At 55.8% G+C, this 113,402-nt stretch carries 111 protein-coding genes and 1 tRNA gene (1 of these 112 cut by a window edge); 61 read left to right on the forward strand and 51 right to left on the reverse strand.

Going from position 1 to position 113,402, the window contains the following annotated elements; all coding sequences use genetic code 11:
• The 3 genes from ACRBB0_RS06080 to mltG all read left to right on the forward strand — a co-directional run.
• Positions 1 to 605, forward strand: the 3' portion of a protein-coding gene (locus ACRBB0_RS06080; RefSeq protein WP_431373516.1) for a glycosyl transferase. Its footprint begins 196 nt before the window's first position; 605 of the gene's 801 nt are visible here — the last part of the coding sequence; the start codon falls outside the window, past its left edge; it ends in the stop codon at positions 603 to 605.
• A gap of 143 nt (positions 606 to 748) precedes the next feature.
• Positions 749 to 2,011: a beta-ketoacyl-ACP synthase II gene (gene fabF, locus ACRBB0_RS06085; protein ID WP_431373517.1), complete on the forward strand. Its 1,263-nt coding sequence runs from the start codon at positions 749 to 751 to the stop codon at positions 2,009 to 2,011.
• 6 nt (positions 2,012 to 2,017) lie between these two features.
• Entirely contained in the window at positions 2,018 to 3,172 is a 1,155-nt protein-coding gene (gene mltG / locus ACRBB0_RS06090) for an endolytic transglycosylase MltG (protein WP_431373518.1), read from the forward strand.
• Between the two features lie 46 nt (positions 3,173 to 3,218).
• On the opposite strand, the gene ACRBB0_RS06095 is transcribed toward mltG, so the two are convergent.
• The gene (locus ACRBB0_RS06095; RefSeq protein ID WP_431373519.1) at positions 3,219 to 3,917 is read right to left on the reverse strand and encodes an alpha/beta fold hydrolase; all 699 of its coding nucleotides are present in this window, start codon (positions 3,915 to 3,917) and stop codon (positions 3,219 to 3,221) included.
• A gap of 182 nt (positions 3,918 to 4,099) precedes the next feature.
• On the reverse strand, positions 4,100 to 4,552 hold the full coding sequence (soxR, locus tag ACRBB0_RS06100) for a redox-sensitive transcriptional activator SoxR (protein ID WP_431373520.1): 453 nt from the start codon (positions 4,550 to 4,552) through the stop codon (positions 4,100 to 4,102).
• Positions 4,553 to 4,639: 87 nt separating this feature from the next.
• Here soxR and ACRBB0_RS06105 point away from each other — a divergent pair, with 87 nt between their 5' ends.
• From ACRBB0_RS06105 to ACRBB0_RS06135, 7 genes are all read left to right on the forward strand, one after another.
• Positions 4,640 to 5,020, forward strand: a complete 381-nt coding sequence (locus ACRBB0_RS06105; RefSeq protein WP_431373521.1) for a VOC family protein — start codon at positions 4,640 to 4,642, stop codon at positions 5,018 to 5,020.
• Positions 5,021 to 5,159: 139 nt separating this feature from the next.
• Entirely contained in the window at positions 5,160 to 6,041 is an 882-nt protein-coding gene (locus ACRBB0_RS06110) for a DMT family transporter (RefSeq protein ID WP_431373522.1), read from the forward strand.
• A gap of 206 nt (positions 6,042 to 6,247) precedes the next feature.
• Entirely contained in the window at positions 6,248 to 7,642 is a 1,395-nt protein-coding gene (cysS, locus tag ACRBB0_RS06115; protein WP_431373523.1) for a cysteine--tRNA ligase, read from the forward strand.
• A 56-nt stretch (positions 7,643 to 7,698) separates the two neighbouring features.
• Positions 7,699 to 7,941, forward strand: a complete 243-nt coding sequence (locus ACRBB0_RS06120; RefSeq protein WP_431373524.1) for a hypothetical protein — start codon at positions 7,699 to 7,701, stop codon at positions 7,939 to 7,941.
• Positions 7,938 to 9,554 (forward strand): citramalate synthase, encoded by a 1,617-nt coding sequence (gene cimA / locus ACRBB0_RS06125; RefSeq protein WP_431373525.1) that lies wholly within the window; start codon positions 7,938 to 7,940, stop codon positions 9,552 to 9,554. The genes ACRBB0_RS06120 and cimA overlap by 4 nt, the downstream gene beginning before the upstream one ends.
• On the forward strand, positions 9,554 to 10,273 hold the full coding sequence (locus ACRBB0_RS06130; protein ID WP_431373526.1) for a class I SAM-dependent methyltransferase: 720 nt from the start codon (positions 9,554 to 9,556) through the stop codon (positions 10,271 to 10,273). The genes cimA and ACRBB0_RS06130 overlap by 1 nt, the downstream gene beginning before the upstream one ends.
• Positions 10,270 to 11,058, forward strand: a complete 789-nt coding sequence (locus ACRBB0_RS06135) for a squalene/phytoene synthase family protein (protein ID WP_431373527.1) — start codon at positions 10,270 to 10,272, stop codon at positions 11,056 to 11,058. The genes ACRBB0_RS06130 and ACRBB0_RS06135 overlap by 4 nt, the downstream gene beginning before the upstream one ends.
• A gap of 266 nt (positions 11,059 to 11,324) precedes the next feature.
• Here ACRBB0_RS06135 and amt read toward each other — a convergent pair whose 3' ends face one another.
• Complete coding sequence (gene amt, locus ACRBB0_RS06140) at positions 11,325 to 13,676, reverse strand: ammonium transporter (protein ID WP_431373528.1); 2,352 nt, start codon at positions 13,674 to 13,676, stop codon at positions 11,325 to 11,327.
• A gap of 113 nt (positions 13,677 to 13,789) precedes the next feature.
• On the reverse strand, positions 13,790 to 15,079 hold the full coding sequence (locus tag ACRBB0_RS06145; RefSeq protein WP_431373529.1) for an MFS transporter: 1,290 nt from the start codon (positions 15,077 to 15,079) through the stop codon (positions 13,790 to 13,792).
• 244 nt (positions 15,080 to 15,323) lie between these two features.
• Between ACRBB0_RS06145 and ACRBB0_RS06150 the strand changes: the two genes are divergently transcribed.
• From ACRBB0_RS06150 to ACRBB0_RS06170, 5 genes are all read left to right on the forward strand, one after another.
• Entirely contained in the window at positions 15,324 to 16,013 is a 690-nt protein-coding gene (locus tag ACRBB0_RS06150; RefSeq protein WP_431373530.1) for a precorrin-6A/cobalt-precorrin-6A reductase, read from the forward strand.
• Positions 15,995 to 16,636 (forward strand): DNA-3-methyladenine glycosylase family protein, encoded by a 642-nt coding sequence (locus tag ACRBB0_RS06155; protein ID WP_431373531.1) that lies wholly within the window; start codon positions 15,995 to 15,997, stop codon positions 16,634 to 16,636. The genes ACRBB0_RS06150 and ACRBB0_RS06155 overlap by 19 nt, the downstream gene beginning before the upstream one ends.
• Positions 16,633 to 17,298 carry an alpha/beta hydrolase gene (locus ACRBB0_RS06160; RefSeq protein ID WP_431373532.1) on the forward strand — a complete coding sequence of 222 codons (666 nt, stop codon included), beginning with the start codon at positions 16,633 to 16,635 and terminating at the stop codon, positions 17,296 to 17,298. Before ACRBB0_RS06155 ends, ACRBB0_RS06160 begins: the two co-directional genes overlap by 4 nt.
• A 185-nt stretch (positions 17,299 to 17,483) precedes the next feature.
• Positions 17,484 to 19,391 (forward strand): calcium-binding protein, encoded by a 1,908-nt coding sequence (locus ACRBB0_RS06165; protein ID WP_431373533.1) that lies wholly within the window; start codon positions 17,484 to 17,486, stop codon positions 19,389 to 19,391.
• A 195-nt stretch (positions 19,392 to 19,586) separates the two neighbouring features.
• Entirely contained in the window at positions 19,587 to 20,171 is a 585-nt protein-coding gene (locus ACRBB0_RS06170) for an HNH endonuclease (protein WP_431373534.1), read from the forward strand.
• A gap of 169 nt (positions 20,172 to 20,340) precedes the next feature.
• Here ACRBB0_RS06170 and ACRBB0_RS06175 read toward each other — a convergent pair whose 3' ends face one another.
• From ACRBB0_RS06175 to ACRBB0_RS06185, 3 genes are all read right to left on the reverse strand, one after another.
• Positions 20,341 to 21,489 (reverse strand): 50S ribosomal protein L11 methyltransferase, encoded by a 1,149-nt coding sequence (locus ACRBB0_RS06175; protein ID WP_431373923.1) that lies wholly within the window; start codon positions 21,487 to 21,489, stop codon positions 20,341 to 20,343.
• 337 nt (positions 21,490 to 21,826) lie between these two features.
• Entirely contained in the window at positions 21,827 to 22,501 is a 675-nt protein-coding gene (locus ACRBB0_RS06180) for a cupin domain-containing protein (RefSeq protein WP_431373535.1), read from the reverse strand.
• A 4-nt stretch (positions 22,502 to 22,505) separates the two neighbouring features.
• Entirely contained in the window at positions 22,506 to 23,132 is a 627-nt protein-coding gene (locus ACRBB0_RS06185) for a glutathione S-transferase family protein (RefSeq protein ID WP_431373536.1), read from the reverse strand.
• A gap of 109 nt (positions 23,133 to 23,241) precedes the next feature.
• Here ACRBB0_RS06185 and ACRBB0_RS06190 point away from each other — a divergent pair, with 109 nt between their 5' ends.
• Positions 23,242 to 23,760, forward strand: a complete 519-nt coding sequence (locus ACRBB0_RS06190) for a TetR/AcrR family transcriptional regulator (RefSeq protein ID WP_431373537.1) — start codon at positions 23,242 to 23,244, stop codon at positions 23,758 to 23,760.
• 198 nt (positions 23,761 to 23,958) lie between these two features.
• Here ACRBB0_RS06190 and ACRBB0_RS06195 read toward each other — a convergent pair whose 3' ends face one another.
• Positions 23,959 to 25,614 carry a U32 family peptidase gene (locus tag ACRBB0_RS06195; RefSeq protein ID WP_431373538.1) on the reverse strand — a complete coding sequence of 552 codons (1,656 nt, stop codon included), beginning with the start codon at positions 25,612 to 25,614 and terminating at the stop codon, positions 23,959 to 23,961.
• Positions 25,615 to 25,824: 210 nt separating this feature from the next.
• On the opposite strand from ACRBB0_RS06195, the gene ACRBB0_RS06200 reads away from it, so the two are divergent.
• Positions 25,825 to 27,441, forward strand: coding sequence for a tryptophan halogenase family protein (locus ACRBB0_RS06200; RefSeq protein ID WP_431373539.1), 1,617 nt, complete (start codon positions 25,825 to 25,827; stop codon positions 27,439 to 27,441).
• Between the two features lie 156 nt (positions 27,442 to 27,597).
• On the opposite strand, the gene ACRBB0_RS06205 is transcribed toward ACRBB0_RS06200, so the two are convergent.
• The 4 genes from ACRBB0_RS06205 to ACRBB0_RS06220 form a co-directional block, all read right to left on the reverse strand.
• Positions 27,598 to 28,101, reverse strand: a complete 504-nt coding sequence (locus ACRBB0_RS06205) for a bactofilin family protein (RefSeq protein ID WP_431373540.1) — start codon at positions 28,099 to 28,101, stop codon at positions 27,598 to 27,600.
• Entirely contained in the window at positions 28,091 to 29,401 is a 1,311-nt protein-coding gene (locus ACRBB0_RS06210; RefSeq protein WP_431373541.1) for a DUF5930 domain-containing protein, read from the reverse strand. The genes ACRBB0_RS06205 and ACRBB0_RS06210 overlap by 11 nt, the downstream gene beginning before the upstream one ends.
• 162 nt (positions 29,402 to 29,563) lie before the next feature.
• On the reverse strand, positions 29,564 to 30,394 hold the full coding sequence (locus ACRBB0_RS06215; protein WP_431373542.1) for a ferritin-like domain-containing protein: 831 nt from the start codon (positions 30,392 to 30,394) through the stop codon (positions 29,564 to 29,566).
• Positions 30,395 to 30,457: 63 nt separating this feature from the next.
• The gene (locus tag ACRBB0_RS06220; protein ID WP_431373543.1) at positions 30,458 to 30,931 is read right to left on the reverse strand and encodes a peroxiredoxin; all 474 of its coding nucleotides are present in this window, start codon (positions 30,929 to 30,931) and stop codon (positions 30,458 to 30,460) included.
• Positions 30,932 to 31,071: 140 nt separating this feature from the next.
• Here ACRBB0_RS06220 and ACRBB0_RS06225 point away from each other — a divergent pair, with 140 nt between their 5' ends.
• The 6 genes from ACRBB0_RS06225 to ACRBB0_RS06250 all read left to right on the forward strand — a co-directional run bounded on the left by ACRBB0_RS06225 (position 31,072) and on the right by ACRBB0_RS06250 (position 39,443).
• Positions 31,072 to 34,302: an AsmA-like C-terminal region-containing protein gene (locus tag ACRBB0_RS06225; protein WP_431373544.1), complete on the forward strand. Its 3,231-nt coding sequence runs from the start codon at positions 31,072 to 31,074 to the stop codon at positions 34,300 to 34,302.
• Positions 34,303 to 34,319: 17 nt separating this feature from the next.
• Positions 34,320 to 35,369, forward strand: coding sequence for a tRNA preQ1(34) S-adenosylmethionine ribosyltransferase-isomerase QueA (gene queA, locus ACRBB0_RS06230; RefSeq protein WP_431373545.1), 1,050 nt, complete (start codon positions 34,320 to 34,322; stop codon positions 35,367 to 35,369).
• Between the two features lie 129 nt (positions 35,370 to 35,498).
• Positions 35,499 to 36,764 carry an MFS transporter gene (locus ACRBB0_RS06235; RefSeq protein WP_431373546.1) on the forward strand — a complete coding sequence of 422 codons (1,266 nt, stop codon included), beginning with the start codon at positions 35,499 to 35,501 and terminating at the stop codon, positions 36,762 to 36,764.
• A gap of 120 nt (positions 36,765 to 36,884) precedes the next feature.
• Positions 36,885 to 37,469, forward strand: coding sequence for a DUF924 family protein (locus ACRBB0_RS06240; RefSeq protein WP_431373547.1), 585 nt, complete (start codon positions 36,885 to 36,887; stop codon positions 37,467 to 37,469).
• A gap of 133 nt (positions 37,470 to 37,602) precedes the next feature.
• Positions 37,603 to 38,997, forward strand: a complete 1,395-nt coding sequence (lpdA, locus tag ACRBB0_RS06245; RefSeq protein ID WP_431373548.1) for a dihydrolipoyl dehydrogenase — start codon at positions 37,603 to 37,605, stop codon at positions 38,995 to 38,997.
• A 17-nt stretch (positions 38,998 to 39,014) separates the two neighbouring features.
• Positions 39,015 to 39,443, forward strand: a complete 429-nt coding sequence (locus ACRBB0_RS06250; RefSeq protein ID WP_431373549.1) for a DUF1801 domain-containing protein — start codon at positions 39,015 to 39,017, stop codon at positions 39,441 to 39,443.
• 62 nt (positions 39,444 to 39,505) lie between these two features.
• Here ACRBB0_RS06250 and ACRBB0_RS06255 read toward each other — a convergent pair whose 3' ends face one another.
• The 3 genes from ACRBB0_RS06255 to ACRBB0_RS06265 are packed head-to-tail and all read right to left on the reverse strand — an operon-like array spanning position 39,506 to position 41,138.
• The gene (locus ACRBB0_RS06255; RefSeq protein WP_431373550.1) at positions 39,506 to 40,096 is read right to left on the reverse strand and encodes an HD domain-containing protein; all 591 of its coding nucleotides are present in this window, start codon (positions 40,094 to 40,096) and stop codon (positions 39,506 to 39,508) included.
• Between the two features lie 51 nt (positions 40,097 to 40,147).
• On the reverse strand, positions 40,148 to 40,429 hold the full coding sequence (locus ACRBB0_RS06260; RefSeq protein ID WP_431373551.1) for a hypothetical protein: 282 nt from the start codon (positions 40,427 to 40,429) through the stop codon (positions 40,148 to 40,150).
• Between the two features lie 55 nt (positions 40,430 to 40,484).
• Positions 40,485 to 41,138, reverse strand: coding sequence for an alpha/beta hydrolase (locus tag ACRBB0_RS06265; RefSeq protein WP_431373552.1), 654 nt, complete (start codon positions 41,136 to 41,138; stop codon positions 40,485 to 40,487).
• A gap of 210 nt (positions 41,139 to 41,348) precedes the next feature.
• Here ACRBB0_RS06265 and ACRBB0_RS06270 point away from each other — a divergent pair, with 210 nt between their 5' ends.
• From ACRBB0_RS06270 to ACRBB0_RS06345, 16 genes are all read left to right on the forward strand, one after another.
• The gene (locus ACRBB0_RS06270; protein WP_431373553.1) at positions 41,349 to 41,816 is read left to right on the forward strand and encodes an Rrf2 family transcriptional regulator; all 468 of its coding nucleotides are present in this window, start codon (positions 41,349 to 41,351) and stop codon (positions 41,814 to 41,816) included.
• Between the two features lie 63 nt (positions 41,817 to 41,879).
• Complete coding sequence (locus tag ACRBB0_RS06275) at positions 41,880 to 42,923, forward strand: cysteine desulfurase family protein (protein WP_431373554.1); 1,044 nt, start codon at positions 41,880 to 41,882, stop codon at positions 42,921 to 42,923.
• Positions 42,924 to 42,937: 14 nt separating this feature from the next.
• The gene (gene sufB / locus ACRBB0_RS06280; RefSeq protein WP_431373555.1) at positions 42,938 to 44,458 is read left to right on the forward strand and encodes a Fe-S cluster assembly protein SufB; all 1,521 of its coding nucleotides are present in this window, start codon (positions 42,938 to 42,940) and stop codon (positions 44,456 to 44,458) included.
• Between the two features lie 24 nt (positions 44,459 to 44,482).
• On the forward strand, positions 44,483 to 44,761 hold the full coding sequence (locus ACRBB0_RS06285; protein ID WP_431373556.1) for a hypothetical protein: 279 nt from the start codon (positions 44,483 to 44,485) through the stop codon (positions 44,759 to 44,761).
• Positions 44,762 to 44,789: 28 nt separating this feature from the next.
• Positions 44,790 to 44,972: a hypothetical protein gene (locus ACRBB0_RS06290; protein ID WP_431373557.1), complete on the forward strand. Its 183-nt coding sequence runs from the start codon at positions 44,790 to 44,792 to the stop codon at positions 44,970 to 44,972.
• Positions 44,973 to 44,987: 15 nt separating this feature from the next.
• A complete protein-coding gene (locus ACRBB0_RS06295) occupies positions 44,988 to 45,191 on the forward strand; it encodes a hypothetical protein (RefSeq protein ID WP_299924876.1) in 204 nt (67 codons plus the stop codon).
• Between the two features lie 15 nt (positions 45,192 to 45,206).
• Complete coding sequence (locus tag ACRBB0_RS06300) at positions 45,207 to 46,004, forward strand: FkbM family methyltransferase (RefSeq protein WP_431373558.1); 798 nt, start codon at positions 45,207 to 45,209, stop codon at positions 46,002 to 46,004.
• Positions 46,001 to 46,312: a heavy metal-binding domain-containing protein gene (locus ACRBB0_RS06305; protein ID WP_431373559.1), complete on the forward strand. Its 312-nt coding sequence runs from the start codon at positions 46,001 to 46,003 to the stop codon at positions 46,310 to 46,312. The genes ACRBB0_RS06300 and ACRBB0_RS06305 overlap by 4 nt, the downstream gene beginning before the upstream one ends.
• A gap of 105 nt (positions 46,313 to 46,417) precedes the next feature.
• On the forward strand, positions 46,418 to 47,014 hold the full coding sequence (locus ACRBB0_RS06310) for a hypothetical protein (protein ID WP_431373560.1): 597 nt from the start codon (positions 46,418 to 46,420) through the stop codon (positions 47,012 to 47,014).
• On the forward strand, positions 46,998 to 47,537 hold the full coding sequence (locus tag ACRBB0_RS06315; protein ID WP_431373561.1) for a hypothetical protein: 540 nt from the start codon (positions 46,998 to 47,000) through the stop codon (positions 47,535 to 47,537). Before ACRBB0_RS06310 ends, ACRBB0_RS06315 begins: the two co-directional genes overlap by 17 nt.
• Positions 47,538 to 47,559: 22 nt before the next feature.
• Positions 47,560 to 48,315 carry a Fe-S cluster assembly ATPase SufC gene (sufC, locus tag ACRBB0_RS06320; protein ID WP_431373562.1) on the forward strand — a complete coding sequence of 252 codons (756 nt, stop codon included), beginning with the start codon at positions 47,560 to 47,562 and terminating at the stop codon, positions 48,313 to 48,315.
• Positions 48,315 to 49,595, forward strand: coding sequence for a SufB/SufD family protein (locus ACRBB0_RS06325; protein ID WP_431373563.1), 1,281 nt, complete (start codon positions 48,315 to 48,317; stop codon positions 49,593 to 49,595). Before sufC ends, ACRBB0_RS06325 begins: the two co-directional genes overlap by 1 nt.
• A 28-nt stretch (positions 49,596 to 49,623) precedes the next feature.
• Positions 49,624 to 50,112, forward strand: coding sequence for a YIP1 family protein (locus ACRBB0_RS06330; protein WP_431373564.1), 489 nt, complete (start codon positions 49,624 to 49,626; stop codon positions 50,110 to 50,112).
• Entirely contained in the window at positions 50,112 to 50,693 is a 582-nt protein-coding gene (locus tag ACRBB0_RS06335; RefSeq protein ID WP_431373565.1) for a YIP1 family protein, read from the forward strand. The genes ACRBB0_RS06330 and ACRBB0_RS06335 overlap by 1 nt, the downstream gene beginning before the upstream one ends.
• Positions 50,686 to 51,906 (forward strand): cysteine desulfurase, encoded by a 1,221-nt coding sequence (locus tag ACRBB0_RS06340; RefSeq protein ID WP_431373566.1) that lies wholly within the window; start codon positions 50,686 to 50,688, stop codon positions 51,904 to 51,906. The genes ACRBB0_RS06335 and ACRBB0_RS06340 overlap by 8 nt, the downstream gene beginning before the upstream one ends.
• 133 nt (positions 51,907 to 52,039) lie before the next feature.
• Positions 52,040 to 52,116, forward strand: a tRNA-Arg gene (locus ACRBB0_RS06345).
• 93 nt (positions 52,117 to 52,209) lie between these two features.
• On the opposite strand, the gene ACRBB0_RS06350 is transcribed toward ACRBB0_RS06345, so the two are convergent.
• From ACRBB0_RS06350 to ACRBB0_RS06370, 5 genes are all read right to left on the reverse strand, one after another.
• On the reverse strand, positions 52,210 to 53,358 hold the full coding sequence (locus ACRBB0_RS06350; RefSeq protein WP_431373567.1) for a Gfo/Idh/MocA family protein: 1,149 nt from the start codon (positions 53,356 to 53,358) through the stop codon (positions 52,210 to 52,212).
• A 1-nt stretch (position 53,359) separates the two neighbouring features.
• The gene (locus tag ACRBB0_RS06355) at positions 53,360 to 54,418 is read right to left on the reverse strand and encodes a sugar phosphate isomerase/epimerase family protein (protein ID WP_431373568.1); all 1,059 of its coding nucleotides are present in this window, start codon (positions 54,416 to 54,418) and stop codon (positions 53,360 to 53,362) included.
• 92 nt (positions 54,419 to 54,510) lie between these two features.
• Complete coding sequence (locus ACRBB0_RS06360; protein WP_431373569.1) at positions 54,511 to 55,467, reverse strand: substrate-binding domain-containing protein; 957 nt, start codon at positions 55,465 to 55,467, stop codon at positions 54,511 to 54,513.
• A gap of 97 nt (positions 55,468 to 55,564) precedes the next feature.
• On the reverse strand, positions 55,565 to 56,584 hold the full coding sequence (locus tag ACRBB0_RS06365; RefSeq protein WP_431373570.1) for an ABC transporter permease: 1,020 nt from the start codon (positions 56,582 to 56,584) through the stop codon (positions 55,565 to 55,567).
• A complete protein-coding gene (locus ACRBB0_RS06370; protein ID WP_431373571.1) occupies positions 56,581 to 58,119 on the reverse strand; it encodes a sugar ABC transporter ATP-binding protein in 1,539 nt (512 codons plus the stop codon). The genes ACRBB0_RS06365 and ACRBB0_RS06370 overlap by 4 nt, the downstream gene beginning before the upstream one ends.
• Positions 58,120 to 58,321: 202 nt before the next feature.
• On the opposite strand from ACRBB0_RS06370, the gene ACRBB0_RS06375 reads away from it, so the two are divergent.
• Entirely contained in the window at positions 58,322 to 59,359 is a 1,038-nt protein-coding gene (locus tag ACRBB0_RS06375) for a LacI family DNA-binding transcriptional regulator (RefSeq protein ID WP_431373572.1), read from the forward strand.
• A 14-nt stretch (positions 59,360 to 59,373) separates the two neighbouring features.
• On the opposite strand, the gene ACRBB0_RS06380 is transcribed toward ACRBB0_RS06375, so the two are convergent.
• Together ACRBB0_RS06380 and ACRBB0_RS06385 are read right to left on the reverse strand one after the other, a co-directional pair.
• Entirely contained in the window at positions 59,374 to 62,031 is a 2,658-nt protein-coding gene (locus tag ACRBB0_RS06380) for a methyl-accepting chemotaxis protein (protein WP_431373573.1), read from the reverse strand.
• A gap of 79 nt (positions 62,032 to 62,110) precedes the next feature.
• Positions 62,111 to 63,271, reverse strand: a complete 1,161-nt coding sequence (locus ACRBB0_RS06385) for an ABC transporter substrate-binding protein (protein ID WP_431373574.1) — start codon at positions 63,269 to 63,271, stop codon at positions 62,111 to 62,113.
• A gap of 548 nt (positions 63,272 to 63,819) precedes the next feature.
• On the opposite strand from ACRBB0_RS06385, the gene ACRBB0_RS06390 reads away from it, so the two are divergent.
• From ACRBB0_RS06390 to ACRBB0_RS06400, 3 genes are all read left to right on the forward strand, one after another.
• The gene (locus ACRBB0_RS06390; RefSeq protein ID WP_431373575.1) at positions 63,820 to 64,335 is read left to right on the forward strand and encodes a DinB family protein; all 516 of its coding nucleotides are present in this window, start codon (positions 63,820 to 63,822) and stop codon (positions 64,333 to 64,335) included.
• Positions 64,336 to 64,387: 52 nt separating this feature from the next.
• A complete protein-coding gene (gene acuI, locus ACRBB0_RS06395) occupies positions 64,388 to 65,380 on the forward strand; it encodes an acryloyl-CoA reductase (RefSeq protein ID WP_431373576.1) in 993 nt (330 codons plus the stop codon).
• Between the two features lie 96 nt (positions 65,381 to 65,476).
• Positions 65,477 to 66,133: a site-2 protease family protein gene (locus ACRBB0_RS06400; RefSeq protein WP_431373577.1), complete on the forward strand. Its 657-nt coding sequence runs from the start codon at positions 65,477 to 65,479 to the stop codon at positions 66,131 to 66,133.
• 36 nt (positions 66,134 to 66,169) lie between these two features.
• Here ACRBB0_RS06400 and ACRBB0_RS06405 read toward each other — a convergent pair whose 3' ends face one another.
• Positions 66,170 to 66,550 carry a VOC family protein gene (locus tag ACRBB0_RS06405; RefSeq protein ID WP_431373578.1) on the reverse strand — a complete coding sequence of 127 codons (381 nt, stop codon included), beginning with the start codon at positions 66,548 to 66,550 and terminating at the stop codon, positions 66,170 to 66,172.
• 152 nt (positions 66,551 to 66,702) lie between these two features.
• Between ACRBB0_RS06405 and ACRBB0_RS06410 the strand changes: the two genes are divergently transcribed.
• The 6 genes from ACRBB0_RS06410 to ACRBB0_RS06435 all read left to right on the forward strand — a co-directional run bounded on the left by ACRBB0_RS06410 (position 66,703) and on the right by ACRBB0_RS06435 (position 73,753).
• Entirely contained in the window at positions 66,703 to 67,902 is a 1,200-nt protein-coding gene (locus tag ACRBB0_RS06410; protein WP_431373579.1) for an aminotransferase class V-fold PLP-dependent enzyme, read from the forward strand.
• A gap of 121 nt (positions 67,903 to 68,023) precedes the next feature.
• On the forward strand, positions 68,024 to 68,464 hold the full coding sequence (locus ACRBB0_RS06415; protein ID WP_431373580.1) for a TrgA family protein: 441 nt from the start codon (positions 68,024 to 68,026) through the stop codon (positions 68,462 to 68,464).
• Positions 68,465 to 68,466: 2 nt separating this feature from the next.
• Positions 68,467 to 69,594 (forward strand): gamma-glutamylcyclotransferase, encoded by a 1,128-nt coding sequence (locus ACRBB0_RS06420; RefSeq protein ID WP_431373924.1) that lies wholly within the window; start codon positions 68,467 to 68,469, stop codon positions 69,592 to 69,594.
• Between the two features lie 69 nt (positions 69,595 to 69,663).
• Positions 69,664 to 70,692: a cysteine synthase A gene (locus ACRBB0_RS06425; RefSeq protein WP_431373581.1), complete on the forward strand. Its 1,029-nt coding sequence runs from the start codon at positions 69,664 to 69,666 to the stop codon at positions 70,690 to 70,692.
• Positions 70,689 to 73,040 (forward strand): DUF3772 domain-containing protein, encoded by a 2,352-nt coding sequence (locus ACRBB0_RS06430; protein WP_431373582.1) that lies wholly within the window; start codon positions 70,689 to 70,691, stop codon positions 73,038 to 73,040. The genes ACRBB0_RS06425 and ACRBB0_RS06430 overlap by 4 nt, the downstream gene beginning before the upstream one ends.
• On the forward strand, positions 73,037 to 73,753 hold the full coding sequence (locus ACRBB0_RS06435; RefSeq protein WP_431373583.1) for an alanyl-tRNA editing protein: 717 nt from the start codon (positions 73,037 to 73,039) through the stop codon (positions 73,751 to 73,753). Before ACRBB0_RS06430 ends, ACRBB0_RS06435 begins: the two co-directional genes overlap by 4 nt.
• A gap of 355 nt (positions 73,754 to 74,108) precedes the next feature.
• Here ACRBB0_RS06435 and ACRBB0_RS06440 read toward each other — a convergent pair whose 3' ends face one another.
• From ACRBB0_RS06440 to ACRBB0_RS06465, 6 genes are all read right to left on the reverse strand, one after another.
• Complete coding sequence (locus ACRBB0_RS06440) at positions 74,109 to 74,522, reverse strand: Fur family transcriptional regulator (RefSeq protein ID WP_431373584.1); 414 nt, start codon at positions 74,520 to 74,522, stop codon at positions 74,109 to 74,111.
• 95 nt (positions 74,523 to 74,617) lie between these two features.
• On the reverse strand, positions 74,618 to 75,439 hold the full coding sequence (locus tag ACRBB0_RS06445; protein ID WP_431373585.1) for a tellurite resistance TerB family protein: 822 nt from the start codon (positions 75,437 to 75,439) through the stop codon (positions 74,618 to 74,620).
• A gap of 91 nt (positions 75,440 to 75,530) precedes the next feature.
• Positions 75,531 to 76,949: a protein adenylyltransferase SelO gene (locus ACRBB0_RS06450; protein WP_431373586.1), complete on the reverse strand. Its 1,419-nt coding sequence runs from the start codon at positions 76,947 to 76,949 to the stop codon at positions 75,531 to 75,533.
• A gap of 90 nt (positions 76,950 to 77,039) precedes the next feature.
• The gene (locus ACRBB0_RS06455) at positions 77,040 to 77,486 is read right to left on the reverse strand and encodes a GNAT family N-acetyltransferase (RefSeq protein ID WP_431373587.1); all 447 of its coding nucleotides are present in this window, start codon (positions 77,484 to 77,486) and stop codon (positions 77,040 to 77,042) included.
• Positions 77,483 to 78,433 carry a nucleoside hydrolase gene (locus ACRBB0_RS06460; RefSeq protein WP_431373588.1) on the reverse strand — a complete coding sequence of 317 codons (951 nt, stop codon included), beginning with the start codon at positions 78,431 to 78,433 and terminating at the stop codon, positions 77,483 to 77,485. The genes ACRBB0_RS06455 and ACRBB0_RS06460 overlap by 4 nt, the downstream gene beginning before the upstream one ends.
• 436 nt (positions 78,434 to 78,869) lie before the next feature.
• The gene (locus tag ACRBB0_RS06465) at positions 78,870 to 79,817 is read right to left on the reverse strand and encodes a radical SAM protein (RefSeq protein ID WP_431373589.1); all 948 of its coding nucleotides are present in this window, start codon (positions 79,815 to 79,817) and stop codon (positions 78,870 to 78,872) included.
• Positions 79,818 to 79,998: 181 nt separating this feature from the next.
• Between ACRBB0_RS06465 and zwf the strand changes: the two genes are divergently transcribed.
• From zwf to pgi, 3 genes are read left to right on the forward strand one after another with little or no spacing between them, the layout of a single operon-like run.
• Positions 79,999 to 81,453, forward strand: a complete 1,455-nt coding sequence (gene zwf / locus ACRBB0_RS06470) for a glucose-6-phosphate dehydrogenase (RefSeq protein ID WP_431373590.1) — start codon at positions 79,999 to 80,001, stop codon at positions 81,451 to 81,453.
• Complete coding sequence (gene pgl, locus ACRBB0_RS06475; protein ID WP_431373591.1) at positions 81,450 to 82,127, forward strand: 6-phosphogluconolactonase; 678 nt, start codon at positions 81,450 to 81,452, stop codon at positions 82,125 to 82,127. Before zwf ends, pgl begins: the two co-directional genes overlap by 4 nt.
• A gap of 4 nt (positions 82,128 to 82,131) precedes the next feature.
• Entirely contained in the window at positions 82,132 to 83,709 is a 1,578-nt protein-coding gene (gene pgi / locus ACRBB0_RS06480; protein WP_431373592.1) for a glucose-6-phosphate isomerase, read from the forward strand.
• A gap of 49 nt (positions 83,710 to 83,758) precedes the next feature.
• Here pgi and ACRBB0_RS06485 read toward each other — a convergent pair whose 3' ends face one another.
• Positions 83,759 to 84,181: a cupin domain-containing protein gene (locus ACRBB0_RS06485; protein WP_431373593.1), complete on the reverse strand. Its 423-nt coding sequence runs from the start codon at positions 84,179 to 84,181 to the stop codon at positions 83,759 to 83,761.
• Between the two features lie 83 nt (positions 84,182 to 84,264).
• Between ACRBB0_RS06485 and ACRBB0_RS06490 the strand changes: the two genes are divergently transcribed.
• The 6 genes from ACRBB0_RS06490 (at position 84,265) to ACRBB0_RS06515 (ending at position 89,469) form a co-directional block, all read left to right on the forward strand.
• Positions 84,265 to 84,888 carry a holin-associated N-acetylmuramidase gene (locus ACRBB0_RS06490; RefSeq protein WP_431373594.1) on the forward strand — a complete coding sequence of 208 codons (624 nt, stop codon included), beginning with the start codon at positions 84,265 to 84,267 and terminating at the stop codon, positions 84,886 to 84,888.
• Complete coding sequence (locus ACRBB0_RS06495) at positions 84,879 to 85,430, forward strand: holin family protein (RefSeq protein ID WP_431373595.1); 552 nt, start codon at positions 84,879 to 84,881, stop codon at positions 85,428 to 85,430. Before ACRBB0_RS06490 ends, ACRBB0_RS06495 begins: the two co-directional genes overlap by 10 nt.
• Positions 85,431 to 85,510: 80 nt before the next feature.
• Entirely contained in the window at positions 85,511 to 87,481 is a 1,971-nt protein-coding gene (locus tag ACRBB0_RS06500; protein WP_431373925.1) for a heme lyase CcmF/NrfE family subunit, read from the forward strand.
• Positions 87,478 to 87,945: a cytochrome c-type biogenesis protein gene (locus ACRBB0_RS06505; protein WP_431373596.1), complete on the forward strand. Its 468-nt coding sequence runs from the start codon at positions 87,478 to 87,480 to the stop codon at positions 87,943 to 87,945. Before ACRBB0_RS06500 ends, ACRBB0_RS06505 begins: the two co-directional genes overlap by 4 nt.
• Before the next feature lie 183 nt (positions 87,946 to 88,128).
• Positions 88,129 to 88,623, forward strand: coding sequence for a DUF2087 domain-containing protein (locus tag ACRBB0_RS06510; RefSeq protein WP_431373597.1), 495 nt, complete (start codon positions 88,129 to 88,131; stop codon positions 88,621 to 88,623).
• A gap of 69 nt (positions 88,624 to 88,692) precedes the next feature.
• Positions 88,693 to 89,469 carry an enoyl-CoA hydratase-related protein gene (locus ACRBB0_RS06515; RefSeq protein ID WP_431373598.1) on the forward strand — a complete coding sequence of 259 codons (777 nt, stop codon included), beginning with the start codon at positions 88,693 to 88,695 and terminating at the stop codon, positions 89,467 to 89,469.
• Positions 89,470 to 89,534: 65 nt separating this feature from the next.
• Here ACRBB0_RS06515 and ACRBB0_RS06520 read toward each other — a convergent pair whose 3' ends face one another.
• The 3 genes from ACRBB0_RS06520 to gltX all read right to left on the reverse strand — a co-directional run bounded on the left by ACRBB0_RS06520 (position 89,535) and on the right by gltX (position 94,767).
• Positions 89,535 to 91,715, reverse strand: coding sequence for a hypothetical protein (locus ACRBB0_RS06520; RefSeq protein ID WP_431373599.1), 2,181 nt, complete (start codon positions 91,713 to 91,715; stop codon positions 89,535 to 89,537).
• A gap of 258 nt (positions 91,716 to 91,973) precedes the next feature.
• Complete coding sequence (gene gltA, locus ACRBB0_RS06525; RefSeq protein ID WP_431373600.1) at positions 91,974 to 93,269, reverse strand: citrate synthase; 1,296 nt, start codon at positions 93,267 to 93,269, stop codon at positions 91,974 to 91,976.
• A gap of 88 nt (positions 93,270 to 93,357) precedes the next feature.
• Positions 93,358 to 94,767: a glutamate--tRNA ligase gene (gltX, locus tag ACRBB0_RS06530; protein ID WP_431373601.1), complete on the reverse strand. Its 1,410-nt coding sequence runs from the start codon at positions 94,765 to 94,767 to the stop codon at positions 93,358 to 93,360.
• Positions 94,768 to 94,876: 109 nt separating this feature from the next.
• On the opposite strand from gltX, the gene ACRBB0_RS06535 reads away from it, so the two are divergent.
• Positions 94,877 to 96,946: a ComEC/Rec2 family competence protein gene (locus ACRBB0_RS06535; protein WP_431373602.1), complete on the forward strand. Its 2,070-nt coding sequence runs from the start codon at positions 94,877 to 94,879 to the stop codon at positions 96,944 to 96,946.
• Positions 96,947 to 96,967: 21 nt separating this feature from the next.
• On the opposite strand, the gene lexA is transcribed toward ACRBB0_RS06535, so the two are convergent.
• The 7 genes from lexA to ACRBB0_RS06570 all read right to left on the reverse strand — a co-directional run bounded on the left by lexA (position 96,968) and on the right by ACRBB0_RS06570 (position 102,558).
• Positions 96,968 to 97,663, reverse strand: coding sequence for a transcriptional repressor LexA (gene lexA, locus ACRBB0_RS06540; protein WP_431373603.1), 696 nt, complete (start codon positions 97,661 to 97,663; stop codon positions 96,968 to 96,970).
• Between the two features lie 91 nt (positions 97,664 to 97,754).
• Entirely contained in the window at positions 97,755 to 98,918 is a 1,164-nt protein-coding gene (locus ACRBB0_RS06545; RefSeq protein ID WP_431373604.1) for a molybdopterin molybdotransferase MoeA, read from the reverse strand.
• Positions 98,919 to 98,961: 43 nt separating this feature from the next.
• Positions 98,962 to 99,435 (reverse strand): cyclic pyranopterin monophosphate synthase MoaC, encoded by a 474-nt coding sequence (gene moaC / locus ACRBB0_RS06550; RefSeq protein WP_431373605.1) that lies wholly within the window; start codon positions 99,433 to 99,435, stop codon positions 98,962 to 98,964.
• A gap of 11 nt (positions 99,436 to 99,446) precedes the next feature.
• A complete protein-coding gene (gene trpC / locus ACRBB0_RS06555) occupies positions 99,447 to 100,250 on the reverse strand; it encodes an indole-3-glycerol phosphate synthase TrpC (protein WP_431373606.1) in 804 nt (267 codons plus the stop codon).
• A complete protein-coding gene (locus ACRBB0_RS06560; protein ID WP_431373607.1) occupies positions 100,247 to 100,894 on the reverse strand; it encodes a uracil-DNA glycosylase in 648 nt (215 codons plus the stop codon). The genes trpC and ACRBB0_RS06560 overlap by 4 nt, the downstream gene beginning before the upstream one ends.
• Before the next feature lie 66 nt (positions 100,895 to 100,960).
• Positions 100,961 to 101,980 carry an anthranilate phosphoribosyltransferase gene (gene trpD, locus ACRBB0_RS06565; protein WP_431373608.1) on the reverse strand — a complete coding sequence of 340 codons (1,020 nt, stop codon included), beginning with the start codon at positions 101,978 to 101,980 and terminating at the stop codon, positions 100,961 to 100,963.
• Positions 101,977 to 102,558: an anthranilate synthase component II gene (locus ACRBB0_RS06570; protein WP_431373609.1), complete on the reverse strand. Its 582-nt coding sequence runs from the start codon at positions 102,556 to 102,558 to the stop codon at positions 101,977 to 101,979. The genes trpD and ACRBB0_RS06570 overlap by 4 nt, the downstream gene beginning before the upstream one ends.
• Positions 102,559 to 102,713: 155 nt before the next feature.
• Between ACRBB0_RS06570 and ACRBB0_RS06575 the strand changes: the two genes are divergently transcribed.
• Positions 102,714 to 104,342 (forward strand): divergent polysaccharide deacetylase family protein, encoded by a 1,629-nt coding sequence (locus ACRBB0_RS06575; protein WP_431373610.1) that lies wholly within the window; start codon positions 102,714 to 102,716, stop codon positions 104,340 to 104,342.
• Between the two features lie 163 nt (positions 104,343 to 104,505).
• On the opposite strand, the gene ACRBB0_RS06580 is transcribed toward ACRBB0_RS06575, so the two are convergent.
• The 6 genes from ACRBB0_RS06580 to ACRBB0_RS06605 form a co-directional block, all read right to left on the reverse strand.
• A complete protein-coding gene (locus tag ACRBB0_RS06580) occupies positions 104,506 to 104,880 on the reverse strand; it encodes a hypothetical protein (RefSeq protein ID WP_431373611.1) in 375 nt (124 codons plus the stop codon).
• 120 nt (positions 104,881 to 105,000) lie between these two features.
• Positions 105,001 to 105,642 (reverse strand): DUF1638 domain-containing protein, encoded by a 642-nt coding sequence (locus ACRBB0_RS06585; RefSeq protein ID WP_431373612.1) that lies wholly within the window; start codon positions 105,640 to 105,642, stop codon positions 105,001 to 105,003.
• Positions 105,626 to 105,799 carry a hypothetical protein gene (locus tag ACRBB0_RS06590; RefSeq protein ID WP_431373613.1) on the reverse strand — a complete coding sequence of 58 codons (174 nt, stop codon included), beginning with the start codon at positions 105,797 to 105,799 and terminating at the stop codon, positions 105,626 to 105,628. The genes ACRBB0_RS06585 and ACRBB0_RS06590 overlap by 17 nt, the downstream gene beginning before the upstream one ends.
• A 69-nt stretch (positions 105,800 to 105,868) precedes the next feature.
• A complete protein-coding gene (locus tag ACRBB0_RS06595; RefSeq protein ID WP_431373614.1) occupies positions 105,869 to 106,204 on the reverse strand; it encodes a YbjQ family protein in 336 nt (111 codons plus the stop codon).
• Between the two features lie 2 nt (positions 106,205 to 106,206).
• Positions 106,207 to 106,422: a hypothetical protein gene (locus ACRBB0_RS06600; protein ID WP_431373615.1), complete on the reverse strand. Its 216-nt coding sequence runs from the start codon at positions 106,420 to 106,422 to the stop codon at positions 106,207 to 106,209.
• A 106-nt stretch (positions 106,423 to 106,528) separates the two neighbouring features.
• Entirely contained in the window at positions 106,529 to 107,233 is a 705-nt protein-coding gene (locus ACRBB0_RS06605; protein ID WP_431373616.1) for a corrinoid protein, read from the reverse strand.
• A gap of 183 nt (positions 107,234 to 107,416) precedes the next feature.
• Between ACRBB0_RS06605 and ACRBB0_RS06610 the strand changes: the two genes are divergently transcribed.
• Complete coding sequence (locus ACRBB0_RS06610) at positions 107,417 to 108,502, forward strand: PA0069 family radical SAM protein (protein ID WP_431373617.1); 1,086 nt, start codon at positions 107,417 to 107,419, stop codon at positions 108,500 to 108,502.
• A gap of 373 nt (positions 108,503 to 108,875) precedes the next feature.
• On the opposite strand, the gene bmt is transcribed toward ACRBB0_RS06610, so the two are convergent.
• The 5 genes from bmt to ACRBB0_RS06635 form a co-directional block, all read right to left on the reverse strand.
• A complete protein-coding gene (bmt, locus tag ACRBB0_RS06615; RefSeq protein ID WP_431373618.1) occupies positions 108,876 to 109,886 on the reverse strand; it encodes a betaine--homocysteine S-methyltransferase in 1,011 nt (336 codons plus the stop codon).
• A 91-nt stretch (positions 109,887 to 109,977) separates the two neighbouring features.
• Complete coding sequence (locus ACRBB0_RS06620) at positions 109,978 to 110,253, reverse strand: putative quinol monooxygenase (protein ID WP_431373619.1); 276 nt, start codon at positions 110,251 to 110,253, stop codon at positions 109,978 to 109,980.
• Positions 110,254 to 110,267: 14 nt separating this feature from the next.
• Positions 110,268 to 110,858 (reverse strand): YdcF family protein, encoded by a 591-nt coding sequence (locus ACRBB0_RS06625; protein ID WP_431373620.1) that lies wholly within the window; start codon positions 110,856 to 110,858, stop codon positions 110,268 to 110,270.
• 47 nt (positions 110,859 to 110,905) lie between these two features.
• Positions 110,906 to 112,474, reverse strand: coding sequence for a glutamine-hydrolyzing GMP synthase (guaA, locus tag ACRBB0_RS06630; protein WP_431373621.1), 1,569 nt, complete (start codon positions 112,472 to 112,474; stop codon positions 110,906 to 110,908).
• A 51-nt stretch (positions 112,475 to 112,525) separates the two neighbouring features.
• Complete coding sequence (locus tag ACRBB0_RS06635; protein WP_431373622.1) at positions 112,526 to 112,930, reverse strand: NUDIX hydrolase; 405 nt, start codon at positions 112,928 to 112,930, stop codon at positions 112,526 to 112,528.
• Positions 112,931 to 113,402: the final 472 nt, after the last annotated feature.

Raw genomic sequence — 113,402 nt, forward strand, 5'->3', positions numbered from 1 at the left:
TGAACAAGGCGCTTGCTGTGGCAAACCGGCAGGGGGCGATGCGCAAGACGTCTTTGTTCAAGCCCGGTTTGATTCCCGATCTGAAGGGGCCGGTACTTGGGTTTGATCTGGATGTGGTGATCACCGGGTCTTTGGATGACATCCATGATCTCGCGCCGGGTACGATTGCCATGCGTCACGATTGGGTTGAGGCGCGCAAAGGCCGCCCAACCGGGCATGGATCGGTGTTTCGATTTGACCCTGAGGTCCATCCTTTCCTGTACAACGATCTGGCGGCCAACCCCTATTCAGAGGTCGAAAAGGCGCGCGGGTCAGAACAGAGATATACCTCGCACAAGGCGATGGATAACGGTGTTTTCACTTATATTCCCGGCGATTGGGTGGTGTCTTTCAAATATGACTGCAATCCGTTCCCGATGAATTACCTGCGCCCGGCGACGTTACCAAGCGCGGCCAAGGTTGTGTGTTTCCACGGACGCCCCAAAATGCCGGAAGCCATCGCAGGCTATACCGGTTCATTGATCCGATATGCCAAACCCTGCGCATGGCTTCAGGATCATTGGGTTGATCGCGCCCGCGCTGATTTGGGCGACGACTGGGCCTGATGTGGCGCTGAACGTCTTAGCTACAGACACCAGGGCAGGCGTTTCGCCGCCTGCAATATGCGCGAACCCTTGCCCCAACCCTTGCCCCTGTGCGGGCAGTCAGGGTAAGAGCGAACCACGATAGATTGAGGAAAGGACGTCAAATGGCGCGTCGAGTAGTAGTTACAGGACTTGGACTGGTCACTCCGCTGGCTTGCGGGGTCGAGGAAACATGGTCGCGTCTGCTGGACGGGCAGTCCGGCGCCGGCACAATCAGCAAGTTTGATGCCAATCATCTGGCCACCAACTACGCCTGCGAAGTGCCTTATGGCGATGGCAGCGATGGCACCTTCAATCCAAACGATTGGCTCGACAAGAAAGAGCAGCGCAAGATTGATGAGTTCATCCTATTCGGCATGGCGGCGGCCATTCAAGCCGTCAAGGATTCCGGTTGGGAACCCGAGGCCAAAGAAGATCGTGAGCGCACCGGCGTTATGATCGGCTCTGGTATTGGTGGGTTGAATTCAATTGCCGACACCGCCGTGATGATCAAAGAGCGCGGCCCGCGCCGTGTATCGCCGTTCTTTATTCCCGGTGCTTTGATCAACCTGATTTCCGGCAATGTTTCGATCAAGTTTGGCTTCCAAGGCCCGAACCACGCTGTTGTCACAGCCTGTTCAACCGGGGCCCACGCCATTGGCGATGCGGCGCGGCTGATCAAATATGGGGATGCGGATGTGATGGTTGCGGGGGGCGCCGAAGCCGCAATTGGTGAGATCGGCATCGCCGGTTTCAACGCCTGCAAGGCGCTGAGCACGAAATATGCCGATGATCCTCAAGGCGCGTCGCGCCCCTATGATGCGGATCGTGACGGGTTTGTCATGGGCGAGGGCGCGGGCGTTCTCGTTTTGGAAGAATACGAACATGCCAAGGCGCGCGGTGCCAAGATTTACGCCGAAGTTTGCGGGTATGGTCTGTCGGGTGATGCCTATCACATCACGGCCCCATCCTCGGATGGTGAAGGTGGCGAACGGTCCATGCGCGCAGCCCTGAAGGATGCGGGTCTTGAGCCGGGTGCGATTGATTACATCAATGCGCATGGCACCTCGACGATGGCCGACACGATCGAGCTGGGCGCGGTTGAGCGGTTGCTTGGCGATGCGGCAGAGACAGCGACCATGTCATCGACCAAATCCGCCACCGGGCACTTGCTTGGCGCGGCGGGCGCGATTGAGGCGGTCTTCTCGATTCTGGCGATCCGGGATCAAGTGGCCCCCCCAACGCTGAACCTCGACAACCCAGCGGTCGAAACCAAGCTGAACCTGGCCGCCAAGGCCAAGCAAGAGCGCCCCATTTCCTATGCTCTGTCCAACAGTTTCGGGTTCGGCGGCACCAATGCGTCGGTGATTTTCGGCAAGGTGGAGTAATCCAGGATGTGGCGTAGCCTCGCGTCTAACGCGATGACCTTTTTGGTTCTCGTGGTGTTTGTCTTTGCTGGCGTTTTGCTGTGGGGACAAAATGAATACAGTGCGCAGGGGCCGCTTGCTCAGGCGGTTTGTGTTGAAGTGCCGCGGGGCACTTCGATGCGCAAAGTCTCGGAGAACCTTGAAGAGCAAGGCGCGATTTCTAACGGATCAATCTTTCGCCTTGGGGCCGATTACACCAAGAAAACACAGGCGTTAAAAGCTGGCAGCTATTTGATTAAACCCGGCGCGTCGATGTCTCAGATCACCGATGTCATCACCCGTGGTGGCGCATCAACCTGTGGTACAGAAGTGGTGTTTCGCATCGGGGTGACCCGGGCCTCTGTTCAGGTCCGCGAGATCGACCCAGCCAGCGGGCGCTATGAAGAAAAGGCCAATTTCAACCCTGCCGAAGGCGAGGTTCCGACCGCGTATTCCGCTGTGTTGGAAAAGGCAGATACGCGCTATCGCATCGCGCTGGCCGAAGGTGTGACCAGCTGGCAGATCGTCAATGCGTTGAACAGCATCGAGCTGTTGGATGGCTCTATCGAACAGCCGGCCGAAGGCTCGCTTGCCCCGGACAGCTATGAGTTTTCCCCCGGTGACAGCCGCGCCAGCATGATTGAACGCATGAGCGAAGCCCAACGTCTGATCCTGGCCCAAGCCTGGGAAGGGCGCGCCAGCGGCTTGCCTTATAAGACCCCAGAAGACGCCTTGGTTATGGCGTCGATTGTTGAAAAAGAGACCGGCGGTGACGCCGAACGTGGCCTTGTGGCAAGTGTCTTTGTCAACCGTCTGGACAGGGGCATGCGTCTGCAAACTGACCCGACCGTTATTTATGGAATCACCAAGGGTGAGGGCACGCTTGGACGCGGTTTGCGCCAATCCGAGTTGCGCAAGGCCACAGCTTACAACACGTATGTGATCCCGGCGTTGCCGCCGACGCCAATTGCCAATCCCGGTCGGGCCAGCATCGAAGCAGCCTTGAACCCGGAAACAAGCGATTACGTGTTCTTTGTCGCCAAAACGCTTGATCCGCGTGACGGGCATAATTTCGCGGTGACGCTTGATGAGCATAACCGCAATGTCGCGGCCTATCGTGCTTTGGAACGCGCCAACCAATAGCGCGCCAGTCACTAATGGCTGATACGAAAACTGAGCCGGGCTTCTTTCACTGGAAAGGGCCCGGTTGCTGTTTTAAGGCATGCTGCAAACAGGCATAGTGTCCAAGCTCTGGCATCATCGTCAATGTTGCGTCGGGCAGGGCGTGGTGCAAGGCCAGTGCCATGGCGGGTGGGGCCCATGTATCGGCCTGACCATGGATCAAAGCAACCGGGCATCTGACCTGCGTTAGATGATGGGCCCACGGCTGCACATAGGCCGGCAGTTCGCGCAGGTAGATGTGTTTGTTATCCGTAAGCCCTTGGGACAGGGCGGTTTGCACGGCGGGGCCTGTGATCAAACCTGCCTCTTGTGGCGCTGTGCCGCGTGCCAACATCCGGGCCATCAAACCAGGTGTAAACCGCGCCATGGTGGATTGGACTGCGGTCAGGGCGCTGAGCTGGGCATGGGAGCGGGCCGCGCGAAACACGGCGGCCCCGGCCATATCCGGCAGGAAATCCCCAAGGTCCAGTGGCGCAGCTGCGGAAATCAGGGTGAGTTGGCCTATCTTGTCAGGGGCAAGCACGGCCAGCCGCAAAGCACAGGCCGCGCCCAAGGAAAAGCCGATGAGATGCAGCGGCCCGTCTGGCAGGCGCAGCGCCAATTGCGCAAAACTTGGGGCGTTGCGATCCAAAACGGGGATATTGGATGATCCAAGCGCAAGCTCTGCAGCGGATCCGGGAAGGCCGTGTAAATAAAGCGGTGTCATGCGTTTGATACCTCGTGCGGTTGCGTCTTGGCGGGAGCGGGGGCGACGATCTGATAGGAGCCACGCGCGTCTTTGGGGGTGTCACATTTCGGTGTCACATGGCCACCACCCCAGGGGCATCAGACAAACCCGCCCTTTTGAGTGGTCGAGAAAGTCGGGTGACGTCGCCCGGTTTCATCTGTTCAGTCATCCAAGTTGTCCTGAAGCACAAGCCGCGGTCCGGGCCCCGACTTGGCCGCGCGGTCTTCGTTATTGTAGATTACGCATGTCTCAAGCGAAAGACAGCCGCAGCCGATGCAGCCATCAAGACGGTTGCGCAGACGTTGCATTGTGGCGATGCGCTGATCAATCACTTTGGCAAAGCGCCGCGACATGCGCGTCCAATCTGACTTGTTTGGTCCCCGTGTGCTTGGCAGTGGTTCCAGCTGTTCGCGAATTTCGGCCAAGGTGAAGCCGAGCTGCTGAGCGATCAGCACAAAGGACAACCGCCGGATATCGGCCCGCACATACCGGCGCTGACCTGTTTGGGTGCGATAGGGATGCACCAAGCCTTCTGATTCGTAGTGCCGAATAGCCGACACCGCGAGACCGGTTCGGGCCGAAATGTCGCCTATTGTTAAATCACGTGCTTTCATCTCATTGATCCTAAAAGCTTCTTACTGCTTGCCCTCAAGTGTACTTGAGGAATTATCCTAAAGCCATCACTTACTAGGAGAGAACAGATGTCAGCACGACTCGAACATGTAAATTTCACCGTTCCCGACGCGAAAGCCACCGCAAGCTTTCTTGTTACCCTGTTTGGGTGGTCTGTGCGCTGGGAGGGGAAGGCGCTCAATGATGGCTACACCGCCCATGTGGGCGACGACGACAGCTATCTGGCTGTGTATTCGCCAAAACCGGCGCTCAAGGGGCAATCGCCCCGCTACGACCACAGTGGCGCGATGAACCATATCGGCATCGTTGTCGATGATCTGGACGCGGTGGAAACCACGGTCAAGGCGCTCGGGTATATCCCGCACAACCACGCCGATTACGAGCCGGGCAAGAGGTTCTATTTCGACGGTCCCGATGGGGTGGAATATGAGATTGTTAGCTATGATTGATCTGTATTTGTTTCACACGGCTCCGCGCCAAGTCATGTGTCGCTTTGTCCATCCGCGCCTTGGCTTGCCATGTCCCTGGCGGCGAAAACAGGACCATAATTGACTTGAAACCGGGCGCGCGATCAGCGATCCCGGTTTTATGTTTGCGATCACATTTTCCGAATTTCACAAAGGGATTGCCCTGCGCCTGCTTGCGGCTTTGCTGATGGTGATGATGTCGGCAGCGGTGCATGGCGCGTCCAAAACCGTGCCGGTCGGGCAGATCATGTTCTGGCGCTCGGCTGTGGCGATCATTCCCATTGTGATCTATTTGATCTGGCTGGGGCAATTTCCGCAGGGCCTCCGCACCCGTCATCCGGGCTTGCATCTGACGCGCTCTTTGTTTGGGGCATTTTCCATGGTTTTGTCTTTTGTGTCGCTGGCGTATCTGCCGGTCGCAAATGCGCAGGCGCTGGCCTATCTGGCCCCGGTTTTGACACTCCCTCTGGCGGCGTTGCTGTTGGGTGAAAGACTGACCCTTGCGGTTATCGCAGCGGTTGCCTGTGGCTTTGCCGGGGTGATTGCCTTGCTCTGGGAGGCATTGGAACTTGCGGGGCAGGGGACGTTGATCGGCATTGCCGCAGGTCTGGGCTATGCGGGGACCATGGCCTTTGTTCGTGTGCATACCAAACGCATGACCCAAAGCGAGAGCAGCTCAGCCATTGCGTTTTACTTTGCTATTGTGGCTGCTTTGGTTGGGGTGATGACATGGCCTTTTGGCTGGGCCCCTTTGGGGACCGAGGCCTTGGGCTGGTTGGTCGCGGCTGGGCTCACGGGGGGCATTGGCCATATTGTGGCAAACGAAGCGGTTGCCCGTGCCCCGGTTAGTGCTCTTGCCCCTTTTGATTTCACCGGGATGGTTTGGGCGCTGGGACTTGATCTGTTGATTTTCGCGCAATGGCCCGGCACATTGGGCTTGCTCGGCGTGGCTTTGATCACCTGCGCGGCCCTTTTGGTGACATTTCGTGGCGGCCGCTCCTAGGCGATCATCTTGACGACATCCTTGGTTTGGGCCACAACACCCCCATGAACAAGAGCCGCATCATCCTCTGTTGCATTACCACCTGACATCGTCCGGTGCCTGAGACGGGCCCGGCATTGGCGGGCACCTTCTCTTGTTTCGAACCTTCTATTTCCTGACCAGACAAGCTATGCCCGCCACGACCCCTTTGATAGGACGTGAGCGAAATGGACATTCAGCTAACCAATAGCAAAACCCGCAAGAAAGAGCGGTTCGAACCGATCGATCCGAAAAATGTCCGGCTCTACCTTTGTGGTCCGACGGTCTATGACCGCGCGCACCTGGGCAATGCCCGTCCGGTTTTGGTGTTTGATGTGCTGCAACGGTTGTTGCGCCATGTTTACGGGGATGAACACGTCACCTATGTGCGCAATTTCACCGACGTCGATGACAAGATCAACGCCACCGCGGTCGCGCGCAAAGAGGCCGGGGCAGAGGGCACGTTGGAAGAGCTTGTACATGAGCGTTCCAGCGAGACCATCGCGTGGTATCATCAGGATATGGATGCGCTTGGGGCGGCGCGACCCGATCATGAGCCGCGCGCAACCGAATATATCGGCCAGATGATTGCGATGATTTCGGACCTGATTGCCAAGGATCACGCCTATGCCGCCGAGGGGCATGTGTTGTTCCGGGTGCGGTCCTACAAGGATTACGGCGCGCTGTCGGGGCGCTCGGTTGATGATATGATCGCCGGGGCGCGGGTCGAAGTGGCCCCGTTCAAAGAAGACCCGATGGATTTTGTCCTATGGAAGCCCTCGACCGATGATTTACCCGGCTGGGAGAGCCCGTGGGGCCGGGGGCGTCCGGGCTGGCATATCGAATGCTCGGCGATGAGCTACGAGCTGTTGGGCCCGTCCTTTGATATTCATGGCGGCGGCAATGATCTGACATTCCCACACCATGAGAATGAGATCGCGCAAAGCTGCTGTGCCCATCCTGACGCTGAATTTGCACGGGTCTGGTTGCACAACGAGATGTTGCAGGTTGAGGGCAAGAAGATGTCCAAGTCCTTGGGCAACTTCTTTACCGTGCGTGATTTGTTGGAACAGGGCGTGCCAGGGGAGGTGATCCGCTTTGTGATGCTGTCGACGCATTACCGCAAGCCGATGGATTGGACCGACAAGAAACGCGCCGAGGCCGAGGCGACACTTCGCAAGTGGTATCGTCAGGCTTCTGAAGCATTGGACAATGAAACGCCATATGTTGGAGTTCTGAATGCTTTGGCAGATGACTTGAACACAGCTGGCGCGATTTCGGAGCTTCACCAGCTGTCACATGCCAATGATCAACCGACTTTGCGAGCAAGCCTTAAATTCTTGGGCTTTTTGGAGAATGGTGTTCCTGAATGGGTGGCTGGGCCGGACATTGATCTCCTTCCCCTGGCTGACAAACTAGAGGGAATTCGCGCATCCGCCATGGAAACCAAGGATTTCTCCGAAGTGGACCGGATGAAAACGGCCCTTATTGATGCCGGTGTTGAAGTGCGCATGTCCAAGGCCGGTGTTGAGCTTGTGCCGGGGCCGGGTTTCGATGCGGCGAAACTGGAGGGATTAGTATGACGGAACATGTCATCGCTTCCGGGGGCGATGGTGCGGGTTCTCCAGAGGGGAGGGGAATGTATCGTACCGATTTCACACATCGCGAATGGACCGATTTTGTCTACCAACGGTTGGATGGCTGGATTGATGCCATGATCAATTCCACTTCAAACGACCCAAAGGATTTAGAGCTTTCCAAGGCAATGCGTGAACATCTCGAAGCCGTCGGTGTTACCGTTCATAAAAACGGCGACCGTTGGACATGGTCGCTTGTCCCGGATTTCAACGCGCAGACTTACGAAGCATTGGCAGACCTATGACACGTGAAAAACTCTACCTCTACGACACCACCCTGCGGGATGGCCAGCAAACCCAAGGCGTGCAGTTTTCGACCGAGGAAAAGCTGCGTATTGCTGCTGCGTTGGATGAGCTGGGCGTGGATTACATCGAAGGTGGCTGGCCCGGGGCGAACCCGACCGACAGTGCGTTTTTCGATGATGCGCCCAAGACCCGCGCGACCATGACCGCCTTTGGCATGACCAAACGCGCCGGACGTTCCGCAGAAAATGACGATGTTTTGGCGGCTGTGTTGAACGCCGGGACCCAAGCGGTGTGTCTGGTGGGCAAGAGCCATGATTTCCACGTCACCACGGCGCTGGGCATCACGCTTGAGGAAAACCTAGACAACATCCGCGCCTCGATTGCCCATATCGTCGCGCAGGGGCGCGAGGCGCTTTATGACGCCGAGCATTTCTTTGACGGCTACAAGGGCAATCCTGATTATGCGCTCATGGCCGTCAAAGCCGCCTATGAGGCCGGAGCGCGCTGGGTTGTGCTTTGCGACACCAATGGCGGGACTTTGCCGCATGAAGTCGGGCAAATCACGCGCGATGTGATCGCGGCGGGCATCCCCGGTGATTATCTTGGCATTCACACCCATAATGATACCGAAAACGCTGTGGCCTGTAGCCTTGCGGCTGTCGACGCCGGTGCGCGTCAAATCCAGGGGACGTTGAACGGTCTGGGAGAGCGCTGTGGCAATGCCAATTTGACCACGCTGATCCCGACGCTGCTGCTCAAGGAACCATACGCCAGTGCCTATGACATTGGTGTCAAACGCGAGACGTTGCAAAACCTGACGCGGATCAGTCGGATGTTGGACGAAATCCTTAACCGGGTGCCGATGAAACAAGCGCCCTATGTCGGTGCCTCGGCCTTTGCCCACAAGGCCGGGTTGCATGCCAGCGCGATCCTCAAAGATCCGACCACCTATGAACATATCGATCCAAGCATCGTCGGCAATCGGCGCATTGTGCCGATGTCCAACCAAGCCGGGCAATCAAACCTGCGCAGACGTCTGGCCGAAGCCGGATTGGATGTGCCCAAGGATCATTCCGGCCTAAGTCTGATCCTTGAGCGTGTCAAAGAACGCGAGGCAATCGGGTATTCCTATGACACCGCACAGGCGTCATTTGAGCTTTTGGCGCGCGACGTTCTGGGGCAAATGCCTGACCTGTTCGAAGTCAAACGTTACCGGGTGTCGGTTGAGCGGCGCAAAAACAAATATAACCAAATGGTGTCGCTGTCTGAGGCGGTTGTTGTTGTCAAAATCGGTGACGACAAGAAACTGTCGGTCAGCGAGAGCATGGATGAATTCGGGTCTGATCGTGGCCCGGTTAATGCCTTGTCCAAAGCATTGGCAAAAGATCTCGGCCCTTATCAGGCGATGATTGACGACATGCGTCTGGTCGATTTCAAAGTGCGCATCACCCAAGGCGGCACCGCCGCTGTGACACGTGTGATCATTGACAGCGAAGACGGACAGGGGCGGCGCTGGGCGACTGTTGGGGTCAGCGCGAATATCGTGGATGCCTCGTTTGAAGCACTGCTTGATGCGGTGCGCTGGAAACTTGTTCGGGACGGGGCGCGCTAATGGCGGAGTCACCGTTTTTCACGTTGCACCGTGATTTGCCGCGCGAAGGGCCTGGGTGCCGGGCCGATCTTGACGCGGCCATCGCCCAGATCACGCTCTCTGATCAGGCCCGTATTTTGGATGCGGGCTGTGGCCCGGGTGCAGATATCGGCGGGCTGTTGGCGCATGCGCCTGACGGTCATGTGACCGCTGTTGATGGCTGCGCGCAGTTCATTGATCAAGTAAAGGAGCGCTGGGGGGCAGACCCGCGCGTGACTGCGCTATGTTGCGACATGCTTGATCAGACCGGCCCGTTTGATTTGATCTGGTCGGCCGGGGCGCTGTATTTCCTTGGCATCGAAAGGGCCCTGTCGGAAATGTACGATCGTTTGACTCCGGGCGGTGCGTTGATCTTCTCGGAGCTGGTGTTTCTTGTACCGGACCCTGATGAGCCTTTGCGCCGGGCGCTTGAGACCGAATATGCCGATATTGGCCCGGTTCCGCGGCTGGAGGCGCGTGTGCGGGCCGCAGGTTTTGATCTGATCGCATCATCGACGGTCTCGGATGACGCGTGGGAGGCCTATTACACACCTTTGGATCAGCGCATTGAAATGCTGCGACCAGAAGCCGGAGCAGATCTTGCCAAGGTGCTTAACGATGCGGTCGCCGAGGCGGCCATGTGGCGTGCCAACAAGCGGGCATTTGGCTATGCCCAAATCGTTGCGGTCAAACCATCATGAGTGATCCGTTTCAAAACAACCCCGATCTTGTCGCCTGCGCTAAAATCGTTGAGCGTGGTGACCCGGATCGCTTTGCCGCTGTGATGGCCGCGCCGGTTGCGGCGCGTGTGGTGTTGTTCCCAATCTACGCAATGAATGTGGAAATCAGCCGAGCCCCTTGGGTGACCCAAGAGGACATGATTGCGGAAATGCGGCTGCAATGGTGGCGCGATGCCTTGGCTGAAATCGCCAGCGGCGGGTTTGTGCGGCGCCATGAGGTTGTGACACCTTTGGCGATGGTGCTGGATGCAGAGGGCGCCAAGGCCTTGGATGAGCTGGTTTTGGCGCGACGTTGGGACATTTACCGCGATGCGTTCGAGGATCAAGCTGCTTTCGACGCGTATATCGCCAACACCTCCGGTCTGCTGATGGAACAAGCCGCGCGGGCGCTGGGCGATCAGGATGGTCGCGCGGCACGGGCGCTGGGCTGGGCCACGGGGCTTGCAAATTTCTTGCGAGCCGTCCCAGATTTGGAAGCGGCGAAACGAGTGCCGTTGGTCGATGGCCGCCCTGAGGCGGTTCAGGCCTTGGCGCAACGTGGGTTGGAGGCCTTGGCCGAGGCGCGGTCGATGCGTGGGGCCGTATCGACCCAAGCATCGCCAGCCTTGTGGGCGGGCTGGATGACCGGCCCGGTTCTCAAGCGTGCAAAGCACCAACCAGTCTTGGTGGCTACGGGAGAATTGCTTCCGTCTGAGGCCAAACAACGAGCGCGCAAGGCATGGGTTCAATTAACAGGGCGCTGGTGATGCGCTAGGGGGTGGACCATTCATTGTTCAGCCTCAGTGGCGCGGAGTTTTTATCTCACAAGGAATGTCGTCGCAGGAATAGTCTTTCTGTTTCAAGATGATATGACGCAGTGGGGCGCAAAATTCACGCCACCCAAAGGACAAAGGACCAGCACGAGATCAGCGGCGTGCGTCCCTCGCTATGACAGAAGTCGTGACCTCGGAAGGCAAGTCTCTGACGTCGCAGAATTTCCGTTGCTGAGGTCGAAGAGTGATAGGTCTAGGCCCTAGGCCCGATAGCGCCGAGCAGCGGCGTTGAGATGTTCAGAATCCTTGGCCAGATTTGTTGAGGATTGTGCGATATCCTCAGCATTGGATTTTCCGCGTTCCGCCCCGGCTTGCAGATCGCTGGCCAGGTCTTGGGACTGGGCGCTGTCGCGGCGCACAGAGTCGGTGAATTGGGCAATCTTGTTGGTTCCGTCACGCAGGGCGCTGATGTCGCTATTCAAATTATCAGCCAGCTGAGATCCGGTTTCGGCAACGGATTCGAGTTGCTCAATGGCGGCATCCTGCTGGGTGGTTGCATCGCTGACCCGGCTCATGTCTTGGGACAAATCGCGCAGAACCGACCCAACTGTCCGCATCCCTTCGAGAGCATCGAGGCTTCCCGCCTTCATATGGGCGATCCGCTCAGTAATGGTTCCTGCAGCGGTTTGCGTGCGATGCGACAATTCAGCGACTTCTTGAGCCACAATGGCAAAGCCGCGCCCGGCGCTGCCGCTGCGCGCGGCTTCAACGCGGGCATTTAGAGACAGCAGAATGGTTTTGTCCGCAATTTCGCGAATTTGGGTCAAAACCTCCTCGACCGCTTCCGTGGTTTCCGCCAGAGTTCCAATCTTTTCAAGACTTTCCGTTGATGTTTTGAGGGCGGTTTGGGTCGCTGTTTTTGCCCCTTGTGCATCTGAGCTAATCTCTTTGATGGTCAAAGACATATTGCGCACAGTCAGGGTTAAGTCGGCCATTTGAGATGCAAGGGTGCTGGATTTTTCGGCGAGGTTATCGGCTTGCATGCGGACCTGGGTGACAACCTGGCTGGCCTGATCGGCGCCCGTGGTCAAAGCCTGCGCAGAGCCAAGCATTTGCCGGCTGGTATCGGACAATTGTCCGCTTTGTGTGGCGCAATCTTGGGATAAAATCAGCAGGCTTTCGGAGGCTTTGTTCACTTCACCTGCGTGTTCGCGCACATTTTGTAGCGTGCGCTGCATTTCAACCAAAAACGGATTGATGATACCAGCGATCTCAGCCCCGTCATCGCCGCCCGTATTGTCCAACCGTTTGGTCAAATCCCGATCGACCATCGTGATACGTGCCAAAGCCTCTTGGAGCGCACCGGTGGACATAGTGACACCATGTTCCGAGATATTTAGTCCACGCATTTCATCTTCATGGGGAATGCGGAGAAGTCCCATTTTGTTGAGCACCAAAGCGATCAAGAAACCTGCGCCAAAAAAGAGGGCGAAGTTGATCGCAACACCTTGCAATTGAATTGAAATCTGCGCCATTCGGCCGCCAGCCGCCAAAACATCAATTGGGGCGAAAAATGCAAGCAACAGGGTTCCTGCAGCACCGCAAACCCCATGAACGGCAACGGCTCCGACCACATCGTCAAGCTTGGCGAACCGCAATAGGGCGGCTTCGCTCAGGCTCGCCACAAGGCCGCAAATAACCCCGATTGCCATGGCCCCTTGCAGGTCGACAAAGGCGCAGCCAGCGGTAATGCCAACCAAGCCGCCCAACAGGCCATTGATGCCGCGATGGGGTAAAAAGAAGCCGTCAATCACGCGGCCGATGAGCATCCCTGCCGCGCCTCCAAAGACGGCTGCGATCAGGGTATTTGCCAGAATTGCAGCGACACTGGCATCGGCCGAAACAGTCGAGCCAGCGTTAAACCCAAACCAACCAAAGAGCAAAATGACCGCCCCAGCAGCGCTGAGCACCAAGGAATGACCGTTCATTGCAACGGGTTTTCCATTTGGGCCAAAGCGCCCGACCCGAGGGCCCAAAACGATTATGACCCCAAGCGCAAACCAGCCGCCGGCCGCATGGACAACGCTCGAACCGGCAAAATCCATAAAGCCGCGATCCGCAAGCCAAGCAGGATTAGTTGGGTCCAGCAGGTTGCCCCAGGCCCAATGCCCAAAGAGCGGATAAAACAGACCCGCCAACAACGCGGCCATGATCAAATAGGCCCCAAACCGCATCCGTTCGGCAACGGCACCAGACATAATAGTCGCGGCAGTCCCGGCGAAAACAGCTTGGAATGAAAAGAAAATCAGCGGCCAACTCTCGGTCATGGTGAGCGTCGTTTTTGGGGCCCAGCCAAACCAGCCCAAACTTGGGCCAAACATCAAACCAAACCCAACTAAGAAGAAAGCGCAGACGGAGACACATAAGTCTGCCAAATTCTTTTGGGCAACTGATATTGAGTTTTTTGACCGGGTAATTCCGGCTTCAAGCAATAGGAACCCAGCCTGCATAAAGAGCACAAGCCCAGTGGCGATGAGTATCCAAATGTGATTGGCGTCGTTTTGAGATTGCAAAATCGGCGCGGTTTGATTGGAAATAAAAAGCAGAGACATGACACAGGCCAAACGAATAAACGATTAAAGACTCCGATATTGGTACAATCGGAGTCTTTAAATCATCTTACCATCGGCAGCCAAACAGGCGGGAAACTGGCCACGCCTGTGGTTTACGTCATTTCAATTTGATCTTTTGGGCGCAGTACCAGCCAAATCAGGGCGGCACCGGCCAAAGCCAGGAAAGGCACCATCGCAATGTTTACGGCCATCCAGCCTTGTTGCGCAGAGCCACCAGAACAGTTCATCAATCCGCCCGAGCTCAGCGATGCAAAAGTCACGCCGCCAAAGACGATTAAATCATTCATCCCTTGCAGGCGTCCGCGTTCTTCTGTGATATGGGCCCCTGCAAGCATCGCGGTCGCACCGATAAAGCCAAAGTTCCACCCGATCCCCAGCAGGATCAAAGCGATAAAGAAGTTTTCAAGATCAACACCTTGAAGCGCGACGAAACCTGCTCCGGCCAAGATAACCAAGCCGGTTGCGATGACTTTCTCGCTCCCAAATCGGGCAATCAGATGACCGGTGAAAAAGCTTGGGACATACATTGCGAGAACATGGGCTGTCACCACGTAACCGGCGATAAAGGTGAACTTTTCGCGCAATGTACCGCCTTCGGGCAACAACTTGGAAATAAAGCCGGGAATTTCGGTTTCGCCAGTCAATCCACAGCCCACAACGGCCAGTGGGGTTGAGGTCATGACCAGGTTCATCAAAGCATAAGACACCATGGCGGCGATGATCGCGACCGCAATGCGCGGGGTGCGCAGCATTTCAAGCCGGGTCCGGCCCTGTGGGGCATCTGCAGCGGGTTTGGGAGGTTTTGGAATATCGAGGAAAAAGAACAACCCAGCCCCAAGCGCATTCAAAAGCGCCACGGTCAGATAGGTGCCAAAGAATGGGATGGGACCAAAGGCGAGAGACGAAAAATTGCCAAGTTGCGGGCCAATAACAGCCGCCATCAAGCCCCCCGCCATGACGTAAGAAATCGCCTTGGGGCGGTAATCATCAGAGGCGGTATCTGCGGCGGCAAAGCGGTAGAAGCCTTGGGCGGACATATAGACACCGGTGACGAGGCTCCCCATCAGGAATATGGCGAAATTGGCCTGATAGAGCCCAAAGGCCGAAATCGCCGCACCAAAAGCCCCCATGAACGCGCCCAAAAGGAAACCGGCGCGCCGACCATGGCTTTGCATGAAGTTGGAAACCGGTGTGGCCGCGAGCATTGAGCCAAGCACGATCAAGGAAATAGGCAGTGTCGCAAAACACGGATTCGGAGCGAGCTGCAGTCCGGCCAAACCTCCGACCGTAAAGATCATCGGCATTTGCGCGCCCAAAATGGCTTGCGCCAGAACGAGAACGGTCACATTGCGGCGGGCGCGGGTATCATCAACTTGGGTCATGGGAGAATGGGTAAGGCTATGTGACGTAGTCCACAAGATATGATTGAATGTTTCAAGCGGAAGTGACTGAGAAAGGTGATCGCAGTCGGGGCGTTGGTCCAAGGAATGCTTTCGCATGCATGAGCAGCGAAACGAGGCCCCATGACGCGAAAAAGCTGATGCGAAAAAGCCGCTGGCTGCGGATGAGACAGGGTCAAATCGCCTTGGTCTTGGGTTTTGCAAATTGCCCGGCTAACAAGGGCGGATGGGAACAGTTTTCATTATCGGTGGTTCTGCAGAGGCATGGGGCGTGGCCTCAGGTATGGCGGAGGCTTTGGTGTGGTTGCCCGAGGAGGAGCGGGTGCCGCGTGATTGGCCTTGTGCCGTGCAAAGCGGGGCTATGCAGCTTCCACCGCAATGTCGTGCGGTCATTATTGCCCCGCATCCCTGTGATGCCACTGCAGCTTGGAAGGCGTATCGCGCGGCGCAACGGGCCGGTGTTCCGACGCTGACGATACGCCGTCCGGTGTGGACCCCGACGCGGGGCGACACTTGGGTACCAGTGCGCAACGAAGCGCAGGCCGCAGAGGTTATAGAGCCCGGCGCGCGGGTTTTGACCACATTGGGGCGCGCCGGACTGCCCAATCTTAAGGCTCTCAATGCGCATGTCATCGCCCGGCGGTTGCGACGTGGTGAAGGGGCGTTTCCGTTGAAATATGGGCGGTTTGTCGATGCGCGGGGGCCGTTTCGCGTGGCCCAGGAGATGCGGTTTTTGCGCAAGGAACGGATTGATTGGCTGCTCTTGCGCAATGCAGGAGGGCCGGGAGGCTACCCGAAACTGGAGGCGGCGCGGCGATTGCGGTTGCGTGTGGCGATGGTCACACGGCCAGCTTGGCCAGGGGGGCCTTGTGTTGAAACAGTGGCGGAGGCGTTGGAATGGCTGAATCAGGAATAGGCAGGATCATCACGTCAGATGCCTGTGTGGCCGAAGGGGCCGCATGGCTGGCGGCGCATGAGCCGCGTTTTGCAACGGCGCTCAAGGCGACGGGGCCGTTGCCGTTGCGGTTACGAGAGGACGGGTTTGCGCAATTGCTCAGCGCCATTGTCAGCCAACAGGTGAGTGTCGCCTCGGCTCGGGCCATTTGGGGGCGGCTTGAAAGCGCGGGTATGGTCACCCCCGAGGCCGTGCGGGGCGAAACCGAAGACAGTTTGCGCGCGCTTGGCCTGTCACGCCAAAAGGCGACTTATGCTTTGGCATTGGCCGAAGCCGACATTGATTTCAACGCCTTACGCGGTATGCCCGATGCGCAGATCGTCAAAACCTTGGTGGCGGTCAAAGGCATCGGTGTATGGACCGCTGAAATCTATTGCATGTTTTCTCTGGGGAGGGCCGATGTCTTTGCCCCTGGTGATCTCGCGCTTCAAGAGGCGGCGCGCATCCTGTTTGATCTGCCTGAGCGCCCAAAAGAGCGGGCCCTGCGCCAAATGGCACAAGACTGGAGCCCATGGAGAGCGGTTGCGGCCCGCACGCTCTTTGCCTACTACCATGTCGCAAAGGATCGAGAGGGCATCACATGACACGTGTACTAAAAGCAGGCCGCAAAGAACCGGTATCAGGCGAAACGCGCTCTTGCGTGGTCTTCCTGCATGGCTATGGGGCCAATGGGGCTGATTTGCTGGGTCTTGCGGATCCTTTGGGGGAACATCTTCCCGACACGTTGTTTGTGGCCCCCGATGCGCCCGAAGACTGCGCCGGGTCACCGATGGGGTTCCAATGGTTCCCGATCCCGTGGATTGATGGCTCGTCCGAAGAGGAAAGCATGGAAGGCATGGACCGCGCGGTTCAGGACCTGAACGCCTTTTTGGATGCCTTGATGGTGGACGAAGATCTGCTGCCCGAACAGGTGGCAATCTTTGGCTTTAGCCAAGGCACGATGATGGCTCTGCATGTGGCCCCGCGTCGCGAAGACCCGGTTGCTGGGCTTGTCGCCTTTTCCGGGCGCTTGCTCCAGCCCGAACTATTGGCCGACGAAGTGGTCAGCAAAATGCCGATCCTTTTGGTGCATGGCGATCAGGATGACGTGGTGCCTGTGCAATCGTTACCCGAAGCCGCCGAAGGCTTGCAAAACGCCGGTTTCAAAGAGGTCTTTGCCCATATCCAAGAAGGCACCGCCCATGGCATAGCGCCGGATGGTTTGTCCGTGTCTTTGGCGTTTTTGCGGGATAAATGCGGGTTCTAAGGGCCTTTGACAGTTCGAAAATTTGACGCCGTGCCGCAAGGTGCGGCGTCTTTTTTGGTGAGTTTTGCGCAACAGTCGGCTGTTTTTTTGGGTATTGGCTCTCATTTGGAAACACTGTGGTGTTTGGATTGACGCCAATCCGCGCGGGTGAAGAGTGCGCCTAAATTTATGCTAAAGGTGGTGTTTTGACTGTCGCTTTGTTGGGTCTTTTGGCCGTTGGTCTTTTGGCCATGATGATGGGGGATAGCGACGATGGGTCAGATGGGGAAAGCCCAAGCCCTGATCCTGTTGAGCCGATTGATCCTGAGGATTTGTATCCCGAACCTACAGAGCCCGAGGGCGCGCCCGTCACCGGCACCGCCGTTTCAGAAGAAATCGTCGCGCAAACTGACGGTGACATCATTCGCTCTGATGCAGGCAACGACACGTTGAACGGTGGCGGGTTTGATCAAACGGAGCTTTATGGCGGCGAGGGCGATGATCAACTGCGCTCTAACGGAGATATGGCGCTTTTGCATGGCGGAGAGGGCGACGATCATCTCTATCTGAGCGAGGGGGACAATTCGTCAGCTTATGGCAATGACGGCGACGATTACCTGTCGGTCAGTTTGGGGGATGGGCACCTTCTGCATGCTGGGGGCGGAAACGACAACGTAAGCGTTTCAGGAACGAACTCCACTGTGTTGGGCGGTGAGGGTCAGGACCGGTTTTACGTCTCTAACGCACAAGATGTTGAGCTTTACGGCGGCGACGGTGACGATGACGTTTATTCGTCAACCTATTCTGGAAATGTCACGGGCACCTACGATGGCGGTGCCGGTGACGATACGATCCATGGGTCAAACGGTGTTACCATTCACGGCGGCGAGGGCGACGACTACCTGCAGTATGGAGATGACATTTTTGGCGACGCAGGCAATGACACTTTGTTTGGGGCCGAGGTCATGGATGGTGGATCGGGGGATGACATCGTCATATCCGGCTTGAATGCCGAGCTTGAAGGCGGTGAGGGCGATGACGCGCTGCTGGCCTATGGCAGTCTAAATAACCAGCCTAGTCCGGGCGGAACTATGACAGGTGGCGCGGGGGCTGATGAGTTTCGCATCGCGATTGGTGCCAACGACGATGTGGCCTCAAACGAACCAATCTTGACCGTTACCGATTTTGATCCATCGGAAGACGCCTTGGGGGTCGCCAATTTGGATGACGCCGGGATTGACGGGGTCTTTGACATAGAGCTCTTGCCCGACACTGATCAAGGCCACACTGAAGTGCGTTTGCTTGACCCGGACACGGGGGCGCATCAGGGAACTATTCGAATTGAGGGTCGTACCGATCTGACTGTTGATGATATTTTCTATTTTGATGCCGACGGTCTGTCCTGGGAGGAACGTACGATGGTGCCTATGGGCGCTTTGGCGACCGGAACGGTTGGAGCGGATTCGATTGTCGTCGATGCTCCTCAATGGCTTGAGACCGGGGCGGGGGATGACACCGTGGTTGTTGAGACCGGCTTTGGCGGGGCATCGGTTGATCTTGGCACCGCAGATGACTCTCTTGATGCGGGGATGACAGCGACGTTTGTTGATCCGGGTGAGGGTGACGATACGGTTAGCATCGGTATTGGTGGTCATGTTGCGGCAAGTCACGGTGCAGATGTCATCAATCTTGACCTTAGCGATGTGACACAAGACAGCGCGCTTACCGCCTTTGATTTTAGTGATCAAGACGATCAGATGCACATTGTTCTGCCGGAGTCCGGCGGTCAAATTATGGAACTGACGGTGAACGAGGGCGTTGGTGGCGGATCTAGCTACACAGATTCGGGATATACCTATCTCATCCAATTTAATGAGAGCTTTGAGGGGGAGATCACGCCGGAGATGGCGAATGCCATTGGGCTAGAGTTTGTAGGTTTGCGGCCTGCTGGCGACGCTGTGCCTGAATTCAACGTTATCGGGCGCTTTGACTTGGGAGCCGAGGATGGTTTTCTTACTGATGACGGAACTTACGGCACCTATGGGGACTTCAACCGCTCACCAGATATAACCTATCAAGGGGAATTGGCGGCGCAGTTCCAGGTATCCCCCTAGATTTGGGTGCGCGTCCTCTGCCCTCAGGGACACTGTCACATCAGAGACATAGAAACACGGTAGCAGAAGTCTGAATACTCTATCTAGCGGGGGTTGCCAGAGCTCAAACGCGAGATATAGTGTTTTCAGAGGTTGGGGCGGTGTTCCCGCCCCAGTCACTAGCGGTTAGGTGACAGGGCGAGGAAAGAGTCCCCAATGGACGGTAATTTCAGAACTGAATTTGTAAGAGAGGCAGGGGCGCTCAAACAGCATCCTGCCTTGGTGTTAAATGCGGATTATCGCCCGCTGTCTTATTACCCTCTGAGCCTTTGGCCTTGGCAAGATGCGGTAAAGGCTGCGTTTTTGGACAGGGTCGACATCGTTGCCGAATATGACGAGGTGGTGCGAAGCCCCAGTCTGACGCTGAAAATTCCCAGCGTGGTCGTCCTGAAAGATTTTGTTCAACCTAGAAAGCGCGTGGCCTTCACGCGCTTTAATCTTTTTCTGAGGGATGAATTTCGCTGCCAGTATTGCGGAACCAAGTCCGACCTGACCTTTGACCACGTGATTCCGCGCGCCGCGGGTGGTGTGACATCTTGGGAAAATGTTGTGGCAGCCTGTTCGCCCTGTAATCTCAAGAAGGGGTCGCGCAGTTTGCGTCAGACCAGCATGGCCCTGCGCAAACCGCCGCGTCAACCATCGGCCCCGGAATTGCTCAATATGGGCCGGAGGTTTCCCCCCAACCACTTGCATGAAAGCTGGGTGGATTACCTGTATTGGGATGCCGAACTAGATGCCTAAAGGCCCGAAACTTGGTCTGTGACCCTCACAAGCGGCCGAGCTGTGCTTTACAGGATCGGCGGTTAGGTGATTGCCATCTGTCGCAACGGAGATGTTCGTGCCTCTTGCGGCGGCTCAAAGACCGTTCGGAGCCACCTTTCAAAGGCAAGAACACCTCGTTTTCAAACCCTTAGTGCGGCAAGCCGGGGGGCAGAGCATGCCCGTCTTGGGGCTGGTATTGCGCTGGGACCACAGTCCAATCCGGTTCAAGGCTGATCTCTTTGAGCTGCGGTTTGGCTTTGGTCGCTGTCAGGCTCAAGGTTGATGCATCATGCTGGGCAATGACCTCCAAAAGATCGCCGCATTGCGCCGGTTTTGGCGTGTCGAGCAAAAAGGCGGTCCGTCCCCAATGCCCGCCAGATTCCATGCCATTTGTCAAAAAGATCCCCGGGCTTAGCTCCATCTTAAAGCTCACCAAGACCGCATGGATTGTGCCATCTTCCTGACAGACAAGCTCGGCCGTGGTCCGTGCCGGGGTGATGTCTGGATTGGTGAAGTCAAAGTCAAACAAATCGGTTGGCGGCCCAAGCTGGCGAAGCTTGCAGGCATCAAATTCGTTGGCAGTGATCTGCGCCACGCTGGCAAAGTGGTGAAAGGCGCTGAGGTCAAACCCCTCGGCCACTTGTGGTTGCCATAGGTCAACAAGTCTTTCACTTTCAACAGGTTGCGCCAACAGTGCGCCGCTTTCGGGGATGGCGCGGGCATTGGGCTTGGCCAGCAGTGACATCGCATGTTTCAACGTCGCAAGAGCCCCTTCACCAAGCAAAAGAGTATCGACAATTTCCGAGATCACAACATCGGCGGGTTCGGGCATGTCCGCGCCGATAATGATATTGTGCGACCATTTCGGAATAACCGTAATCCGATCGCTCAACCCGTTTTCGGCAATCACACGGGTTGCAGCCTGCGCAATCAGCGGTTGTTGTTCACAGGTGTAGACATGTTTGGCACCGGCCCGCGCGGCCAGCATCGCCGTCAAACCCGCGCCACATCCAATGTCCAAGACAATGTCACCGGGCTTCACCTTATCGGTGATCGCCTGAGCATAGGCGCGGTTGCGCACCTGATCGGCCAGCATGGGAAAATGCCACCGGGGTACAAACATCTGGTGAACCCGTTCAAGAAGAACACGGGCTTCGTGGTGATGCGGGGCAAGGCTGAGCGCTTGGGTCAACAGTTGCGAGGTCTGAATCCCGCCATCTGTCAAAGGTTCGGATTTCGCGAAACGGACCAGATCATCCGCCTCTGGTGTCGTCTGTGGTTGAAAGTCGCGACCGATACGAGGCGGGTGGAACGTTTGTTTTTCCAGCAAGTTGTAAATTTCCTTATTTGAAGCAAATGCTACTGACCGGCATATTCACGACGCGCATCTAAAAAATGGTAAAGGAATCCGAGACAAACCCGCGCCGGCCGCAAAGAGCTGTTTGGCGCTCTGAGGTTTCACAAGGTGAAAGAAGGTGATGAAACAGGCCAGAGCAAGGCCCCGTTGGTGAAACCCGCCTTGCGATTGGGCCGCTTAAATACCGCGAAAGCAGCAGCGCGGTTCAGCCTGAATATGGGCGGGCGGCATGGCGTTCCTTGGGCACCATTCCGCCCGCGTTTTTGGGGTATTTTCTTTAGATGACGGGCGCTTGCGGTGTTGTCTTAAGGTGGTCGCGCTTGATCCAAACCTTCGCACCATCTTGGCCCACAGTCGCCGAGCTTGAAACGCCTTTGGGCAACCGCAGCCAGCTTTGCGGTGCGAATGTCTCGCCACCTTCTTCAAACCCGCCGCCCAGGACCAACACTTCCATTCCGGCCTTGGCGCTCAGATCAACTGTCGCACCCGGTGCCCATGTTTCCATGACCACGTCCTCATGCACGTCATGAAAGAGCGAAAGGGTTTCAACCCCATCCGCCGTTGGGAGATAGCGCGCCTTGTCAGTGTCGATCCGAACATGGGTGCGATCATCAAGATCAAACTGCCAGAGTTTCACAAAGATCGTGCAGCCCGGCGCGGTGGCCGGGGTATGCGACGACTGTGGCGGGTTTCGAATATAACTGCCCGCGGGAAAATCGCCATGCTCGTCCTGAAACACCCCGTCGAGCACGATGAACTCCTCGCCTCCGGTGTGCACATGTGGGGAAAAGGCGCTGCCGGGGGCAAAGCGAACGATGGTGGTGGCGCGGGCCACTTCATCGCCGATCCGATCCAGCATGCGACGTTCAACGCCCGCCATGGGGGAGGGAGCCCAAGGGGTGTCAGCGGCATGAACAGCGGCCCGTTTGTCGAAATCTGCGTTGATCTTCATGATCCTACCCCAATGCTTCCACGGATGGCCGCGCGCTCATTCGGGCATGCCATGCGATGAGGTTAGCACACTCTTTGGGCACGTCGACCTTGGCGAAACCCGCAAAGACCAGACCGGCAAAAGCGGTGATATCGGCCACGGAAAAGTTGTCGCCCGCCAACCAGGGCTGATCCGCCAACACAGTATCAAGATAGCGCATGCTTTTGAGGGCGGTTTCCTTTTGATGGTTACCCCATTGCGGGCATTGATACCCTTCGATATCGGCCCCAAGCCCCGGTGTGGCATGGTGAAAATAGCTGCCAACCGCATCCAGCAAACCCGCTTCGGCGCGGCGTTGCATCATGTGAATTTGAGCCCGCGCCTTGGGCGTTGAACCGGTCAGCGATGGGGTGTCGTCAAGGTGATCCAGATATTCGGTGATGGCCGAACATTCGGAAATACAGGTGCCATCCTCAAGCTCGAGGACCGGAACGGCGGCAAAGGGGTTCTTGGCGCGAAACGCTTCGGTTTGGTGTTCGCCTTCGGGCACATTGATTTGAATGAATTCCGCTTGATCAGTCAGACCTTTTTCGGCCAGGGCAATGCGGATACGGGCGGGATTGGGGAACCCTTGGGTCTCGTAAATCTTCATGACGACTCCTGTGGTGAATCACCTATCTAGTGATAGGTAGAAGGCCTAGCGTTGCCATTTGTTCCGGTCAAGCCTATCTAGTGGTAGATAGCAAAAACGTGAGCCGGGCATGGACACCAAGGATCAAATTCTAGAACTGGCTGAGCGCGCCATGCGGTTGCGCGGGTATCATGCGGTGAGTTTTCGGGACTTGGCGGATGAGTTGGGGATCAAATCCGCCAGCATACATTACCATTTTCGTCACAAACATGATCTTGGGGCAGCCGTGGTTGAGCGCTATGCCGCCCGCGTTGCTGAGGCCGTTGGCCCGGCTGATGCGGTTTGGCCGGTGGCGGTGGAGCGGTTTTGTGGTGTTTATGTTGCCGCGTTAAAGGGGCAGGGGCTTCAATGTCTTTGCAGCATGTTATCGGCCGAAAGCCGAGGTCTTCCGCGTGAGGTGTCCGAGCCTGTTGCCGCATTCTTTTTGAACAACATCAAATGGTTGCAAGCGAGCGGCGCAACCAAGACACAGGCCCTTCGGGTACAGGCCGAAATTCATGGGGCCATGTCGCTCGCCGTGGCGCTTCAGGATGACACGGTGTTAGAGGCGCTGGCGGCGCAGATCATCGCGGATGCATCCCACCCCTAAACGGTTTGGCTGTGAGACCATCAATAACAGGCGCACCAGTGGTGTGATAGGCTGCCCGGATTGCGCCCACCAGCGTTCAAGCCGTTTACCTAGATGCCCATTATTGCGGCCAGCCCCGTCGTGCCCCATGTCCCGTCCAGAGCAAAGTCTGGAGCAAAATCCGACACTCTACGAGGCGTGTATGACCGGGGTCTGACCCTAGGCCTGTTTGGGCAACTTAAATTCTGTCGCCTCAGCGCGGCTCAGCTGTTCGCCCTGTTTGCGTTTCACCAGCATGTCGCGGGCCTTGGCGTATTGGTCGTCCTGCCAAAAGATCAAACAGCCATTGCACCCCTTGCCACAACAGCCCTCAACGCCAACCCGGTTGGTCTTGAAACGCCGATCCGTGGCCCCTTCGCCGATCTCCTCGACCAAAGTATCCCGCCGCTTTTCATAAGCACTGTCGTTGCGTGTGCCCTTCATCTCAAGCCCTTGGGTGAGCTTGTCAAATCGGATTCGCGCCCATTGTTCTTCGGTCAAGGGGCGCTCCTTGCGCATCACGGAATAGACCGGGAAACGGGCCCTGAGATCATCGAGATTCTCGTGATCAAACAGCGCAAAGGGAATGCGGATCACGGTTTTCGATCCACCGTGAACGACGTCTAGTTTTTTGCCGTTCTTGGCTTGTTCAAAGTCATACATGCGCAACAAAACTGTTTCGCGCGCAATGGGCGAGACAAATTCCAGCACGTCACCGGCGTCGAGCTTGTTTTTGATCTCAACCAAAAACGCATCCTGCGTGATGTCTGTGACGACCCCGGCATATTCCCATTGCGCAATGGCCGCTGTGTGTTCGTAATCATGGGCGTAATTGGTCAAACGCCCCTCGTGGAAAGCCAGCGTGTAGCCGCGATTGCCGACGGATTCCAGCTCGCGCATATAGGGTTTGGGATCCCAATTTTCTGGGTCGGCATAGTAGTCGTCAATCGCCATACGATAGGCGCGGGCGACGACGGCGGCGTAGTATTCAGACTTGCCACGCCCTTCGACTTTGAGGCTGTCAACTCCGATTTTCAGGTATTCGTCCAGCTTGGGCATGATGCAAAGATCGCGTGAATTCAGGATGTACGAGCCGCGATCATCCTCTTCGATCGGCATCAAGTCCCCGGGGCGACAACCTTCTTCGAGCAAGAATTCAAACAGATCGGCATTGTCTTCGTTGATGTTGATCTCTTCGCGGGTGCCATCCTTGAGCCGAAGTTTCAGGCTATAGTTCCAGCGACAGGAATTGGCGCAATTGCCCTGGTTCGATCCGCGTTCCGCCATAAAATTCGACAAAAGGCAGCGCCCCGAATAGGTCATGCACATGGCCCCATGCACAAAGGCTTCGAGCTTGATATCCGGGCATTTTTCGCGGATCTCAACCAATTCGGGATAGGAGACTTCGCGCGCCAAAACCACCAGCTCGGCACCCTGTGCTTTCCAGAAATCCACCGACAGCCAGGAACAGATATTGGCCTGGGTCGAGATGTGCAAAGGCAGCTCTGGCGCGCGGGTTTTGACATATTGGAACACACCGGGGTCGGCGATGATCAGCCCGTCTGGTTTGACCTTGCGGACCGTGTCGATATATTCGTCAAGCTTTGGGATATCTTTGTTATGGCTGAACAAATTCAATGTCAGATAGGCGCGTCGCCCGTGGTCATGACAAAACTGAACGCCCTCGATGACCTCTTCTAGACTGAACTGGGATTTGGTGCGCAGCGACATATCCGGCGTGCCCAAATACACTGCATCCGCGCCGTATAGAATGGCCATCTTAAGCTTGCGCAGATTGCCTGCGGGCATCAGCAGTTCAGAACGATGTTGGGTCATATGAGCACCATTGCCTAGAGGAAGGCCGACATTTAGGCGCTTTTATTCCGCTTGTGAACTGCCAAGACGTCACGCCATCCAATTTCACACCGTCCAATTTTAGGGCGAGCCAGATGCAACCTAATGCGTGACACTAATGCGTGACACTAATGCGTGACATGGGGCCGGTGCTGCGCTTTACTCTACGTAAGTCACTGAACAGGGGGCACCATGGCCAAACCTATCACGTCGATCACCATTGTCGGAGGCGGCACAGCGGGCTGGCTTACGGCGACATTTCTGCGCAGCAAATGCGCCAAAAAGATCAGCATCACCCTGATCGAAAGCCCCAATGTCCCAACCGTCGGGGTGGGCGAGGCGACAGTGCCCAACATGCCCGCGACGCTGCGTGAACTGGGCATCAAGGATCAGGAGTTTTTCCAGCGCTGCAATGCCTCGATCAAGATGGGGGTGATGTTTCGCAATTGGAACGTCGATCATCGCGGCGATTTTATCAGTTATATGAACCCGTTTATCACGCCTCCGTCGATTGACAGGATGGAAGCCGGGTATTTCTTTCACGCCTACGGGGCAGGAAAACGCGATTTCATCCAAAGTGTCTCACCTTTGATGGAGCTGCTGGAGGCAGGGAAATGCCCGCTGTCCTTTGGCGGCAAAGATGATCCGATGCCGCGCGTGGGTTATGCTTATCATCTTGATGCCGGCAAATTCGCGGGGTTGCTGGCCGAGATCGGTGTGGCGCGTGGGGTGACCCATATTTTCGATGATGTTCAGGATGTTGAACTGGATGAGCGTGGGAATGTCGCGGCGCTTCAGCTCAAGAAACACGGGCGCCACGAGGTGGAGTTTGTCATTGACTGCACCGGGTTCCGCGGATTGATTTCGCAACAGGCCCTGGGCGAGCCGTTTGAGAGTTATGGCGATTACCTGGCCAATGATCGCGCCATGGCGTTGCAAATCCCGCACCCGACACCAGAACGTATTCCAGCGGCAACGAGCTCCACCGCGCTTGGGGCCGGGTGGAGTTGGTCTGTGCCGTTGTTCAACCGGATTGGCACCGGCTATGTGTTTTCCAGCGCACATCGTAGCGATGATCAAGCCCGCGATGAGTTTCTAGCGCATCTCGGTGACACCGCGCCCAAAGGTGCAGAACCGCGGGTGATCCCGATGAAGGTGGGGCGGACACGGCGGGCTTGGGTTAAAAATTGTCTGTCGCTGGGGCTATCGGGCGGATTTATTGAACCGCTGGAAAGCACCGCGATCCATATGATTGATATGGGGCTGCGATGGCTGTTGTTGTATTTCCCGACGCAAGAAGGTGATGACGCCACGCGGGACCGCTATAACAAGACCGTCGACGCCATGTATAATGAGGTCCGCGATTTCATTTGCCTGCATTATCGCTTGGGTAATCGCTCTGATGATCAGTATTGGATCGACGCGCGCACGCAATTGAAGTTGCCAGATCGTTTGGCCGAAAATCTGGAGCTTTGGAAGCATCGCCTCCCAAGCCCGCTGGATCTGCCCACGCAGTTTTTGTTCACACATCATACGTTCCAGGCCGTGCTGCTGGGCAAGCAGGTTTATCGCAATGGGTATGGAGACGGTGCGTTTAGCCGACCCTATGCGATGAGCGAAAAGAACTGGAAAGAGTTTTTGCGCAAATCTGCGGCCCACACCCGCGCGACGGTGGCCTATAAAGCCGACCATCGCCAGATGCTCTTGGCTCTGCGGGGCGAATTGGGGCCGGGCGGCAAGGTGACAACGAAACTCGGCGAAGTTGAACCGTCAGCGTCAGATGCGCAGACGGAATTGGCGCTGTTTTAGGCGCTTGCTTTGTGACGGTGTTTAAAACCGGCGTTCAAAAACGGTGGCCGTACAACAGGTCCTTGCAAGAGGGCCTTTCAAGGCAAGAGGGCCTTTCAAGCAAAACGGGCACCGCGATTGCTCGGGTGCCCGTTGCTTGTTGATGTCGCGAAAGGCTTAGCCTTCGGCAGGGGCCTTGGCTGCGGCGGCTGCCGCGCGGGCCTTGCCACCATTCAGCGGATCGTCCTGACGCTGAACCGAGCCCTCAAAATGGGCACCCGATTCGATTGCGATGGTTTTGTGGATGATATCGCCTTCGACGCGCGCAGTGGCGGTCAGACGTACCTTAAGACCGCGAACACGGCCAACAATACGGCCATTGATCACCACATCATCGGCGATCACTTCACCTTTGATTGTGGCGCTTTCACCGATGGTTAGCAGGTGGGCGCGGATGTCCCCTTCGACAGTGCCTTCGACTTGAATGTCGCCGGTTGTCTTGATGTTACCGGTGATGTGCAGGTCTGGGCTCAGGGTCGAAGCGGGTGGCTTCGCCTTGGGGGTAGATGGCTTGAAATCGCCAGCAGGTGGGCGCGGTGCATCCGGTGCGGCGGGCTTTGCCGCGTTTGGTGCATCTTCAGGTTTTTGGCCCGGTTCGTTGATTTTGCTTTTAGAAAACATCGTTTGCAGCCTTGATATAGATCATCGGGTTGACGGGTTTGCCGCCGACGCGGACTTCGTAGTGCAAATGGGTCCCGGTCGACCGTCCAGTGTTCCCCATATCACCAACACGCTGCCCGCGCGAGACCCTTTGACCAACCTTGACGCGAATTTTCGACATATGCGCGTAACGGGTTTCAATGCCAAACTCGTGCTGGATCTTGACCAGGCGGCCATAACCCGATGACCACCCGGCGTGAATCACCACACCATCAGCGGTTGAATAGATCGGTGTGCCATGCGGTGCGGCAAAGTCGGTGCCCGCGTGCAGACGCCCCCAGCGATAGCCAAAGCCCGAGGTAAAGCGGAACTTATCCTTGAGCGGGCTGGCAAAGGGGGCCTTTTCGGCGGCGATACGGTAGAGGTTCAGACGGTCCATCTGACCCAGAATAGAATTGGCGCGCTTGGTGTCTTCTGTCGGCTCAGAGCCACGCGTGGAGAAAGACAACGGTGTCAGCGGGCCGCCCTGGCCGGAATAACCTTTGCGAACCTGATTGAGGATCGTGTCAGGATTCATGCCAGCGGCTTTGAACATTTTGTCGAGCGGCTTGACCGAAACGGTCATCGCTTCTTCGAGTTGGCGGAAGATACGGTCGTTCTTGTCTTCCATGCCTTCGATTTCGGCCTGCATTTCGGCGGCGCGCACCAAAGCGTCTTGGGCGTCGGCCACCACCTGATCGCGTTCAGCGGCCGTTGCGGCCAAGGCATCAGACAGAATATTTAAAGTGCTGTCAGAACCAGCACCGGCTGAGGCAACTGCTTCGCCGCCTTCGACCTGTTGCTCAAGCGTGGCGAGGCGATCGCCCACCAGCTCACGCTCTTTCATGGTGTTGCGCAGGGTCTCTTGGATCACGTCAATCCCGGTTTCAAGCTCACCCCGGCGGGTTTCGCTTTCCAACAGTTCCGACTGCATCAACGAAATCTGGCGCAGCGCGGCGTTAAACCGTTCCTGCGCGGCGACCGCTTCGGAAGCACGGGCATCGCGTTCCGAGGACAGGGCATTCAAACGTTGCTGATATGTGACCTGTTCGCGGCGGGCCTGTTCGCGAAAGTTACCCGATCCGATTGAATCCATGAGCAAAATCGCCGTGGCGATAATGGTCCAAGACACAACCCCAGCAGCGCCCATAAAAGCAACCGCCTGTGTGCCGGACTTCAACCGGATAAAACGTGTATCATTGTCCGAGCGCAGGAATAACCGACGCTCAGGAAAGAAGCGCTCCAATAGCGCGTGTGTCTTAATCGCCAGACGTGTTCTCACCTGGTCTGTCCTTATGTCACCCGTCCCAAGATGGCGCGCGGTTGTCCCCCTCCGTCGCCACCGCATCAGCCTTAGCCGGGGCCAAAGCTTTCCGCAAGAAATTTAGGCAAGCGATTCGGACGCATGGGCGACCTGTGGCCGAAATGGCAAAAATCCGCCGATTCAACGGGTTCTTGGCGGGTCTTGATCTGCAAGCGGCCAATAAAAATCGGGCGGTATCCCGGCGTCGGCGCGTTTCTCTTCGTTAAACGGAGGTTTCAAGGCCCCGTGGAAATATTTCCGAACAAGAGTGTGAAAGGTGTCTTTCGGGTCGTGGTTGTGTCGGCCACATAAGAAGTTGAACCATTTGCTGCCATAGGCAACGTGTCCGACCTCTTCACCATAGATCACTTCGAGCGATGCGACCGCTTTGTCCGCCTTGGCGCGGCGAAAAATCTCGATCATGTCGGGGGTGACATCAAGGCCACGCGCTTCAAGCACCATGGGCACAACCGCCAAACGGCCCATCATATCATCAACCGTATCTTCGGCAGCGCGCCACATTCCAGCATGGGCTGGCAGGGCACCATAAAAACTGTCCAGCTCTTTAAGACAGTCGCATATCAGATTGAAATGCTTTGACTCTTCGTCGGCGGCCTTGACCCAGTCGTCATAGTAACCAAGCGGCATGTCGATGTCGGCAAAGCGCGGGATGATGTCCCAATGCAAATCGACTGCGTTTAGCTCAATATGGGCCACCGCATGGAGCAGAGCAATCCGGCCCTGTGGGCTGCCGGGTTTGCGTTTGGGCACGTCGCGCGGGTCCAAAAGCTCGGGCTTGGCCGGGCGCGACGGGCGCAAAGGCGGGTCCGCGCGGCCGATTGGGATCGGCGTGCCTGCATCGCGCGCGGCGAACCACTGCGCGGCATAGGTTCTAGATTTCGTGGTTTTCTCGAAACCATCGGCGGTGGTCAATACATCCACCGCCATTTCACAAAGGGTCATCTCAGCCATAGGGGCGGTCTGCCACGGCGCGGCGGGCTTGCCAAGTGGGATCGATTTTTCGCCGAAAAATCGTCATCCGGCGGACAAGGAGCGCAGGGCCTCCAAAACGTCAGCCGCATGGTCTTTGACTTTCACTTTGCGCCATTCCCGCACAATCTGCCCCTGGGCATCGATCAAGAAGGTCGCCCGCTGAATGCCCATGAACACTTTGCCATACATCTTCTTTTCGACCCACACGCCAAAGTCTTCGCAGGCGGTACTATGCTCATCCGACAAAAGCGGCACGCCGATATCTTTTTTGGCGATAAACTTCTCATGGCTGCTCATGCTGTCTTTGGAAATGCCAAACACGGCGCATTCCAAGGCCTGAAATTCTGGGTAAAGCGCTGTGAAGTCAATGTTTTCTGTCGTGCATCCCGGTGTATTGTCTCGGGGATAGAAAAAGAGCACGGCAGGATGTCCTGCCAAATCTGCGCGCGAGACCACATCGCCACCAGACGAAGGCAGCGAAAAATTGGGCGCGGTTGTCAAAACTGTATCAGACATACGTGTCTCCTGAGGACGAATGCATTATGGTGGGTCAAAGACCAAGTCATAGCAAAGAATAGGACCTTGGGGCCGGGTAGCAAGTGAGCGACAACCAAGAACACAAAAAGCCACGCAGCCGCCGCCGTAAGAGCGGGGTGATGGCATTGCTCGCGTTGGCCGTCGTTTTGCTTGCGGCGGGTGTCGGTGCGGTGATGATGGTCGGACGACCTGTCGATGCACCGCCGTGGTTGCGGGCCAAGATCGAAGAGCGCATCGCACAAACCGTGCCCGGCATTGATGTCGAATTTGGCCGGATGAGCCTTTTGGTACAGCGCAGCGGGTTGGCACGGGTGATTTTGTGGGACGTTGAAATCCTCAACAGCCACGGTGGTCAGATTGCCGCCTTGTCGGACATCGAAGCCGGGCTTGCGCCGGGGGCGTTGCTGCGCGGACAATTGGAACTGAGAGAAGCGCAGGTTTCGGGGGCGTTTGTCACGCTGCAACGCGATGAACAGGGGCGGCTTGGGTTGGCCTTGGGGGATGTGTTTTCGGAGAACACCGACATGCCCGACGTAACGGACATTCTGGCGCAGATTGATCAGGCCATGCTCGACCCGCGGTTGGCGCAATTGGATCTGTTTGAGGCCGACGCTCTGACCGTACGATATGAAGATCGCCGCGCGCGCAAGGGCTGGACGGCCGATGGCGGCCGTTTGCGATTGCAACGTAAAGATGGCGAATTGCAGTTGTCTGGTGACGTGGCATTGCTTGGCGGGGGCGATGGCGTCGCGACGGTTTCTTTGAATGCTGCCAGTGAGATCGGAAAAACCGAGCTCAGTTTTGGCCTGTCTTTTGACGATTTAGGCTCACACGATATCGCCACCCAAACGCCTGCTTTGGCATGGCTCAAAGAATTGGATGCGCCAATTTCGGGGTCTTTGCGGTCGCGGATGCGCGAAGACGGGACCTTGGGAGTGTTAAACGCAACCTTGCAGATCGGCAAAGGGGCCTTGCAGCCGAACCTGGCGACGCGGGCTGTGCCTTTCGATGGCGCGCGCACCTATTTTGCCTATGATCCGGAAACCGCAATTTTGTCGTTTGATGAGATTTCCGTCTCGTCGTCCCTGGGGCAGATCGTTGCCGAAGGTCAGGCACAATTGCAGGGGCTCGACAGAGGATGGCCCTCTGCGTTGACCGGCCAGTTCAAACTGTCTGACATCAAGTTGACCAAGGGCACGATTTTTGAGCGGGACCTCGCGGTTTCCGGCGCAGAGATGGCGTTTAAACTGCTGCTTGATCCGTTCCAACTCACCCTGGGTGAATTGCGTGTGACAGACCCTGATTTTCCGGTGGTCGTTAAGGGCGATTTGCTTGCACGGGCGGATGGTTGGGCAATTGCATTGGATGCTTTGGTCGCGAAAAGCACCGCCAAGCAAGTTCTGTCCTTTTGGCCGACGAGCTTTCGGCCCAAACCGCGCAAATGGGTCGCTGATAACGTCAAATCGGGCGTGGTGTCGGACGTCACCTTTTCCTTGCGCGCCGAGCCGGAAGAGAAGCCAAAGACCTATGTCGATTTTCGCTTTTCTCAAGGATCAGTTACAGTTAACCGCGCTTTGCCTGCGGTTTCCGGTGCCGAAGGTCGGCTGGCAATATACGGTGGCAGGCTGAGCCTGCGTTTGGATGAAGGGCACATGACCCCCAAACAGGGCGGCACGATTGATCTGACCGGGTCTGAGTTTATCATCCCTGATATGCGCCAAAAACCGGCGACGGGTGTTTTGAACCTTGTCGCAGAGAGTTCCGTCGAAGCCGCCTTGGCGCTCCTGGACAATGACATTTGGCGGGTTTTGCGCAAAATTGATCGACCGGTTGATTTGGCATCCGGGCAAGGGGCGGTCACGGGGGTGATAAGCCTGCCGTTGGTCAAAGGCACCAAGCTGCCTGATATCGATATCGCACTGCGCGGCAGAATCCGCGATGCAATCAGTACAAAACTGGTCCCAAATCATACATTTTCCGCCAAAGCCCTGGACCTGACGGTGAGCAATTCCGCCGTAAGCCTGACAGGAGCCGCAGAGCTGTCGGGTGTTCCAGCCAACGGGCGTTGGGAGCAGTCGCTCACCGGGGGGCCGGGGCAGGTTGCGGCCGAAGTGACCATATCACCTCAGACCATGGCCGCCTTGGGGGTGGCTTTGCCAAAAGGGATGGTGAGCGGGCAGGGGCTCGGTCAGTTTCGTCTCGAACTGAAAAAGGATCAGGCCCCGGCATTTACACTGCAATCGGGGCTGCGTGGGATTGGGCTGACCATTCCGCCTTTGGGCTGGCGGCTCACACGGGACACCGGCGGAGACTTTCGTGTTGCGGGGACCTTGGGAAAACCGATTTCCGTCGAGAGCCTGAGCTTGGATGCCGCCGGGTTAAAGGCGCAGGGGAGCCTGAGCCTGACGCAATCGGGAGCCTTTGAGAAATTGAACATCGCGTCTTTGCGGCTGGGATCATGGCTTGATGTGGCGGGTTTGCTCAAGGGGCGCGGGGCGGGAAAAACGCCGTTGCTTGAAGTCACATCTGGTCGCGTGGATCTGCGCCAAGCTACCTTTGGATCCGGCCAAAGCGGTGCGGGCAGAGGGGGGGCTGGTGCGCCCGAAGGCGGCCCAATGGCGATCACGCTGGAACAACTGCGCGTCACAGACACCATCACCATGCAGAACTTCCGCGGGAATTTCGATTCCTCCAACGGGCTTGAGGGGCGGTTTGACGCAAGTTTGGGGAAACGCGCCGATATTCAAGGCCGCGTGGTTCCCCAAAATGGCCGCAGCGCGTTTCGCATCACTGGCGAGGATGCGGGAGATATTTTGCGTGACACAGGCTATTTGAAGACCGTGTCGGATGGGTCGTTTCGGCTTGACCTGGCCCCGGTCAAGGGCACAACCGGAAGCTATGACGGAAAACTGCGCGTCGAGGGCACGCGCCTGCGCGACGCTCCGGCGATTGGCGCGCTTCTGGATGCCATCAGCATTGTGGGTTTGTTGGATCAGCTCAACGGACCGGGTATTTTCTTTTCGGATGTTGAAGCCGATTTTCGCCTGACACCTGATCAGGTCATTTTAAAGCAAGCCAGCGCCGTGGGCCCGTCGATGGGGATTTCGATGGATGGGTTTTATGACTTAGGCTCGGGCCGAATGGATATGCAGGGCGTTCTGTCGCCGATCTATTTCGTCAATGGTATTGGCAGGTTGATTGCACGCAAGGGCGAAGGCTTGATTGGGTTCAACTTCAATCTCACCGGGCAGGTTGACAATCCGCGCGTGGCGGTTAATCCGCTGTCGGTCTTAACACCCGGAATGTTCCGGGATATTTTCCGCCGACCGCCTCCCAAAGTGTCGCAATAATATCAGTGAGTTGCTAAATGAAGCTAAGTGATTTTGATTTCGATCTGCCCGAAGATCTGATCGCCACAAGGCCCGCCAAGCCGCGCTCTTCGGCGCGATTGCTGGTGGCGGATGGGGCCGCACTCCATGATCAGGTCGTGACGGATTTGGTCGGTTGGCTGCGGCCGGGGGATCGCTTGGTGCTGAATGATACGCGGGTGATCCCGGCGCGTCTGGCCGGATTGCGCAAGCGTGATACGGCCCAAGGCCCAACCGAGGCCAAGATCGAAGTGACCCTGCTTGAGCCGCGTGCCGATGGCAGTTGGGCGGCCTTGGTGAAGCCCCTTAAGAAACTAAAAGAGGGTGAGGAGGTTCGGTTTTCTGACGATTTGTCTGCCACCTTGGAAGCCAAGGAGGACGGGCAGGGGCGTTTGCGTTTCAACCTGACCGGGGATGATTTTGATGCTGCGCTCAATGCGGCGGGGGCGATGCCACTACCGCCCTATATTGCCGCGAAACGGCCCGCAGATGCGCAAGATCATGAGGATTACCAAACCGTTTGGGCGCGCAACACGGGGGCTGTGGCGGCGCCGACGGCCTCGTTGCATTTTGATGACGCCTTGCTTGACACCCTGCGGACCAGGGGCATTGGCTTTTCGCATGTGACGTTGCATGTCGGTGCAGGCACCTTCCTGCCGGTGAAGGTGGATGACATCACCACCCATAAGATGCACGGCGAATGGGGGCAGGTGTCACAGGCTGTGGTTGATGAGATCAACGCCACCAAAGCCGCAGGTGGGCGGGTCATTCCGGTGGGCACAACGGCGCTTCGCTTGATCGAAACGGCAGCTCAGGATGGGGTGTTAAAGCCTTATCAAGGCATGACCGAGATTTTCATCTATCCGGGGTTCACGTTTCATGTGGCCGACGCTTTGATGACCAATTTCCATCTGCCAAAATCGACCTTGATGATGCTGGTGGCTGCCTTGGTTGGACATGAACGTATTTTGGACATTTATGCCCATGCCATCGCCGAAAAATACCGTTTCTTTAGTTATGGTGATGCCTCTTTATTAATACCTGATTGATAGGTGCGACTGGCAATTGGGCTGGCGTGATCCAAAGACGACTTTTTCCTCTATAATGTCGTTTGTGGCGCAGTCAGGAATGGGTGCGATCCCTAGGCAGGGGGCTTATTCTGATCTGGTGAGGGTATCATGCTGGACGTGTTGAAAAATTCCTGGGCGCTGCTGTTGGGCATGCTGTTGTTGATGTTGGGCAATGGGCTTCAGGGGTCGTTGCTTGGTGTGCGTGGGCCTGAGGCGGGGTTTTCGGCCGGGATGATGTCAATCGTGATGTCGGGCTATTTCGCCGGTTTCTTGATTGCCAGTCGGATCACTCCAGGCATGATCCGCCGGGTGGGGCATGTTCGGGTCTTTGCGGCGTTGGGGTCGCTGGTGTCTGCGGTTTTGATTCTGTTTCCGGCGGTGGTTGATCCGATCGCATGGACGGCCGGGCGGGTGATCATCGGGTTTTGCTTTTGCGGGGTCTATGTGACGGCGGAAAGCTGGCTCAATGACAGTGCCACAAATGAAACACGTGGGCAGGCGCTTTCGGCCTATATGATTGTTCAGATGGCCGGGGTTATCGCGGCGCAGGGGCTGTTGCTGGTGCCTGATAGCAGCGGTTTCTTGCTTTTTGTGATCCCATCCGTGTTGGTGAGTGTGGCATTTGCGCCGATTTTGCTGTCGATTTCACCGACGCCTGCCTTTGAAACCACCAAACCGATGACACTTCGTGAACTCTATCACTTCTCCCCTTTGGGGGTGATCGGCATGTTCTTGTTGGGCGGGGTTTTTGCGGCGCAATTTGGCATGGCAGCGGTCTATGCCGCCGAAATTGGACTGAGCCTCGCGCAGATTTCGGGCTTCATTGCATCCTTCTATGTGGGGGCATTGGTGCTGCAATACCCGCTTGGTTGGTTGTCTGATCGAATGGACCGTCGAACGCTTGTCTGCGCGGGGGCTGCCATGGGGGCTGCTGCTGCTGCGGTTGCAATGGTGTTTGGCGAAGGGTTTTCAGTGCTTCTTGGGGCTGCGTTTGTGATTGGAGGTTCAGCTAACCCGCTGTATTCACTTCTTATTGCCCACACGAATGACCATTTGGATGCCTCTGATATGGCCAGCGCCTCCGCCGGGCTTTTGTTTGTCAACGGCTTGGGGGCAATCGCTGGTCCGCTGGTGATTGGTTGGATGATGGCGATGTTCGGCCCGCCGGGCTTTTTCGTGCTGATCCTGGTCTTGCTGTCGGTAATGTCGGTCTATGCGCTGTTCCGCATGACACAACGCGCACCGATCTCTGTCGAAGACACCGGTATCTATACCGCGCTGTCCCCAGCGGCCACACCCATTGCGGTAGAGGTGGCACAGGAATATGCCATTGAGGTTGCCGAAGACCTTGAGGATGAAGCCAGCGGTGACTGAAATCCGCCTAAACCCTGTTAGAAACTGACAGAATTCGTGACTTGGGTTGTGGATTCATTGCGTGATTATATGTTGAGAGAGCAACAAAATTATGCAGTCGCCGGAGCAGGAGGAAAAGATATGTCAACGCCCGAGGAGGTCTTGTCATTTTGGCTCGATGAAGTTGAGCCCAAGGCGTGGTATATCCGCGATGACGCCGTCGATCAGCAAATCCGCGATCGTTTTCAAACGACCTGGGAGGCCGCGATGGAGGGGCGATATGCGCTGTGGCTGACATATCCGTCTGGCGCATTGGCCTATATCATCCTGCTGGACCAGTTTTCGCGCAATATGTTTCGTGACAGCGGCAAGGCGTTTTCAGCGGATCGGGTTGCACTGGCCGCGGCGAAACAGGCCATCAAGCGCGGGTGGGATTTGAAAATTGATGAGCCTGCGCGCCAGTTTTTCTACATGCCCTTGATGCATTCCGAGAACCTGTGTGATCAGGACCGCTGTGTGCGGTTGATGAAGGAACGTATGCCGCAAGACGGGGCTGCGAACCTGTTGCATGCGCAGGTGCATCGCGAAGTGATCCGCCAGTTTGGTCGGTTTCCCTATCGCAACGACGTGCTTGAGCGCCGCTTTACCGCCGCCGAGCAGAGCTATGTTGAGCAGGGCGGCTATGGTTTGACCCTGCGCAGTTTGCAAGAAAAGCAAGCCGCTTAAGGATATTGGTGGGCGCATCCGCTTTGGAAAACGCCCACCCACCCACCCCGTTTCCCAAAGCGGATACGGTGCCTGTTGCGGCCCAAGGCACCCTGCGCTAGCGTTCTCGTAAATGCCAGAACAGGAGGGGCGCATGGCCGCACAGCAATTCGACATGATCGTGATCGGGGCGGGGCCCGGCGGCTATGTGGCGGCCATCAGAGGCGCACAATTGGGCTTGAAGGTCGCGATTGTGGAGCGCGAACATCTTGGCGGTATCTGCCTAAATTGGGGCTGCATTCCGACCAAGGCGTTGCTGCGTTCTGCCGAAGTGTTTCATCTTATGCATCGGGCGTCGGAATTTGGCCTAAAGGCCGAGGGGCTTGGCTATGATCTGGACGCTGTGGTGAAACGGTCGCGCGGAGTGGCCAAACAGCTCTCGGGCGGGGTTGGGCATCTTCTGAAGAAGAACAAAGTGACCGTTGTGATGGGCGACGCGTCGATACCAGCCAAAGGGCAGGTCACCGTTACGACGAACAAAGGCACCGAGACCCTGGCCTCGGCAAATATCGTTCTGGCAACAGGTGCGCGGGCGCGCGAATTGCCGGGGCTTGAGGCGGATGGCGATCTGGTTTGGGCCTATAAACACGCGTTGAACCCGCCGCGTATGCCGAAAAACCTGTTGGTGATTGGGTCGGGCGCGATTGGGATCGAATTCGCCAGCTTTTTCAACACGCTGGGGGCCAAAGTTACAGTTGTTGAAGTGATGGACCGGGTCTTGCCGGTTGAAGATGCGGAAATCAGCGCCTTTGCCAAGAAACAGTTTGTCAAACAGGGCATGGATATTCGCGAAAAGGCGATGGTTAAACAGTTGGATCGCGGCAAGGGGAAGGTCACGGCCCATATCGAAAAAGGTGGTAAAACCACAAAAGAAACCTTTGATACTGTCATTTCAGCGGTCGGTATCATCGGAAATGTCGAAGGTTTGGGCCTTGAGGCGCTGGGTGTTCGCGTTGAGAAAACCCATGTTGTCACCGATCCGCATTGCCGAACGGGTGTTGCCGGGTTGTATGCGATTGGCGATATGGCTGGAGCCCCGTGGCTTGCGCATAAGGCGAGCCATGAAGGCGTGATGGTTGCCGAGCTGATTGCAGGGGGCAAACCGCATGCGGTTGATCCCGATAGCATTGCTGGCTGCACCTATTGCCACCCCCAGATCGCCAGTGTCGGACTGACCGAAGCGCAGGCCAAAGACCAAGGTTATGATATCAAAGTCGGTCGTTTCCCGTTTATTGGCAACGGCAAAGCCATCGCATTGGGCGAACCTGAGGGGCTGGTCAAAACGGTGTTTGACGCCAAGACCGGCGCTCTGCTTGGGGCACATATGGTGGGGGCTGAGGTGACGGAATTGATCCAGGGCTATGTGGTTGGACGTCAGCTTGAAACCACCGAAGAAGATCTGATGAACACGGTCTTCCCCCATCCAACCCTGTCCGAGATGATGCATGAAAGCGTTCTGGACGCCTTTGGAAAGGCGATCCACTTCTAGCGCGGAAAGGCGACGATTTGACGGCCAATAAAACCCAATTGACGGATGAGTCCGTGGCGCAATTTCTGGAACGGGTTGCCCCGGAACGACGCAAGTCTGACGCGGTTGTGTTGGATCAGCTTTTCCAGAAGGTCACTGGGTGGAGGCCGCGCATGTGGGGCGGGTCGATCATCGGCTATGGCCAGTATCACTACGTTTATGACAGTGGTCGCGAGGGCGATTTTCTTGCAACGGGATTTGCGCCGCGCAAGAGCAATATGGTTGTCTATATCATGCCCGGATATGCGGATTTCTCAGAGATTTTGACCCGGCTCGGTCCGCATAAGATTGGGAAATCCTGTCTCTATCTTGGCGCTCTGACCCGCGTCGATCTGGATGTTTTGGCCGAGCTTATCCAAGCGGGTCTGGATGATTTGCAACGCCGTTGGCCCATTACGGCGACTTAACCCTGTCAACTTGAGAGGTGAAATCCGTGCGGGCGGCCTCGGATTGCACTTTCTGGGCGCGGCTACTTGCCGTTTAGGCGGGCCAAAAAGCTTTGTGCCCGCGGGGCCAGCCATGCCCATACCCCCGGTGCGCCATTTTCGATTTTGTGGCCGACGCGCGCCGAAAACATCGCCCAATCAACCTTGTAATCCACCCAAGACCCGCCGCCGGATTGAAGGTTTTGCACCGGTGGTACCAAACGATCCAATGACTTGGCGAATTGTGCTTCGGGGGATGTGTTGGCTTCGAACTCGTCCCAAATGGCGCGGAATTTTGCGGCGATGTCATCAGGCAGCAAACCAAATATTCGATCCGCAGCCGCCTGTTCGGCCGCTTCGATTGCGTCCATGTCGTGATCACCAAACACCGGTGCATCACCGGCATCAATTTCGACCAAATCATGCAGCAAAAGCATTTGGATAACGCGGCCAATATCGCACCCATCGGGGGCCTGATCGGCCAGGGTCAGCGCATACATCGCCACATGCCAGCTGTGCTCTGCGCTGTTTTCACGACGTGACCCGTCACACAGCGTGGTGGCGCGATTGACAGATTTCAGACGGTCAATTTCGATCAGAAAAGCCATCTGATCGTCTAGCCTTTTGGTGTCCATATCCTGTCCTTCTGGGCCCTGTCCTGTTAACGCGGGCAGGGCCTGCCGGTTTTATAGGTTTTCGTTGTCGGATCCAGGCGCCAATGCCTTGGGCGCGTCTTTGCCCTGTTTTTTGGCTTCAAGCGCGGTTTTGACGTGCTCGTTCAAGAACAGACGTGCCCGGCGCTCCGCGAGACGAATGCGCACGGCGGCGCGAAAAATCTCTTCCGAACTGGGCGAAGAGGCACCCAGAACATTGGCGACCTGTTCGGGCAATTGCTCATCTCCTAACGCATCCATGGCTTTGATGACGTCTTGGGCAAGCTTATCGGAAAGTTCATCTACAACAGACATATCGGTCTCTGCTTATAGCGGAAAAGGGCCGCGAATGCCGCGGCCCGTGTCTTGGTTAGCGTGTGTTTTCGGTCAAACGTCGTTTGACATAGCCGGTCACGGAATCGATCATCGGATCCATATAGGGATCTTCGAAGAAGTGGCCGGAACCATCGACTTCTTCATGGGTGATCGTGATGCCTTTTTGCTCGTGCAATTTGTTCACCAGCGCCGTCGTATCGGTGGGCGGTGCCACGCGATCGGATTTGCCGTTGATGATCAAGCCAGAGCTCGGGCAGGGGGCCAGGAACGAGAAATCATACATATTCGCAGGTGGCGACACCGATACGAAGCCCGTGATTTCAGGGCGACGCATCAACAGTTGCATGCCGATCCAAGCGCCAAAGCTAAAACCAGCAACCCAGCAGTGCTTGGAGTTGTTGTTCATCGATTGCAGGTAATCGAGCGCCGAGGCTGCATCGGACAATTCGCCGACGCCTTGATCATATTCGCCTTGGCTGCGACCGACGCCGCGGAAGTTAAAGCGCAGAACGGTAAAGCCCATGTTGTAAAAGGCATAGTGCAGATTATACACGACCTTATTGTTCATGGTGCCGCCAAATTGCGGATGCGGATGCAGCACGATCGCAATAGGTGCGTCGCGATCTTTTTGCGGGTGGTAGCGGCCTTCGAGGCGGCCTTCGGGTCCAGGAAAAATGACCTCGGGCATGGGGCGGTAACGGGCTCCTGATGCGGGTGCGGGCTTATTCTTGACGAATTCGCTTAGGCACCTTAGAACAATTCTAAACCCGGCCTGTGCCGGGATTGGGCTTTGATGCAGATAGGCAATTGCCGCGCCAAGGTCAATTGTTAGCGCAAGGGCAGCGTGAATTCGGGTGGCCTGTGGCGCAAAGGAGAAACAAATGGGGTGGGATCGGGTATGAAGCTAAGCACAAAAGGCCGTTATGCGATGGTGGCGCTGACCGATATTGCGCTGCAAAGCGCCGATGCCTTGGTCACGCTGGGCGATATTTCCAAACGTCAGGACATTTCTCTGCCCTATCTTGAGCAACTGTTCGTCAAGCTGCGCCGGGCAGGATTGGTGGAATCAGTGCGGGGACCGGGTGGTGGTTATCGGCTTGCGCGGGTGCCGTCTGATATCCGGGTGTCCGAGATTTTGGCCGCAGTCGATGAGACAGTGGATGCCATGCATAAAGGGGCCGGGGCTTCTGGTGCCTTGTCGGGGAGCCGCGCCCAATCCTTGACCAACCGGTTGTGGGAAGGGCTAAGCGCGCATGTCTATGTGTTCTTGCACCAAACACGCCTGTCGGATGTGGTGAAAAACGATCTGGCCCCATGCCCTGCGGTGCCCAATATCTTTGCCGTTGTTGATGATGACAAAGATTGAGGGCGTGCTGCCCCGTTGTGCTCTGGGCAATACTCCCAGAGGGTTTTGGAGCCGGAAGACGCTATGAGTCGCGTGTATCTTGATTGGAATGCCACCGCACCGCTGCGCGATGAGGCGCGGGCCGCAATGATTGCCGCCATGGATGTGGTCGGCAACCCGTCGTCAGTGCATGGCGAAGGGCGCGCGGCCAAGTCGCTGATTGAAAAGGCGCGCGCGCAGGTGGCGGCGGCGTTTGGGGCCGATGGTGCGGATGTCATCTTTGTCTCAAGCGCGACTGAGGCGGCGGCTTTGGCTTGTGCCGGTCGTGATCTGGTTGGCGCAGATATTGAGCATGACGCGGTTGGCGCATGGATCGACGCAAAGCTGTCGGTTGATGCGCAGGGGCAGGTGGCGGTTGATGATCCTGCCCAAACGGTTTTGCAGTTGGCGAATTCTGAGACCGGTGTGATCCAGACCCTGCCCGCGGGGTTGGCGGTTGTGGATGCGACGCAGGCCTTTGGCAAAATCCCGGTGGCGTTCAATTGGCTGGGGTGCCAGATGGCGTTGATTTCGGCGCATAAGCTTGGCGGGCCCAAAGGGATTGGGGCTTTGGTGATCAAACGCGGCACCGATCTGACGGCCCATCTCAAAGGCGGTGGTCAGGAGATGGGGCGTCGTGCCGGGACCGAGAATGTGATTGGAATTGCCGGCTTTGGCGCTGCGGCAGAGGCGGCGGCGCGGGATTTGGACGTGGATGTTTGGACCCAGACCAATGAAATTAGAAACATTCTAGAATCAACTATTGCGGCTGAGGCGAAAGAGACTATTTTTGTCGGGAAATCCGCGACTCGTTTGCCAAATACCGCGTGTTTTGCCGTTCCAGGCTGGAAGGGGGAAACGCAGGTCATGCAAATGGATCTCGCGGGGTTTGCCATCAGTGCAGGCAGCGCCTGTTCGAGCGGCAAAGTGCGGGCCAGCCGGGTGCTGACCGCAATGGGATATGACGAAGGGGTCGCGCAATCTGCGATCCGGGTGAGCCTCGGGCCCACCACTTCCGAGCAAGATGTGACACGTTTCGCGCAAGCGTGGCTAAAGGCATACAAGCGGCACTGCGAACGGGCCGCATGAGAGAAGGAAATGGGATGACAGCTAAAGAAGAAGTGGTCGTCAAAGACGGTGTCGATCAGGAAACGGTGGATGCGGTTGCGGCTGTCAGTACCTATAAATACGGCTGGGACACCGAGATCGAAATGGAATACGCGCCAAAGGGCGTGAACCCAGATATCGTGCGTCTGATTTCTGAAAAGAACGATGAACCAGAGTGGATGACCGAATGGCGCCTGCAGGCGTTTTCGCGTTGGGAAAAGCTGGTCGAGCCGGATTGGGCGATGGTTCAGTACCCTGAGATCAACTTTCAGGACATCTATTACTATGCCCGTCCCAAAAGCATGGCCGAAAAACCCAAGTCGATTGATGATGTCGACCCCAAGCTGTTGGAAACTTACAAGAAGCTCGGCATTCCGCTCAAGGAGCAGATGATTTTGGCCGGGGTTGAAGGGGCCGAAGACATGCCCGCCGAAGGCCGCAAGGTTGCGGTTGATGCGGTGTTCGATTCCGTCTCCGTTGGCACTACCTTTCAGGCCGAGCTGAAAAAGGCTGGTGTGATCTTCTGCTCGATCTCGGAAGCGATCCGCGAGCATCCTGAGCTGGTCAAGAAATATCTCGGCACCGTGGTTCCTGTTTCGGATAACTTCTATGCGACGCTCAATAGCGCCGTGTTCTCGGATGGGTCGTTTGTTTACGTGCCGCCGGGCGTGCGCTGCCCGATGGAACTGTCGACCTATTTCCGCATCAACGCGGAAAACACTGGTCAGTTCGAACGCACCCTGATCATCGCCGACAAGGGCTCTTATGTGAGCTATCTCGAAGGCTGTACCGCGCCGCAGCGTGACACAGCCCAGCTGCACGCCGCTGTGGTTGAGATCATCATCGAAGAAGACGCCGAAGTGAAATACTCAACCGTTCAGAACTGGTATCCCGGTGACGAAGACGGCAAGGGTGGCATCTATAACTTTGTTACCAAACGTGCCGATTGCCGAGGCGATCGTTCCAAGGTGATGTGGACGCAGGTTGAGACCGGCTCGGCTGTGACATGGAAATACCCGTCGTGCATTTTGCGTGGTGAGGAATCTCAGGGTGAGTTTTACTCCATCGCAATCGCCAACAACCATCAGCAGGCCGATACCGGCACCAAGATGGTGCATTTGGGCAAGAACACCAAATCGCGGATCGTCTCCAAGGGGATCTCGGCGGGCGTTGCTCAGAACACCTATCGCGGTCTCGTGTCGATGCATCCTAAGGCGAAGGAATCGCGCAACTATACCCAATGTGACAGCCTGTTGATTGGCGACAAATGTGGGGCGCACACGGTGCCGTACATTGAGGTCAAGAACAACTCGTCACGGGTTGAGCATGAGGCGACCACATCCAAGGTGGATGACGACCAGCTGTTCTATTGCCGCCAGCGCGGCATGGACGAAGAAGAGGCGGTGGCCTTGGTTGTGAACGGGTTCTGTAAGGAAGTGCTGCAAGCGCTGCCGATGGAATTCGCGATGGAAGCGCAGCAGTTGGTGGCGATTTCGCTGGAAGGGTCGGTGGGGTAAGTCGCTTCGGAAAGGGCACGTCGCATGGGCAACGTCATGTCATACATGATCGCAATTTGCATTGGTTTACTTGCCAGTTTGATTGTTGCTTATGGTCGTGCTCCCTACGGGGATGTGGTTCTGCTCGCGTTTGCCTTTCCTGCTTTTTGGTATGTGTGGGATTTCACGAAGACACTTCAAAATCCGGATGTTCAAGGGACGTGGTTAGACCGCCGCTGGGAGGCCAGCAAAAGACCAGGAGCAATTTGCTTCATGAGCGCGGTTTTGTTCACCATTGCGATAAGCACGAGTTTGGCCAAATGACCGAGTGGATAAAAAGAGACTGGAACACATGCTGAAAACCCTGCTCACCACCGCGATCCTAACCGGTATCTTCTGTGCCGGGTTTTCGGTGATGGTGAGCCAAGTGGCGGTGCAATTGTCGATGACTGCGGTGGTGGTGATTTCGTTCATTTCCGGGTTCTTGGGAAGCACGATTGCGCAACTGGTCCAGAAATGGCGCGGCGAGAATTAAGAAAGGAAGACGGCGATGTCTGATTTCAACAAAGGCGGTATCTGGGATTTCCTGCCTTATGGCTTGCCGGTTCTGGGCGGGGCGATTGGCATGTTCTGGGCGCGTTATGGCACCGATCATTTCAACCCTGTTTTCGCCGTTGCCGGGGGGGTGATTTCCGGAATCTTTCTGGCCAAGGGTGTGACCCATCTGGCCGACCGGTTCGGTTGGCGCAAGTAAAGTTAGGAACGCGGTATGAGTGGCACCATCAATATTCCAGCCCCCGAAAGCACGGGGGCCGATTATTTTGACCTCGGCGCGGCGCTTGAGGCGTTGGACAGTGGTGCGCCATTGGTGTTTCCGCCGTTCCACATCACGCGGCTGCGCATCGGTGGTCATGATCTGACGTTTTGTTCGAATTTTGACCGTGACCCGGTTCAAAAAGCCCAACGCAAAGGCGATTTCTTTGAGGCCGAGGATTTGGCCAAGGTGGCTAAACATCTTCCCAAAGCGCCGCGAGTCTTGGATGTGGGGGCCAATGTCGGCAATCACGCGATCTATTTTGCCACGCAATGTGACGCGGCCAGCGTGATTGTGGTTGAGCCAAACCCGCTGGCGCTTGCGCCGCTGGTGGCCAATATCGTTCTAAACAACCTGACGGATGTGATCCGCATGGATGCGCTAGGCGTTGGCCTTGGGGCGCAAAGCGAGGCCGGGCTGTTTATGAAGCGCCACGACCGCAACCTTGGCGGGACCAAGATGTTGCGCGGCCGGGGGGGGAACCTCGAAGTTCATGCTGGGGATATGCTCTTTGAAGAGGAGCAGTTCGATCTGATCAAGATCGACGTCGAAGGCATGGAAATGGAAGTTTTGACCGGGCTAGAGGCGACGGTTGAACGTTGCAAACCATTGCTGTTCATTGAGGTTGATGACGCCAATGCCGAGGCGTTTCAGGGCTGGTGCGCAGCCCGAGGGTATCAGTCGGTATTTGAGGTGCGCCACTATGGCGCCAACATGAATTTCTTTATGAAATACGTGGGAGAGACCGCATGATCGTTACCACCACCCCCAGTGTCGAAGGCTATCAAATAGCCGAATATAAGGGCATCGTCACCGGCGAAGCTATCCTAGGTGCCAATGTCTTTCGCGACATTTTTGCCGGGATCACCGACATCATCGGCGGGCGCTCTGGGGCCTATGAGGCCAAGCTAGGCGAGGCCCGCGAAACCGCTTTGCGTGAGTTGGAAGAACGTGCTGCAGCACTTGGGGCCACGGCGGTTGTTGGCGTCGATCTCGATTATGAGGTGATCAACAATATGCTGATGGTTTCGGCAAGCGGCACAGCGGTGGTCCTGGGCTGATCGTGATGCATTTTCTTGAAATATCCCGGCCTGTGCCACATTTTCGACGCCATTTGGCGTCACACCCCATGCGTGTATTTTTTACTACGTATGAGGAATTTGGCCATGTCAGGGCAAAGAGCCGATTTTCAAGACCGCATCACGCGGATGAGCAGCGACCACCACGCACGCGCCGGGGGCAACGGCACCGCAATCAAGCAGGATTACAGAGCCAACCTCAGTTACGCCATGAGCTTTGTCTGGGCGTTTCTAAGCGGGATAGCTTCCGTTCTGGCGGTCCGATTGGTGGTGCATCACATGCTGGGTGGGGCCGCGATCGAAGATTTATCTTTGGGCGAGCTGGCGATGAACGCTTTGTTTGCCGGGATCATCATCTTGGGCATTCGTATGGTGACCAAACTGGATGGCAAAGAGCATCTGACCTGTCAAGCCTTCGGGCTTCTGGTCGCGTTTACCGGGTTTCACAACCTATCGCACTGGACACCGGGACTGATGTCGGCGGTTTACTCACCGGAGTTTGTCGCCGAAACGCAGGCGCGCACCTATCCAAACACGCTGATTTACCGCGGAATGACGTTCTATTTCGGCCCCAAACCGGGCGACACGGTGTTCGGACAGGGGGTGGCCAGTGACCAACGTCGTGACAAGGCCAGAACTAACTTTACCACCCGCGGAGGCGGCGCTTTTGTCTCAGGCCTATGAGGGCGCTGAGGTAATTTTGGAATACGGCTCGGGCGGATCCACCGTGATGGCGTCCGAACTGCCCGGCAAACGGGTGTTTTCGGTCGAATCCGCAAAGGATTGGACCGAAATGATGACCGGCTATTTGGCGGCCAATCCGCCAGTCTCCGGCACGCAGGTCGACATGATCTGGGTCGATATCGGCCCAACCCGCGAATGGGGCCATCCGGTGGATGACGCCCATTGGCGCGCCTATCCCAAATACGCGCTGGACGTGTGGCGTCGCCGCGATTTTGTTCAACCTGATGTGGTTCTTGTCGATGGTCGGTTCCGTCAGGCCTGTGCCTTGGCAACGGCATTTTTGTCGACCAAACCGGTTGATCTGTTTTTTGACGATTACACTGGTCGCAAACATTATCACAAGGTCGAGGATTACCTCGGCGCACCCGAAATCACCGGGCGGATGGCGCATTTTCGCGTCACGCCCATGGCCATTCCACCGGAAAAACTGTTCCAGGTGGTTAAGTTTTTGCAGAACCCGTAGGGCTGCCGAGGAAGGATAAAACATGCTGGAAATCAAGAACCTGCAGGTGAAACTGGAAGAAGAGGATAAGCAAATCCTCAAAGGTGTTGATCTGACCGTTGAGGCGGGCAAGGTGCACGCGATCATGGGGCCGAACGGCTCAGGAAAATCGACGTTGTCTTATGTGCTGTCTGGCAAAGGTGGCTATGAAGTCACCGATGGTGAGGCCACGCTGGCCGGTGAAGATTTGCTGGAGATGGAAGCGGAAGAACGCGCGGCAGCGGGCCTGTTTTTGGCGTTTCAATACCCAGTTGAGATCCCCGGTGTCGGTAATATGACATTCCTGCGCACCGCGGTGAATTCGCAACGCAAAGCGCGTGGCGAAGAAGAGATGTCAGCGGCAGATTTTCTGAAGCTGGTGCGCTCTAAGGCCAAGGAGCTGAAGATCGACGCGGATATGCTTAAGCGCCCGGTCAATGTTGGCTTCTCTGGCGGTGAGAAAAAGCGGAACGAAATCCTGCAGATGGCGATGCTTGAGCCCAAGATGTGCATCTTGGACGAAACCGACTCCGGTCTGGATGTTGATGCGATGAAACTGGTTGCCGAAGGTGTGAACGCATTGCGCGATGAGGGCCGTGGTTTCCTTGTGATCACGCATTACCAGCGCCTTTTGGACCACATCAAACCGGACGTTGTTCACATCATGGCGGCGGGTCGTATTGTCAAAACCGGTGGGCCCGAGCTGGCGCTTGAGGTTGAGCAAAACGGGTACGCCGACATCTTGGCGGAGATCGCATAATGGCCGCTCCTTTGGTGAAACAAGAGGCAACGCAGGCGCGGATCGACGCGCTTGTTATGCCCCAGAGTGGTTGGTCTGCCGCGGCGCGCCAGGATGCGTTGACGCGGGTGCATGCCATGGGTCTGCCACATGCGCGCGATGAGTATTGGAAATATACCAAGCCGGCGCTTCTGGTTGATGCCGCTGCCCCAAAAGCGGCGATCTATCAGGCAGACGAAGCGCCGATGTTTGGCGATATGGACCGTCTCAAGATTGTCTTTGTGGACGGGGTGTTTGATGCGGATGCATCGGATGATCTGAGCCTGGAAGGGATCACTGTTGATCGTCTCGCCGAAGCGAAAGATATACATTGGGCCAAGGACTTGTACGGCGTTCTTGAAGCGAATGGCCAAGATCCGGTGGAGCGGCCTTTAGCGGCTTTGAACACGGCCTTTGCCAGCGATGGATTGCTTATCCACGTAACGGGAACCCCGTCCAAACCGGTCAATCTGATCTACAAGCACGAGAGCGAAAGCTCGGATGTGATGTTGCATCATGTGATCAAGGTCGACAGCGGTGCCAGCCTGACTTTGCTTGAAAATGGCCCGGCTGCGGCGCGGTTCAACAAATGCCTTGAGGCCGATATTGCCGATGGCGGTGCGCTGCATCATGTCCGCACGCAAGGGCGCGATCATGAGCGAAGCGCAGCGACGCATATGTTTGCCCGCCTTGGCGCGGAAAGCACGTTCAAGAGTTTCACTCTGACCGTAAACGGTGTGATGACACGCAACGAATGTGTGATTGAACTGACCGGCGACGATGCCTTTGCTCATGTGGCGGGGGCCTGTATGGGCGACGGCGATTTTCACCATGATGATACCGTGTTTGTCACCCATGATGCGGTGAATTGCGAAAGCCGTCAGGTGTTCAAAAAGGTGCTGCGCAACGGGGCGACCGGGGTGTTTCAGGGCAAGATTTTGGTGAAACCAGATGCCCAGAAAACTGATGGCTACCAGATTTCGCAATCGCTTTTGTTGGACGATGACAGTCAGTTCCTCGCCAAGCCTGAGCTTGAAATCTATGCAGATGATGTGGCCTGTTCGCATGGGTCGACCTCAGGGGCGATAGATGACGACGCGCTGTTTTATCTGCAATCGCGCGGAATACCGCATTCGATTGCCCAAGATCTGCTGGTACTGAGTTTCTTGGCAGAAGCCGTTGACGAGATCGAAGATGAAGCCCTACGCGAGGAAATCCTGACGCGGGCCGACGCTTGGCTGTCGCGGCGTCGCACGGATTGAAACAGGACGCAGTGAAGCGGGCAGACATATGGCACTGAGCAGCGACATTGTCGCGACATATCGGGGGCCGGGCAAGGTGATTGCCCGGTTGTTGGCGATTGGCCCGCGTGAAGACCGTGCCTTGGTTTTTGTGATGGCAGCGGCTTTTGTGATGTTTGTCGCGCAGTGGCCGGGATTGGCACGAGAGGCCCATCTTGGTGGCGAGGCTTTGGTCTTGGCCATGGGCAAGACCTTTGTGATCACTGTATTCGGCTTGCCTTTGGGGCTGTATTTCGTTGGCTTTGTCACCCATTGGATGGCACGTGCATTGGGCGGGCAGGGCACGCCCTTTGCGTCACGGCTTGCGCTGTTTTGGGCGTTTCTAGCGATGAGTCCGCTGTTGTTGTTTTATGGCCTGGTCGCAGGCTTTGTCGGGCCGGGCACGCAGGCCGAGCTTGTTAAGCTCTTGTGCTGGATTGTCTTTTTGTGGTTCTGGTTCGCTGGACTGCGGGCAGTTCACAAAAAGGATGCTGGGTGATGGGACAAATGGCACTGACATTGGTGTTGCGCAGCATAACCGAGCCGCGGCTTGTGGCGCGTTGGCTTCTAGGCCTGAAACTGTCGCGCGAGGCGTTGCTGATCTGTTTTGCCCTCGTTGTGGTGCTGAACACACTGCTGTTCGGCGTTGCGGTTCTTATGGATCCGGCCCCTTTGCCGTGGTTTTTGGCGCAACCGTCTGTCTATGGCATATTGCAGGCTGGATCTTTGGTCGCGACGATCTTTGCCTTTTTGTGGGGCGGGCGGCTGTTTAGCGGCACGGCCCAAGTTGCTGATATTGCGATTTTGGTGATCTGGATGCAGACCCTGCGGGTGTTGGTTCAGGTTGTGCTGTTGGTCCTGATGCCTGTGTCGGCTTTTATCGGCGGGTTGGCTGTGTCGCTGTCCTCGGTCATTGGCTTTTGGATCCTGCTGCATTTTATCGACGAGGCGCATGGCTTTGGCAGTTTGCTCAAGGCGCTTGGCACAATTGTTTTTGGATTGATGGGCATGGCCTTTGCCATATCAATCCTGCTGACCCTGATCGGGGTCGATCCTACGGGGATTAATGGAAATGTATGACGTCAATAAAATCCGCGCGGATTTTCCGATTCTGAGCCGGGAAGTGAACGGTAAGCCATTGGTTTATCTGGACAACGGTGCCAGTGCACAAAAACCGCAGGTGGTGATTGATGCGGTAACGCGCGGCTATGCCGAAGAATATGCCAACGTGCATCGTGGGCTGCACTATCTGAGCAACTTGGCTACCGAAAAATATGAAGCGGTGCGCGAGATTGTTGCGCGCTTTCTGGGTGCATCTGACCCGGAAGAAATCGTTTATACAACCGGAACGACGATGGGCATCAATTTGGTGGCCTATGGTTGGGCGATGCCAAATCTGCAAGCCGGTGACGAGATCGTTTTGTCGGTGATGGAGCATCACGCCAATATCGTGCCTTGGCACTTTTTGCGCGAACGTCAGGGCGTTGTGCTTAAATGGGTCGATGTGGATGATCAAGGCGCGCTTGATCCGCAAAAGGTGATTGACGCGATTGGCCCCAAGACCAAGCTGGTGGCGATCACCCAGATGTCGAATGTTTTGGGCACAGCGGTTGACGTCAAGACGATCTGTGCGGCGGCGCGGGAAAAGGGCGTGCCGGTTCTGGTCGATGGCTCACAGGGGGCGGTACATATGCCGGTCAATGTTGAGGAAATTGGCTGTGATTTCTATGCGATAACCGGTCACAAGCTATATGGTCCGTCGGCCTCCGGTGCGATCTATATGAAGCGCGATCGTATGAATGAGATGCAGCCGTTTATGGGCGGTGGTGACATGATCCGCGAAGTCCACAAAGATGCGGTTTGCTATAATGATCCGCCGATGAAGTTCGAGGCGGGCACGCCCGGTATTGTGCAGCAGATCGGCATGGGGGTTGCGCTTGAGTATATGATGGGCGTCGGCATGGAGGCTATCGCCGCCCATGAGGCAGATTTACGCGATTATGCGATCTCTCGGTTGGAGGGAATCAACTGGTTGCAAGTGCAAGGCAAGGCACCCGGAAAGGGGGCGATCTTTTCGTTCACTTTGGACGGGGCAGGGCACGCGCATGATATTTCGACGATTTTGGACAAAAAGGGTGTTGCTGTTCGCGCAGGGCATCATTGTGCAGGGCCGTTGATGGATCATTTGGGCGTGAGTGCGACGTGCCGCGCATCCTTTGCGATGTATAATACGCGTGATGAGGTGGACAAGTTGGTCGAGGCGCTGGAACTGGCGCATGATTTGTTAGGGTAAATGGCGGTCTGGCGCTGTTGCCATCCGGCGATGCGCCCCGCCCACCATCCCATTGGGGCGTAAAAAAACTTGGGATTGCGGGTGTTACGCGCGTTGCGCTGGCCGATGACCCGGCCTATAAAGCCCGAAGTACGCACCTGTAGCTCAGCTGGATAGAGCGCTGCCCTCCGAAGGCAGAGGCCAGAGGTTCGAATCCTCTCAGGTGCGCCAATTTCTTTGATCAGCGTGATATTGCGTGGCCCCGGTTTGGCCGGGGTTATTGTTTTATGCATTGCAACGATATTTGGCGACAAGGCCAGGACGTCAGAGACTAATCCAAGCGCTGTCTTGTTTGCTTGAGGCAACACAAGCCGAGATGAATTTCATGCCGGCGATGCCATCCCGTACCGTAGGAAAGGCGATGTCTTGCGGCAGGGGCTCATTGGCTTTGAAGGCGCGAATGGCGGACGCGGCTTCAGTGTATATATTTGCAAACCCTTCAAGATAACCCTCGGGATGGCCGCCTGGGATGCGGGAAACGCGGGTCGCGCTGTCTTGGGCACCGGAGCCATTGCGAGTGAGCAGGCGTTTGGGGGTGCCAAACGGGGTGTGCCACAGGTAATTGGGATCTTCTTGGGCCCATTCCAGACCGCCTTTACTCCCGTAGATCCGAAGTTTGAGCGCGTTTTCGTTGCCCGGTGCGACTTGGCTACACCAGAGCATCCCGCGCGCGCCGCCCGCATATCGCAGCATGATATGTGCATTATCATCCAATTGACGACCGGGCACAAAGCTGTGCAGGTCAGCAGACAGCTTTTCGACCTCAAGCCCTGTGACGAAACCGGCAAGGTTAAAGGCATGGGTTCCGATGTCGCCGATGGCCCCACCTGCGCCGGAACGTGCGGGATCTGTGCGCCAGCCAGCTTGTTTTTGCCCCGTATTTTCAATCGCTTCGGTAAGCCAATCCTGCGGATATTCCACCTGAATGACGCGCAGATCGCCCAATTCACCACGCGCAACCATGTCCCGTGCCTGTCGGATCATCGGGTAACCGGTGTAGTTATGGGTCAGCACAAACAAGGCGTTGGCGCGTTCTGCCACTTCCAGCAATGCCTGTGCATCTTCAAGGGTCGAGGTCATCGGCTTGTCGCAAATGACATGGATGCCTTGTTCCAGAAATGCCTTGGCGGCGGGGTAGTGCATGTGGTTGGGGGTTACGATTGCGACCGCATCAATGCCATCCTCGCGGGCGGCTTCAGCCGCCGCCATGGCGTTGAAATCATCGTATATACGCGCCGGATCGAGGCCAAGGGCGGCCCCTGAGGCGCGGGCTTTGTCCGGTGTTGAGGACAAGGCACCTGCGACCAATGTATATTGCGCATCGAGCCGGGCGGCGATGCGGTGAACAGCCCCGATAAAGGCGTCATTGCCACCGCCGACCATTCCCAATGTGATAGGGGGTTGATACCTCATGTCACTCTCCTATTCCGAGCATCCGGCGGTTGGCGGCATCGTCGCTCCCCGCATCTGCGAAATCGTCAAAGGCTTTTTCAGTGACGCGGATGATGTGGTCTTTGACAAATTGTGCGCCTTCACGCGCGCCATCTTCGGGGTGCTTCAAGCAGCATTCCCATTCGACGACGGCCCAACCGTCAAAATCCATCGCGGCAAATTTTGAAAAGATCGCATTGAAATCGACCTGGCCGTCGCCGAGGCTACGGAAGCGCCCTGCGCGATCAACCCACGGCTGATATCCGCTGTAAACACCTTGGCGACCGGTTGGGTTGAACTCGGCATCTTTGACGTGGAACATCTTGATGCGGTCCTTGTAGATGTCGAGGTTGTCAATGTAATCAAGGCATTGCAGGACGTAGTGCGAGGGATCATAGAGCATGTTTGCACGGGTGTGATTGCCAGTGCGTTCCAAAAACATTTCAAACGTCACGCCGTCATGTAGGTCTTCGCCGGGGTGGATTTCGTAGCAGACATCAACCCCCATCTCATCTGCGTGGTTCAATATAGGTGTCCAGCGTGCAGCCAATTCGTCAAAGGCCGTTTCAACCAGACCGGCGGGGCGCTGGGGCCATGGGTAGAGATAGGGCCAGGCCAGCGCACCTGAGAAGGTCGCATGGGCATCGATGCCCAGGTTGCGACTGGCAGTGAGGGCTTGTTTGACCTGATCAACCGCCCATTCCTGGCGAGCCTTGGGATTTCCGCGCACCTCTGGGGCGGCAAACCCGTCAAAGCCTTCGTTATAGGCGGGGTGCACCGCGATCAATTGGCCCTGAAGATGGGTCGATAATTCGGTGATTTCAACGCCGTTTTCGCGCGCGACACCGGCCAGTTCATCGCAATAATCTTGGGAAGACGCAGCCTTGGACAGGTCAATCAAGCGGCCATCCCAGCTTGGGAGTTGAACGCCTTTGTAGCCGCACTCGGCGGCCCATTTTGTGATGCTGTCCCAGCTGTTGAACGGTGCTTCATCGCCTGCAAACTGCGCCAGAAACAGGGCGGGGCCTTTGATCGTTTTCATGGTTTTGATCCCTGCTGAAATGTACAAAAGGTGGAAAGGGGCGAAGGTCCGGGCGACCCAGGGAGTGCCCCTTTCCGTTATTTCCCAACCTCTTAGAACGGAGAGTCAGGGAAATAAAAGCTGGCTGCGTTCTCTTGGGTGATCAGGGTCGCGCCAAGAATATAGCGGCCGGCAACCGGACCGTTTGATTTGAACGAGGCCACGGTAACATCCATCGCGGTTGCAATCATTGACGGCGGATAAAGCACATCAACCGGGACCAATTCATTGCCATCCATGATGCCTTTGATGGTTTCTTTCATGCCGGCACCGCCGACAACGAACATACCATCACCATCACGACCAGCCTGTTTCAGCGCGGCCACAACACCAATCGCGATGTCGTCATCCTGCGCCCAAACCGCATCAATATCTGGGAAGCGGGACAGGAAATCCTGCATGACTTCGAAACCGTCGTCCCGGTTCCAGTTGGCGTGTTTGTGGTCCAGAACATTGATGCCAGAGCCTTCGATTTCGGCCATGAAGGCGTCAAATCGTTCGTTGTCGATCAGGGTCGGGATACCGCGCAGGACAACGATATTGTCGCCATCCTTGAGACGCCCCTTCATGTAAACTGCTGATACACGGCCCAATTCCGGGTTGTTGCCCGCAACATAGATATCTTCGATACCGGGCTGAGACAGGCCACGATCAACAACAGTGATCAAAGCGCCAGATTTTTTGACGTTCAACACCGGATCGGTCAGTGGTTCGGATTCAAATGGCAAAACAACAAGCGCGTCGATTTTGTGAACTGAAACAAGGTCTTCGAGCGCCGAAGCCTGTGCCGATGGATCGGGAGAGTTGATCAGAATCAGATCGACGTCTGGGTATTGCGCTTCGAGCCGCTTTTCGGCCTGTTCAGCGTGCCAATTCATCCCAGCGGCCCAAGCATGGGTCGGGGTCGGGTAGCTCACCCCGATTTTGATCTTGTCGTCGGCCCAGGCTGCGGCCCCCGAAAGTGCCATAACACTGGTCAACGCGATTGCGCTAAGTGCTTTAAGTTTCATGGTTTCTCCTCCCATTTTGAATGGACACACCTTCCCTGTCCGGTGTCTCCGGTCTTGGTCGTTTTGAAAGGGGCAGGGCCCTTATTCGGGGATTGGCTTAATCTTGGGACTTGCGGGATTTCCCCCAATCGCCGCGTTGCAAGAAGACCGCCACAATGATGATCAGCCCCTGCATCGTGCCGTTGAGGTAGTTCGAAATCATGTCGGTGAAATTCAAGATATTACCAATGGTGGTCAGGATCAGTGCCCCCAGAATGGTGCCGCCGATGCGGCCATATCCGCCTTTGAGGACCGTGCCACCGATGATAACCGCCGCAATTGCTTCGAGCTCCCAAAGCACACCGGTGGATGAGGACGCTGATCCAAGGCGTGGCACATAGATGATTGTGGCAAGCGAGACGCAGAACCCCTGGATGACGTAAGTCAGTGTTTTGATCCGGTCGACTTTGATGGCGGAGTATTTTGCGACCGCTTCGTTGGATCCGATGGCGGTGCAATAGCGTCCAAAGGCCGTGCGGTTGAGCAATAGCCAGCCCAAGATGGCGACCGCGATGAACACCCAGACCGGAATGGGCAAACCCAGAAAGCTGTCATAATAGACCGGGCGATAGGTGCCGCGAATGTCAAAATTCAGCGACAACGTGCCCCCGTCAGCGAAATAAGTGACGAGCGAGCGGTAAATGCCCATGGTGCCAAGCGTGACAATAAAGGCTTCGATCTTGCCCTTGGTGGTCAGCGCACCATTGATCCAACCGGCACCGATGCCGAGCAAAATTGAAACCCCACAGCCAAGCAACACCGTTGCCACGCCTGCACCCATCGTATCGATCGCCGCATTCATGGTGATGATCATCACACCCGCAATTGCAGCGGCCATGGAGCCGACGGACAGATCAATACCGCCCGCTGTGATCACAAAAGTCGCGCCCACAGCGATAATTCCGATAAAGGCTGAGCGGGTCAGAAGATTGGTGATATTGCCTTCGCTTAGGAAGGCAGGGTTCAGAAGAAACCCGATCACACAGAGGATTAAAAGCGCGACAGCAGGGCCAGCTGTTTTCAGATCAAAGCTTATTTGCTTGGTGGATTTGTCGGTTTCGGTCATCACGGTGCTCATTCCTGCCCCTTGTGTTTCAAGTCAGCGTTGAGCCCGGCAGCAAAGCGCATAATGGTGGTTTCGTTGATGCTATCGCCCGTAAGTTCGCCCGTGATCTGCCCTTCGCGCATCACCAGAACCCGGTGGCACATGCCAATCAGTTCCGGCATTTCCGAAGAAATCACGACAACGGAGACCCCTTCGGCGGCGAGGGCGGCGATAAAGTGGTAGATTTGCTGTTTGGTCCCGACATCAATGCCGCGCGTCGGTTCATCAATGATGACAATGCGGGGATCGGTTTCCATGATTTTGGCAAGCAAAAGCTTTTGCTGATTGCCGCCCGACATGTTGCCGACCAAGGTGTCAGGGTCGCGGGCGCGAATGTCAAAACGGCGGATCGCGCGTGTCAGCGCCTTGTCTTCGGCTTTGGTGTCGAGCCAAAGGTTTTTGACAAAATTCGGGAGCGCAAAAAGCGTCAGGTTCGGGCGCATTTTTTGCCCGAGGAGCAGGCCTTTTTCTTTCCGATCTTTGGTGAGATAGGCGAGGCCCTTGGCACGGGCTTGGGCGACGGATTGTAGATCGACGCGTTTTTCATCGACGAAAATTTCGCCACTTGTGATGGGTGCGAGCCCACAAATGGCTTCGAAAACCTGACTGCGACCAGACCCGATCAATCCGGCAAAACCGAGAATTTCACCGCTGCGCAACCCGAAACTGACATCTTGCACCGGCCCGGCGTTTAGGTTTTCGACCCGTAAGACCATCGGTGCATCGACGTCGGCTTCGTGCATCGGCGGATACAGATCAGAGAGCTCACGCCCGACCATCATTTGCGCCATGGCGTCGGGGGTCAAATGTTGCGCGTCTTTGGTGTCGATCCACTGGCCGTCGCGCAGAATTGTGACGCGGTCGGCGATTTCTTTGACTTCGGCCAGTTTATGCGAGACGAAAACAATTGCAACACCGCGGGTTTTCAGCTTTTCGATTTGCCTGAAAAACAGCCGAGTTTCAGCTTGCGTGAGAACTGCGGTTGGTTCATCCATGATGAGTATGCGCGCGTCGCGGGAAATGGCTTTTACAACCTCGACCATTTGCTTTTGGGCAATGGCCAGATCGCTAATCCGATCCCCGGGTGCGATGTCTAGGCCAACATCCTTTAACAATCCGGCCACTTTTTTACGCATTTCCGAGCGTTGAAGCACCCCGTTTTTCGTGAATTCACGCCCAAGAAAAATGTTTTCTTCGACAGTCATTTGCTCGGCAAGATTGAGTTCTTGGTGAATGAGAACAATCCCAAGTTCTTCGGCCTGTCCATCAGCAGGCAGGATCGTTTCCTGACCATCTAATAGGATACGCCCCGAGGATGGGGGGTATAGGCCAGACAAGATTTTCATAAAGGTCGATTTTCCAGCACCGTTTTCACCAATAAGAGCGTGAACTTCGCCCGGGCGAATATCCATTGTGATCGAAAAAAGCACCGGGACCGGGCCAAAGCTTTTGCTGATCCGATCTGCCGATAGTATTGGCGCAAAGATATCAGATTGCCCGTCAGGCATTGTGCGTTTCTCCTCCCCATGGTCCGGTCACATTTTCCCCCGGATGTTGGTTTGGTAAACGTTTTCACAAGTTATGTAAACCTTTACATTGAGTATGAAAAGGTTTTCTAACGGAGGTTCGGCCGTTATACGAATGGACAACAGCTTGTAAAATAAAGCGGATTTTCGCCATGGATTGTGGCCAAGAATAGGTGGGTTCAAAGTGAACGAAGACGGCGACATTCCGACGTCAAGACCGGCAACAATTGAGGATGTGGCGCGTCTGGCAGGGGTTTCCATCGCAACTGTAAGCCGCGCGATTCGCAAGCCGGAGAAAGTGGCGGAAAGCACCCGCAAGAAAGTCACCGCTGCTATCGCTCGCACTGGCTACACTGCGAACGCCATGGCGCAAAGTTTGCGCACGCAAAAATCCAAGATGGTCATGGTCCTTACGCCGTCAATTTCTGATCCCAATTTTGCAGGTTTGTTGACGGGTATGGAGAAGGCCGCAAATATGAACGGCTATGGGGTGTTGATTGCCAACACAGAAGGCTCAATTGAGTTGGAGAAAAATCATATGCGCTTTCTGTCGTCGGGCATGGTTGACGGATTGATTTTGTTGACGGGTCATTTACCGGTTGCAGGTCATGTCAAACCGGCCGGTTTCAAGTTTTCTCCCCTCGTCGCAGCCAACCGCCCGGTGACAACAGGGACTGTGCCCTATGTCGGTGTTGATGATGTGGGCGCGGCAAAAATTGCCACCGAGTACCTTATTTCTTTGGGTCATCGTAAAATTGTTTACGTTGGCTCAGATGAAACCGATCCGGTGTCTGACTTGCGACGCCGCGGGTATTTGGAAGGGCTGGAAGAAGCTTCTGGCCGAATTGTACCTTGGTGTGTTGATGGGGGGACGAGCAACGAAGGCGGTCGGGCCGCAGTTGAACGCCTGTTCATTAAGGACACGCTCCCGACAGCGTTTTTTTGTTACAATGACGATGTTGCTGTCGGGGTCATTAGCGCGCTACGTTTGCGTGGTTACGGCGTTCCACAGGATTTTTCAGTGATCGGTTTCGACGATACATCCATTGCCAGTTATATTTCACCCGCTTTGACAACTCTTCGCCAGCCCCGTGGCCTTATTGGGGAAGCTGCAATGGATATGTTGTTGCGCATAATCGGTGGTGAAATTTCAGAGGGTACCCAGAGGCTTTTTCATGGGGACCTGACTGTGAGAGAAAGCTGCGGCCCCGCCAACAACTAGAAGAATACCGAGTGTTAGCTTGCTTGCGCGACATCGTCTGGAAGATCCTCTGAAGTTTGTTCCTCCCAAGACGCGGGGGCACTAATTTGTCCGATTTCGAATTGTTCGGCAAGTTCAGCCATACGGTTCGCATCTGAATTCAGCATACGGCCAGACTCTGTTGTTTCCTCCACCATTGATGCGTTTTGTTGCGTAACGCGATCAAGTTGAATAATGCCCATATTGATCTCATTGAGGCCGGCGGATTGTTCAGCTGTAACTTTAGCAATTCCTGACACAAGCTGAGAGATTTCTCCAAAGCGCTCCAAAATTGAAGTCAGAGCGTCTCCGGTTTTACCGACCAATTCAACACCACGTTCTACGTGTTCAGAGCTTTCGTTGATCAAAGTTTTGATTTCGGTTGCGGATTCAGCAGAGCGTTGTGCCAGGGCGCGCACTTCGGATGCGACGACTGCAAATCCTTTTCCAGATTCGCCTGCACGTGCGGCTTCTACACCTGCGTTGAGTGCCAGAAGATTGGTTTGGAAGGCAATGTCGTCAATCACGTTAACGATTTGTGAAATTTGACTTGAGCTGCTGTCGATTTCCGTCATCGCTGCTACGGCCGTTTGCACCACAGAGCCACTTTCTTCGGCGTCCAATTTGGCCTTTTGCATCGCGTTTTCTACGTTTTGAGCACCATCAGCCGAGGTACGCACGCTTGCAGTCATTTCATCTAGGGCAGCGGCGGTTTGTTCGAGCGTTGCGGCTTGGCTCTCTGTTCGCTGTGACAGATGATTTGTTGCTTCACTGATCCCGGCGGCCCCGTTTCGAATACTGGAAACCGAGTTAATGACTTCAGAGAGTGTGTTACTGAGTGTGGTTTGTGCAACGTTGAAATCTTCGCGTAGCTTGACGTAGCCGCCGCTCATTTCGGTTTCGATCGGAGTGCTGAGGTCGCCAATCGACAATCGCTCTAGGCCGGCACCGATAGCATCTACAGCGGCTTTTTGTTCGGCAGCCCGCGCTTCGCGCTCTGCTTCGCTTGCTGCGGCCATTTCCTGTCGCTCCACCAGTCCATTCCTGAAAATTGCGAGGGCGCGTGCAATGCGGAAAATCTCATCAGATGATCGATCAAATCCAACTACTTCGGAAAGGTCGCCATCGGCCAAGCGTTCTGTTGTTTTGCTAACCGCGCGAAGGGGCCGCAAGATCAGGACGCGAGTGAATAAGAGTGAAAGCAGCAATACGATGGCAGATCCGGCCAGCAGACCCTGCATCCACTGTTGGTTTTTACTGACGTCTGACGAAATGCCATTTGCCATGGTTGCAATTTCGGTTAGATTCCTCTGGCCCAATGCGCTGGCCAATTTTGAAATTTTCAAAACAGCTTTGGCAGTGGCCTCAGATTCAAGCGCAGCTGCTGCGTTGGCCTGAAGGGATGCTGTTTTGAACGCAGGCAAGCCCAATTTTGGGTCGGCCAGAATGATCAAACCCGAAAGATCTCGAGTAAGGATTCCATCCTTAAAGTCCACATATTTTTTAAGCTCGCTGGCGGCCTTGGCAAGGTTACCCGATGCTGTGTGTGTTTCAAATACCCCTGGAGCAACGACAACATCCAGCGCCGCCATCTGAAATGTACTGATCCAAGAATTGATTTCCAAAAGAGTGTTTAAGTACCCAACTTCATTATCCAATAAGTTTTGAATCGAGGTGTTATTGGCTTCGCTGGCTTCCTCGGCTGCGATAATTAGGTTAAAAATCATGTCGTCGATTGCTGTTGACAACAACACGTCAGATTCTCTGCGGGCGGCGAGAACAGCCTTGCGATTTTCTGCTATGCGCTGCTGCCCCTGGGCCAAAGCGTTTGAGAAGATGGTGCCGACAGAATTCAAGCTTTCGATATCAATGTCGACCTCTTCGTTGTCCGCCAGGATATCGATGATCTCGCTCAAGCGTTCATTTGACGCTTTTACAATATCGGACAAAATTGACCGTGTCGCGGCGTCGCGTGTATTGGTGAGAGCAAAAGTTGTGCCGGACAAAAGGTTAATTTCTGCTCGTGCTTCAAGCAGCGATTGCAATGCCGCAAACTTATTGTTTACGAGGTCGTCATACGTTGCATCAACCGATGCAATGGTTGCTTCGCCTCCTTTTTTTAAGTTAGCGGCGGCTTCGGCGGCCATTTCGGTCAAAATCTTCTGCAATTCGACGCTACGCGTTTGCATTTCAGCAGTCTGCTTTTCGATCCACTGTTTGTTCTGAAAACTACTGTTGCGCGCCTCAATCAGGGAATTGAGTGTCTTTTTGGCGTTTTGTCTAATTGTTTCGAACTCAGCCTGTTCCTCTTCAGGCAGCATGGCAATCAAACCTGCGAGATGCTCCATCGCAACCTCAGTATCTTCCTGAGCCCCCAGCATTTCCTTGACGTTTTTCACAAGAAGGACGGTTGTCATTGCGTTTTTAGTTTCGCTGCTTGCTGCAACCAGTTGGCTGCTCAATTCAAGGGCAGGGAGCCGTTCAACAGTGAGTTGCTCCATATCCCCCGATACTCGGCCAAAAACCATTGAGACTAGAATTCCGACAGCTGCTGACGCAGCCCCCATGGCCAGTAAGATCACGGTGATCTTGCTGCCGATGCTGGAAAACAATCGAAAACGGCGTTTTTTGTCGGCTGAAGTCTTTTTGGCCATTGGGTATCACCTAGAATTATCGTTCGGTTGTCGAGGTGGGAAACGGGCACGCGACGAACGCGACGTGCCCGAGCATTTTTTAGGAATCGCCGCCCATCTGGATTGGAGCAAAGCCACCATCGCTTGTGATGTGAGTCAAAAACACGTCATCCATGCCTTGGTTGTCGCCGGGGCCGAATTCCATTTCGACGCCACCGAAATCCAAGTGCCGTAGGCCTGCCATTGCGTCCATAAAGCTCTCTCGTGTGAGGTCTTTGCCTGCTGCTTCCAGGCCCTTGATCGCCAGGCGACCGGTGAGATAGCCCTCTAATGTTACAAAGCTGGGCGCGGCATCGGGCGCAACTGCAGACAAGGCGTTCTGGTATTGAGCCACAACTGGAACCGAGGCATCCCATGGGAAGGGAACGACTTGGCTGATAATCACACCTTCGCCGTCTTCACCGAGTTCGGCGGCCAAGGCTTCAGCCCCGACAAAAGAGATGTTTACGAAGGTTGGGTTGAATTTAAGCTTGCGCGACATGCGAATGAATTCGGCGACTGGTTTGTACGCCCCAACCATCACAACCGCGTCGGGCTTGGCTTTACGGATTGAGATCAAAGCCTTTTTTACGGCGACCGTGTTGCGTGTATAAGTGCCGCTCGCGACGAGGGACATGCCCCGGCTTTCAAGGGCCGCGGTTACACCCGCCAATCCAACGCGTCCAAATCCGTCATCTTGATAGAGCAGCGCGACTTTTTGCATGCCCTTGTTGTCGACAAGATGCTGAATCCAAGCTTCTGTTTCCGCAAAATAGGTGGCCCGAACGTTGTACACATTGCCATGTTCGGCCTTGCGCAAAAAGCCAGCACCTGTGAAGGGGCCGATGAAGGGCATTCCGGCTGCGGTTGCAACAGGTTGCGTGGCCGCGGATGTTGGGGTGCCGACCGCGCCGATCAGGCCGATATGTCCGTTTCCGGCAATGACCGACTGAACATGTTGGACGGACAGATCTGGTTCGTAGCCGTCATTAATGCTGTCCAGAACAATTTGTCGTCCATGGACACCGCCGTTGCTATTGGCTTCTTCGAAAGCAGCCATCATGCCGGTGCGCATCCCTTGTCCAAGCGCTGCCGCCGGACCTTCGAGGGCCGCAACTTGTGCGAAGGTCACCGCGTCATCGGTGATGCCCTGTTCAGCACTTAACAAACCAGGAAGTAGAGCTGCTGCAGCCGCTAATAATGTCGTCTTTGCACGTATCATCCAAAATCTCCAATAGCCGGACGTTCGCCTCACCTTGGAACCCTTTTGTTAAAAAAACTGAATACCTCCCCTGAGATAGCCTCTAAACTTCTAACTAATTTTTCAATGATGCCCTGATTGGGATGCCTTTTAGGTTCACGTTTTGTGATCTGGTAAATTTTGGGAGGGGGGTGAAAGGTGAATTTAAAATGTTGTTTTGTCTGTGTAAACTTTAGCCCCTTGCCCAATTTTACTTGTGTTGGTTTACTCAGTTGAGGTGTCGGGACTGTGGGTAGGAGCCTGGTTTCCCGCAAACAAAAAATTGAGGGAATGCTTTGAAAACTTTACGGAGTATCTGTTTCGATGGGCATAGATCATCCTTGCGAGGGCTCTGGAGGGCGCGCTCTGCGATGTGCTGCTCCTGGCGCGGTTTGGCAAAATGAAAGGGATTTGATGACAAAAGCGATTGGCGTTCAGCCTACGGAAGACAAAAAGGAACGTGATCACAGGATGTGCCGTCATGTCCGACTTGGCAAAGCGACAGCTTACGCTATGTGGGATAAGTCCAATTGATCGGCGCGGAATACGTGCGCGAAATGGCGCGGTACAACAGTTGGCAAAACAATCAGCTCATTCCGATCCTTCGGGGGCTGAATGACGAGGTCTTAAACCAAGAGCGCGGGGCCTATTTCGGCTCAATTTTGGCGACGGCCAACCACATTCTTTGGTCTGATCAATTGTGGATGTCGAGATTTGCAAATGTTGAGGCACCGGCTGCAAATTTTGCCAAAGGCACGGAAATGACCGCGTCGTTGCAAGAATGGGAAATACAACGTTTCAGAACAGATAGTGCCATCAACCGATGGGCAAAACACATCAAATCTATCGATTTGACGGGGTATCTGAACTGGTTCTCAGTTGTAAATCATAGAGAATACAGCAAGCCGATTGGTGTTTGCATCATGCATATGTTCAATCATCAGACCCATCATCGTGGGCAACTGCATGTCATGTTGACGTCTGTCGGATGCCAAGGCGCGGTCACCGATGTCACCTTCATGCCTGACAAGGAGGATTGTCTCTGACCGGTTGGGCGCATAGCAATGGCTTGGAAACATGTGGACGAGGAGGCTCATAATGTTCAAAGCGCTTGTTGTGACCAAAGACACCGAGAGCGGCAAAACCGCAGCTGGGATTCAGGCGATTGGGCTTGAAGATCTTCCTGCCGGGGATGTGACGGTGTCGGTTGAGTATTCCACCGTAAACTACAAGGACGGATTGTGCATTGGTCCAGGCGGGGGCCTTGTGCGCAATTACCCGCATGTGCCGGGCATTGATTTTGCCGGAACGGTTGAGGCCTCAGATGACCCGCGCTATGCGCCCGGCGATAAAGTTGTTTTGACCGGTTGGCGGGTCGGAGAAGCCCATTGGGGCGGCTATGCGCAAAAAGCGCGGGTCAAAGGAGACTGGCTGGTTCCTTTGCCGGATGGGCTTGATACCCGTCGGGCAATGGCTGTTGGGACGGCTGGGTTTACGGCGATGTTGGCGGTTATGGCGCTTGAGGATCATGGGCTAAAACCGGGGCAGGGGCCTGTTTTGGTTACGGGGGCGGCTGGTGGGGTCGGGTCCGTTGCAACCGCGATTCTGGCCCATTTGGGCTATGACGTGGCCGGTGTCACCGGGCGCCCAGAAACCAGTGATTACCTAAAAAGCCTTGGTGCCACACAGATTGTCGCCCGAGAAGAGATCAACGAAACCACCAAGCGTCCGCTGGAAGCCGAAACCTGGTCTGGATGCATTGATGCGGTTGGCGGTGCAATGCTGGCACGTGTGTTGGGCCAGATAAGCTATGGTGGGTCCGTTGCCGCAGTCGGATTGGCCGGGGGGGCCGGCTTGCCCGCAACCGTCATTCCGTTTTTGCTACGGGGGGTGAATTTGCTGGGCATCGATTCTGTCATGCAGCCCTATGACAATCGTTTGCGCGCTTGGCAGCGGATCGCCAAAGACCTGCCGATGGACAAGCTGGAAGTGATGATTCAGCCTGCAACATTGTCAGATCTTCCCCAGTTGGGGGCCGATATTTTGGCGGGCCAGATCAAAGGCCGTGTTGTCGTTGATGTAAACGGATAAATCACAGGGAAGGTCGACCGCTTTGAAGCCTCAGACCTGCCAAATTTCTGCCGAAGGTTTGGAATACTACCTTCCTGTCTGAGTGAGAGGTGTTCCATGTTTTCGTCTGATTTTTCCCTGTTCGAGTTTCGAGGACCGATGTCGGTCCCGGTTGGCATTTGCCCCAGCCTTTTGTTATTGATTTTCATCTATGTCGATGTCGCGGACACTGCGTACCTCGCCTATGACCTTATGTTTGTCTTTCTTCTGATAGTTTCGGTTTTGCTGCATGAGCTTGGCCATGCTTGGGGATGTTTGATACAAAAGGTCGCCGTGGGGCGCGTGGTTTTATATGCGGGTGGTGGATATTGCGAACACAGCCCGGCCACGACCCATTCCGAAGATGAATTGATTGTCGCGATGGGGCCTTTGGTGAATCTGGTGTTGTGGGCTGTGTGCTCATTGGCGACCCCTTTTGCACCCACGGATGATCTGGCCTGGGTTTTGGCAACCCTATCTTGGATCAATTTGTGGCTGGCCATGTTTAATCTGATCCCAGTCCAGCCGCTGGACGGAGGCAAGCTCTTTTATTTGTTACTGGGCCGTTTGATGCCTTTCCAAATCGCAGAGCGGGTCGCGGGCGGCATCGGGTTGCTGGCCTGTGTGGCACTGGTCCCAGCGCTTTTGTACAGTTGGTGGGCCTTGGGATTTGTTCTGTTTTTCTTGCCGTCACTGCCGCTGCACTGGCGCATGCTGTGGGGACGGGCGATGTGACAGGCCCTAGGGCCTGCCATTGCTCAGCGACTTAGGTCATTCATTTGACTGGAAAAACCCAACCGAATTGCCGTCCAGGTCCAGAGCGTAAAAGAAGCGACCAGAGGGAAGTGGGATCGGCTCTGACACGACCTCACCGCCCGCATCGCGCACGCGCTGCATTGTGTCTTCAAGAGTGCCCTGCGCTGACAGGTGGAGCGTGGAGCCCGTGCCGCGTTCGGCCGGTTTCCCGGGGTACATACTCAGGGCAATGCCGGTTTTCATATCCTCTGGCTGAAAAATGGCCATTGGATTGGGCCCGCTGGTGTCCAAGGTAATGTCTCCCATGGTGACATCCTTGTAGAACGATATCGCACGATCTAAATCGGTCACGGGAAGCTCGCCCCAAACGAGGAAATTCTTGGGTTTATGGGTCATGATAGGTTCCTTTTGGTCAATAGTTTTCCTGATCCCAGTCGTGTCACAGCCCCTTGCCAGATTGTGGCAGTTACACCGCTGGTCGATGCAAGCGCTTGACCTTCGTCAGAAACCTCGCTTTTCTGCGCGGTGGACAGACATCAGGGGGCACTATGCTGGACATCAATTTCGTCAGATCTCAGTTCCCGGCCTTTCAGGAAACGTCGTTGGATGGCCAAGCGTTTTTCGAAAACGCGGGCGGGTCGTATATGTGCAAACCTGTAATCGACCGGCTGACGCGCTTTTATCACCAACGCAAAGTTCAACCCTACGCAGCCTATGAGGCAAGCCGCCTTGGTGGCGAGGAAATGGATGAGGCCCGCACGCGCCTCTCTGCTTTGTTGGGGGTTGAGGGCGATGAGCTTTCATTTGGACCCTCAACGACCCAAAACACCTATGTGTTGGCGCAGGCATTTCGCCAATTTATGTCTCCGGGTGAGGCCATTATTGTCACAAACCAAGATCACGAAGCCAATACAGGCCCTTGGCGGCGTTTGGCAGAGGATGGTTTTGAGATACGGGAATGGCAGGTTGACCCAAGCACGGGGCATCTGAACCCCGAAGATCTGGAAGACCTGTTGGACGAAAAAGTCCGGTTGGTGTGTTTTCCGCATTGCTCAAACGTGGTTGGTGAGATCAACCCCGTCACTGAAATCACCTCGCTGGCCCATGCGGCGGGGGCGTTTGTGTGCGTGGATGGGGTGAGCTATGCGCCGCACGGCTTCCCTGATGTTGGCGCTCTTGGTGCAGATATCTACTTGTTCTCCGCCTACAAAACCTTTGGCCCGCATCAGGGGATCATGGTCATGCGTCGACCGCTGGGCATGGCGCTACCCAATCAGGGGCACTATTTCAACGGCGATGCGCTGTACAAGCGGTTTACCCCAGCGGGCCCGGATCACGCCCAAATCGCGGCTTGCGCTGGAATGGTGGATTATGTCGATGCCCTTGCTGCGCATCATGGTATCCAAGCCTCGCAAGTGCATGATATGAAACGCGATCACGAGACGAAGCTTTTGCAGCCTTTGTTAAGCTACCTGTCAGACCGCAATGACCTTCGGCTGTTGGGGCCAAAAACTGCGGGTAACCGCGCTCCCACTGTGGCGATTGAAGCCCAAACGCCGGGTGCAGATTTGGCCAAGCGCCTTGTTGATCATGGTATTATGGCGGGCGGCGGCGACTTTTATGCGGTGCGGGCGCTGACGGCGATGGGGATCAACCCTGAACATGGCGTGCTGCGCCTCTCCTTTACGCATTACACCTCAGAGCAGGAGATGACCAAGCTGATCACAGCGCTGGACGCGGTCTTGTAAGCCCCTCTGCCGAAGCAAGCGGGCCGCTTGGGTACCTAAATGCGCAACCGCTACATCTTGCGTTTGGGCCTGATATAGCGCTATGTGTGGGGGTAGCACTGTTTGAAAGAGTACGTCCAACATGCCCACAGCCGCAAAACTCATTGCCGCCCTTTGCTTAGCTATTTTGGCATATGGTGTTTCTGAATTGATCAAAACCCAAATGCCCGCTAGCACGGCCTTTGGCGTCTTTTCGATCGTGAATGCCGTAATTGGTTTCGTGTGTGGGTGGGCCGTTATCGGAACACGGGCAGGGCGCGGTCTATCTGCGGCGGTGTCCAATGGGTTTACCGGAACGGTTGCGATGGTGTTTTGGGCGCTCTTTGCGCAGGGCACCTATGAAATGTTTCAACGGTCTATGGATCATCAATATGACGGGGTTGTAGAAGCAATCGCCGCAATTTTTGAGCTATGCATTAAATTCGGGGAAAACTTGGTCAATGGCCCTGTTATTGTAAGCCTATTGGTTGGGGCTTTGGTCACCGGATATATTAGCGAAATTGCATCTCGCCACTGGAGGTAACTCTGGCCAATTTATTCTTTTACGGCACGCTGAGATATGCGCCGTTGCTTGAGCTTGTTTTGGACCGCCCGTTTGAAACGCTGAAAACCTGTGATGCAGTATTGCCCGGATACGCCGTATACTGGGCCAAAGACCAAGCCTTTCCAATGATTTGTGAAGAGCCAAATGGTTCTGCTGGGGGCTTGTTGCTCTGCGATTTAAGTCAAGAAGACCTGGATCGGTTGAATTATTACGAGGGCGGCTTTGCCTATGATCTGCGCGACGTTGACGTTGTGATCGACGGTCAGTCGGTGCAAGCGAAGGTCTATTTTCCGAATGCATCGTCGTGGGAACAAGGGCCGGTTTGGTCGTTGGAGGATTGGACCGCGCGTTGGGGTCGTATGACGCTGGGCGCGGCCAAAGAAGTTATGGCGCGTCGAGGCGATGTTTCAGCGCAAGAAATGGTGCATTTGCTCCCGTTTTTTCGGGCGCGGGCCTGGGCACAGGAATTGGCGCAAAACGGTGCGCCTCAAAAGCTTCGAAATCCGATGTCGGCAACAGACATAGAACTGGTCGCAGAGCGCCCCGGTTTTAATGGGTTTTTCCGTGTGGATGCGTTTAGCGTGCGTCACAAACGCTTTGATGGCTCGCGGAGCGAGACGTTGAAACGCGAAACTTTCATGTCTTTTGATGTTGCCTTGTTGCTGCCCTATGATCCTGTCACTGACAAAGTGTTGCTGGTTGAACAGGTCCGGTTTGGTGCGTTCAATCGTGGAGATCCTGCACCTTGGGTTCTTGAACCGATTGCTGGATTGATTGACGCCGGAGAGACACCACGCGATGCAGCCATTCGTGAATCTGCGGAAGAGGCACATTTGGATCTCTCAGAACTGATTGAAATGCCAAAGGTTTACGCCTCTCCGGGATATTCTACTGAATTCTTCCATTGCTATTTGGGCCTGTGTGATCTGAGTGGGCGAAGCCAAGGGCAGGGGGGGCTTGCAACGGAAAACGAAGACATCCGAAGCCATGTGATCCCGTTTGAGGAGGCGATGGCATTGGTCGATAGCGGCGAAGTGAATGTGGCCCCATTGGCAATGATGTTGCTCTGGTTGTATCGGGCGCGGGGTGGGCTGCGCACGGCGGTGTGATTTCAGTGGCTTGAGTTCAGCGCCGCGCAGTCCTAAACCTATTTGGTAAACGCGACGAAAGGACTCGGAATGCGCATTGCCTCTGACCTGGCTCAGGCCATCGGAAACACCCCTCTTATCCGTCTCAACAAGGCGTCCGAAGAAACGGGGTGTGAAATTTTAGGCAAGGCCGAGTTCATGAACCCCGGTCAATCGGTCAAAGACCGCGCCGCGCTGTTCATTATTCGCGATGCTCTGGAAAAGGGTCTGTTGAAACCCGGCGGCACAATTGTCGAAGGCACCGCAGGCAACACCGGTATCGGTCTGGCTCTGGTTGGTGCCTCGATGGGGTTCAAGACTGTTATTGTCATTCCTGAAACGCAAAGTCAGGAAAAGAAAGACATGCTGCGCTTGGCCGGAGCTGAGTTGGTCCAAGTGCCCGCTGCCCCCTATGCGAACCCAAATAACTATGTGCGCTATTCCGGGCGTTTGGCGGCAGAATTGGCCAAGACGGAACCAAATGGCGCAATCTGGGCGAACCAGTTCGACAACACCGCCAACCGCCGCGCCCATGTGGAAACCACCGGTCCCGAAATTTGGGAGCAATTGGGCGGTAAGGTAGATGGGTTTATTTGTGCCGTTGGCTCAGGCGGTACATTGGCGGGCGTCGCCGATGCGTTGCAGTCCAAAGGCGTGAAAATAGGTCTGGCCGATCCCGAAGGGGCTGGCATGTTCAAGATCTACACGGGCCAAGACAACCCCGGCAATTCGATCACCGAAGGCATCGGACAGGGGCGTGTCACGGCCAATCTTGAAGGCTTTAGCCCTGATTTCTCTTATCGCATACCGGATGCAGAATCGCTTCCTGTGGTGTTTGATTTGCTGTCTGACGAAGGTCTCTGCCTGGGCGGTTCGTCCGGTGTGAACGTCGCAGGTGCCAAACGCATGGCACAGGAAATGGGCCCCGGCCATACGATCGTGACCATATTGTGTGACTATGGCACGCGCTATCAATCTAAATTATTTAACCCCGAATTCCTGACCGAAAAGGGCTTGCCGACACCGTCTTGGTTGTCCAAAGCGCCGGCCAGCATTCCTGGTGTTTTCGAGGACGCATGACCGGTTTGTTTCGTTGCTGCCTGGCTGGGCTTTTTGCGCTCGTTCTTTCATTGTCGCCGGCATGGTCGCAAGAAGAAGGGCTGGATTACGTTGCATGGGAAGCCTTGTCATCCCAAATCGAGGCCGATCTAGAAGCCAATGTGGCGACAGACGAAAAGCTTGAAAACACTCGGATTCTAATTGCAGAATGGCGTGATCTGTTTCTCAAGGCGCAAAGTGGCAACGACGCCCGTATAAGCACGGTGCAATCACAGCTTGATGCGTTGGGTGCAGCGCCCCAAGATGGTGTGAGCGAAGTCCCAGAAATTACAGAGAGACGCGAAAAGCTTCTAGAGCAACTGGCGCGGCTGATGGCTCCGGTCAAGCAAGCCGAAGAAGCATATACGCATGCAAACGGCATCATAAGTGAGATCGACAGCACGATCCGAAACCGTCAAGCGAGCGCGTTTTTGTCTCTGGGGCCATCACCGCTTAACCCCAATCATTGGGCTCCGGCGCTCACTGATTTGCGCAACTCGGTTGTTTTGTCCCTAGATGAAGCCAAGCGGAAATGGTCGTCACCGTTTCTGCGTAAACGCGCTCAGGCCAACCTGCCTGTGGTTCTTGGACTTGCGGCATTGGGAATAATGCTGCTGCTTCGTGGTCGCAAGTGGGCGCGCGCTGCGTCGAAAACACTGTCGTCGCGCAGCATCCATGGTCGAAAGGTCATCCGTTTCCTGATTTCGTTGGGGCAGATTTTATTGCCGATGGCGGGGGTCTATTTGCTTACCCAAGCCGTTCTGGCGCTTGGCTTGGCGGGGCCGCGCTGGACGCTGTTTTGGGAAAATGTTCCGCTTTGGGCGGCGGCGATGTTGGGAATCCATTGGCTGGCTGAACAGGCTTTTCACGATGACGACACCATCGCTGTCATGCCGCTTCACAAGGATGATCGTAAACGGGCTCGTTGGATTTCTGATGTACTGGCCATCTTGTTTGTCGCGCGCGGGTTTATGGAAATCGTGACGGAGTTCGATCAATATACGCCTGAGACCTTGGCCGTGATCGAATTTCCCGTGCTCATCCTAACAGCGTATTTTCTGTATCTGCTCGGCCGAGTGCGCAACGAGGCGGCCTTTGCGGGGACTGCAGCGGCGCGCGGTGCTGATGCGGGTGTCTATAAACTGCGGTTGGCGCGCCTGTTGGGGCGTGCCGCGATTATCATCGGAATCGTAGGGCCAATTCTGGCTGCGATTGGGTACTCTAACGTGGCGATCGCCATGGTCTACCCGGCCGTGGCCACATTGGCGTTGATTGGAACAATCTTTGTTTTACAGGCGTTTATTAGCGATTTGACCGCCTATATCAGCGGGATAGGCGAAGACGAGCCTGAGGGGCTCTTTCCTGTTTTGGCAGGCGTTGTTTTGTCGATTATCTCACTTCCAGCCTTGGCACTTATTTGGGGCACACGCATAGCTGATTTGACGGAGCTATGGGCCCGTTTCCAAGAAGGTTTCCGCATCGGTGACACCCGCGTTTCACCAAGCGATTTTCTGGTCGTCATCATTGTGTTTGTGCTTGGCTATATGCTGACGCGGCTGATCCAAGGGGCGATGCGCAGTTCGGTCCTTCCGCGCACCAAGATCGACCAGGGTGGGCAAAACGCCATTGTTTCGGGTATCGGCTATATCGGGATTTTTGCCGCGGCGTTGATCGCCATTACCATGGGTGGCCTTGATTTGTCGTCCTTGGCAATCGTTGCTGGTGCCCTGTCGGTTGGTATCGGTTTTGGTTTGCAAAACATCGTGTCGAACTTTGTTTCAGGGATCATTTTGCTAATCGAGCGCCCCATTTCAGAAGGAGACTGGATTGAAGTGAACGGGGTGCACGGCACTGTTCGTGACATTTCGGTGCGCTCGACCCGGATCGAGACCTTTGATCGCTTTGACATGATTGTGCCGAATGCTGATTTGGTGTCGGGCACCGTGTCAAACTATACGCGCGGCAACGTCTTGGGGCGTCTCATCGTTCCGGTTGGGGTCGCTTATGGGACGGATACGCGCGTCGTGGAAAAGATTCTGCTGACCATTGCCCGTGACCATGAGATGGTTTTGATGAACCCGGCCCCCTATGTGGTGTTTCGCGGTTTCGGCGCGGATTCGATGGATTTTGAAATCCGGGTGATCTTGCGCGACGTTAACAAGGGGCTTGGGGTTCGCACTGAGATCAACCACCAGATCGTCGAACGCTTTACCGAAGAGGGCATCGAGATACCCTTTGCTCAGCGCGACATTTGGCTGCGCAATCCCGAAGCGTTGCGGGGCGGTGGTATTGGAGGCGATTCCAGTGGTGATGAGGACACGCAATCATGACTGAACAGCTCTTTCGCCAGGACCCCTATGCACGTGACGCATCCGGTGTGGTTATCGGCCACACTCAGGAAGGCGGTATTATTGTTGAACCCGAGTTGTTTTATCCGACCGGGGGCGGGCAACCGGGTGACAGTGGCTGGATCGAATGGGATGGTCGGCGTTTGACGATTGCCACCACAGTCAAAGGTGAGGATGGGACAAGTGTTTTGGTCCCCGCTGAGCCCGAAGCGCTACCGCCGCAGGGCGCACATGTCGTGCAAGTTTTGGATTGGGAGCGTCGGCATAAACACATGCGCGTTCACACAGCGTTGCATTTGCTAAGTGTCGTTGTGCCCTTGCCAGTCACCGGAGGTGCGATTGGGGCAGAGACCGGGCGGCTTGACTTCAATATGCCTGAGCCGCCAAGCGATATGCAAATATTGGAAGACAGTTTGAACCGCCTGATTGATCGCGACCTAGAAGTGACTGAGGGCTGGATTTCAGAAGCGGAATTAGACGCCAACCCCAGTTTGGTAAAGACCATGTCCGTGCAACCGCCTCGTGGTCATGGGCGCATTCGACTGGTTCGGATCGGAACCGGGACAGAGCAGGTTGATTTGCAACCCTGCGGTGGAACCCATGTCGCCCGGACAGGCGAAATTGGCACTGTGCGCATTACCAAGGTCCAGAATAAGGGAAAGCAAAACCGGCGGGTTAGTATTTCGTTGGAATGACTGGACTGGCATCTGAGGCGAAGGTTTTCGACGCTATGGAGGTGGCTAGAGGTCTGCGTCCGCATGCTTTGTTTACAGGCGCTGCGAGCTGATGTTCTAATATGAGCGGAGACGCGTGTTGCGCGCGAAGGGCGCGGCTTCAAGGCTCACCAAAACAAAAGACCTTTGTTTCAGATCGCCCCATTGCCTGCATTCGCCCTGACAAACGCCCTGACAAATCTCTCCAGTCGCGCCACGGAGAACAGCCGTCTCACCTAAAGGGCCCCCTCGGCGATTTTCCTTGTCCCGTCTGCGTAGATTGGTCGGATCGGGCTCAGGCAATGGGGGGCTCCGAAACAACGGTGTTCAGTGGGGTTTAGGGCTTTTTAAGGGGAACGCCGTAGAGTTCCAGCTTGTGGCCCTTAAGTTGATAGCCCAGCTTTTGGGCGATCTTTTCCTGAAGTGCTTCGATTTCTGGGTCAACGAATTCGATGACTTCGCCAGAGTTCATATCAATGAGATGATCATGATGTTCGCGTTCAGCGTCTTCGTAGCGCGCGCGGCCATCGCCAAAGTCGACACGTTCGAGAATGCCCGCTTCTTCGAACAGTTTGACTGTGCGGTAAACCGTTGCGATGGATATACCGGAATCGCGGGCAGAGGCGCGGGCGTAGAGCTCTTCGACGTCTGGGTGATCTTTGGATTCTTCGAGAACGTCGGCAATGGTGCGGCGTTGGCCGGTCATGCGCAGGCCCTTGGCCGCACAACGATCTGAAATAGTGTCACTCATTCGTGAATGGCCCCGGTTTTGCAAAACTTGCGCCCCTGATAGGGAAAGCCGCGCCCTAGGCCAAGACCTAAGACGCGGAGAAAGGCGTTGCGGGATCAGTTGTAAAGAGGTTGAAGCCCCATTTGCATGTGCAAGGTGTTCACTGTGCCTTCGTTGAGCGCCATGGCCTTGGCCAGTCGATCAAGATATTGCGCCTCAGCAGCCGTATCGACACGAATTGTCATTAATGACGCCGAATAAACCTGCATACGTTGTTCTTCGGGCGTGTCCTTGGCGAGCGCCTCTGGGTCTACGGCGGCCGTGAATTGGGCCTGAACAAAGGCAATATCATCGGCATCCGCATCGTCGCCAATGGTTTCGAGAAGTTTGGCTTTTTTGGCTTCGTCAATATCGCCGTCACATTTGGCGGCCTGGATCATGGCGCGCAACATCAGGCCAGCGGCCTCGTCGGCTTGTGGGGCGTTTTCTTTGACATTCAAGGAGTCCAGTAACCCAGCCATACCTTGTCCTTGGGTTGCAGCCCCGGCTGCGGCCAACATTCCAGCCAAGCCCGCTCCGCCGCCCAGTGACGACAACAGGCCGCCTTGCCCTGAGCTGCCCCCGCCCATCAAGGCAGACATATCTAGGCCGCCTTTCATCTTTTCCATCATGTCAGCCATTGGGTTGCCTTCGCCGCCCATCATGGCACCAAGGCCGTTTTCCTGGAACTTGGCCATCATGTCCTGCATAGGATTGCCGGCCCCTTCGGGCATGTGACCTGACAACATCTGGCCCATCTGGGCCTGCATTTCAGAGGTCGGTTCCTGGCCTTTGACCTGCGCGCCTCCGCCTAACAAGCCGCTACCAGAAAGCTTATCTACGCCGCGCGCGGCAGCGTACCCGATGGCGACCTTGGCCAGCGTACCCATAAGACCCATTTCACAATCCTCTCAGTTTAGAATGTGCGCTCAGAGTGACAGCTTGTCTGAAAATGGATAGGGGGAAAAATGTCCAATGCGCGGATATGACTTAGGTTCCGCAAAAGGTGGCTTTGACCACCTCATTTGGCTGTGGCGGTGCCATGAGATCGGCGGCATCTGGTTGCTCGTCGTAGGGGGTGGACAAGACGGAATTCAGGCGGTGAAATGCGGTGTCATCACCGGCAACCGCGTCGTCAATCATCTGCTCAATGCGGTGATTACGCGGAATGAAGGCCGGGTTTGATGCCATCATGAGCGCCTTTGGGTCTTGTTCGGCTTCGATCCGGGTGTGCCAACGCGCGCTCCAGCTGTCAAAAGCCGGGCGGTCTGTGAATTGATCGCGGGCAGTGCCCTTTGCCAAATCACGAAACGTGTTGGTAAAGTCGACTTGGGCATTGTGCATCAGTGAAAGCAGATCGGTGACCAAGGCAACGTCGTCTGGCGTCGGCGCTGAAATACCGATTTTAGCCGCAAATCGGGTGAGCCAATGGCTGCGAACCAATTCAGGCATAGCGTTGATCTGACTGGTGAATTGGTCGATTGCAGCGTCGGTATCAGGCATCAGCAGGACCAGAGAGGTCGCCAACTGTGCCATGTTCCAAACGATGATGTCCGCCTGCGCGCTATAGGCGTAACGCCCGCGCCGGTCGATCGAAGAAAACACCGCATGGGCGTCAAATCCATCCATAAAGGCACAAGGCCCATAGTCTATGGTTTCACCCGATAGCGTACAGTTATCGGTGTTCATGACACCGTGAATAAAGCCAAAAGACATCCAATGCGGGATGAGTGCCGCCTGTTTGTCGATGACCATTTGCAGCAGATCGCTGGGATCTTTGGCTTGTGGATAGTGCCGCTCGACGGTGTAATCGTACAGGGTTTGAAGGGCTGCAATGTTGCGCTGTGCTGCAAAGACTTGAAAGGTTCCAACGCGGATATGGCTTTGGGCCACGCGTGTTAATACACCGCCGGGCAGGGGCCGGTCGCGTATCACATCTTCGCCAGTGCGTGTCGCTGCGAGTGCACGGGTGGTTGGCACCCCCAAGGCGTGCATCGCCTCGGAGACGACATATTCCCTCAATACCGGACCGAGCCAGGATCGGCCATCGCCGCGCCGGCTATAGGGGGTTGGACCAGAGCCTTTGAGCTGAATGTCGCGGCGAAGCCCGGATTGATCAACGACTTCGCCCAAAAGCACGGCACGTCCATCACCCAATTGCGGATTGTATTGGCCAAACTGATGGCCAGCATAGAGCTGAGCCAAAGGGGCGGCCCCGGACGGCAGGGCATTTCCTGCAAAGTATTGGGCCATTTGTGCATCGTCTGTGCCTGTTATTCCCAATTCTTGCGCAAGATTGCCGTTGAAGGCGATCAAAGAGGGTGCCGCCACAGGAGTGGGGGCTTGAGCGCTCTGCATCGAAGTCGGCAGGCGGGCGTATGTATTGTCAAAGGGGATGTGCAAGGTCATGCTCATTAGATAGGGCAGTTTGCCCATTCGGAAAATGGTTTTAGTCGGAAAACGCTAGATCGTTGGAGAGGGCCCCGTTTTGCGATCCGTTTAAAGCTCTTTGCTCATCAGCACATACTTGTCGCGGCGGGCAAACCGGGCGCGGCTGTAAAACCGTTGCGTGTCTTCGTCATCGCGATCTACTTCAAGATGCAAGGCGCGCACGCCGCCGTCGCCCAAAGCTTTGGCAATGGCTGATAATGCCTCGCTTCCCATACCCCGTTTCCGCACCGCGGGTCGGATATAGAGTTCATCCACAAAGGCATCCATTCCGCCAAATTCAAGCGACCAGCCAAAGGTAATGGTGATGTAGCCAACCGGCGAATTGCGTGGGCCAACCAGCCAAATTGCGCCGTGCGGGGAACCATCCAGCAAAGGCGCAATCGCGGCGGTTTGCTGTTCCTGAGTGGTGGCAAACCCCATTTCGTTATGAAAGGCAGCGACAAGCGGCAAAAGCTTGGCGGCATCATTTTCAGTGGCGAGTTGCAGCGATTTCATAGAGTTGCCAGCCTTTCGGTGATCAATGCAAAGAAGCCATCCGCGTCGATATCGCCCATGAACGTTGCGTTGGGCCCCCGGTCTGTGACCCCCCACCAGTCCGCGACGGTCATGCCGCGTGTCAGATCAGACTGAGTTTCGATCTCAACATTGATATTGCGGCCAGTAAAAAGGTCGGGTTTGATAAGGTATGCCGTGACACAAGGATCATGCAAAGGAGCCCCTTCGGAGCCGTATTTTTCCTTGTCAAAACGCTCAAAGAAGTCGGTCATCTGCGCGGTTGCGACACCTGCCTTTGTGCCAAGGGCGCGAAACGCGTCGTTGCGCGGTTTGGTAACCAAAGCCTTGTGAGTGACATCCAGCGGCATAACGGTGACGGGCGCGCCGCATTTAAAAACGATCTCAGCGGCTTCTGGGTCAACGTAAATGTTGAATTCGGCCGCTGGGGTGATGTTGCCGACCTCAAAATAAGCGCCGCCCATCAGAACGATTTCCTTGATGCGATCCGATATATCCGGCGCGCGTTGCAAGGCCGTTGCGATGTTTGTTAATGGCCCGAGCGGGCAAAGTGTGACTGTTCCAGATGGTTCTGTTCGCAGCGTTTCGATAATGAAATCAACGGCATGTTTGTCCTGAACCGGCATGGTTGGTTCGGGCAATGTCGGGCCATCAAGCCCAGTTTTTCCGTGCACATGTTCGGCTGTAACCAAGGTGTGAGCCAAGGGGCGGTCACAGCCTGCATAGATTGCGATATCTGGCCTACCGGCCAACTCACAGACCATGCGGGCATTTCGAGTCGTCAACTCAAGCGGTACATTGCCTGCAACGGTGGTGATACCGATGACCTCTAGCTCTTGGGGAGAGCCAAGCGCCAACAGAATAGCAACAGCATCATCTTGTCCTGGATCGGTGTCGATGATGATTTTCTGCGTCTTTGTTGCGGCCATGAGGCTACTCCTTGTGGTTTGCCCAAGTGGTCGCACGCGCGTGAGGTAGGATCAAGCATCTGAAGAAACTGTTATCAAATTTCGATTTCTTTAAAAGTTTTGCAACCGATCGGCGAAACGCGATTCAGGCCCCCGCCACAAAGGTGAAAATCGCCATATTACCCTTGACCTAGGTGCCTTTATTAGGTCCCGATAGACAGCATTAGTATTAAGGGTTCTGAATGAATATTAGACTTGTTACCTGCAAAAGCTGTAATTACACCAACCGTTTCGGAGTACGCACCTGCAGTTATTGCTTCCAAACCACCAGTTTGTTTAACCGCATTTGGTTTATTCCACTTTTATTGGCGATATTGTGCGCGATCTTTCTGCTTGTGTGAATGATTGTCGTCGTTTTTGGCCGCAGCTCAAGTTTGCGGCCCGACCACGCAGAGCGTCACGCAGAGCAGCTTGCGCCGCCTAAAACACAGAATTTTGAACAATGGGCGTGGTTTAGCGGGACCGATTTTTCAGCCTCCTCTAATGTCTCGCCCATTTCAAACTGGGGATCATAGGGGAGCAATGTGCATGCCAGCACGGTTGGCCGTGAGGCCCCATTGCGTTTCACCACCATCCGCGAAGATGCACACATCACATCATCAGGAGATTTGCCCAAAATCCCCCAGCATTCCGTCGTAATTTCAGGGACTTCGACGGTTTCATCCATTTCGGGGAACAGGACGGTCATACCGGGGTCTTGTGCATCAATTTCAAACCCTTCGCGGTCAAACAACTGGGCAAATCCCAACCGCGATTCGGTTTCACTTTCGGACCACATGGTGCGTCCGGCAATGGCCATTTTAATACCGGCATCACGCAACCACCGCATACCGATCAACGTTTTTTCGAATGCACCGGTGCCACGTTCCTGATCATGATAATGCGCGCTGTGATGATCAACAGAAACGCGCAATGTCAGCTTGCCCGGGAAATCCCGGTTCAGTTCTTGTAGACCGTCTTGGACCCGGCGTCGCATCATCGGCAACATGGCATTGGTCAAGATAAGCACTTCATATCCTGCAGCCAGAGAGACCCGCGTCATGTCGATCATATTGGGGTTCATGAAGGGTTCGCCGCCGGTGAAAGCGATTTCGTGCACGCCCCAATTGCGTTCATCCAATTGGGTTAGGTAATCGCTCACGTCATATGCGGTGAGATAGACCAGACGATCGTTTTCCGGAGAGCTTTCGATGTAGCAATTGGCACAGGTGATATTGCACAGGGTGCCGGTATTGAACCACAGGGTCTGTGGGTTGCTCAGCGCGACACGTGCCCGCTGTTCCCCTTTGGCGGTGATGCCTGGATGTTCGAACTTGCCAAGATTGGCTGTGGCATTGTCTTTCATGGTCGTCCTATGCGCGGTTTGAAACACACCTATTGCCTAAGTTATCACGTGACCAGAGTATGAATATTTCGCTGACGCCATTGTGATGGATCAATTGGATGTTAGACTCCTTTGAAAAGATCGGGTAAACGCGCCGGTGATTGAGTCCGTTAGCGCTAACTATCTCAGGAGAGGCCAAGCCATGGTATCACGCGTCATTCCGGTCGAAAATTTCGACCTTGTTATTTTTGGCGGTACGGGGGATCTGGCCCGCCGCAAAATTCTTCCTGGGTTGTTTCGCCGCTATTGCGCCGGTCAGATCCCAGAAAACGCCCAAATCATCGGCGCCGCCCGGTCGGACGAAGGCGACGAAGGTTTTCGCAAGATCGTGGGCGACGCGATCCGCGAATTTGGCGGGGGGCGTCATTGCGAAGACGGGACGCTGGACAATTTTCTAGAACGTATTCTGTATGTTCGCGTGGATGCCATGGGGGACGACGGCTGGCTTGAGCTGAAAGATCGTCTGCGCAGCGATGTCGTCAAGGCGTTCTATTTCTCGGTTGGGCCAAGCCTGTTTGGGGCATTGGCGGAACGGTTGCGTGGTTTTGGTCTTGCGGATGATGATAGCCGGGTTGTGGTCGAAAAGCCCTTTGGACATGATCTTGAAACCGCGCGGGCCCTGAACAAAACTCTGGCGCAGCATTTTGACGAACATCAGATTTATCGGATTGATCACTATCTGGGCAAGGAAACGGTTCAGAACCTGATGGCGGTTCGGTTTGGGAATATGCTGTTTGAGCCGCTGTGGAACGCGCAATACGTCGATCATATCCAAATCACCGTGGCAGAAACCGTCGATGTCGGCGGGCGCGGTGGTTATTACGACAAATCTGGTGCCATGCGGGACATGGTGCAAAACCATCTGATGCAGTTGCTGTGCTTGATTGCGATGGAGCCTCCTGCGCGGTTCGAACCTGATGCGGTCCGGGACGAAAAGCTCAAAGTTATCCGTGCTTTGGACCCTGTGGATTACCACCACATCGCCCGTGGCCAATATTCGGCAGATGAACACCAGCCGGGGTATCGCGCCCACGTGGGCGATCCGCGTTCAAAAACCGAAAGCTTTGTGGCGCTGAAATGCCATATCTCGAATTGGCGTTGGGCGGGAACACCATTTTATTTACGCACCGGCAAAAAGCTACGTGGACGTGGGTCTGAAATCGCGGTGGTGTTCAAAGATGCGCCGCATTCTATTTTTGGCGATGAAGCCGGTCGGCACAGCAATGTTCTGGCGATCCGACTGCAGCCGGACGAAGGCATGACGCTGGATGTTACGATCAAAGAGCCGGGGCCGGGGGGCATGCGGTTGTTGGATGTTCCGTTGGATATGAGTTTTGCCGAGGCCTTGGGGGATGATGCCGATGAAGTGCCTGACGCGTATGAACGGTTGATTATGGATGTGATCCGGGGCAACCAAACCCTGTTTATGCGCGGCGATGAGGTCGAGGCGGCATGGGCTTGGACTGATCCAATCATTGAAGGCTGGAACCGTCGCGGCGAAGTGCCAAAACCCTATGATGCGGGATCGTCGGGGCCTGAGGATGCATTGATGTTGATGCATCGCGATGGGCGCAAATGGCGGGAGATCAAAGCGTGAATTACGAATTTATCGAATACCCTGACCGGGATATGCTGGCGATTGATTTGGCAAATCAACTGTCTGACGATCTGGAAGAAGCGTTGCATCATGAAGATCGGGTGGCCTTGGCAGTTCCAGGGGGAACGTCACCGGGACCGGTATTTGACGATCTATGTGGCTCGGATCTTGATTGGAGCCGGGTTGACGTGTTGTTGAGCGATGAACGCTGGCTACCTGAGGATCACGAAAGGTCGAATACAAGGCTGTTGCTGCAGCGTTTGTTGGTAAATCGTGCCGCAAACGCCCGATTGCTGCCAATGTATGCCCCCAAACCGACCCCCGAAGAGGTTCTCCCTGAGCTTGAAAGCAACATATCGCCGGAATTGCCATTGGCGGTTGTGCTTCTTGGCATGGGGGAAGACATGCATACTGCGTCGCTTTTTCCTGAGGCGGATCGTCTTGAAGAAGCCCTTTTGCCAGGGGCCCCGATTTTGGTTCCGATGCGCGCACCCGGTGCACCCGAACCGCGCATCACTCTCTCGGCCCGAGTTCTTGACGGCGCGTTGCGCAAACATGTTTTGATCTTTGGCGCGGCCAAACGGGCGGCATTGGAAAATGCCAAAGGAAAATCAATTTTTGAGGCACCAATAAATGCGGTGCTGAACGGAGCCAAAGTCCATTGGGCGGAGTGAATTTATGTGGATTGACCTGAAGAACCACGCCGCACGCGTTGCGGATCGGCGTATCGAAGACCTGTTTGAAGATCAAAACCGGGCAGGGGCCTTTAGCACCACGGCCTTGGGTATGCTGTTTGACTATTCCAAAACGCAACTGGATGGGGATGTTTTGGACACGCTGTTCGCTTTGGTTCGTGCCTCTGAGGTCGAGACCCGTCGCGATGCAATGTTTGCCGGTGAGAAAATCAATGAAACCGAAGGGCGCGCGGTTTTGCATACGGCTTTGCGCAATCTCGACGGGGGGGCGGTTGAGGTCGATGGAGCCGATGTCATGCCTGAGGTTTTGGCGACATTGGACCGGATGGAGGCCTTGGCCGAAGACATCCGGGCCGGTGAGATCACCGATGTGGTCAATATCGGCATTGGCGGGTCAGATCTTGGCCCGGTGATGGGGGTGCTTGCGCTTGCCCCGTATCATGACGGTCCGCGCTGTCACTTTGTTTCGAACGTTGATGGTGCCGATATTGCTGATACGTTGCGTGGCTGTGATCCGGCGCGCACCTTGTTTATTGTGGCTTCCAAGACCTTTACCACCATCGAAACCATGACAAATGCCCGGACGGCCAAGGCCTGGCTCGCGGATAAGGGCGTGTCCGGTGATGGACGCTTTGTTGCCCTGAGTTCAAACGTCGCTGGAGCGGCGGAATTTGGTATTCCATCAGAGCGGGTGTTTGGGTTTGAAGACTGGGTTGGCGGGCGTTACTCGATGTGGGGGCCGATTGGCCTGTCGATGATGATCGCCATCGGAGGCACGGCGTTCCGGGCGTTTTTGCGCGGCGGCCAAGCGATGGACCTGCATTTCAAAAACGCAGATCTGCGGGAAAACCTGCCGGTGTTGCTTGCTTTGGTTGGGGTTTGGCACAATCAGGGTATGGGCTATGGCAGCCGGGCGGTTCTTCCGTATGACAACCGATTGATGCGTCTGCCAGCCTATCTTCAGCAGCTTGAGATGGAAAGTAACGGCAAAAGCGTCGGCATGGATGGTGCCGATTTGCCGGTGCAATCTGGACCAGTTGTTTGGGGGGAGCCGGGGACAAATGGCCAGCACGCATTTTACCAGTTGATCCACCAAGGAACGGCCGTTGTACCGTGCGAATTCCTAGTTGCAGCGGATGGTCATGAGCAAGACCTCAGGCATCACCATCACCTGTTGGTGGCCAATTGTTTGGCGCAATCCGAAGCCTTGATGCGTGGTCGCACCTTAGACGAAGCCCGGGCGAAAGTGGCGGATAAGTTTGAAGGTGATGAGCTGGAACGGCAGGCGCGCCACCGGGTATTTCCGGGCAATCGGCCATCGACCACATTGATCTATGAGAAGCTTGACCCCGAAACCTTGGGCAAGATTATCGCGCTTTATGAGCACCGGGTGTTTGTCGAAGGCGTTATTCTGGGCATCAATTCTTATGACCAATGGGGCGTGGAGCTTGGCAAAGAGCTGGCGACCGCTTTGGGGCCGCTGGTGACCAAGGACGCGCCGGTTGACGGAAAAGATGGCTCTACGGCTCAGCTGTTGGACTTTGTGCACCGCCACGCGTGATAGAGGCATCGAAAACGAAATAGGGCGTGCCATTTCGGTGCGCCCTTTTTTATGGAATATCAAATCCCGGTTCAGCCATTTCAAAGCCGCTAAACTGAAAAGCTGGCGAGACAGTACAGCCAACCAACGTCCAGTCGCCCGTGGTTTTGGCTGCTTGCCAATGGTCTTTGTCGACAATGAGTTGCGGGGATTGATCGGCAAGCAGATCTGGCCCGAGCGTGGCATCTTCGCGTGGCCCTTTATCTGTCGCGGAGCGAGACAGGATCAGCGGCGCACCTGCATAATAATGCCAGATCTCAACCGCATCCACCCGGTGCCAGCGGCTTTGCTCACCTGCTTTGAGCAGAAAATAGATGCAGGTGCCGGCTGGTCTTTGGTCATCGTCTCCTTGGGCGATCCAAGTCTGGCGAAAATGCCCGCCTTCGGGGTGAGGAGCCAGATTTAGCTTGGCGATAATTTCATCTGCGGTCATCGAGCGTACGCTCCTCTCAAGATTGGTTAAGAAACCAGGGTCACCCTGACGCCGTCAATAACCGCTTCGAGCAGGAGGCACAAATGGCGGCAATACAAAATGGCATTCGGCATATGGCCGAGGAAATCGTTGCCCGCGAGGGTGGCTATGTAAACGATCCCGATGATCCCGGTGGGGCGACAAAATACGGTGTGACCATTCACACCATGCGCCGTCTCGGGATTGACTTGGATGGCAATGGCAAGATCACTGCCGAAGATGTGAAACGTCTGAGCCGCAACAAAGCGGTTGAGATCTTTTTGCAGCACTATTTCTTGAGCCCGCGCATCGCAGAGCTTCCGTCTGTGCTACACGAAACCGTGTTTGACATGTATGTCAATGCGGGCGGGAACGCAGTGAAAATATTGCAACGACTGCTACGTGAAATGGGCGAAGATGTGTCTGTTGATGGCGCGATTGGGCCGCAGACCATCGCAGCCTGCGCCCGTGCAAATGCAAAAGCCCCTGATCATATCGCCGATGCATATGGAATCGCCCGACGCAATTACTATTTCAATATCGCTGACAGGCGGCCGGCCAGCCGCAAATATGCCCGCACCAGAGCAGGCGGCAAAGGGGGCTGGATCAAAAGGGCGGAGGAATTCATTTCCAAACGTTACCATTTGTCGGACGCACAATTTGCGCAACGGGTGTCGTCATGGGGGTGATCGAACGTATTTTGGGTGTGATTTTTGGCGGTGGTCGGAATGTTGTTGCTGAAACGGCGGAAGTGTTTCGGGTGAATAGCGAAGCTGATGCCGCCCGCAATCATGACTTGCGCAGTTCGGCGCTGCAGCAATTTGGCCAAGAGTTCAAAGTTGTCCGGCGCGGTTGGTTTGACCGGTTTATGGACGCGCTTAACCGCGTGCCGCGTCCGGCTATGGCCTTGGGAACCCTGGGGTTGTTTGTGGCCGCGATGGTTGATCCGGTTTGGTTTGCGGCGCGTATGGCCGGGATCGCTTTGGTGCCAGAGCCGCTTTGGTGGTTGCTTGGCGCGATCGTCAGTTTCTACTTTGGGGCCCGTCATCAATCCAAAGGACAGGATTTTCAACGTGAACTGGCCGCAACCATGGCTGCTGTTCCGCAGGTCGTCAAAACGGTTCGCGATGTGCAAGCATTGCGCGATAAGCCAGAAGAAGAACCGTCAGAATTGGAGCCCGAAAGCTCTGATAATCCGGCTTTGGCCGATTGGAAAGCGACCCGCCATTAACCATGGCACGCGACAAAGTGAACAGGGCTGTGTGACATAAGTCATTGGACCAGGGATTTGATCTGCGTATAACCACGCGTATGATAACAGAGCTTGGCCACTTCACCCTGATCCTCGCCTTTATGGTTGCCATCGTCCAGGCGGTTGTACCATTGATTGGCGCCCAAAAACGTCTGCCCGGCTGGATGGCCGTCGCGGAACCCGCTGCCACCACACAGTTTGTGCTGGTGGCAGCGTCCTTTGCTGCCCTTACATATGCCTTTGTCGTTTCCGATTTTTCGGTAAAGCTGGTGTATCTCAACAGCCATTCCAGCAAACCAATGCTGTATAAAATCAGCGGCGTTTGGGGGAATCACGAAGGATCAATGCTCCTTTGGGTGCTCATCCTCGCTTTATTCGGCGCGATGGCAGCCTGGTTCGGAGACAACCTCCCGCCGACACTGCGCGCCCGAGTTCTTTCGGTCCAGGCTGCGGTTGGTGTCGCGTTTTATGGGTTTATCTTGTTCACCTCGAACCCGTTTTTGCGCCTTGATGTGGTGCCGTTGAACGGCCAAGATCTTAACCCATTGCTACAAGACCCCGGCCTCGCCTTTCATCCGCCGTTTTTGTATCTCGGCTACGTGGGGCTTAGCATCTGCTTTAGTTTTGCGGTTGCCGCTCTGATTGAAGGCCGGGTTGATGCGGCCTGGGGCCGATGGGTGCGCCCTTGGACGTTGATCTCTTGGGTGTTTTTGACCATCGGCATCGCGCTTGGATCATGGTGGGCCTATTACGAACTTGGCTGGGGCGGATTTTGGTTCTGGGACCCGGTTGAAAACGCGTCCTTTATGCCTTGGCTCTTTGCAGCTGCTCTGTTGCATTCCGCGATTGTTGTGGAAAAGCGCGAGGCCTTGAAAAGCTGGACAATCCTGCTGGCGATCATGGCATTTAGCTTCTCGCTCATCGGAACATTCATTGTCCGCTCGGGCGTTTTGACATCGGTTCATGCCTTTGCGACCGACCCAGAGCGCGGTGTGTTCATTCTCGCCATTCTGGTCTTCTTCACCGGTGGCGCATTGACCTTGTTCGCAGGCCGGGCCAGCGCCATGGAGGCCAAGGGCGTTTTTGGCGTCGTTAGTCGCGAAAGCGCCTTGGTGGCCAATAACATCTTGCTTGCTGTGGCAAGTCTGGTGGTTTTTGTCGGAACCATGTGGCCGCTGGTGGCTGAAATGGCCTTTGATCGCAAATTGTCGGTGGGTGCGCCTTTCTTTAACGCTGCCTTCACACCCTTTATGGTCGTCCTCGGCGTCTTGCTGCCTTTTGGCTCGATGTTGAGCTGGAAGCGCGGGCGGTCAGGGCGGCTTGTCAAACAGCTGGCGCCGGCCTTTATGTTGGCGGTTGCTCTTGGTGGCTTGGTTTGGGCTATGCAGACCGGAAAAACCATGCTGGGCCCTGTAGGGGTTTTCCTTGGGGCGTGGTTGGTATCTGGGGCGGTGATCGATCTGTTCAGCAAAACCGGCAAGAAACGGGATTTGTCGCGCCTGATGCGGCTGCCGCGTGCCGATTGGGGCAAAGCCGTGGCCCATGGCGGGTTGGGTATCACTATGTTGGGCATTGCCGGTCTTATGGCGTGGGAACAAGAACGCGTTCTTGTCGCCCAAATCGACGAACCGTTCTCCGTTGGGCAGTTTGAATTCATCCTGCACGGTGTCGATACTGTTCAGGGGCCTAACTATATGTCTGATATGGCGGATGTCAGCGTTTGGAAGGGCGGGACCGAGATTGTTCGTGTTTACCCAGAAAAGCGCAGCTATCCGGTTCAGCAGATGCCAACCACCGAGGCGGCGATTGATTACCGCTTCTTGCGTGACGTCTATGTTGTGATTGGTGACGCGCAGGCCGATGGCGGCTATGTGATGCGCATCTATATCAAGCCACTGGCCAACTGGATTTGGGCGGGCTGCATTTTGATGGCTCTGGGCGGTTTGCTAAGCCTGTCTGATCGGCGTTACCGCGTCGCAGCAGGCGCACGCAAGGCAACAGCCATCAGCAGCGGGGTACCTGCGGAATGACCTGGCTCAAATCGATCTTGACCGCAGTGATTCTGGCGCTTGTGGCGCTCCCTTCTGGGGCCGTACAGCCGGATGAAATGCTGGCTGATCCGGCACTGGAACAACGTGCGCGGGACATTTCGGCCGGGTTGCGCTGTCTTGTTTGTCAAAATGAAAGCATCGACGAATCCAACGCCTCTCTGGCGCGTGATTTGCGCCTGTTGGTGCGTGAGCGGATCATGGCGGGCGATGACAATGATCAGGTTGTTGACTATGTGGTCGCGCGTTACGGCGAATTTGTGCTGCTTCAGCCCACCACTGGCGGCTGGAACTGGTTGCTTTGGGCGACTGGGCCGTTGGGGCTGATCTTTGCGCTGATCGTTGCGGCGTTCTATCTTCGGGGCCGGTCACGGGCCACGGCTCAGGCTGATCCGGGGCTGAGCGATGACGAACAAGCCCGCTTGGACGAAATCCTGAAAAGCTAACGTTGCGGCCCCTGATGGGGGCTGCTACATATCGGGGCAGGGGTGACAGGAACCCTAGGCACCGCCACTTGCTAAACCTGTCGTTTCTCTCAGTGTTTCCCTGATTTTTCGGGCGATACCTCTGGACAAGGGCGGTCATCCTTCCCAAATCATGGGTTCGGTATCGTCAAGTCGGAGGGAAAGATGACCCGTGAGACGATCACACTTGAGATCAAGGATCTTAAGAAATTTGCGCAAATCCTGCGCACTGAGCTGCCGCACAAGCCAAGCCATGTCGAAACCCTGAGCCTTGTGGCGCGGGCGGCTGGTTATCGCAACTTTCAACATCTGCGGGCGCAAAACACGCCGCAACCCCAGGCCGATGCCAAATTGGTGGCACGGGCGCATGAGCATTTTGACCCACAAGGGCAGCTGATCCGGTGGCCCGGTAAGACGCGTATCCAAGCGCTATGTCTTTGGGTTCTATGGGCGCGCTTGCCAGCCCGTGCCGTCATGACCGAGCGCCAAATCAGCGCGCGGATAGACGATATGACCTTGTTTCATGACGCGGCACAAATCAGGCGCGGGATGGTCGAACACCGCCTTGTTGGACGAAACCTTGATGGGTCGGCCTATGAACGCATCGAACAAGCGCCACCGCCTGAAGCGCGCGCATTGATCGCCAAACTGGTGCCGTGACGCGGGGTTTCGCTTTGCCATTTCCCTGTCTTCAGTATTTGATACAGCCACCAGGCTAACGGAGTTCCCATGAAATACGACACGATCACCTATGCTGTCGAAGACGACATCGCGACGATTGCGATCAATCGCCCTGACGTCATGAATGCGTTGAGCACGCAAATGCGCGCCGAACTGGCCGATGCCTTTACCCGCGGCGGCAAAGAGGCCCGCGTGGTGGTTTTGACCGGGAATGGCAAAGCGTTTTGTTCAGGTCAGGACTTAGGGGATGGTAAGAACATTGCTCAGCTTGATCTGCAACGAACGTTGAATGACGAATATGTGCCCATGTTGCGCGCCATCTATGAATGCCCCGTGCCGACTATTGCGGCCGTCAATGGTGCTGCGGCGGGGGCAGGGGCGAACCTTGCCTTGGCGGCGGATGTGGTAATCGCCACCGAAAGCGCCTATTTCCTGCAAGCCTTTAGCAAGATTGGTCTGATCCCGGATGCGGGTGGAACATGGTTCTTGCCACGTCAGATTGGTCTGGCCAAAGCGATGGGCAAGGCGCTGTTTGCAGAAAAGATCAGCGCCCGGCAAGCCGATGAATGGGGCATGATTTGGGAAGCGGTTCCAGATGGCGAGTTTGAGATCATCTGGAAGGCACGCGCGGCCCATCTGGCCAATGGACCGACCTTGTCCTATGCGCGGATCAAACAGGCGATGCGGGCCTCTTATGACAATACGCTCGAAGATCAGCTGTCGCTTGAGGCAACGCTGCAGGGCCAATGTGGCAAGTCGCGTGACTTTATGGAAGGCGTCATGGCCTTTCTCGACAAGCGCAAACCGGAATACGAAGGGCGTTAAGCCGGGCTTTCGATCAAAAAAAGGGCGCGGAATTCCGCGCCCTTTGTCGTTGGTATTGAACAAGATTATGCGTAATCGTCGACCATTTGCGCCGGATCATCTGCAACGTCACTTTCATCTGCAATCCCGTCCGGGTTTTGCGGATCAAAGTCTTTCATCAGATCATCATAGGTCACCAGATACTGGCCGCAGTCAGCATCATCAGACGCCGTGGCGTAGCAAAGATCATCAACCGCGCCAGACCCTGCCAAGGTGACCTGCATTGATGACACGCCATCCACTGCGATGTCGATCTGCTGGTTGGAATTGTCACCGGCGCTTGGGATCGCGATTGAATCGATCAGCTCGCCATCTGCATCGTACAAGTCAATGGCACCGCCTTCTTCTTCGATATCCAGCACGTTGAGGCTCACAACGTCGGTGGGGGCGTCAAAATCAAAGGTGATCGTGCCGCCGCTCGCGTTGTCATCGGCGTCCGATGCGTCATTGTCTTCGGAAATGATGATCGCATTGCCTTGATTGGCATAGCTCAGATCGCTGTCACCACCAGTTGGGTTGGCCGTGTCAAAGATCATTGCATCATTTTCGCTGGCCGCATCATCACCGGCCCGTTGTGCGGTGACGCTAAAGCCATCGAATTGCAACGCCGCGGTGTCACCCGCTGTTGCGACTTCGAATTCTTCGCAAGTCTCGCTTGCGTGATCATCGTCGCCTTCGGTGGTTTCGGTGACGCGCACCTCAAGATTGTCGAGGCGCAGAATCTCGTCGTTGGCGGAAATGTCGGATACCAAACGGAACTGGACGTTTTCGTTGGCCCCATCCAGAACACCGCCGGAATAGGTCAACGTGGTCATGTCGCCGTCAAAAGTCTGACCAGTTTGATCGCCAACCATGGCTGTCCGGGCATCATTGACGCGGTATTCGTCAAGCAGCACCCAATCGCCACCATCAATCTGAACTTCGACGCGCAGGCTGTCGGAATAGCAACCGCTGTTCTCAAAATTGCCGATGTTCACGGCCTGAGCATCCAGGCTGAACTCTACCGGGCCGTCGGTGGCAACTTCGGCAAGCTCAACACGGCCATCATTGTAACCATTGGTGAACAGCGCCTCTTGGTCCACATCCCAGCGACCACTGGACACAATGGCGTCTGAGGCAGAGGGGGTGTGCTCATCAACAAAATCTTCGCTGAGCGCGCTGACCATGGTCGACGTTTCGCCGGTCGCAGGGACATCTACCGCCTCTGTGGTGGTCACCTGGACATCATCCAGGTAGATACGTTCGTTGCAGGCGGAAATGTCGGACACGATGCGGAATTCAGCCGTGCCATCGACAGAGTCGAGTACGCCGCCGGAGTAGGTGAGGGTGCTGCTGTCACCGCTAAAGGTCTGGCCCGATTGGTCACCGACCAAGGCGGTTCCAGAGTCGTTGACCATAAAGGTATCGAGTGTCTGCCACTCACCATTGTCGAGCCGAACCTGAACTTCGAGGCTATCTGCATAGCGACCGGAGTTTTCGAATTCATGAACATTCTGAGCACGGGCGTCAAAGCTGAAGGTTACTGGTCCGTCGCTCTCGACGGCGGCCAATTGCAGATCACCATCCCAATAGCCGTTGGTCATCAGCTCGCCATGGGCACTTCTAAAGTCATTTTCGATGATGTTGTTATTGGTGTGGCCTGAATGGTGTCCCCAAGCCAGATCCTCCATGTTTTCGTCGATGGCGGTGACGGTCTCATAAACCGTTGCGGAATCGTCTCCGCTGTTGCCTGTCCCACCAGTAAGCGCGATGCCTGCGCCATTGTCGCTGTTGACCACAGCGGTCAGGTTGCTCAGGTCGATACTATCGGCGGTCAGGTTTGAATCTCCGCCATCAATATAGAATGTCAGCGTTGCCTCATCGACGTCTCCGCCCGATGACCATGGCTCGGTGCCAAATTCGAGACGCACATCATAAGGCTCCTGAATTTGAGCGCCGTTATCCATCTGGTTCATGGTGCCGCTGGCAACGGTGAAGCCGGTCACGTTTTCGCCGTTCGACCCGACGCTTTCATCAAAATCAGGATAGATCGTCAGCTCGGACGCATCGACATCATCTGCCAAGTTGAAAAACAACGCGTCCAGATCAGTTGTTTCCGGGTTCTCGGTGGAAACGCGCATGAACAAATTGCCATTATCTTCGATAATCGTAACGCGTACCTGGGGATCGCAGCCCAAAAGGACTTCGGTTGGGGAGGATGTGGCCATCAGCTAGCTCCTGCTAAATCGCAAACTGTGAAAATTCGACCAATTCATGCCGAAACCTGTTCGAAATTGCGCCTTTTATAGCGGAAACAATCCGTTTCAGCCCCAGTCTTGCCACATTTGGCCAGGGGGGCGCTGGCTCTGCCAAACAATGACCAACTCGGCCAAATATTGTTTCCAATAACTTTGGCAACATTTGGGCACAAAAAAAACCGACCCCTTTGCAGGGGCCGGGTTTCAATGTCACGAATCGTTAAGGGCTTAACGGTTTTCGATGTTCGAATAGTCGCGCTCGGTTTCACCGAGGTAAAGCTGACGTGGACGGCCAATTTTATGCGCCGGATCTGACAGCTGTTCTTTCCACTGCGAAATCCATCCCACAGTCCGCGACAGGGCAAAGATCGGAGTGAACATCGACGTTGGGAAACCCATCGCTTCAAGGATGATACCAGAATAGAAATCAACGTTCGGGAACAGCTTTTTCTCGGCGAAATAGGGATCGGCCAGAGCAGCGGCTTCCAAGGCTTTGGCAGTTGCCAAAACCGGGTTGTTTTCGACGCCCAGCAGGTCAAGAACTTCGTCAGCGGACTGTTTCATAACAGTCGCGCGTGGATCAAAGTTTTTGTAAACGCGGTGACCAAAGCCCATCAGACGGAAAGGATCATTCTTGTCTTTGGCGCGGGCAATGAACTCAGGGATATTCTCGGGCGAGCCGATTTCCTTGAGCATTTCAAGGCAGGCTTGGTTGGCACCGCCATGGGATGGCCCCCACAGGCAAGCAATACCAGCGGCAATACAGGCGAACGGGTTGGCACCCGAAGACGAAGCCAAACGAACGGTAGATGTCGAAGCGTTCTGTTCGTGATCTGCATGCAGTGTAAAGATCCGGTCCATCGCACGGGCGATGATCGGGTCGACGACATATTCTTCGGCAGGAACTGCAAAGCACATGTGGATAAAGTTCGCAGCATAATCCAGGTCGTTGCGCGGATACACAAACGGCTGACCAACCGAATATTTGTAGGCCATCGCCGCGATGGTCGGCATTTTCGCAATCAGGCGGTGCGAGGCGATTTCGCGCTGAACCGGATCAGAAATGTCGGTGCTGTCATGATAGAAGGCAGACATCGCACCAACCACGCCAACCATGGTCGCCATCGGATGCGCATCGCGGCGGAACCCGCGAAAGAAGTTGTGCATCTGCTCGTGGATCATCGTGTGATTGGTGATGGTGTTTTCGAACTTTTCTAGCTCAGCCGCCGAAGGAAGCTCACCATAAAGCATCAAATAGCACACTTCGAGATAATGCGATTTTTCTGCCAGTTGGTCGATTGGATACCCACGGTGCAACAGCTCACCCTTGCCGCCATCAATAAAGGTGATGGTGCTGTCACAGCTCGCGGTGGAGGTGAAGCCCGGGTCATAGGTGAACACGCCTGCTTGGGCGTAGAGCTTACGGATATCAAGCACATCCGGGCCAGCCGTCGGCGAATGGATCGGCAAATCATAGTTTTGCCCATCAATGGTCAGCGTCGCGGTTTTGGTCGTATCAGCCATGCGTGTTTTCCCTTGTTCTCGAACGTGGGCGGGCCACTTCTGCGGCCCGCAGTCTTTTTGTCTTGGGAAAGGCCGACACGAAATTCGGTCAGCTGTCTCCCCCGTTTGCGGCCTGGGTCAACCGATCAAGGCTGATCTCCTGGCCAAGCACGAGCATCATATCAAAGACGCTCGGAGTGGCAGCTCGGCCTGCCAATGCCGCCCTCAATGGGCCAGCCAGCTTGCCGAATTTCATGCCATTTTCTTCTGCAAAGCGGTTCAATGCCGCCTCAAGTTCATCCCGCGTCCAGCTAACATTTTGCAGCTGCGGCGTCAACGCGTTCAGTATACCACGGGATACCGCATCCAGGTTCTTGGCAGCCTTCTCCTCAACATCGACTGCACCGTCGATCAGCGCAAAGTGTGCTTTTTCAAGGAGTTCCGGGAGTGTTTTGGCCCTTTCCTTGAGGCAATATAGCGCGGCGTTCAGCCGCTGTGACTGAACGTCTGTCAAAGCTGGCAAACCCACAGCCTCACGATAAGTCACAATTTCATGCAGCAACGCAGCATCGTCAGCCACTGCAATATGTTGTCCACAGATATTCTCCAACTTCTTAAAGTCAAATCGAGCGGGTGATTTGCCGATTCCATCGGTCCCGAACCACTCCTTTGCCTGATCATCCGTAAAGAATTCGTCATCACCGTGGCTCCATCCGAGCCGGGCAAGGTAGTTTCGCATGCCAGCAGAGGGGTATCCCATCGCCTGATATTCCTCAACTCCGAGCGCGCCATGGCGTTTGGACAGCTTCTTGCCATCGGGGCCGTGGATCAACGGAATATGCGCATAAACCGGCAGATCCCAGCCCATCGCCGTGTAGATGCCCATTTGGCGTGCGGCATTGTTCAGGTGATCGTCACCGCGAATAACGTGGGTCACCCCCATATCATGATCATCTACGACAACGGCCAGCATGTAGACAGGCGTGCCATCGGAACGTAACAGAACCATGTCATCCAGATTCTCATTCTTGATCCGAACCCGGCCCTGAACCTCATCATTGATTACGGTTTCGCCGTCCTGAGCGGATTTCAAACGCACAACATAAGGCTCATTCGGGTAAGTTTCGGCAGGCGCATCGCGCCAAGGGCTTTGGAAATGCGTCGATTTGCCTTCGGCGCGCGCAGTTTCGCGAAAGGCTTCGATCTCATCCTGAGTTGAGAAGCATTTGTAGGCCGCACCTTTGGATAACAATTCATGCGCGACTTCGGCATGACGATCCGCGCGATCAAACTGGCTTATGACCTCTCCGTCAAAGTCCAGACCCAGCCAATCCATCCCCTTGAGAATGGCCGCGCTGGCTTCTGGGGTCGAACGGCTGCGATCGGTGTCTTCGATCCGCAAAAGGAATTTTCCGCCTCGGCCACGGGCATAGAGCCAATTGAAAAGCGCCGTACGCGCGCCGCCAATATGCAGGTAGCCAGTGGGCGAAGGGGCAAAACGGGTCACGACTGCAGTCATTTTGGTTAACCTTATGCTAACAGGGAAAGGAGTATCTTTGAGCTGTTCCTTAAACACAGGTCCGGCTTAGGGCAAGCGATGCTCAAGGCCGCGCCGCGACAAGGCGAGCATGGCACAGGCCCTTCACATGATGGCCGCGGTGTTGCTTAGGCAGCGTGGGCATCTATTCCCTTGGTCCCCGGTTTTCTTGGCCGTGGGAATTGGCAGCTATTTTTCGTTAAGATCCGAACCCGCGTCTTTGGTTCTTGTGCTGTTCGGCATCACGGGTCTGGCTTTGGTTGTTCTGAACGGTCGGGCGGGACCGGTTGCCGGGCCTTTGATCGCGGCCATCGGTTTGGCAACGCTTGGGTTTTCACTTGCCGGCGCACGTGCGCACATGGTTGCGGGGCCGGTTCTCGACTTTCGATATTATGGCCCGATTGAAGGTCGCATTGTTGGGATAGATCGCTCGGGCTCTGACGCGGTACGCCTGACGCTTGATCGGGTGGTGTTGGAACGAATGGATCCAGACGACACCCCCAAGCGAGTCAGAGTATCTTTGCATGGAAAACAGGGGTTTACTGAGCCACAGCCCGGTGCAGTAATCATTTTGACCGGACATTTGTCGCCCCCCAGTGGTGCGGTCGAACCCGGCGGTTTTGATTTCCGTCGCCATGCTTGGTTCTTGAAGCTGGGAGGCGTCGGCTATACCCGCAGTCCGGTGCTTTTGCTCGATCATCCCGGCAAGGGGCAGGTGCTTTTCAAGGCGCGAATGTGGTTGTCTGCGCGGGTTCAAAGCCGGCTTGGTGGTGAAACAGGGGCTTTTGCTGCGGCCTTAATGACCGGCGATCGCTCCGGGATGGGGCAAGAGACGTTGCGCACCTTACGCGCCACCAATCTCGCCCATCTCTTGGCCATTTCCGGCCTGCATATGGGGTTGCTTGCTGGTTTTGTCTTCACTGCGTTGCGTCTTGGATTGCTTTTGATCCCGCATGCGCGCCACAACTGGCAGGTCAAAAAGATCGCTGCCGCCGGAGCTTTGTTGGCGGCACTGGGCTATTTATCCTTGTCTGGGGGCAGCGTCGCGACCCAACGGGCGTTTATTATGGCAGCCGCAGCATTAACGGCCCTGATGCTTGATCGGCGGGCATTGTCCTTACGCAGCGTTGCGATGGCGGCGCTGATCGTCCTCATTTTCCGGCCCGAAGCCCTGGTTTCGCCTGGATTTCAGATGTCCTTCGCCGCAACAACCGCATTAATAACTGTGTTTGAGCAGATCACAATTTGGCAACAAGGGCGCCAGATACCTCGTTGGTTCGCTCCTGTGATGGGGTTGGTAGTTTCCTCGGCCGTGGCTGGCGCAGCGACGGCTCCGGTCGGAATGGCCCACTTCAATATGCTTTCGCAATACGGGTTGGTCGCAAATTTACTGTCCGTGCCGGTGATGGGGGCAGTCGTGGTTCCCATGGCCGTTTTGGCCGCGATTCTTATGCCGTTCGGTCTTGATTGGATCGCGCTTGAATTGATGGCCCTTGGGTTGGACTGGATTTTGGCTGTCGCACAATGGGTCGCGAGTTGGGAGGGGGTGACCCGTGCGGTGGTTGCACCCGACGGCAGTGTTCTGCCGCTTTTGGCCATTGGCGGGTTAATTCTATGCCTGTGGCGCGGGATCGGGCGTTTGGTGGGTTTGGCCCCTGCCGCACTCGCTGTGGTCCTTTGGATGCAGACAGAACGCCCGGCGCTATTGGTGTCAGACACGGGCACCCTGGTGGGGGTCATGACCCAAGATGGGCGAGCGTTGTCGCGTCCCAAAGGGGCGGGGTTTGTTGCCGAAAACTGGCTTGAAAACGATGGCTATGCCGGAACCCAACAGCAAGCCGCAGAGCGTTGGCCGGGCGTGATCGAATCCCGCGTGGCCACCGCGCACATTGGACGGAAACAAGTGATTCACCTACAGGGGAAACGCGCAATAGCAACGTTAGAAACCTGTTCCCGCGATCAAATCGTTATCGCTAGCGCCAAAGCCAGACCCAAAGGCGGTTGTGACGTTTTGGACCCGACCAAGCTCAGGCAAACCGGGTCTGTGGCCTTTTGGCAGACCGAAGACGGGTTGCAAATGATCACAGCCCGTCAGCTGTCAGGTCATAGATTGTGGCACGGGGCTGAGCAGGAGCCCCAACGCCTTGCAGACGTGCGATAACAGAACCGACACCAAAAGGCGTTAATAGGTGCGGATCAGACCAACCAATCGGCCCTGAACGCTGACTGCGCCTTCGGGTAGGACCCGTGGTTCATAGGCTGGGTTTGCCGCCTCAAGAACGATCATCCCGCCGCGACGGCGAAACCGTTTGAGCGTCGCTTCGTAGCCTTCAACTTGGGCCACAACAATGTCGCCCTCAGCGGCATCACTGCTTTCACGGATGACCACCACGTCGCCGTCATTGATCCCGGCGTCGATCATGGAATCACCTTTGACTTCAAGCGCATAATGCTTGCCTGCACCCTGCACCATCTGGCCGGGAACCATCACACCGGGGGGGGTATCATTGATTGCCTCAATCGGGCGGCCAGCGGCAATTTTGCCCACCAGCGGAAGTTCCGCAATTGCGCCCTTCGCAATTTGCATCGCCCCAGAAGGCGCGACATCCGGGCGATCCCCATCAATCACTTGTGGTCGGAAGCCCGCCGGAGCGCCGCCCAGACTTTCGGGGAGTTTGACAATCTCGATAGCGCGGGCCCGATGTGCAAGGCGGCGGATAAATCCACGCTCTTCCAGTGCAGTAATCAGGCGGTGAATTCCAGATTTGGACCGTAAATCCAGCGCATCCTTCATTTCATCAAAGCTTGGCGGGACGCCATCTTTGAGCATGCGCTTGTTAATAAAGTCCAAAAGGTCCAATTGCTTTTTTGTCAGCATGGTTTGCTCCCAACCTCGTGTCAGGTTTTGTTCTACCCCTGTTCTCGTTTTGTGTCAACGGATCTGTGGATAATTCAACCGATGCGATCAATCAAAGCGGTATGTAGTCGACCTTTTCGCCAACGGATCGGGGGGGATCATGTGGCGCACGCACCAACAAGGCATTGGATGCGCCAAGGACGCTGAGCAGGCTGGAATCCTGACGCTCAAAAGCGGTCAAACCCTCTGGGGTGACATCGGCACGCATGTAATGTTCACGCGGTCCGTTCGAGACAAGAGGCGCGGCCAGTTGTGCGCTATAACGAAGGGCTGGTTGATGCCCCAACCCCTGCATGGCGCGGACCACCGGGGCAACAAAGACATGCCCGCACACCATCGCCGACACCGGATTTCCCGGTAGCCCCATCATCATAGCGTCGCCTAAACGCCCGGACATCAAAGGTTTTCCGGGGCGCATGGCGACTTTGTAAAAGGCGCGTTCCATCCCCAAATCGCCGGCGACCTTGGCAACCAGATCGTGATCCCCGACCGAAGCTCCGCCGATAGTGATCACCAGATCGGCATCATCCACAAGATCAAAAACCGCGCGCAAGGAAGGCTCGTTGTCGCGTGCAATCGGCAATAAACGCGGCATCGCTCCAAGATTGCGCAGCATTGCGTGCAGACCAAAGGTGTTAGAGGCAATGATTTGGTCTGGCCCAGGGTTTTCGCCAGGCATGACCAATTCGTCTCCGGTCGATATCAGCGCAACCTTGGGTTGGCGGGCCACGGTGACCGTCGGGATATTCATTGCCGCTAGTAAAGCCACATCATTTGCCGTCAATCGGCGCGGGCTGCTGATGGTTTGGCCATCTTTGAAATCGCCACCAGCGGGGCGGATATTGTCGCCAGTCCCGAGGTCATTAATAGTGATGTGATCGCCATCTCGCGTGACGTTTTCCTGTATCGTGACATGAGTGATGTTTTCGGGGACAGGCGCGCCAGTAAAGATGCGGATGCAGGTTCCCGGTGTGACTTCGCCGTCAAATCTGTGACCCGCTGCCGCTTCTCCGATCACCTCAAGCTTTTGGCCGACGGTTGGGTCGATCGTGCCATAGCCATCCATCGCCGAGGCGGCAAAGGGCGGTTGATCGCGACGGGCACGGACAGGCGCAACCATCACCCGACCAGCGGCGTCAATGAGCGGTATTTCCTCAGACCCCAACGGGTTTGCCAAAGCAAAGAGGTGGTCAAGCGCGTCTGAAACGGAAATCATATTGCTGCCTTTCGATGGGCCATCTGGTAAGATCGGAAGGAGGCTAAGCCTCGTAACGACCTGATTTTCCGCCGTCTTTCAAGATCACACGTGTGCCGCCGATCTCCATTGCTTTGTCCACGGCTTTGACCATGTCGTAGACGGTCAACGCTGCCACAGAGACCGCAGTCAACGCTTCCATCTCGACCCCGGTTTGGCCCGTGGTCTTAACCGTTGCTTCAATGCGCAGGCCTGGCAGGTCTGGGTCTTGGGTCAGGTCGACCGACACTTTGGTGACAGGCAAAGGGTGGCAGAGTGGGATCAAATCCGGGGTCTTTTTCGCGCCCATAATCCCGGCCAAGCGGGCAATTCCGATGACGTCACCTTTCTTGGCGCGCCCTTCGGTGATCAGGGCAAAGGTTTCGGGAGCCATTTTGACCCAGCCTTCGGCGGTGGCCACACGCGACGTCACGGCTTTGTCAGAGACATCGACCATATGGGCATGGCCCTGATCGTTGAAATGGGTCAGATCGCTCATGTCTTATCCTTTTAGGCGGGAACCGGATTGGCCAACAGCGTTTGCGTCGCCGCGCGAACATCGTCTTGGCGCATCAGGCTTTCGCCGATCAAAAACGCGCGCGCACCATATCCGGCCATATCGGCCAAATCTTGCGATGTGTTTAGCCCGCTTTCCGAAATCAGGAAACGGCCCTTTGGTAGGCCTTTGGAGAGCTCGCGGGTTGTGTCAAGCGAGGTCTCAAATGTCTTGAGATTGCGGTTATTCACGCCGATAAGCTTGGATTTCAGCTTCAATGCGCGCTCCAATTCCTCGGCATCATGCACTTCGATCAGCGCATCCATGCCCCAGCCAAAAGCCGCATCTTCCAGCTCGGCGGCCTGTGTGTCAGAGACAGAGGCCATGATGATCAATATGCAATCGGCAGTGAGCGCGCGGGCTTCGGCCACTTGGTAGGTGTCATACATAAAGTCTTTGCGCAGGGCTGGCATGTTGGTTGCGGCACGCGCGGCGACCAAAAAGTCCTTGGCACCCTGAAAAGAAGGAGTGTCGGTCAGAACGGACAAACAAGTCGCGCCGCCGTCCTCATAGGCTTTGGCAAGCGTTGCCGGTTCGAAATCGGCACGGATCAAACCCTTGGACGGAGAGGCTTTCTTGACTTCGGAAATCAGCCCGTAACCTGTTGCCGCAGCGTCGATCAAACGGGCTGCAAAAGGGCGCACCGGATCTGCGGCCTTGGCTGCTGCTTCGACCTCGGCCAGGGAGCGCGCGGCTTTGTCGGCGGCAACCTCTTCGAGCTTATAGGCTTTGATCTTGTCGAGAATGGTCGTCGTCATGCGTCTGTCCAGTTAACTTCGGTGTCCCCATTGGCTTTAAGCCACGCGTTGACCTTCGAAAAGGGCCGCGAGCCGAAAAAGCCACGCCGGGCGGAAAGCGGAGATGGGTGTGCGGTTTTTAGAATGAAGTGATGATCCCCGGAAATGTGCCGCTCAAAGCTCTGAGCGTGTTTGCCCCAGAGGATAAAGGCGCGCGGTTTTTCTGAGAGTTCCGCCAAAACCTGTTCCGTCAGTTTTGACCAGCCGAGCGATTGGTGGCCATTTGCCTCGCCCGCTGGCACCGTCAATGCCGAGTTGAGCAACAACACACCCTGCGCGGCCCAAGGGCGCAGGTCACCGGTGAGTGGTGCCGCGCCCAAATCGTCGATCATCTCTTTGTAAATATTGTTCAAACTGCGGGGGAGTTTGACGTCCGGCTCGACCGAAAAGGACAGGCCGTGGGCGTGTCCGGGGGTCGGGTAGGGGTCTTGGCCAAGGATGACAATGCGGGTCGTGTCGGGACAAGAGGCCTCTAGCGCTGCGAAAACCTGATGTTCAGGCGGTAAGATGTCCCGCCTGTCCAGAGCCAATTTGGCCTCAATCTCGGGCAAGTCTTGGGAAAAGAACGCCAAATGTGACCACGCGGCGGGAACAAAGAGTGACATGCCAAAATCCAATTTCCAAGACGCGCTCTGGTTCCGAAAGAGCGCGTCAATAAACGCGGCGGCGGGTTAGGCCGCCTGTGTCGCTTTCGCCAGGGCTTCGATTTTACCTTTGGCGGCACCGCTATCAATGCTTTCGCGCGCCATCTCCACACCGATGCGCAGGTCGCTTGCTTTGCCTGCGACTGTCAAAGCCGCAGCCGCATTTAGCAAAACTGCATCGCGATAGGCCGTTTGAGCCCCGTTCAACAAGGCCCGAAACGCCACCGCGTTTTCTTCGGGTGTGCCCCCAAGAATCTCTTCGAACGGATGAACAGGCAGTCCAGCGTCTTCGGGATGCAACTCGGCTTCGCGGATCGACCCATCTTCCTCAAGCGCTGCAATCCAGGAAATGCCGGAAATGGCCAATTCATCTGTCCCATCTGACCCATGTACCAGCCAAGCCCGTTCAGACCCGAGTTGCCCCAGCGTTTCGGCCATTGGCCGGATCAGATCGCGGGTAAAGGCCCCGGTGAGTTGGCGTTTCGCCCCAGCTGGGTTGGTCAGGGGACCAAGGATATTGAAAATCGTCCGCGTCCCAAGTTCCATGCGAACCGGCATCACGTGTTTCATCGCAGGGTGGTGCATCGGGGCCATCATGAAACAGATACCGACCTCAGCCAACGCCTTTTCCACCGCCTCGGCACCAATCATCACGTTGATGCCCATTTGCCCAAGCGCGTCAGCTGCGCCGGATTTGGATGACAAGTTGCGATTGCCATGTTTGGCCACAACCTGTCCGGCTCCAGCCACAACGAAAGCGGTTGCGGTGGAAATGTTCAAAGTGCCTTTGCCATCACCGCCGGTGCCGACGATGTCCATGGCCCCCTCGGGCGCGTGGACGGCATTGCATTTGGCGCGCATCACTGCGGCGGCGGCAGAGTATTCATCAACGGTTTCACCACGCGTGCGCAACGCCATCAAAAGTCCGGCGATCTGCGCCGGTGTTGCGTCGCCTTCGAACAGAACCGTAAAGGCTTGTTCTGCTTCGCTCCGGGTTAGAGAACGGTCAGCAGCGGCCCCGATCAGCGGTTTTAACAGGTCGCTCATGCCGGCACCTTTGTCAGATCAAGAAAGTTTTGCAGCATGTCATGGCCATGTTCAGACCGGATTGATTCTGGGTGGAATTGCACCCCTTGGATCGGCAGGCTTTCATGTTGCAGGCCCATGATTGTGCCGTCTTCAAGCTCGGCCGTGACCTGCAAGCAGGATGGCAAATCATCACGCCGCACGACCAAAGAATGATAACGCGTGCCAAGCAGAGGAGAAGGCAACCCCTTGAACACACCTTTGCCTTGATGCTGGATTTCACCCATTTTGCCATGCACAATTTCGTCATGTCGCACGACGCTGCCGCCAAAGGCCTGACCGATTGTTTGATGCCCCAAACAAACCCCCATCAGCGGTGTTTGGGTTTCGGCAGCGGCCTTGGTCAGCGCTAGACAAATACCGGCCTGATCAGGGTCACATGGCCCCGGAGACAGCAAAATCGACGTCGGTTTCAGCGCCATTGCCTCTTGGACAGTAAGCGCGTCATTGCGGTGAACAACAACATCAGCGCCCAATTCACCCAAATAGTGAACAAGGTTGTAGGTGAAGCTGTCATAGTTATCTATCAGAAGAAGCATGGGTATACGTTGTTATGGGTGGCGGCGGGCCGCATGGTCGCGGTATACATGCACAGGCAGTCAGACCCGCGTCAAGAGGCGCAGGGCATAGCAGACAGGTGCAGCGCGCAACGAGCGGTGCATGACGTGGGCAAGAAACGGGTGAGGAACGGCACATGGCACGGGGATTCTTGAGCGGCTCGATTTGGGGAGTGGTCCTATCGGGGGCCGCAGTTGGGACGTTATCGGTTGCCACAGGGCCGCTAAAGGATGGTTTCAAACCGGCACAAAATTCCAACCCGGCTCCGGCAATTGCCGAACCTGTTGCTGCCGATCCCGCCCCAAGCGCCCCCGCCGCACTTCCTCCCGCCACGCCAGCGCCAGCCACACCAGCGCCACAAGCGGCTGCCACATCTAAGCCGGAACCTGTCGCAGAGGCGGGTGCCCGAGACGAGATCACGGCGACTGCGACCCCGGTTGATCCCGCAAAACCCGGTCGCAGGCCACAATCCGAAACGGGCTTTGAGATGCCCCAAGCACCGGGTGGTGCCTTGGATGCGCCCGAAGCTCCTTTTTCTGTTGGGGCTGATACTGAATTGCCCAAACAGCCTGTTATTGGTGCCGCGCCTCAGGCACCAACCGCGGCCGAGCCAACTTCGGACGGCGCGCAAGTGGTTGTGGCAAGCGACGCCCCGGTGCAGCCGCTCGCCCAAGCAGAGGTGCCCGGCGCGCCGAAGCCTGAAGCATCGCTTGTGATTTCAACAGAACCTGCTCAGCCTCCTGTCCCGGCGCTTTCCAATGAAGAATCCGCTCTTGTCAGTGATGATCCGCAAGCTGAGCCAGCCATTGACGCGCCAGAGGCGGATATCGAAACCGCCCGTGTCACCGCGCCCGAAGCCCAAGAACCCGCGCCGGTCCAACCCAGCGTGCCGGAACCCAAGCCGGTCGTGACCGCCCAAGCCGATCCCGTGCAGCCAGAAACGGCTCAACCTCGTCCCAGAATTGGCAAACCTGCGGGGTCACTTATTGATCGTGACAACGGCGCAGCTTCGTCACGCTTTTCGCGTTTGGGGGCGGAGTCCAATGATGAAACCGTCGAAAAAGCGGATCCAAGCAACACGCCTTTGGTTCAATTCGCGGCCAAACCTGATCCGGCCCCAGCCGATGGGCAGCCGCGGATTTCGGTGATTTTGATTGACGACAAGGTTGATACGTGGGGCCCTGAAGCGTTGAAAACGTTGCCTATTCCGGTCAGTATCGCCATTCCACCATCCCACCCCGAAGCGGCGCAAACGGCTGCGGATTATCGTCGGCTTGGCTTTGAAGTCTTGGCGATGGCGGATATCCCAGAAGGGGCGCAACCCTCAGATGTTGAAGTCACGCTAAGCGGCACATTGCAGGCTGTTCCTGAGGCGGTTGCAGTTCTTGAAAACCCCGTAGGGGCAGGCGTGCAGTCCAGCCGGGCCGTGTCAAATCAAACCGCTGCTTATCTCGCAGCGAGCGGCCATGGATTGGTGATGATGCCCAAGGGCCTGAACACCGCCCAACAATTGGCGGCCAAAGCCGGCGTGCCCTCCGCCAGTCTTTTCCGGGATATGGATCGTGACAAACAAGACGCCGCAACCGTGCGCCGCGCCTTGGACCAAGCCGTGTTTCGCGCCAAACAGGAAGGGGCGGTGATCATGCTAGGGCGGTTGCATGCCAATACCTTGTCCGGGCTGATCCAATGGGGATTGCAGGACAAAAACGCCAGTATCGCGATTGTTCCAGTGTCGACTGTTCTGCAAGAGGCGCTTGAGAAGTAACCATTTGGTCTGACCTATTTCTGCCAAGACCTATCGCCGTCTTGGGCGCACAGTGCGCCGCACGGACAGGGCGACGCACGGATGCCCCATGTCGAGACTTGGCCCAGATCGGACTGAAGCTCGAGGTTGGTCAGGGCATCCCAAAATGTGCAGGATCAAAGGGTTATTGGACCGGCCACAAGATCGCATGCGCCACAAACATGCCGTTCATTTGATACCAATCGACCTTGAGCCGATGTCGATCATGTCGCGTCACGACAAACTTGAGTCCGACGTAACAGCGATCTTCGCCAACGGTCACATTTTCCCAACCGCGGATGATGTTTTGCGTGATGCTTTCGAATTGCCAAATCGCTTCGCAGCCATCCTCGGGGGTACGCACATGGGCGATGTCGGTTAGAAACTCAACGTAGATCGGCCATTCCTGACCTGACTCTAGGAAGCCCGTGCCCTCCCACAATCCACGGTTTTCCGACAGCAAATCCGCGCTCGCAGCTTGTCCAAAAAACAGAAACAATATCAATAGCAGTTTTTGCATGATGTATCCTCCTGCGGATAATTATGCCAAAAACTGAATGTTTTCGCGATGATGTGGGTCAAGGAAGGGCGTTTCCTTGTCGCCAGACAGCCAAAATCGTGCTCCGTTTAAAACACAACTCTATCGAGCGGCCCAGCTTTCGAGCGTTGTTTCCAGATCGCCATAACCTGTTTGACGATGCTCGAACAGGAGGCCCATGCGCGCGGCCTGTTGTTTTGCCAACACCACCAAATCAGGGTCATCTGTTTGCGCAAGATAGACCAGCTTTTCGTAATTGCCAAAATACATCGGCAACAACTCTGGGTGACGATCCAGACCCAATGGCTTCCAGACAAAGCTGTCGAACTGCCGAACCAAGAAATCGGTCAGGAAAAACGAGGTGACTTCGCCGCGATCTTCAAACGCCTTGAGACCGTCGAAAAAGGCGTAACAATGCGGTCCCTGGACCATTTCAACGCCTAATTCTTGACAGGCGGCCTGTAACAAGCCACCGGTCCCGCAATCGGCATAGACCACATAGATTTTGGCATAGGTGTCACGGTGTTTGGCAACAGCGTTGCGCACCGCATCGGTGATACGTTCCGGATGCACGTGCAATATCGCGGGAAGGCAGGTCAGATCCATGTGATCCCACCCGTTGCGCTGTTTCAAATCAAGGATTTCGCGCGCCAAAGCCCCGCAGGCCAATAGCAAAATCTGGCCGTTGCCAGAGGCCGCCAAACCAGCCGTCGTTAGTGTGTCGTCGTCAGCTGTGTTTGTCATCGAAGGGGACATGCGCCAATCCCCAACGGGCCAGCAACGCAACAATCAAGAGGACAGGTAGCACGTTCAAGGCCCCCCATGTCGACATGGCCAAGACAGTCACAGCAGCGGCGGCAATCACCACCACAAGCAAAAGCGCAAAAGATGTCACAGGCATTCGAGTCTCCTCCTCAGGTCAATATGTAACACTTGAGTGTAAAGAAAAAGACCGATTCTTCAGGGGGAACTATTTTTGGGTTTCGTCCATCGGGACGATGCGTACCGCGGTTCCATAGGCCACGATTTCAGAAGCCCCCTTGGCGATCGCTGAGGTTTGCAACCGCATAGAAACAATGGCGTTTGCCCCCAAACGTTCCGCGTCTTCGACCATGCGATCCAAGGCTTGTTCCCGCGCACCGGCCATAAGCGACGAATATCCGCCGAGTTCCCCTCCGACGATGGACTTGAGGCCGGCAACGATATCTGTTCCCACATGTTTTGCACGCACGGTGGCTCCGCGGACCATGCCCAAAGTCGCCACGGTTTTATGGCCAGCCACGTTTTCGGATGTGATGATCAGCATACTCAATACTCCACTTTGTCATAATGATCGTCGTCCGCACTGCGCAGACGTTCCTGGATCACTCTGTAAATTATGTAGCCCACCAGGCCAGCAGGGATAAGTGCAAGCCAGCCATAAGGCACAGAAATGGCTGTCAAAATAAGAGTGGTCAGCCAGAAGGTGGCCACGGTGCCAGCCAAACAACACACAAGAATTAAAACGAATTTATCTAAGGGCATCAAAATCTCCTACTCGTATCAGAAATATAAGGTCGGCCCCCTCGTGTTAAAAGACCCCAGCCAAAGCCGGGGTCCTGAAATCGTACTGGCAATGTCGTGGGCTGTCCTAGCCCGCCGCCAGTTGATTATGCTTGCGGGACATGTATTCCTTGGCGGTCTCCACAGCGACGGCGGCATCGCGGCAATAAGAATCGGCACCAATGGCTTTGCCGAACTCTTCGTTCAACGGCGCACCACCCACCAACACGACATAGTCATCGCGAATGCCCATCTCGACCATCGTGTCGATGACAACCTTCATGTAGGGCATCGTGGTGGTCAACAGGGCGGACATGCCCAGGATGTCGGCTTCTTCGGCTTTGATCGCATCGATATAGGCCTCAACCGCGTTGTTGATACCCAGATCAACAACCTCAAAACCCGCGCCTTCCATCATCATCGACACAAGGTTTTTGCCGATGTCGTGGATGTCGCCTTTGACAGTGCCGATCACCATTTTGCCCATGCGGGGCGCGCCGGTTTCCGCCAGCAATGGTTTGAGAATGGCCATGCCGCCTTTCATCGCGTTGGCTGCCAAAAGAACCTCGGGCACAAACAGAATACCATCGCGGAAGTCGGCCCCAACGATTGTCATACCACCAACCAAAGCTTCGGTTAGAATGCGGTAGGGTTCCCACTTGCGTTCCAGCAGAATGTTAACGGCCTCTTCGATCTCTTCCTTGAGACCATCGTAAAGGTCGTCGAACATTTGTTGGACAAGCTCTTCGTCGTTCAGTTCAGAGAGGATGATGTCGTCTTCTTCGTCGGACATGGGGCGTTTCCTTTGGTCTGGCAGGTCGCGGCTGCACGTAATCTTAAACGACTATTCTTCATTTTTCCCACAGGACAAATGGCAGATTGCGACATTGGGCAATCTGACAACGACCTTGGGGCCTTGATCGGGGTGTGGAATGGTGGGTTGTGATGTTTGTTCTTGGTGTGTTCTATTGGGCCCATGACTGAATCGCAACGCCCTGTTGACCCTGAACGCCGGAAAGGTCGCGCCGCTCTGAGCCGAGATTGCGGTCGATTTGAGCGCTTTTCCAAGGTGGATGAAGGGGATGGCTGGGACATCCCCGAAGAGCTGCCGGTGATCCGAACCGAGGTCCGCGACGAAAACCCGCGTAGTGTGATCAATTACGTGCGTTCGCCCGATCTGCCATTTGATCGGACGCTGAACCCGTATCGCGGTTGCGAACATGGCTGTATTTACTGTTTTGCCCGGCCAACCCACGCCTATTTGGGCATGTCGCCGGGGCTTGATTTCGAAACAAAACTGATCGCCCGACCGGATGCGCCCGCTGTTTTGGATCGCGAATTGCGCGCCAAGCGGTACAGTGTGGCACCGCTTGCGATTGGGACCAACACCGATCCCTATCAGCCGATTGAACGAGATCGCGGGATCATGCGCGCTTGTCTTGAGGTGTTGCGCGACTTTCATCACCCGGTTGCGATTGTCACCAAGGGCACCTTGATCGAGCGCGACATTGATATTCTCGCTGATATGGCGCGCAATGGTCTGGCGCGGGTCGGGATTTCGGTGACCACATTGGATGCTGATTTGTGCCGCAAGATGGAACCGCGCGCGCCGTCCCCGATGCGCCGTTTGCAAACCATTCGAAAACTGACCGAAGCAGGGGTTCCTGTGCGTATTATGGCCGCGCCAATGGTTCCCGCTCTGACCGACCCTGAGCTTGAAGCGATTTTGGAGGCGGGGCGCGATGCGGGGGCGGATGCCGCGAGCTGGATCATGCTCCGCTTGCCGTTGGAGGTCGCGCCGCTGTGGCAGGAATGGCTTGCTGCGCATTACCCGGATCGAGCCGGACGCATTATGAACCATCTGCGCGATATGCACGGGGGCGAGGTCTATTCTGCGCAATGGAACCGCCTCATGCGTGGGCAGGGACCTTATGCAGAATTGATCGCGCAAAGGTTTCACCGAGCGGTTCGCGCACTGGGGCTTGGAATTGAAGCCCCGCCTTTGCGTTGTGATATGTTTGCCCCGCCTTTGCGCCGCGGTGATCAGATGAGCCTGTTCTGAGGCTTGCCCATCAAATTCCGTGGACGGAGTTTGCAAAGTCCAGTGATGGAATTTGGGGGGCGCAGCTTGGGAGCTAACGCAATAATCGGACGGGTTCGCGGTTGCAAAAGAGGACAGGTTGCCCGGCATTTTCAACGGAGCAAAACCCGCGCCTGTCCAATTCGGCAAGAAACCTGTCACGACCGACGATCCTTTCGATATCCTGAGGTTTTCGGCGAACAACGCCCCCAGCAACCGCCGCACGGGCAGAAAACACGGACGTCATCCAGTCCTTTGGGCCCGGTCCTTGGGGCCCGGTCTTGGGGCGTCATGTGATAGGAACATGGGCCATGGTGAAACCTTGCCCATGTTTGGTTAATGCAGGTCTAAAAGATTAGCCCCGGCGGCGGGTTTTGCGCCGTGCCGGGCCTGTGTTGTCGCCTGTGCCGTCGCTTTCGGAACTAAAGCCGCCCATCTTTTCCGTGATCTGCTCTAGTGTTGGGCTATCGCCCTTTGGCGTGTTTTCAAGTGCTGCGCGCATCGCCTTGAGGTGGTTCGGCATCGTGCCACAGCAGCCGCCAATGATCTTGGCCCCGGCATTGCGGGCCAAAACAGCGTATTCGCCCATGAGTTCGGGCGTCCCGTCGTAATGAATGTGGCCATCGACATATTTGGGGATTCCAGCGTTGCCTTTGGCGATGATCGGCGTCTCGGTCCCTTGGGCGACAAAGCCTTTGACGGTGCGCAGCAGGTCCGACGCGCCAACACCGCAATTGGCCCCAAAGGCAATTGGCGCATTGGCGATGCCATCGACCAACTGCACCATTTGCGCCGAGGTCATGCCCATCATCGTGCGGCCCGCGGTGTCAAAGCTCATGGTGCCACACCAAGGCGCGTTCACATTGGCAAAGGCTTCGGCAGCGGCGAGGAATTCTTCGGGGGCGGAAATTGTCTCAACCCAGACAACATCGGCACCGCCATCCATCAGGCCCTTGGCGGTCTCTTCGAACATCTCAACCGCAGATTCGTGCGAGAGCGAGCCCGCTTCGCCCATGATCTCACCGGTTGGGCCAACAGACCCGGCAACGATGATATCACGATCCGATGCATCCGCCACTTCGCGACCCAATTCCGCCGCCAGCTTGGACAGCTCATAGGCGCGGTGGCCCGCATTGTGCAATTTCAAGCGTGACGCATTGGCTCCAAAGGAGTTGGTCAAAAACAGATCAGATCCGGCGTCGACGGCCCCGCGATACAAGGCACGAATCTTATCCTGTTCTGTTTCATTCCAGAATTCAGGCGCATCGCCGGATTGCAGCCCCATGTTAAACAGGTTGGTCCCCGTGGCCCCGTCGGCCAACAGCCATTCACGGGTTTCCAGGGCGCGGGACAGTGCGTTGCTCATGATCGGTGCCTTTGCAAGTTTGGGCGCGGTTTTTCATATCCCGCATTTATAAGCAAATTCATAATCTGCAAGATCGTTATGAATATTCCGCTTAAAGACCGGAGATTTTGTAATCTCTGGGAATGCCTTCTGTGACCCGCGCCCAGTCAGAGCTCTTTGTCCGCTCTTGATGGGCGGCAAATGCCTTGGCGTCGACAAACTCTTCGGAGACGTGAAACTTGCCAGATGACGTCTGGCTTTCGGTTACGTCAAAGCGAAGACAGCCCGTTTCGGCTCGGGTCAATTGGATGTGGACAGGCAAAGCTGCTCTCACGGCTTCCAGTCGGTCAACGGGCACATCTAAGTAGCCCTCAAGCGTTACGGTCATAGCGGGAGGCCTTCCTAGTGCAAAATGTTGACAGCGCCGTCTATACCAAGCGCATGCGCAGCCTTGTAGACGGGATAGCGAAGGAGGTTGAACCATATCGCGGCTGGCTCACGGATCAAGACGTGCCAAGTTGGGCGGATTGATCCTGATTGGCTTGGCACCATGATCATTTCGGGAGCATCAACCAATGTCAACGACAGCCAGCTGCGGGGCAGGTGAAAGGCATCCGTGACCAAATGGATAGACTGGGCATCGCCAAGGAGGGGCAACGCATAGAGCGCGTTCTGCAGGGTTGATCGGGCGTGTGGTTCAAGGATCATCGCACGACGCGGAACGCCCCGCGCTTCGGCCACATCGGCCATAAGATGGGCAACTGAGCGATCAGGACCCAAACCACTTGCCCCGGTAAATAGGATCACCGGCGCTTTGCCGGCCAAATAGAGGTCCGCACAGGTTAAGGCGCGCAGCCGCGAAAATGGCCCTATTTCGCCGGTTTGGGTGCTTGATCCGCCACCAAGACAGATGATTGCATCCGATTGTGGCGTCTCATTGGGGGCGGGCCATATATCGGCGTAGCTCCAAAAGGCCACCGCGAGCAGGGTCACAAGAAAAAGGCCGGATCCCAAAAGACCCAGCCTGATTATGAGGCGTATTATTCCCACTCAATCGTGCCCGGAGGCTTGGAGGTGATATCATAGGTACAGCGATTGATACCTTTGACTTCGTTGATGATCCGTGTGGCGGTTTCGCCAAGGAAGTCATGGCTAAACGGATAATAATCCGCTGTCATACCATCCACCGAAGTCACCGCGCGCATGGCGCAAGCGAAATCATAGGTGCGCCCATCGCCCATAACACCGACAGTGCGGACCGGAAGGATCGCAACAAAAGCCTGCCAGATATCATCATACAATCCGTGTTTGCGGATTTGGTCGATGAACACAGCGTCAGCTTCGCGCAGGATTTCCAGCTTTTCACGGGTGATTTCACCGGGGCAGCGAATGGCAAGACCCGGTCCGGGGAAGGGGTGACGTCCGATAAAGTTTGAGGGCAGCCCAAGTTCGAGACCCAAGGCGCGGACCTCGTCTTTGAACAGCTCCCGCAGGGGTTCAACCAGCTTGAGGCCCATTTTCTCAGGTAGGCCACCCACATTGTGGTGCGATTTGATTGTCACTGAGGGGCCACCAGAGAAGGAGACCGATTCAATCACATCAGGGTAGAGAGTACCCTGAGCGAGGAATTCAGCCCCATCAATGGTATCGGCATGTTTCTGGAACACGTCGATGAACAATTTACCAATGATCTTGCGCTTGGTTTCTGGGTCAGACTGTCCGTCCAGCTCACCCAAAAACAGGTCGCTTTCATCGGCGTGGATCAGCTTGATGTTATAGTTGTCGCGGAACATCGCGACGACTTCGGTGGCCTCGTTCTTGCGCAGCAAACCATGATCGACAAAGACGCAGGTCAGCTGATCGCCGATGGCTTCGTGCAACAAGATGGCTGTGACCGAACTGTCGACACCACCGGACAGGCCACATATGACTTGCTTGTCGCCAACCTGTTGCCGGATTTTGCCAATCATCTCTTCGCGATAGGCACCCATTGTCCAATCGCCGGTAAAGCCAGCGAGCTTGACAAAGTTCTCATAGAACTTGGCCCCATTGGGGGTGTGATGCACTTCGGGGTGGAATTGCACCGCATAGAAATTGCGCGCCACATCGGCAGTGATCGCATAGGGAGCGTTGGGAGACGTGCCATAGACCTCAAAACCGGGAGCCAGCGCACTGACGTGATCGCCGTGGCTCATCCAGACTTGTTCACGGTCGGCGTCATCTTCAAACCAGCCGTCAAGCAGCGGTAGAGATTTTACCGAAGGCGTCACAAAGGCGCGGCCAAATTCGGCTGTGCCATGCCCGCTTTCAACTTTGCCGCCCAATTGGGTCATCATGGTCTGTTGACCATAACAGATACCAAGGATGGGGAGGCCAAGGTCAAAGATTTCCTGTGGGGCGCGTGGGCTGCCTTCACGGGTGACACTGTCAGGGCCACCGGACAAGATGATCGCGCGCGGCGCCATCTCGCGGACGGTTTCGATGGTCACGGACTGATAGGGGTGGATTTCGCAATAGACGTTGAGCTCACGCAGGCGGCGCGCAATCAGCTGCGTCACCTGAGAGCCAAAGTCGATGATTAAGAGGCGGTCATGCTGGGTGCTGGTCATGGGGTCGCGGATAGTCGCCACAGCCAATTTGTGCAAGCCTTTTGGATGAGATCAGAGCAAATCTGCCAAGCCATCAGGATAAAGGGCGATGCGACCTGCACGCGCTTTGGGCAATGAAATCCATTTGGCCTGCATTTCCAGTCCGTCCGCTTCGGCAAAGGCAAGTTGATCAGCGTCATAGATGGACGGGTTGGCAAAGCGCGCCTCATAGACCAGAACCATTTCGTGCCCTTTCTCGCCGTGATGCTCATAGAGGTTTTCCAAGGTGCCAATGATGCGCACATCCGTCACCTCTTGGTTGGTCTCTTCACGCATTTCACGGATCAGAGCATCCGCCCCGCGTTCGCCAAATTCAATCTCGCCGCCAAGGGGGCGCCAGCCTTTGATTTGGGCGTCATCGTCATACACCGGACCGGCCAACACATAGTCTTCGCGCCGAAAGATCCCGATGGCCAAGGGGCGCACCTGTTGTTTGGGGCGCCAGGGCGGCGGAATGCGTGCGACGTCAGGGCGTGGTCCATGCGCATGGTCGCTGCTGCATCCGCAGTGCGATCCGCAAGAATGATCATGTGGCATCTTAACCCCAATTGGTTGGTTTGAGCGTAGGGACCAATAGCAGCCTCTCGGGGGCGGGCACCAGTGGGCTTTTGGCGCAAAATATCGGTGTGGCATTGAACCTGACCGGTTCTTTGACCGAGCAAGTCCGAAATAACGGTAAGGGGGAAGATAACCGGGAAGGAGGGAAGCCTCTGGGTTACTGTCCGAAACCGCCAAGCCCCATGTCCAGTTCTCAGCGTGGTATAAACACCTGAGGGGGGGGCAGCAAAGGCTGAGCGCTTTTACCGGGTAGGCCCATAGCACTTCTGTCCAGAGGCGCTTATGTCCATGGCCACCTATACCCAGATGAACTTATGACCAGAGGTAGGGC

Origin of the sequence: Pelagimonas sp. (genome assembly GCF_050633425.1) — a bacterium.
In the GTDB taxonomy this organism is placed as follows: Bacteria; Pseudomonadota; Alphaproteobacteria; order Rhodobacterales; family Rhodobacteraceae; genus Pelagimonas.

Coding starts and splice junctions, on each gene's coding strand:
- fabF (WP_431373517.1), top strand. CDS start 749: ATGGCGCGTCGAGTAGTAGTTACAGGACTTGGACTGGTCACTCCGCTG.
- mltG (WP_431373518.1), top strand. CDS start 2,018: ATGTGGCGTAGCCTCGCGTCTAACGCGATGACCTTTTTGGTTCTCGTG.
- ACRBB0_RS06095 (WP_431373519.1), bottom strand. CDS start 3,917: ATGACACCGCTTTATTTACACGGCCTTCCCGGATCCGCTGCAGAGCTT.
- soxR (WP_431373520.1), bottom strand. CDS start 4,552: ATGAAAGCACGTGATTTAACAATAGGCGACATTTCGGCCCGAACCGGT.
- ACRBB0_RS06105 (WP_431373521.1), top strand. CDS start 4,640: ATGTCAGCACGACTCGAACATGTAAATTTCACCGTTCCCGACGCGAAA.
- ACRBB0_RS06110 (WP_431373522.1), top strand. CDS start 5,160: ATGTTTGCGATCACATTTTCCGAATTTCACAAAGGGATTGCCCTGCGC.
- cysS (WP_431373523.1), top strand. CDS start 6,248: ATGGACATTCAGCTAACCAATAGCAAAACCCGCAAGAAAGAGCGGTTC.
- ACRBB0_RS06120 (WP_431373524.1), top strand. CDS start 7,699: ATGTATCGTACCGATTTCACACATCGCGAATGGACCGATTTTGTCTAC.
- cimA (WP_431373525.1), top strand. CDS start 7,938: ATGACACGTGAAAAACTCTACCTCTACGACACCACCCTGCGGGATGGC.
- ACRBB0_RS06130 (WP_431373526.1), top strand. CDS start 9,554: ATGGCGGAGTCACCGTTTTTCACGTTGCACCGTGATTTGCCGCGCGAA.
- ACRBB0_RS06135 (WP_431373527.1), top strand. CDS start 10,270: ATGAGTGATCCGTTTCAAAACAACCCCGATCTTGTCGCCTGCGCTAAA.
- amt (WP_431373528.1), bottom strand. CDS start 13,676: ATGTCTCTGCTTTTTATTTCCAATCAAACCGCGCCGATTTTGCAATCT.
- ACRBB0_RS06145 (WP_431373529.1), bottom strand. CDS start 15,079: ATGACCCAAGTTGATGATACCCGCGCCCGCCGCAATGTGACCGTTCTC.
- ACRBB0_RS06150 (WP_431373530.1), top strand. CDS start 15,324: ATGGGAACAGTTTTCATTATCGGTGGTTCTGCAGAGGCATGGGGCGTG.
- ACRBB0_RS06155 (WP_431373531.1), top strand. CDS start 15,995: ATGGCTGAATCAGGAATAGGCAGGATCATCACGTCAGATGCCTGTGTG.
- ACRBB0_RS06160 (WP_431373532.1), top strand. CDS start 16,633: ATGACACGTGTACTAAAAGCAGGCCGCAAAGAACCGGTATCAGGCGAA.
- ACRBB0_RS06170 (WP_431373534.1), top strand. CDS start 19,587: ATGGACGGTAATTTCAGAACTGAATTTGTAAGAGAGGCAGGGGCGCTC.
- ACRBB0_RS06180 (WP_431373535.1), bottom strand. CDS start 22,501: ATGAAGATCAACGCAGATTTCGACAAACGGGCCGCTGTTCATGCCGCT.
- ACRBB0_RS06185 (WP_431373536.1), bottom strand. CDS start 23,132: ATGAAGATTTACGAGACCCAAGGGTTCCCCAATCCCGCCCGTATCCGC.
- ACRBB0_RS06190 (WP_431373537.1), top strand. CDS start 23,242: ATGGACACCAAGGATCAAATTCTAGAACTGGCTGAGCGCGCCATGCGG.
- ACRBB0_RS06195 (WP_431373538.1), bottom strand. CDS start 25,614: ATGACCCAACATCGTTCTGAACTGCTGATGCCCGCAGGCAATCTGCGC.
- ACRBB0_RS06200 (WP_431373539.1), top strand. CDS start 25,825: ATGGCCAAACCTATCACGTCGATCACCATTGTCGGAGGCGGCACAGCG.
- ACRBB0_RS06205 (WP_431373540.1), bottom strand. CDS start 28,101: ATGTTTTCTAAAAGCAAAATCAACGAACCGGGCCAAAAACCTGAAGAT.
- ACRBB0_RS06215 (WP_431373542.1), bottom strand. CDS start 30,394: ATGGCTGAGATGACCCTTTGTGAAATGGCGGTGGATGTATTGACCACC.
- ACRBB0_RS06220 (WP_431373543.1), bottom strand. CDS start 30,931: ATGTCTGATACAGTTTTGACAACCGCGCCCAATTTTTCGCTGCCTTCG.
- ACRBB0_RS06225 (WP_431373544.1), top strand. CDS start 31,072: ATGGCATTGCTCGCGTTGGCCGTCGTTTTGCTTGCGGCGGGTGTCGGT.
- queA (WP_431373545.1), top strand. CDS start 34,320: ATGAAGCTAAGTGATTTTGATTTCGATCTGCCCGAAGATCTGATCGCC.
- ACRBB0_RS06235 (WP_431373546.1), top strand. CDS start 35,499: ATGCTGGACGTGTTGAAAAATTCCTGGGCGCTGCTGTTGGGCATGCTG.
- ACRBB0_RS06240 (WP_431373547.1), top strand. CDS start 36,885: ATGTCAACGCCCGAGGAGGTCTTGTCATTTTGGCTCGATGAAGTTGAG.
- lpdA (WP_431373548.1), top strand. CDS start 37,603: ATGGCCGCACAGCAATTCGACATGATCGTGATCGGGGCGGGGCCCGGC.
- ACRBB0_RS06255 (WP_431373550.1), bottom strand. CDS start 40,096: ATGGACACCAAAAGGCTAGACGATCAGATGGCTTTTCTGATCGAAATT.
- ACRBB0_RS06260 (WP_431373551.1), bottom strand. CDS start 40,429: ATGTCTGTTGTAGATGAACTTTCCGATAAGCTTGCCCAAGACGTCATC.
- ACRBB0_RS06265 (WP_431373552.1), bottom strand. CDS start 41,138: ATGCCCGAGGTCATTTTTCCTGGACCCGAAGGCCGCCTCGAAGGCCGC.
- ACRBB0_RS06270 (WP_431373553.1), top strand. CDS start 41,349: ATGAAGCTAAGCACAAAAGGCCGTTATGCGATGGTGGCGCTGACCGAT.
- ACRBB0_RS06275 (WP_431373554.1), top strand. CDS start 41,880: ATGAGTCGCGTGTATCTTGATTGGAATGCCACCGCACCGCTGCGCGAT.
- sufB (WP_431373555.1), top strand. CDS start 42,938: ATGACAGCTAAAGAAGAAGTGGTCGTCAAAGACGGTGTCGATCAGGAA.
- ACRBB0_RS06285 (WP_431373556.1), top strand. CDS start 44,483: ATGGGCAACGTCATGTCATACATGATCGCAATTTGCATTGGTTTACTT.
- ACRBB0_RS06290 (WP_431373557.1), top strand. CDS start 44,790: ATGCTGAAAACCCTGCTCACCACCGCGATCCTAACCGGTATCTTCTGT.
- ACRBB0_RS06295 (WP_299924876.1), top strand. CDS start 44,988: ATGTCTGATTTCAACAAAGGCGGTATCTGGGATTTCCTGCCTTATGGC.
- ACRBB0_RS06300 (WP_431373558.1), top strand. CDS start 45,207: ATGAGTGGCACCATCAATATTCCAGCCCCCGAAAGCACGGGGGCCGAT.
- ACRBB0_RS06305 (WP_431373559.1), top strand. CDS start 46,001: ATGATCGTTACCACCACCCCCAGTGTCGAAGGCTATCAAATAGCCGAA.
- ACRBB0_RS06310 (WP_431373560.1), top strand. CDS start 46,418: ATGTCAGGGCAAAGAGCCGATTTTCAAGACCGCATCACGCGGATGAGC.
- sufC (WP_431373562.1), top strand. CDS start 47,560: ATGCTGGAAATCAAGAACCTGCAGGTGAAACTGGAAGAAGAGGATAAG.
- ACRBB0_RS06325 (WP_431373563.1), top strand. CDS start 48,315: ATGGCCGCTCCTTTGGTGAAACAAGAGGCAACGCAGGCGCGGATCGAC.
- ACRBB0_RS06330 (WP_431373564.1), top strand. CDS start 49,624: ATGGCACTGAGCAGCGACATTGTCGCGACATATCGGGGGCCGGGCAAG.
- ACRBB0_RS06335 (WP_431373565.1), top strand. CDS start 50,112: ATGGGACAAATGGCACTGACATTGGTGTTGCGCAGCATAACCGAGCCG.
- ACRBB0_RS06340 (WP_431373566.1), top strand. CDS start 50,686: ATGTATGACGTCAATAAAATCCGCGCGGATTTTCCGATTCTGAGCCGG.
- ACRBB0_RS06350 (WP_431373567.1), bottom strand. CDS start 53,358: ATGAGGTATCAACCCCCTATCACATTGGGAATGGTCGGCGGTGGCAAT.
- ACRBB0_RS06355 (WP_431373568.1), bottom strand. CDS start 54,418: ATGAAAACGATCAAAGGCCCCGCCCTGTTTCTGGCGCAGTTTGCAGGC.
- ACRBB0_RS06360 (WP_431373569.1), bottom strand. CDS start 55,467: ATGAAACTTAAAGCACTTAGCGCAATCGCGTTGACCAGTGTTATGGCA.
- ACRBB0_RS06365 (WP_431373570.1), bottom strand. CDS start 56,584: ATGAGCACCGTGATGACCGAAACCGACAAATCCACCAAGCAAATAAGC.
- ACRBB0_RS06370 (WP_431373571.1), bottom strand. CDS start 58,119: ATGCCTGACGGGCAATCTGATATCTTTGCGCCAATACTATCGGCAGAT.
- ACRBB0_RS06380 (WP_431373573.1), bottom strand. CDS start 62,031: ATGGCCAAAAAGACTTCAGCCGACAAAAAACGCCGTTTTCGATTGTTT.
- ACRBB0_RS06385 (WP_431373574.1), bottom strand. CDS start 63,271: ATGATACGTGCAAAGACGACATTATTAGCGGCTGCAGCAGCTCTACTT.
- acuI (WP_431373576.1), top strand. CDS start 64,388: ATGTTCAAAGCGCTTGTTGTGACCAAAGACACCGAGAGCGGCAAAACC.
- ACRBB0_RS06400 (WP_431373577.1), top strand. CDS start 65,477: ATGTTTTCGTCTGATTTTTCCCTGTTCGAGTTTCGAGGACCGATGTCG.
- ACRBB0_RS06405 (WP_431373578.1), bottom strand. CDS start 66,550: ATGACCCATAAACCCAAGAATTTCCTCGTTTGGGGCGAGCTTCCCGTG.
- ACRBB0_RS06410 (WP_431373579.1), top strand. CDS start 66,703: ATGCTGGACATCAATTTCGTCAGATCTCAGTTCCCGGCCTTTCAGGAA.
- ACRBB0_RS06415 (WP_431373580.1), top strand. CDS start 68,024: ATGCCCACAGCCGCAAAACTCATTGCCGCCCTTTGCTTAGCTATTTTG.
- ACRBB0_RS06425 (WP_431373581.1), top strand. CDS start 69,664: ATGCGCATTGCCTCTGACCTGGCTCAGGCCATCGGAAACACCCCTCTT.
- ACRBB0_RS06430 (WP_431373582.1), top strand. CDS start 70,689: ATGACCGGTTTGTTTCGTTGCTGCCTGGCTGGGCTTTTTGCGCTCGTT.
- ACRBB0_RS06435 (WP_431373583.1), top strand. CDS start 73,037: ATGACTGAACAGCTCTTTCGCCAGGACCCCTATGCACGTGACGCATCC.
- ACRBB0_RS06440 (WP_431373584.1), bottom strand. CDS start 74,522: ATGAGTGACACTATTTCAGATCGTTGTGCGGCCAAGGGCCTGCGCATG.
- ACRBB0_RS06445 (WP_431373585.1), bottom strand. CDS start 75,439: ATGGGTCTTATGGGTACGCTGGCCAAGGTCGCCATCGGGTACGCTGCC.
- ACRBB0_RS06450 (WP_431373586.1), bottom strand. CDS start 76,949: ATGACCTTGCACATCCCCTTTGACAATACATACGCCCGCCTGCCGACT.
- ACRBB0_RS06455 (WP_431373587.1), bottom strand. CDS start 77,486: ATGAAATCGCTGCAACTCGCCACTGAAAATGATGCCGCCAAGCTTTTG.
- ACRBB0_RS06460 (WP_431373588.1), bottom strand. CDS start 78,433: ATGGCCGCAACAAAGACGCAGAAAATCATCATCGACACCGATCCAGGA.
- ACRBB0_RS06465 (WP_431373589.1), bottom strand. CDS start 79,817: ATGAAAGACAATGCCACAGCCAATCTTGGCAAGTTCGAACATCCAGGC.
- zwf (WP_431373590.1), top strand. CDS start 79,999: ATGGTATCACGCGTCATTCCGGTCGAAAATTTCGACCTTGTTATTTTT.
- pgi (WP_431373592.1), top strand. CDS start 82,132: ATGTGGATTGACCTGAAGAACCACGCCGCACGCGTTGCGGATCGGCGT.
- ACRBB0_RS06485 (WP_431373593.1), bottom strand. CDS start 84,181: ATGACCGCAGATGAAATTATCGCCAAGCTAAATCTGGCTCCTCACCCC.
- ACRBB0_RS06490 (WP_431373594.1), top strand. CDS start 84,265: ATGGCGGCAATACAAAATGGCATTCGGCATATGGCCGAGGAAATCGTT.
- ACRBB0_RS06495 (WP_431373595.1), top strand. CDS start 84,879: ATGGGGGTGATCGAACGTATTTTGGGTGTGATTTTTGGCGGTGGTCGG.
- ACRBB0_RS06500 (WP_431373925.1), top strand. CDS start 85,511: ATGATAACAGAGCTTGGCCACTTCACCCTGATCCTCGCCTTTATGGTT.
- ACRBB0_RS06505 (WP_431373596.1), top strand. CDS start 87,478: ATGACCTGGCTCAAATCGATCTTGACCGCAGTGATTCTGGCGCTTGTG.
- ACRBB0_RS06510 (WP_431373597.1), top strand. CDS start 88,129: ATGACCCGTGAGACGATCACACTTGAGATCAAGGATCTTAAGAAATTT.
- ACRBB0_RS06515 (WP_431373598.1), top strand. CDS start 88,693: ATGAAATACGACACGATCACCTATGCTGTCGAAGACGACATCGCGACG.
- ACRBB0_RS06520 (WP_431373599.1), bottom strand. CDS start 91,715: ATGGCCACATCCTCCCCAACCGAAGTCCTTTTGGGCTGCGATCCCCAG.
- gltA (WP_431373600.1), bottom strand. CDS start 93,269: ATGGCTGATACGACCAAAACCGCGACGCTGACCATTGATGGGCAAAAC.
- gltX (WP_431373601.1), bottom strand. CDS start 94,767: ATGACTGCAGTCGTGACCCGTTTTGCCCCTTCGCCCACTGGCTACCTG.
- ACRBB0_RS06535 (WP_431373602.1), top strand. CDS start 94,877: ATGGCACAGGCCCTTCACATGATGGCCGCGGTGTTGCTTAGGCAGCGT.
- lexA (WP_431373603.1), bottom strand. CDS start 97,663: ATGCTGACAAAAAAGCAATTGGACCTTTTGGACTTTATTAACAAGCGC.
- ACRBB0_RS06545 (WP_431373604.1), bottom strand. CDS start 98,918: ATGATTTCCGTTTCAGACGCGCTTGACCACCTCTTTGCTTTGGCAAAC.
- moaC (WP_431373605.1), bottom strand. CDS start 99,435: ATGAGCGATCTGACCCATTTCAACGATCAGGGCCATGCCCATATGGTC.
- trpC (WP_431373606.1), bottom strand. CDS start 100,250: ATGACGACGACCATTCTCGACAAGATCAAAGCCTATAAGCTCGAAGAG.
- ACRBB0_RS06560 (WP_431373607.1), bottom strand. CDS start 100,894: ATGTCACTCTTTGTTCCCGCCGCGTGGTCACATTTGGCGTTCTTTTCC.
- trpD (WP_431373608.1), bottom strand. CDS start 101,980: ATGAGCGACCTGTTAAAACCGCTGATCGGGGCCGCTGCTGACCGTTCT.
- ACRBB0_RS06570 (WP_431373609.1), bottom strand. CDS start 102,558: ATGCTTCTTCTGATAGATAACTATGACAGCTTCACCTACAACCTTGTT.
- ACRBB0_RS06575 (WP_431373610.1), top strand. CDS start 102,714: ATGGCACGGGGATTCTTGAGCGGCTCGATTTGGGGAGTGGTCCTATCG.
- ACRBB0_RS06580 (WP_431373611.1), bottom strand. CDS start 104,880: ATGCAAAAACTGCTATTGATATTGTTTCTGTTTTTTGGACAAGCTGCG.
- ACRBB0_RS06585 (WP_431373612.1), bottom strand. CDS start 105,642: ATGACAAACACAGCTGACGACGACACACTAACGACGGCTGGTTTGGCG.
- ACRBB0_RS06590 (WP_431373613.1), bottom strand. CDS start 105,799: ATGCCTGTGACATCTTTTGCGCTTTTGCTTGTGGTGGTGATTGCCGCC.
- ACRBB0_RS06595 (WP_431373614.1), bottom strand. CDS start 106,204: ATGCTGATCATCACATCCGAAAACGTGGCTGGCCATAAAACCGTGGCG.
- ACRBB0_RS06600 (WP_431373615.1), bottom strand. CDS start 106,422: ATGCCCTTAGATAAATTCGTTTTAATTCTTGTGTGTTGTTTGGCTGGC.
- ACRBB0_RS06605 (WP_431373616.1), bottom strand. CDS start 107,233: ATGTCCGACGAAGAAGACGACATCATCCTCTCTGAACTGAACGACGAA.
- ACRBB0_RS06610 (WP_431373617.1), top strand. CDS start 107,417: ATGACTGAATCGCAACGCCCTGTTGACCCTGAACGCCGGAAAGGTCGC.
- bmt (WP_431373618.1), bottom strand. CDS start 109,886: ATGAGCAACGCACTGTCCCGCGCCCTGGAAACCCGTGAATGGCTGTTG.
- ACRBB0_RS06620 (WP_431373619.1), bottom strand. CDS start 110,253: ATGACCGTAACGCTTGAGGGCTACTTAGATGTGCCCGTTGACCGACTG.
- guaA (WP_431373621.1), bottom strand. CDS start 112,474: ATGACCAGCACCCAGCATGACCGCCTCTTAATCATCGACTTTGGCTCT.